This window comes from Stenotrophomonas sp. EMP41, assembly GCF_047495535.1.
Lineage (GTDB): Bacteria > Pseudomonadota > Gammaproteobacteria > Xanthomonadales > Xanthomonadaceae > Stenotrophomonas > Stenotrophomonas sepilia.
The window spans coordinates 2,771,130-2,885,728 of record NZ_CP179923.1 but is presented as its reverse complement, the minus strand read 5'-3'; the positions used below and the strand labels follow the sequence as shown (position 1 = coordinate 2,885,728).

Annotated in this window: 93 protein-coding genes, 1 pseudogene and 2 riboswitches (2 of these 96 cut by a window edge); of the genes and pseudogenes, 50 read left to right on the top strand and 44 right to left on the bottom strand. The window is 67.1% G+C overall.

Annotated features, from left to right (window positions below; genetic code table 11):
• On the top strand, window positions 1-482 hold the 3' portion of the coding sequence (locus ACMGRF_RS13270; RefSeq protein WP_111096398.1) for an SDR family NAD(P)-dependent oxidoreductase. 277 nt of this gene lie to the left of the window's left edge; the window shows 482 of its 759 coding nt (coding positions 278-759); its start codon lies beyond the left edge, outside the window; its stop codon occupies window positions 480-482.
• Window positions 483-575: 93 nt separating this feature from the next.
• Here the strand turns inward: ACMGRF_RS13270 and ACMGRF_RS13265 are convergent, their stop codons facing one another.
• On the bottom strand, window positions 576-1,976 hold the full coding sequence (locus ACMGRF_RS13265) for a serine hydrolase domain-containing protein (protein ID WP_180881112.1): 1,401 nt from the start codon (window positions 1,974-1,976) through the stop codon (window positions 576-578).
• 285 nt (window positions 1,977-2,261) lie between these two features.
• Between ACMGRF_RS13265 and ACMGRF_RS13260 the strand changes: the two genes are divergently transcribed.
• Window positions 2,262-3,590, top strand: coding sequence for an NTP/NDP exchange transporter (locus ACMGRF_RS13260; protein WP_049415602.1), 1,329 nt, complete (start codon window positions 2,262-2,264; stop codon window positions 3,588-3,590).
• 42 nt (window positions 3,591-3,632) lie between these two features.
• Window positions 3,633-3,983, top strand: coding sequence for a DUF1304 domain-containing protein (locus ACMGRF_RS13255; RefSeq protein WP_049415604.1), 351 nt, complete (start codon window positions 3,633-3,635; stop codon window positions 3,981-3,983).
• A 502-nt stretch (window positions 3,984-4,485) separates the two neighbouring features.
• Here ACMGRF_RS13255 and ACMGRF_RS13250 read toward each other — a convergent pair.
• From ACMGRF_RS13250 to ACMGRF_RS13240, 3 genes are all read right to left on the bottom strand, one after another.
• Window positions 4,486-4,953, bottom strand: coding sequence for a hotdog fold domain-containing protein (locus ACMGRF_RS13250; protein ID WP_099487918.1), 468 nt, complete (start codon window positions 4,951-4,953; stop codon window positions 4,486-4,488).
• A 76-nt stretch (window positions 4,954-5,029) separates the two neighbouring features.
• Window positions 5,030-7,507: an acyl-CoA dehydrogenase gene (locus tag ACMGRF_RS13245; RefSeq protein WP_049412218.1), complete on the bottom strand. Its 2,478-nt coding sequence runs from the start codon at window positions 7,505-7,507 to the stop codon at window positions 5,030-5,032.
• Window positions 7,504-8,421: an alpha/beta fold hydrolase gene (locus ACMGRF_RS13240; RefSeq protein WP_049412221.1), complete on the bottom strand. Its 918-nt coding sequence runs from the start codon at window positions 8,419-8,421 to the stop codon at window positions 7,504-7,506. Before ACMGRF_RS13240 ends, ACMGRF_RS13245 begins: the two co-directional genes overlap by 4 nt.
• 153 nt (window positions 8,422-8,574) lie before the next feature.
• Between ACMGRF_RS13240 and ACMGRF_RS13235 the strand changes: the two genes are divergently transcribed.
• Window positions 8,575-9,177, top strand: a complete 603-nt coding sequence (locus ACMGRF_RS13235; RefSeq protein WP_005418411.1) for a TetR/AcrR family transcriptional regulator — start codon at window positions 8,575-8,577, stop codon at window positions 9,175-9,177.
• Between the two features lie 141 nt (window positions 9,178-9,318).
• On the opposite strand, the gene ACMGRF_RS13230 is transcribed toward ACMGRF_RS13235, so the two are convergent.
• The 3 genes from ACMGRF_RS13230 to ACMGRF_RS13220 form a co-directional block, all read right to left on the bottom strand.
• Window positions 9,319-12,201 (bottom strand): TonB-dependent receptor domain-containing protein, encoded by a 2,883-nt coding sequence (locus tag ACMGRF_RS13230; protein WP_049412226.1) that lies wholly within the window; start codon window positions 12,199-12,201, stop codon window positions 9,319-9,321.
• A 374-nt stretch (window positions 12,202-12,575) separates the two neighbouring features.
• Complete coding sequence (locus ACMGRF_RS13225; RefSeq protein WP_014648071.1) at window positions 12,576-13,424, bottom strand: hypothetical protein; 849 nt, start codon at window positions 13,422-13,424, stop codon at window positions 12,576-12,578.
• 116 nt (window positions 13,425-13,540) lie between these two features.
• Entirely contained in the window at window positions 13,541-14,434 is an 894-nt protein-coding gene (locus ACMGRF_RS13220) for an Hsp33 family molecular chaperone HslO (RefSeq protein ID WP_049412229.1), read from the bottom strand.
• 77 nt (window positions 14,435-14,511) lie between these two features.
• Here ACMGRF_RS13220 and mtgA point away from each other — a divergent pair, with 77 nt between their 5' ends.
• The 3 genes from mtgA to ACMGRF_RS13205 all read left to right on the top strand — a co-directional run bounded on the left by mtgA (window position 14,512) and on the right by ACMGRF_RS13205 (window position 16,733).
• Window positions 14,512-15,261, top strand: a complete 750-nt coding sequence (mtgA, locus tag ACMGRF_RS13215) for a monofunctional biosynthetic peptidoglycan transglycosylase (RefSeq protein ID WP_005418407.1) — start codon at window positions 14,512-14,514, stop codon at window positions 15,259-15,261.
• A 61-nt stretch (window positions 15,262-15,322) separates the two neighbouring features.
• Window positions 15,323-16,342, top strand: coding sequence for a glycosyltransferase family 2 protein (locus ACMGRF_RS13210; protein ID WP_049412233.1), 1,020 nt, complete (start codon window positions 15,323-15,325; stop codon window positions 16,340-16,342).
• Window positions 16,302-16,733: a CBS domain-containing protein gene (locus ACMGRF_RS13205; protein ID WP_049439011.1), complete on the top strand. Its 432-nt coding sequence runs from the start codon at window positions 16,302-16,304 to the stop codon at window positions 16,731-16,733. Before ACMGRF_RS13210 ends, ACMGRF_RS13205 begins: the two co-directional genes overlap by 41 nt.
• Window positions 16,734-16,997: 264 nt before the next feature.
• On the opposite strand, the gene ACMGRF_RS13200 is transcribed toward ACMGRF_RS13205, so the two are convergent.
• The 4 genes from ACMGRF_RS13200 to ACMGRF_RS13185 form a co-directional block, all read right to left on the bottom strand.
• A complete protein-coding gene (locus tag ACMGRF_RS13200) occupies window positions 16,998-18,971 on the bottom strand; it encodes an AsmA family protein (RefSeq protein ID WP_414485270.1) in 1,974 nt (657 codons plus the stop codon).
• A gap of 83 nt (window positions 18,972-19,054) precedes the next feature.
• On the bottom strand, window positions 19,055-19,693 hold the full coding sequence (gene trhA / locus ACMGRF_RS13195; RefSeq protein ID WP_049439695.1) for a PAQR family membrane homeostasis protein TrhA: 639 nt from the start codon (window positions 19,691-19,693) through the stop codon (window positions 19,055-19,057).
• A 159-nt stretch (window positions 19,694-19,852) separates the two neighbouring features.
• Window positions 19,853-21,457, bottom strand: a complete 1,605-nt coding sequence (locus ACMGRF_RS13190) for a peptide chain release factor 3 (protein ID WP_049415910.1) — start codon at window positions 21,455-21,457, stop codon at window positions 19,853-19,855.
• Window positions 21,458-21,523: 66 nt separating this feature from the next.
• Window positions 21,524-22,408, bottom strand: a complete 885-nt coding sequence (locus ACMGRF_RS13185; protein ID WP_111190651.1) for a M23 family metallopeptidase — start codon at window positions 22,406-22,408, stop codon at window positions 21,524-21,526.
• A 147-nt stretch (window positions 22,409-22,555) separates the two neighbouring features.
• A riboswitch (SAM riboswitch) is annotated at window positions 22,556-22,674 on the top strand.
• Between the two features lie 76 nt (window positions 22,675-22,750).
• Between ACMGRF_RS13185 and metX the strand changes: the two genes are divergently transcribed.
• From metX to ACMGRF_RS13170, 3 genes are read left to right on the top strand one after another with little or no spacing between them, the layout of a single operon-like run.
• Window positions 22,751-23,782 (top strand): homoserine O-succinyltransferase MetX, encoded by a 1,032-nt coding sequence (gene metX, locus ACMGRF_RS13180; RefSeq protein WP_049415906.1) that lies wholly within the window; start codon window positions 22,751-22,753, stop codon window positions 23,780-23,782.
• Window positions 23,779-25,014 carry an O-succinylhomoserine (thiol)-lyase gene (locus ACMGRF_RS13175; protein WP_414485269.1) on the top strand — a complete coding sequence of 412 codons (1,236 nt, stop codon included), beginning with the start codon at window positions 23,779-23,781 and terminating at the stop codon, window positions 25,012-25,014. The genes metX and ACMGRF_RS13175 overlap by 4 nt, the downstream gene beginning before the upstream one ends.
• Window positions 25,011-26,078, top strand: a complete 1,068-nt coding sequence (locus ACMGRF_RS13170; protein WP_049415900.1) for a homoserine dehydrogenase — start codon at window positions 25,011-25,013, stop codon at window positions 26,076-26,078. The genes ACMGRF_RS13175 and ACMGRF_RS13170 overlap by 4 nt, the downstream gene beginning before the upstream one ends.
• Window positions 26,079-26,185: 107 nt before the next feature.
• Here ACMGRF_RS13170 and ACMGRF_RS13165 read toward each other — a convergent pair whose 3' ends face one another.
• Complete coding sequence (locus ACMGRF_RS13165; RefSeq protein ID WP_414485268.1) at window positions 26,186-27,181, bottom strand: alpha/beta fold hydrolase; 996 nt, start codon at window positions 27,179-27,181, stop codon at window positions 26,186-26,188.
• Window positions 27,182-27,308: 127 nt separating this feature from the next.
• A complete protein-coding gene (locus tag ACMGRF_RS13160; RefSeq protein WP_049415888.1) occupies window positions 27,309-28,691 on the bottom strand; it encodes an L-serine ammonia-lyase in 1,383 nt (460 codons plus the stop codon).
• 100 nt (window positions 28,692-28,791) lie between these two features.
• On the opposite strand from ACMGRF_RS13160, the gene ACMGRF_RS13155 reads away from it, so the two are divergent.
• Window positions 28,792-29,022: a glutaredoxin family protein gene (locus ACMGRF_RS13155; protein WP_100478603.1), complete on the top strand. Its 231-nt coding sequence runs from the start codon at window positions 28,792-28,794 to the stop codon at window positions 29,020-29,022.
• A 71-nt stretch (window positions 29,023-29,093) separates the two neighbouring features.
• Here ACMGRF_RS13155 and ACMGRF_RS13150 read toward each other — a convergent pair whose 3' ends face one another.
• From ACMGRF_RS13150 to ACMGRF_RS13140, 3 genes are read right to left on the bottom strand one after another with little or no spacing between them, the layout of a single operon-like run.
• Window positions 29,094-29,666, bottom strand: coding sequence for a YceI family protein (locus tag ACMGRF_RS13150; protein WP_100478602.1), 573 nt, complete (start codon window positions 29,664-29,666; stop codon window positions 29,094-29,096).
• A 3-nt stretch (window positions 29,667-29,669) separates the two neighbouring features.
• Window positions 29,670-30,242, bottom strand: coding sequence for a cytochrome b (locus ACMGRF_RS13145; RefSeq protein WP_005410672.1), 573 nt, complete (start codon window positions 30,240-30,242; stop codon window positions 29,670-29,672).
• A 10-nt stretch (window positions 30,243-30,252) separates the two neighbouring features.
• The gene (locus tag ACMGRF_RS13140; RefSeq protein WP_164283590.1) at window positions 30,253-30,885 is read right to left on the bottom strand and encodes a YceI family protein; all 633 of its coding nucleotides are present in this window, start codon (window positions 30,883-30,885) and stop codon (window positions 30,253-30,255) included.
• Between the two features lie 164 nt (window positions 30,886-31,049).
• Here ACMGRF_RS13140 and ACMGRF_RS13135 point away from each other — a divergent pair, with 164 nt between their 5' ends.
• Window positions 31,050-34,592: an ATP-binding protein gene (locus ACMGRF_RS13135; RefSeq protein WP_414485267.1), complete on the top strand. Its 3,543-nt coding sequence runs from the start codon at window positions 31,050-31,052 to the stop codon at window positions 34,590-34,592.
• Window positions 34,593-34,688: 96 nt separating this feature from the next.
• Window positions 34,689-38,216 (top strand): ATP-binding protein, encoded by a 3,528-nt coding sequence (locus ACMGRF_RS13130; RefSeq protein WP_414485266.1) that lies wholly within the window; start codon window positions 34,689-34,691, stop codon window positions 38,214-38,216.
• Window positions 38,217-38,732: 516 nt separating this feature from the next.
• On the opposite strand, the gene mdtD is transcribed toward ACMGRF_RS13130, so the two are convergent.
• From mdtD to ACMGRF_RS13105, 5 genes are all read right to left on the bottom strand, one after another.
• On the bottom strand, window positions 38,733-40,142 hold the full coding sequence (mdtD, locus tag ACMGRF_RS13125) for a multidrug transporter subunit MdtD (protein ID WP_005418383.1): 1,410 nt from the start codon (window positions 40,140-40,142) through the stop codon (window positions 38,733-38,735).
• 92 nt (window positions 40,143-40,234) lie between these two features.
• Complete coding sequence (gene hemE, locus ACMGRF_RS13120; protein ID WP_049440605.1) at window positions 40,235-41,317, bottom strand: uroporphyrinogen decarboxylase; 1,083 nt, start codon at window positions 41,315-41,317, stop codon at window positions 40,235-40,237.
• Window positions 41,318-41,342: 25 nt separating this feature from the next.
• On the bottom strand, window positions 41,343-41,582 hold the full coding sequence (locus tag ACMGRF_RS13115) for a WGR domain-containing protein (RefSeq protein WP_049413420.1): 240 nt from the start codon (window positions 41,580-41,582) through the stop codon (window positions 41,343-41,345).
• Window positions 41,583-41,684: 102 nt separating this feature from the next.
• A complete protein-coding gene (gene aroB, locus ACMGRF_RS13110; RefSeq protein ID WP_049413422.1) occupies window positions 41,685-42,797 on the bottom strand; it encodes a 3-dehydroquinate synthase in 1,113 nt (370 codons plus the stop codon).
• On the bottom strand, window positions 42,794-43,336 hold the full coding sequence (locus ACMGRF_RS13105) for a shikimate kinase (protein WP_049413424.1): 543 nt from the start codon (window positions 43,334-43,336) through the stop codon (window positions 42,794-42,796). The genes aroB and ACMGRF_RS13105 overlap by 4 nt, the downstream gene beginning before the upstream one ends.
• Window positions 43,337-43,434: 98 nt before the next feature.
• Between ACMGRF_RS13105 and ACMGRF_RS13100 the strand changes: the two genes are divergently transcribed.
• Entirely contained in the window at window positions 43,435-43,638 is a 204-nt protein-coding gene (locus ACMGRF_RS13100) for a dodecin family protein (protein ID WP_005410663.1), read from the top strand.
• Between the two features lie 6 nt (window positions 43,639-43,644).
• Here the strand turns inward: ACMGRF_RS13100 and ACMGRF_RS13095 are convergent, their stop codons facing one another.
• The gene (locus tag ACMGRF_RS13095) at window positions 43,645-44,472 is read right to left on the bottom strand and encodes a kinase (protein WP_180880585.1); all 828 of its coding nucleotides are present in this window, start codon (window positions 44,470-44,472) and stop codon (window positions 43,645-43,647) included.
• A gap of 40 nt (window positions 44,473-44,512) precedes the next feature.
• On the opposite strand from ACMGRF_RS13095, the gene pdxH reads away from it, so the two are divergent.
• From pdxH to ACMGRF_RS13070, 5 genes are all read left to right on the top strand, one after another.
• Window positions 44,513-45,112, top strand: a complete 600-nt coding sequence (pdxH, locus tag ACMGRF_RS13090) for a pyridoxamine 5'-phosphate oxidase (protein ID WP_049413428.1) — start codon at window positions 44,513-44,515, stop codon at window positions 45,110-45,112.
• Window positions 45,109-45,570 carry an aminoglycoside N-acetyltransferase AAC(6')-Iz gene (aac(6')-Iz, locus tag ACMGRF_RS13085; protein WP_414485265.1) on the top strand — a complete coding sequence of 154 codons (462 nt, stop codon included), beginning with the start codon at window positions 45,109-45,111 and terminating at the stop codon, window positions 45,568-45,570. Before pdxH ends, aac(6')-Iz begins: the two co-directional genes overlap by 4 nt.
• Entirely contained in the window at window positions 45,567-45,926 is a 360-nt protein-coding gene (locus tag ACMGRF_RS13080; protein ID WP_049440617.1) for a hypothetical protein, read from the top strand. Before aac(6')-Iz ends, ACMGRF_RS13080 begins: the two co-directional genes overlap by 4 nt.
• 158 nt (window positions 45,927-46,084) lie before the next feature.
• On the top strand, window positions 46,085-46,546 hold the full coding sequence (locus ACMGRF_RS13075; RefSeq protein WP_134709670.1) for a DoxX family protein: 462 nt from the start codon (window positions 46,085-46,087) through the stop codon (window positions 46,544-46,546).
• A gap of 32 nt (window positions 46,547-46,578) precedes the next feature.
• Complete coding sequence (locus tag ACMGRF_RS13070; protein WP_414485264.1) at window positions 46,579-47,016, top strand: SMI1/KNR4 family protein; 438 nt, start codon at window positions 46,579-46,581, stop codon at window positions 47,014-47,016.
• Between the two features lie 26 nt (window positions 47,017-47,042).
• Here ACMGRF_RS13070 and prpR read toward each other — a convergent pair whose 3' ends face one another.
• Window positions 47,043-48,626 (bottom strand): propionate catabolism operon regulatory protein PrpR, encoded by a 1,584-nt coding sequence (prpR, locus tag ACMGRF_RS13065; RefSeq protein ID WP_262256577.1) that lies wholly within the window; start codon window positions 48,624-48,626, stop codon window positions 47,043-47,045.
• A 154-nt stretch (window positions 48,627-48,780) separates the two neighbouring features.
• Between prpR and prpB the strand changes: the two genes are divergently transcribed.
• From prpB to pbpC, 7 genes are all read left to right on the top strand, one after another.
• The gene (gene prpB, locus ACMGRF_RS13060) at window positions 48,781-49,674 is read left to right on the top strand and encodes a methylisocitrate lyase (RefSeq protein ID WP_099494743.1); all 894 of its coding nucleotides are present in this window, start codon (window positions 48,781-48,783) and stop codon (window positions 49,672-49,674) included.
• A 35-nt stretch (window positions 49,675-49,709) separates the two neighbouring features.
• Window positions 49,710-50,867 (top strand): 2-methylcitrate synthase, encoded by a 1,158-nt coding sequence (gene prpC / locus ACMGRF_RS13055; RefSeq protein WP_049413436.1) that lies wholly within the window; start codon window positions 49,710-49,712, stop codon window positions 50,865-50,867.
• Window positions 50,868-50,964: 97 nt separating this feature from the next.
• Window positions 50,965-53,583 carry a Fe/S-dependent 2-methylisocitrate dehydratase AcnD gene (gene acnD, locus ACMGRF_RS13050; protein WP_414485263.1) on the top strand — a complete coding sequence of 873 codons (2,619 nt, stop codon included), beginning with the start codon at window positions 50,965-50,967 and terminating at the stop codon, window positions 53,581-53,583.
• A 51-nt stretch (window positions 53,584-53,634) separates the two neighbouring features.
• On the top strand, window positions 53,635-54,813 hold the full coding sequence (gene prpF, locus ACMGRF_RS13045; protein WP_312549979.1) for a 2-methylaconitate cis-trans isomerase PrpF: 1,179 nt from the start codon (window positions 53,635-53,637) through the stop codon (window positions 54,811-54,813).
• A 102-nt stretch (window positions 54,814-54,915) separates the two neighbouring features.
• Window positions 54,916-56,376 (top strand): bifunctional 2-methylcitrate dehydratase/aconitate hydratase, encoded by a 1,461-nt coding sequence (locus ACMGRF_RS13040; RefSeq protein ID WP_180880577.1) that lies wholly within the window; start codon window positions 54,916-54,918, stop codon window positions 56,374-56,376.
• Window positions 56,377-56,537: 161 nt separating this feature from the next.
• Entirely contained in the window at window positions 56,538-61,445 is a 4,908-nt protein-coding gene (locus ACMGRF_RS13035; protein ID WP_180880569.1) for an alpha-2-macroglobulin family protein, read from the top strand.
• Window positions 61,446-61,494: 49 nt separating this feature from the next.
• Window positions 61,495-63,876 carry a penicillin-binding protein 1C gene (pbpC, locus tag ACMGRF_RS13030; RefSeq protein ID WP_414485262.1) on the top strand — a complete coding sequence of 794 codons (2,382 nt, stop codon included), beginning with the start codon at window positions 61,495-61,497 and terminating at the stop codon, window positions 63,874-63,876.
• A gap of 120 nt (window positions 63,877-63,996) precedes the next feature.
• On the opposite strand, the gene ACMGRF_RS13025 is transcribed toward pbpC, so the two are convergent.
• Window positions 63,997-64,572 carry a ferritin-like domain-containing protein gene (locus ACMGRF_RS13025; protein WP_099494750.1) on the bottom strand — a complete coding sequence of 192 codons (576 nt, stop codon included), beginning with the start codon at window positions 64,570-64,572 and terminating at the stop codon, window positions 63,997-63,999.
• A gap of 29 nt (window positions 64,573-64,601) precedes the next feature.
• Complete coding sequence (locus ACMGRF_RS13020) at window positions 64,602-65,084, bottom strand: peroxiredoxin (protein ID WP_049413449.1); 483 nt, start codon at window positions 65,082-65,084, stop codon at window positions 64,602-64,604.
• Between the two features lie 262 nt (window positions 65,085-65,346).
• Here ACMGRF_RS13020 and ACMGRF_RS13015 point away from each other — a divergent pair, with 262 nt between their 5' ends.
• A complete protein-coding gene (locus ACMGRF_RS13015; protein ID WP_005418339.1) occupies window positions 65,347-66,234 on the top strand; it encodes a DnaJ C-terminal domain-containing protein in 888 nt (295 codons plus the stop codon).
• A gap of 80 nt (window positions 66,235-66,314) precedes the next feature.
• Here the strand turns inward: ACMGRF_RS13015 and pilH are convergent, their stop codons facing one another.
• Together pilH and ACMGRF_RS13005 are read right to left on the bottom strand one after the other, a co-directional pair.
• Window positions 66,315-66,686: a twitching motility response regulator PilH gene (pilH, locus tag ACMGRF_RS13010; RefSeq protein ID WP_005410644.1), complete on the bottom strand. Its 372-nt coding sequence runs from the start codon at window positions 66,684-66,686 to the stop codon at window positions 66,315-66,317.
• 88 nt (window positions 66,687-66,774) lie between these two features.
• Window positions 66,775-67,770 carry a YhdH/YhfP family quinone oxidoreductase gene (locus ACMGRF_RS13005; RefSeq protein ID WP_099487531.1) on the bottom strand — a complete coding sequence of 332 codons (996 nt, stop codon included), beginning with the start codon at window positions 67,768-67,770 and terminating at the stop codon, window positions 66,775-66,777.
• Between the two features lie 153 nt (window positions 67,771-67,923).
• Between ACMGRF_RS13005 and hflK the strand changes: the two genes are divergently transcribed.
• From hflK to ACMGRF_RS12980, 5 genes are all read left to right on the top strand, one after another.
• Complete coding sequence (gene hflK / locus ACMGRF_RS13000) at window positions 67,924-69,057, top strand: FtsH protease activity modulator HflK (protein WP_049413452.1); 1,134 nt, start codon at window positions 67,924-67,926, stop codon at window positions 69,055-69,057.
• Complete coding sequence (hflC, locus tag ACMGRF_RS12995; protein ID WP_180880561.1) at window positions 69,054-69,917, top strand: protease modulator HflC; 864 nt, start codon at window positions 69,054-69,056, stop codon at window positions 69,915-69,917. The genes hflK and hflC overlap by 4 nt, the downstream gene beginning before the upstream one ends.
• 67 nt (window positions 69,918-69,984) lie before the next feature.
• On the top strand, window positions 69,985-70,170 hold the full coding sequence (locus ACMGRF_RS12990) for a DUF2065 domain-containing protein (RefSeq protein ID WP_049435338.1): 186 nt from the start codon (window positions 69,985-69,987) through the stop codon (window positions 70,168-70,170).
• A 321-nt stretch (window positions 70,171-70,491) separates the two neighbouring features.
• Complete coding sequence (locus ACMGRF_RS12985) at window positions 70,492-71,784, top strand: adenylosuccinate synthase (RefSeq protein WP_014648029.1); 1,293 nt, start codon at window positions 70,492-70,494, stop codon at window positions 71,782-71,784.
• 117 nt (window positions 71,785-71,901) lie between these two features.
• Entirely contained in the window at window positions 71,902-72,309 is a 408-nt protein-coding gene (locus tag ACMGRF_RS12980; protein WP_180880560.1) for a hypothetical protein, read from the top strand.
• Here ACMGRF_RS12980 and ACMGRF_RS12975 read toward each other — a convergent pair.
• Both ACMGRF_RS12975 and ACMGRF_RS12970 read right to left on the bottom strand, forming a co-directional pair.
• Complete coding sequence (locus tag ACMGRF_RS12975; protein WP_134709677.1) at window positions 72,239-72,919, bottom strand: M23 family metallopeptidase; 681 nt, start codon at window positions 72,917-72,919, stop codon at window positions 72,239-72,241. The genes ACMGRF_RS12980 and ACMGRF_RS12975 overlap by 71 nt on opposite strands.
• Window positions 72,920-72,923: 4 nt before the next feature.
• Window positions 72,924-73,886, bottom strand: a complete 963-nt coding sequence (locus ACMGRF_RS12970; protein WP_180880559.1) for a L,D-transpeptidase family protein — start codon at window positions 73,884-73,886, stop codon at window positions 72,924-72,926.
• A 232-nt stretch (window positions 73,887-74,118) separates the two neighbouring features.
• Here ACMGRF_RS12970 and ACMGRF_RS12965 point away from each other — a divergent pair, with 232 nt between their 5' ends.
• Window positions 74,119-76,245 carry a methyl-accepting chemotaxis protein gene (locus ACMGRF_RS12965; RefSeq protein WP_414485261.1) on the top strand — a complete coding sequence of 709 codons (2,127 nt, stop codon included), beginning with the start codon at window positions 74,119-74,121 and terminating at the stop codon, window positions 76,243-76,245.
• A gap of 88 nt (window positions 76,246-76,333) precedes the next feature.
• Here ACMGRF_RS12965 and ACMGRF_RS12960 read toward each other — a convergent pair whose 3' ends face one another.
• Together ACMGRF_RS12960 and ACMGRF_RS12955 are read right to left on the bottom strand one after the other, a co-directional pair.
• The gene (locus tag ACMGRF_RS12960; RefSeq protein WP_414485260.1) at window positions 76,334-76,630 is read right to left on the bottom strand and encodes a hypothetical protein; all 297 of its coding nucleotides are present in this window, start codon (window positions 76,628-76,630) and stop codon (window positions 76,334-76,336) included.
• A gap of 8 nt (window positions 76,631-76,638) precedes the next feature.
• Window positions 76,639-77,178: a hypothetical protein gene (locus ACMGRF_RS12955; protein WP_111191816.1), complete on the bottom strand. Its 540-nt coding sequence runs from the start codon at window positions 77,176-77,178 to the stop codon at window positions 76,639-76,641.
• 140 nt (window positions 77,179-77,318) lie between these two features.
• Here ACMGRF_RS12955 and ACMGRF_RS12950 point away from each other — a divergent pair, with 140 nt between their 5' ends.
• Window positions 77,319-78,059 (top strand): alpha/beta fold hydrolase, encoded by a 741-nt coding sequence (locus tag ACMGRF_RS12950; protein ID WP_111191815.1) that lies wholly within the window; start codon window positions 77,319-77,321, stop codon window positions 78,057-78,059.
• Between the two features lie 8 nt (window positions 78,060-78,067).
• Here ACMGRF_RS12950 and ACMGRF_RS12945 read toward each other — a convergent pair whose 3' ends face one another.
• Together ACMGRF_RS12945 and ACMGRF_RS12940 are read right to left on the bottom strand one after the other, a co-directional pair.
• Window positions 78,068-78,556 (bottom strand): hypothetical protein, encoded by a 489-nt coding sequence (locus ACMGRF_RS12945; protein WP_111097317.1) that lies wholly within the window; start codon window positions 78,554-78,556, stop codon window positions 78,068-78,070.
• 22 nt (window positions 78,557-78,578) lie between these two features.
• A pseudogene (locus ACMGRF_RS12940) lies at window positions 78,579-80,612 on the bottom strand (catalase); the annotation flags it as partial.
• Between the two features lie 158 nt (window positions 80,613-80,770).
• On the opposite strand from ACMGRF_RS12940, the gene ACMGRF_RS12935 reads away from it, so the two are divergent.
• The 3 genes from ACMGRF_RS12935 to ACMGRF_RS12925 all read left to right on the top strand — a co-directional run bounded on the left by ACMGRF_RS12935 (window position 80,771) and on the right by ACMGRF_RS12925 (window position 83,540).
• Window positions 80,771-81,493 carry an AraC family transcriptional regulator gene (locus ACMGRF_RS12935; RefSeq protein ID WP_049411796.1) on the top strand — a complete coding sequence of 241 codons (723 nt, stop codon included), beginning with the start codon at window positions 80,771-80,773 and terminating at the stop codon, window positions 81,491-81,493.
• 82 nt (window positions 81,494-81,575) lie between these two features.
• Window positions 81,576-82,943 carry an amino acid permease gene (locus ACMGRF_RS12930; RefSeq protein ID WP_049441357.1) on the top strand — a complete coding sequence of 456 codons (1,368 nt, stop codon included), beginning with the start codon at window positions 81,576-81,578 and terminating at the stop codon, window positions 82,941-82,943.
• A 186-nt stretch (window positions 82,944-83,129) separates the two neighbouring features.
• Window positions 83,130-83,540 (top strand): VOC family protein, encoded by a 411-nt coding sequence (locus ACMGRF_RS12925; RefSeq protein WP_005418291.1) that lies wholly within the window; start codon window positions 83,130-83,132, stop codon window positions 83,538-83,540.
• Window positions 83,541-83,632: 92 nt separating this feature from the next.
• Here the strand turns inward: ACMGRF_RS12925 and gcvP are convergent, their stop codons facing one another.
• Complete coding sequence (gcvP, locus tag ACMGRF_RS12920; RefSeq protein ID WP_049411804.1) at window positions 83,633-86,500, bottom strand: aminomethyl-transferring glycine dehydrogenase; 2,868 nt, start codon at window positions 86,498-86,500, stop codon at window positions 83,633-83,635.
• A gap of 62 nt (window positions 86,501-86,562) precedes the next feature.
• Window positions 86,563-86,666, bottom strand: a riboswitch (glycine riboswitch).
• A 299-nt stretch (window positions 86,667-86,965) separates the two neighbouring features.
• Here gcvP and ACMGRF_RS12915 point away from each other — a divergent pair.
• From ACMGRF_RS12915 to ACMGRF_RS12905, 3 genes are all read left to right on the top strand, one after another.
• Window positions 86,966-88,192: a multidrug effflux MFS transporter gene (locus tag ACMGRF_RS12915; RefSeq protein WP_049411817.1), complete on the top strand. Its 1,227-nt coding sequence runs from the start codon at window positions 86,966-86,968 to the stop codon at window positions 88,190-88,192.
• A gap of 143 nt (window positions 88,193-88,335) precedes the next feature.
• The gene (locus ACMGRF_RS12910) at window positions 88,336-89,232 is read left to right on the top strand and encodes a siderophore-interacting protein (RefSeq protein ID WP_414485921.1); all 897 of its coding nucleotides are present in this window, start codon (window positions 88,336-88,338) and stop codon (window positions 89,230-89,232) included.
• A gap of 68 nt (window positions 89,233-89,300) precedes the next feature.
• Entirely contained in the window at window positions 89,301-89,693 is a 393-nt protein-coding gene (locus ACMGRF_RS12905; RefSeq protein ID WP_049411811.1) for a hypothetical protein, read from the top strand.
• A gap of 814 nt (window positions 89,694-90,507) precedes the next feature.
• On the opposite strand, the gene ACMGRF_RS12900 is transcribed toward ACMGRF_RS12905, so the two are convergent.
• From ACMGRF_RS12900 to ACMGRF_RS12885, 4 genes are all read right to left on the bottom strand, one after another.
• Window positions 90,508-92,472 (bottom strand): M2 family metallopeptidase, encoded by a 1,965-nt coding sequence (locus ACMGRF_RS12900; protein WP_414485259.1) that lies wholly within the window; start codon window positions 92,470-92,472, stop codon window positions 90,508-90,510.
• A 597-nt stretch (window positions 92,473-93,069) separates the two neighbouring features.
• Entirely contained in the window at window positions 93,070-94,719 is a 1,650-nt protein-coding gene (locus ACMGRF_RS12895) for a phosphoethanolamine transferase (protein WP_099487545.1), read from the bottom strand.
• On the bottom strand, window positions 94,716-95,483 hold the full coding sequence (locus tag ACMGRF_RS12890) for a phosphatase PAP2 family protein (RefSeq protein ID WP_049414679.1): 768 nt from the start codon (window positions 95,481-95,483) through the stop codon (window positions 94,716-94,718). Before ACMGRF_RS12890 ends, ACMGRF_RS12895 begins: the two co-directional genes overlap by 4 nt.
• A gap of 113 nt (window positions 95,484-95,596) precedes the next feature.
• On the bottom strand, window positions 95,597-97,300 hold the full coding sequence (locus ACMGRF_RS12885; RefSeq protein ID WP_049414680.1) for an ArnT family glycosyltransferase: 1,704 nt from the start codon (window positions 97,298-97,300) through the stop codon (window positions 95,597-95,599).
• A gap of 130 nt (window positions 97,301-97,430) precedes the next feature.
• Here ACMGRF_RS12885 and ACMGRF_RS12880 point away from each other — a divergent pair, with 130 nt between their 5' ends.
• The 3 genes from ACMGRF_RS12880 (at window position 97,431) to ACMGRF_RS12870 (ending at window position 100,794) form a co-directional block, all read left to right on the top strand.
• Window positions 97,431-98,144 carry a response regulator transcription factor gene (locus ACMGRF_RS12880; RefSeq protein WP_049414681.1) on the top strand — a complete coding sequence of 238 codons (714 nt, stop codon included), beginning with the start codon at window positions 97,431-97,433 and terminating at the stop codon, window positions 98,142-98,144.
• Window positions 98,131-99,423: a sensor histidine kinase gene (locus tag ACMGRF_RS12875; RefSeq protein ID WP_049414682.1), complete on the top strand. Its 1,293-nt coding sequence runs from the start codon at window positions 98,131-98,133 to the stop codon at window positions 99,421-99,423. Before ACMGRF_RS12880 ends, ACMGRF_RS12875 begins: the two co-directional genes overlap by 14 nt.
• A 120-nt stretch (window positions 99,424-99,543) precedes the next feature.
• Window positions 99,544-100,794, top strand: coding sequence for a DUF819 domain-containing protein (locus ACMGRF_RS12870; RefSeq protein ID WP_049414684.1), 1,251 nt, complete (start codon window positions 99,544-99,546; stop codon window positions 100,792-100,794).
• 188 nt (window positions 100,795-100,982) lie between these two features.
• Here ACMGRF_RS12870 and ACMGRF_RS12865 read toward each other — a convergent pair whose 3' ends face one another.
• Together ACMGRF_RS12865 and ACMGRF_RS12860 are read right to left on the bottom strand one after the other, a co-directional pair.
• On the bottom strand, window positions 100,983-101,207 hold the full coding sequence (locus ACMGRF_RS12865; protein WP_005410613.1) for a YbdD/YjiX family protein: 225 nt from the start codon (window positions 101,205-101,207) through the stop codon (window positions 100,983-100,985).
• Window positions 101,207-103,288, bottom strand: coding sequence for a carbon starvation CstA family protein (locus ACMGRF_RS12860; RefSeq protein ID WP_049414685.1), 2,082 nt, complete (start codon window positions 103,286-103,288; stop codon window positions 101,207-101,209). The genes ACMGRF_RS12865 and ACMGRF_RS12860 overlap by 1 nt, the downstream gene beginning before the upstream one ends.
• 215 nt (window positions 103,289-103,503) lie before the next feature.
• Here ACMGRF_RS12860 and ACMGRF_RS12855 point away from each other — a divergent pair, with 215 nt between their 5' ends.
• Entirely contained in the window at window positions 103,504-104,355 is an 852-nt protein-coding gene (locus tag ACMGRF_RS12855; RefSeq protein WP_049414686.1) for a pirin family protein, read from the top strand.
• A 128-nt stretch (window positions 104,356-104,483) separates the two neighbouring features.
• Here ACMGRF_RS12855 and ACMGRF_RS12850 read toward each other — a convergent pair whose 3' ends face one another.
• From ACMGRF_RS12850 to ACMGRF_RS12840, 3 genes are all read right to left on the bottom strand, one after another.
• Window positions 104,484-104,942 carry a hypothetical protein gene (locus tag ACMGRF_RS12850; protein ID WP_049414687.1) on the bottom strand — a complete coding sequence of 153 codons (459 nt, stop codon included), beginning with the start codon at window positions 104,940-104,942 and terminating at the stop codon, window positions 104,484-104,486.
• A 196-nt stretch (window positions 104,943-105,138) separates the two neighbouring features.
• Window positions 105,139-105,858, bottom strand: coding sequence for an aquaporin Z (gene aqpZ / locus ACMGRF_RS12845; RefSeq protein ID WP_049414689.1), 720 nt, complete (start codon window positions 105,856-105,858; stop codon window positions 105,139-105,141).
• 121 nt (window positions 105,859-105,979) lie between these two features.
• Window positions 105,980-106,843 carry a pirin family protein gene (locus ACMGRF_RS12840; protein WP_005418267.1) on the bottom strand — a complete coding sequence of 288 codons (864 nt, stop codon included), beginning with the start codon at window positions 106,841-106,843 and terminating at the stop codon, window positions 105,980-105,982.
• A 539-nt stretch (window positions 106,844-107,382) separates the two neighbouring features.
• Here ACMGRF_RS12840 and ACMGRF_RS12835 point away from each other — a divergent pair.
• Window positions 107,383-107,676: a transposase gene (locus ACMGRF_RS12835; RefSeq protein WP_006388655.1), complete on the top strand. Its 294-nt coding sequence runs from the start codon at window positions 107,383-107,385 to the stop codon at window positions 107,674-107,676.
• Window positions 107,673-108,533, top strand: coding sequence for an IS3 family transposase (locus tag ACMGRF_RS12830; protein WP_099485319.1), 861 nt, complete (start codon window positions 107,673-107,675; stop codon window positions 108,531-108,533). The genes ACMGRF_RS12835 and ACMGRF_RS12830 overlap by 4 nt, the downstream gene beginning before the upstream one ends.
• A 212-nt stretch (window positions 108,534-108,745) precedes the next feature.
• On the opposite strand, the gene ACMGRF_RS12825 is transcribed toward ACMGRF_RS12830, so the two are convergent.
• Complete coding sequence (locus ACMGRF_RS12825; protein ID WP_414485258.1) at window positions 108,746-110,809, bottom strand: 3-hydroxyacyl-CoA dehydrogenase NAD-binding domain-containing protein; 2,064 nt, start codon at window positions 110,807-110,809, stop codon at window positions 108,746-108,748.
• Window positions 110,810-111,044: 235 nt separating this feature from the next.
• On the opposite strand from ACMGRF_RS12825, the gene rpoE reads away from it, so the two are divergent.
• The 4 genes from rpoE to lepA all read left to right on the top strand — a co-directional run.
• Window positions 111,045-111,665, top strand: coding sequence for an RNA polymerase sigma factor RpoE (gene rpoE, locus ACMGRF_RS12820; RefSeq protein ID WP_049416254.1), 621 nt, complete (start codon window positions 111,045-111,047; stop codon window positions 111,663-111,665).
• A complete protein-coding gene (locus ACMGRF_RS12815) occupies window positions 111,662-112,543 on the top strand; it encodes a sigma-E factor negative regulatory protein (protein WP_414485257.1) in 882 nt (293 codons plus the stop codon). The genes rpoE and ACMGRF_RS12815 overlap by 4 nt, the downstream gene beginning before the upstream one ends.
• Before the next feature lie 74 nt (window positions 112,544-112,617).
• Window positions 112,618-114,150 carry a DegQ family serine endoprotease gene (locus ACMGRF_RS12810; RefSeq protein WP_099487554.1) on the top strand — a complete coding sequence of 511 codons (1,533 nt, stop codon included), beginning with the start codon at window positions 112,618-112,620 and terminating at the stop codon, window positions 114,148-114,150.
• A gap of 182 nt (window positions 114,151-114,332) precedes the next feature.
• Window positions 114,333-114,599, top strand: partial view of a translation elongation factor 4 gene (gene lepA, locus ACMGRF_RS12805; RefSeq protein ID WP_049416245.1) — the beginning only. Its footprint extends 1,527 nt past the window's final position; only the first 267 of its 1,794 coding nucleotides appear in the window; its start codon is at window positions 114,333-114,335; its stop codon lies beyond the right edge, outside the window.

Below are 114,599 nucleotides of genomic sequence, written 5' to 3'. Positions count from 1 at the left end.
CCGGGGGCTCCCGGCCGACCAGCGTCGACGCCGATGATGATGTCTGGGAGGAAGCGATCGCCCTGAACTTTTCCGCCGCGCGGCGGATGACCCAGGCGCTGTTGCCTGGCATGCAGGCGCAGGCATGGGGGCGGGTGATCAATTTCAGCGGCTCGATGGAACCGCGTGCGGTGAACGCGGCCACTGCGGCGAAGGCGGCGCTGCATCTGTGGAGCAAGGGGCTGTCGTCGGAGGTGGCCGGGCAGGGCATTACGGTGAATGCGATTGCACCGGGGCGCATCAACAGCGCGCAGATCCTGGAACGCCTGCATCCCACCGAGGAAAGCCGGCGTGCGTTCATCGCCAGCAACATCCCGATCGGACGCTTCGGTGAACCCGAGGAAGTGGCGCCACTGGTGGCGTTCCTGTCCTCGCCGCTGGCCGGCTACATCACAGGCGCGGTGATTCCGGTGGATGGCGGCATGCACTACTTCGCGCACTAGCGCCGCGGAACTGCTCTTTGCATCTGTAGAGTCGAGCCAACAAAAAGGGCGACCCGCAGGCCGACCTTCGCACACACGATCGAGCCCGCCTGATCAGCGCGGCGACGCCACCGCACGATTGGCCGAGGCGCCCTTGCCCTTGCGCTTGTCCTGCTGCGCCGGGCTGGCCCCCTCGGCCATCAGGTTGTCGCTGCCGAAGTCGGTGTCCACGTCCAGCCAGCGCTGCGCCGGCAGGCCGAGCGCGGAGTCGAGCACGGTCGGCAGCAGGCCGCTGGGCAGGCTGCTTTCGCCATTCCACATGATGGCGATGCCCAGATCGCGTTCCGGCACCAGCGCGACCAGGCCGCGATAGCCCTGCACGGCACCGGCATGGAACACCACGTCGTGGCCGGCGTAGTCGAAGGTGCGCCAGCCCAGGGCGTAGCCGGCCGAGTGCAGGCGCTCGCGGCGCCAGCCCGAACGCATCTCGCCGGGGGTGCTGATCAGGCTCGAATGCAGGGTGGCCAGCAGCGGTGCCGGCAGCACGTCAGGGCGGTGCCCGGTGTGGGCGAGCAGCCACTGGGCCATGTCGCTGGCGCTGGCATTGACGCCGGCCGCCGGGGCGACGCGGTAATAGGTGGGCTTGGGCGTCAGCGAGACCCAGCCGTTGCGGCTGCGCACGTGCGGACGCGCCCAGCGCGAGCTGGCCTGGATGCCGGCCAGGCCGAGGCTGGCATCATTCATGCCCAGCGGCTTGAAGATGCGGCGCTCGACCGACTGCTCGTAGAAGCTGCCGGAGGCCGCGTAGACGACATCGCCGATCAGGCTGAAGGCCACGTTCTGGTAGGCATAGCAGTCGCCCGGCAGGCACTTCAGGCTGGTGTTGGCCAGTTTCTGGGTCAGCGCGTAGTACTCGGCGTTGCCCTCGATGTCGCGGTCGTAGGCGTTGTACGGCAGGCCGACGCGATGGCTGAGCACGTCGGCCACGGTCAGGCGATCAGTGGCTTCCGGCGAATTGAGGCGGAAGCCCGGCACGTAGTCGGTGACCTTGCTGTCCCAGCGCAGCGTGCCGTCGTTGACCAGCAGGCCGGCCATGGTGCCGGCGAAGGCCTTGGACAGCGAGGCCAGGCGGAACACGGTGTGCGCATCGACCGGCAGCGGATTGTTGACGTCGGTGACGCCATAGCCGCGCGCGCTGAGGATACGGCCGCCCTGCACGATCGCCACGGCCATGCCCGGCACGCGTTCGCCATAGGTGAGCTGCTGCGCCATCGATTCGATGTTGGCGACGTTGAAGCCAGCCGCCGGCGCCTGGACGTGAGGCACCAGACCGGTGCGGTAGGCCGCAGGCTGGGTGTGGGCGACGGTGGGACCCGCAGCGGATTCGATGTTGGTCGGCATCGGCGGCAATGCCGGCGGTGTCTGCGCGGTGGTGGACAAGGCAACGGGCATCAGCATGCCCAGCAAACCGGTGGCCGCCGAACGGATCGGGCGACGCAGGCTGTTCTTTTTCATCGGTTGGACCCGTGCGCGACTGCTGATGGCGATTCTAGCGCCGCTTTTCCCTTGTGCACAAACAAAGCGAAGATGAATGCGCATCTCGTTGAAAAATTTGAAGTTTGGGGCGCTGGAGGCATGTATCGGAACGTGTCATCCGGGGCCGATCAGCGGAGCTGATCCGCCCGCGGGAAGGCGCGTCGCGCTGGCGATGTTGCGGTGCATTGGCTAACGTACGCGTTTCATCGCCCCGGAGCCTGCCATGCCGCTGTCCAACCGCCGTCTTCAGGCGAGGGACACCGCGTGAGTGCGGTAAGGAAGAAGGGGCCGCTGCAGGGCCTGACGTCGGCACTGCGCGAGTCGCCAGCGCTGTGGTGGTCGTTCCTGTACTTCTTCTGCCTGCTCAGCGGCTACTACGTGCTGCGCCCGGTGCGTGAGGCCATGGCCGCCTCGGCAGACCTGGAAACGGTGTTCCCACCCGTGCTGATCGCCTGGTTCGCCAGCCACGGCATCGCGTTGAAGGACTTCGTGCTGCAGTTCCTGTTCTCCTGCGTGTTCGTGATCATGCTGGTGCTGCAGCCGGTGTACGGCTGGCTGGTCAGCCGCTTCCCGCGACGGGTGTTCCTGCCGGCGGTGTATGGGTTCTTCATCGTGACCCTGCTTGGCTTTTACATGATGTTCGACAGCGGCGTGCCTGGCCGCGGCATGGCCTTCTTCTTCTGGATCACCGTTTTCAACCTGTTCGCGGTGGCGGTGTTCTGGAGCTTCATGGCCGATGTGTTCTCCAATGTGCAGGCCCGGGCCTTCTATGGATACCTTGGCGCGGCGGGCACCGTCGGTGCCTTCCTTGGTCCGATCATCACCAGTGCGCTGGTGCAGCGCGTGGGCATCGCCAACCTGATGCTGGTGTCGGCCGGTTTCCTGGCGATCTGCTTGTTCTGCATCTGGCGCTTGCGGCACTGGGCGGTGCTCCGCGAGCAGGAGCAGCAGTTGGTATCGGGCGAAAAGCCGATGGGCGGTCGTGTGCTGGATGGCCTGAAACTGATCGTGCGCGAGCCGCTGCTGCGCTGGCTGGCGATCATGGTGGTGTTCGGCGTGGGCGTGGGGACGCTGCTCTACAACCAGCAGGCTGCGATCGTGCGTGCGGCGTTCACCGACCCCGCAGCCAGCACCGCGTTCTTCTCGCGCATCGACCTGGCAGTGAATGCGCTGGCGCTGTTGATGCAGCTGGGCCTGACCCGCTGGCTGCTTTCGCGCCACGGCATCGCGCCGGCGCTGCTGATTCCCGGTTTCGCGATCCTGATCGGCTTCTCGGTGCTGGCGGCCTCGCCGATGCCCTTGCTGGTGGCGATGGTGCAGGTGATGACCCGCGCCAGCGAATTCGCACTGGCCAAGCCGGCGCGCGAGACCATCTACACGCGCGTGGACCGGCAGTGGCGCTACAAGGCCGGCGCAGCGATCGACACCGTGGTCTACCGCGGTGCGGACCTGAGCTTTGCCTGGGTGCACAAGGGCCTGTCATTGTTCGGCTCGCACGTGGTGTTCATCGGCGGCATGCTGGTGGCCGCGTGCATGACCGCAGCCGCGTTCGGTGTACTGCGCGAAGAAAAGAAACTACCGCGCGACCGCTGATTTCCCGGGGCCCGACCCCCATCCCTGTCCAAGGAACTGCCCATGTACTGGATCGCGCTCATCCTGACGTTGCTCGTCGCCCTGCTGCACGTCTATTTCCTGGTGTTGGAGATGTTCCTGTGGACCCGCCCGCTGGGCCTGAAGACCTTCCGCAACACGCCGGAGAAGGCGGAGACCACGCGCGTGCTGGCGGCCAACCAGGGCTTGTACAACGGCTTCCTGGCAGCAGGCATCGTGGTGGGGCTGGTGATCGGGCAGCCGGTGCTGGTGACGTTCTCGCTGGCCTGCGTGGTGGTGGCGGGGTGCTATGGGGCGTACAGCGTGAGCCGCCGCATCTTCATGATCCAGGCGGTGCCGGCGATCTTGGCGTTGGTGTTTCGCGCGCTGGTGTAGTTTCCAGCCAACGGCGCAGCCCCTCGTGGGTTGGCCGTTTAGAGCAGGTCATGTGTTGGGTGGGGCGGGTGGGCCGTACAGGGGACGCTGCAAGTACGTCCCTGTAAGCTCGATGGCGCCATCCATGGCGCCAACGCCCCTGCACGGCCCACCCGCCCCACCCCTGACAGGTTCCGTGTGCGGCCAGCCCACGGAGAAGAAAAAGAAGATCAAGGGCAACAGCGGGTTGCTGCGCTCGTGGGTTCTGCGCGCATGAAAACAGCGGCCATCGGGCCGCTTTTGCTTCTGCTTCTGCTCTTCTTTTTATCTTGCGTGGGTGGACGCCGCAGAGATCCGTCCGAGGCCGGAGGGGGGGGGGCGGGCGGGGTATCCGTGCCATGGATGGCGCGGCTAAGGCTACACGGACGTACTTGCGGCGTCCCCGCCTGGCCCCACCCCTCCGGCCCAACCGATAAACCGCATCCCGCGTCCACCCACGAGGGGCTGCGCCGTTCGCGGGAACTTACTTCGCCGGCGACAACCACATGTCGATCACCGCGCTGAACACCTCCGTGCCCGCACGGTCGCGCACGCTCACCGTCACCGGCAGCGCATAGCCCTCGGCCGCGACGACAATCGGCTGTGCCGGCAACGCCACCGCCTGCAGCGTGCCGCGTGCCTTGGCCAGGTACTGCACCTGCATCCCCTTCGGGATCCAGCGCATGCCCTTCGGCAGCGATGCATCGACCATCAACCCGGCGGTCAGTTCGGCCAGGTTGCACATCGCGATCGCGTGCACCGTGCCGATGTGGTTGCGTACTCTGCGGCGGTCGGCCAGCGTGCCTTCGCAGCGGCCGTGTTCCAGGCGGGTGATGCGTGGCGCAACGCTGGCGAAGTAGGGGGCCTTGAAGCACACCGCGCGCGAGAACAGCCAGGTGCCGGCGGGCCAGCGCTGCAGGCGTTGGTAAAGCGAGAGCAGGGGCGTGGACATGAGGGGTATTCCGGTCGGCGGATAAAGCGACGGCGGGCCGAGGCCCGCCGTCGAAGGCAACGCGTGTCGCGGGCGATCAGGCCGCCTGCGAATGCGGATCCTTGTGCTGGCGGTCGTAGTAGCTGGCCGCGCGCAGTTCGTGGGTGTCGAAGTCGTCCACGGTGATCGTGTCCAGTGTCAGCGTACGCAGCTCTTCCAGCAGGCTGCGCTCGTCCTGGGTGATCACGCCCTCGGCCACGGCCTCGTCCAGCTGGCTCTTGAAGTCCAGCGCTTCGATGCCCTTGCTCTTCAGCGCCTTCAGGAACTTGCGCTCCACCGGCTCGGCCATGATCGCCTTGCTCAGGTAGCTGTTGATGCGGCCGCCCGGGTTGTTCTCGCACGGGGTCAGGAACACGCCACTGGCCAGGCGGTCGCGGGCCTCGTTCGGCGCCATCAGCAGGGCGGCGACGCGGCGGCTCAGGCGATCACCCGGAGCCTCGGCACGACGGCCCAGCGGGAAGATCAGCGCCCACATCAGCCAGCCGATCGGACGGATCGGGAAGTTGCGCAGCGCGGCCGACAGCGACTCTTCGATCTTGTGCACGCTGTCATGGAAGGCCCAGGCCAGCAGCGGCTGGTCGGCCTGCGGTGCACCTTCGTCGTGGTAGCGCTTGAGCATGGCGCTGGTCATGTAGACATGGCTCAGCACGTCGCCCAGGCGGCCGGACAGCGATTCCTTGAACTTCAGCTTGCCGCCCAGGGTCATCATCGAGATGTCGGCCATCAGCGCCAGGTTGGCCGAGTAACGGTCCAGCTTGCGGAAGTAGCGGCGGGTGTAGGCGTCGCCCGGGGCGGCGCCGAAGCGCGCGCCGGTCAGGCCGAACCAGAACGAACGCACGGCATTGGAGATGCCGAAGCGGATGTGGCCGAACAGGCTGCGGTCGAACTCCTGCAGGCCGGCACGGGTATCCGGATCCTGCGCGGCCTTCATTTCCTTCAGCACCCACGGGTGGCAGAGGATCGCACCCTGGCCGAAGATCAGCAGGCTGCGGGTCATGATGTTGGCGCCTTCCACGGTGATCGCGATCGGCGCGGCCTGCCAGCTGCGGCCGGCGAAGTTGCGCGGCCCCAGGATGATGCCCTTGCCGCCGATCACGTCCATCATGTCCGAGATCACTTCGCGGCTCATGGTGGTGCAGTGGTACTTGGCGATCGCCGACGGCACCGACGGCACGTCACCACGATCGACCGCCGCGGCGGTAGCCTGCGACAGCGCGCTGATCTTGTAGGCCTTGCCGCCGATGCGGGCCAGCGCTTCTTCCACGCCCTCGAAGCGGCCGACCGACAGGCCGAACTGCTTGCGGATGCGCGCATAGGCGCCGGTGACGGCGGCACCGGCCTTGGCACCGCCGCTGGCGGTGGACGGCAGGGTGATCGAGCGGCCCACGGCCAGGCACTCGTTGAGCATGTTCCAGCCCTTGCCGGCCATGGCTGCGCCACCGATCAGCTGGGTCAGCGGAATGAACACGTCCTTGCCGCGGATCGGACCGTTCTGGAACGTCGAGTTCAGCGGGAAGTGGCGACGGCCGATTTCGACGCCGGCGGTATCACGCGGCAGCAGGCCCAGGGTGATGCCGATGTCGCGGGTATCGCCGATCAGGCCATCCGGGTCGTACATGCGGAAGGCCAGGCCGATCAGCGAAGCGACCGGAGCCAGGGTGATGTAGCGCTTGTCGAAGGTCAGCTTGACGCCGAGCACCTGCTCACCGTTCCACTCGCCCCTGCAGACGATGCCGTAGTCCGGAATCGAGGTGGCGTCGGAGCCGGCGAACGGACCGGTCAGGCCGAAGCAGGGCACTTCGCGGCCGTCGGCCAGGCGCGGCAGGTACTGGTCCTTCTGTTCCTGGGTGCCGTAGTGCACCAGCAGCTCACCCGGGCCCAGCGAGTTGGGCACGCCGACGGTGGAGCTGACCACCGAAGACACCGACGCCAGCTTCTGGATCACCTTGTGGTGGGCCAGCGCGGAGAAGCCCAGGCCGCCATATTCCTTCGGGATGATCATGCCGAAGAACTTGTTCTTCTTGATGAAGGCCCACAGCTCCGGCGGCAGGTCGGCGTGGACGTGGGTGATTTCCCAGTCGTTGACCATCGTGCACAGCTCTTCCACCGGGCCATCGAGGAAGGCCTGTTCTTCAGCGGTCAGCTGCGGCTTGGGATAGTTGAGCAGGATGTTCCAGTCCGGATCACCGGTGAACAGCTCGCCCTCGAAACCGACCGAGCCGGTTTCCAGCGCGATGCGCTCGGTCTGCGACAGCGGCGGCAGCACCTTGCGGAACACCTTCATCATCGGGCCGGTGAGCAGCGGCTTGCGGATGAACGGCAGCAGCAGCGGCACGGCGATGACGGCCAATACGGCGGCCGCGACGATCGTGGCGGTCTGGTTGATGTAGGGAATGAACCAGCAGGCGGCCAGCAGGGCCACGCTGATCAGCGTCCAGGTAACCAGCCGCATGCGGTGGTAGGCGACGAAGGCGCCTGCCAGCAGCAGGGCGAGGAAGGGAAGAACGATGCTCATGAGCGTGCTCCGGTGACGTGCTCGTTTGTGGCGGACGAAGCCGCAGCGTCCGCTGCAGGCAACACGTCCAGATAGTCCAACACAGTAGCGGTAAAGGCGTCGTTGTCATCGCCGGCGACCATGTGGGTCGCTTGCGGCAGCTGTACATGGCGCGCATGCGGCGCCAGCGCCAGGAATTCGGCCACGGTCTGCGGCGTGACCAGGTCGCTGCGGCCGCCGCTGACCAGCAGCAGCGGGCACTTCACCTGGCGAGCGGCTTCGGCCAGTGCGTCCTGGTGCTGCTCGCTGTCGCGGGCCAGCTCGGCCACCAGGCGTGGGTCCCAATGCCAGCGCCAGCGCCCGTGGCCGTCCTCGCGAAGCAGCGCACGCAGCGACTGCTCGGATTTGCGCGGACGGTGCGGCATGTACGCCGAGATCACGTCGGCGGCTTGGGGCAGCGAGGCGAAGCCGTCGGGATGGGCGGTCATGAAGGCGAGGATGCGCTCGACACCGGCGGTATCCCAGCGCGGGGTGATGTCGACCAGTACCATCGCCGAAAACAGGCCCGGCCAGCGCGACTCGGCCAGCAGGCCGAACAGGCCACCCATCGAAGCGGCAACCAGTACCGGCGGGCGCGGCTGTTCGCCGGCCAGCACGATCAGGTCGTCGGCGAACTGTTCGCCGTGATAGGGCAGGTCGGCGCCATTCCAGTCCGAATCGCCATGGCCGCGGGCGTCGTAGGCCAGCGTCTGCAGGCCGGCCGCGTTCAGTGCGCGGGCAGTGGCATTCCAGGCGTGGCGGGTCTGGCCGAAGCCATGGGCAAACAGGACCCGGCCGCGCCGGCCATGGTCGCTGACGGTCGCCGCCAGGCGGGCGCCATGGGCGGCGTCCAGGCGCAGGTCATGGAACGCAGCGGGAGTTGGGGACATAACCATACTTGCTAGTATGGAGGGCTTCGAGGGGAAGTCAATACTGCACGGTATGGTGCGTTGCAGAATGCGTGTGGAGGGACCCTTCCGAGGGGCCTGCGACGGTTTCGACCGCAACCGCGTACTGCAACGAACCCCGGCGTATGGTTAAATCAGTCCATGAATCAACCTGACGCTTCCGCCGGCGAACCGCGCGCCGGCCGCAACAGCCGCCTGAGTGCCGAAGACTGGGCCCAGGCGGCCCTCGATCTGATTGCTGAACAAGGTGTCGGCGCTGTCGCGGTAGAGCCGCTGGCACGGCGGCTCGGCGTTACCAAGGGCAGTTTCTACTGGCATTTCCCTTCGCGCGATGCATTGCTGCAGGCGGCGCTGGAACGCTGGGAACTGTTCGAACAGGAACAGGTGTTCGGCAGCCTGGAAGACGTACCGGATCCGCGCGTGCGCCTGCGCCAGCTGTTCCAGATGGTGGCGCATGAAGTGCAGCCGCACATCATCTACAGCGAGCTGCTGAAGGCACTGGATCATCCGATGGTGCGGCCGGTGATCGACCGGGTCTCGCAGCGTCGCCTCGACTACCTGGTCGCCTCGTTCCGCCAGGCCGGCCTCAGCTCGACCGACGCGCGTCATCGCGCACGCCTTGCGTACGCCGCTTATGTCGGCTTCCTGCAGTTGTCGCTGCAGCTGCAGCAGCCCAAGCAGGCGCGCGAGGATTTCGAAGCGTACGTCGAGCATCTGATCGAGACGCTGATTCCGAACGGATGAGCGCCCGGAAATGATCTCGAAGGAAGGCCGCAGCGATGCTGCGGCCTTTTTTGTTGTGCGCTGGCCAGCGCCCTTCCATGGCGCACAAAGAACAACGGCCCCTTTTGGGGCCGTTGCTGCATCCGCTGATCAGGTTCCCGATCAGAACTTCTGCTTGTACTGCATGTAGATCAGGCGACCGATGTCGTAGCCGCCGTAGTAGGAGTACTGCGAGTTCGGCGCCGAGTACATCTGCGGGCCGTAGTGGTCGAACACATTGCGTGCACCGACCGCGATGGTCGCATTCCACGGCGCGTTCCAGGAGAACTGGACGTCGTGGAAGGTGGTGGCGCCGCGCTTGTTCTGCGCCTGGTTGCGAGCCGGATCCGGCGAGCCGTAGTCAGGCAGCGAGCACTCGGTGGCGTAGTAGCAACGCTCCTTCACGCTGGAGAAGTAGCGGGTGCCCCAGGTGATGCCGAAGTCGCCGAATTCCCAGCCAACGGTCAGGTTCGAACGCAGGCGGAAGTTGCTGCCGAAGCCATTGTAGATCTGCACCGGGGAGTCATCATTGGCCGTCTTCAGAACGTTCTTGGTGACGTAGGTGTTCTGCAGGTTGAAGTTGAAGCTGCCCCAGGTGTCGGTCGCATAGCGGTAGCTTGCATCGAAGTCGAAGCCTTCGGTTTCGATGAAGCCGGCATTGCGGCTGCCGTAGGTCAGGTTGTTGACGTAGCCGAGCGTGGCGTCACGGGTGAAGGTGCTGCAGCGCTCAGCAATGCCCAGAACGTAGCAGTCGTTCAGCTGATCCGTCGGGGTATCGGAAACGATCGTGTTCTCGATCTTGATGTTGAACCAGTCCAGGCTCAGGTTCAGGCCCGGGGCGAAGGTCGGGCTCCAGACCAGGCCAACGGTCTTGGACTTGGACGTTTCCGGAGTCAGGTTCGGATTGGAGCCGGAGGTGAACGGCACCGGGCTCTGCTCATCCGGGCCTTCCGCCGGGACGTAACCCTGCTTCAGCTGGCGGAAGTTCGGGGCCAGGGCACCCAGGGCGGCAGCGCATCGCTGGGCCGTGGCGGCGTCGGTTGCGGCCAGACCGAACGAGGTATCGCACGGATCGGTGAAGTACTCGAAGGACTGCGAGCTGCCGCCGTACAGGTCGGCGATGGTCGGCGCGCGGAAGCCCTCGGAGTAGGTCGCACGAACCAGCAGCTGATCGATCGGGCGCCACTTCAGGCCGAACTTGCTGTTGGTCGTGTTGCCGAAGGTGCTGAAGTCGGAGAAGCGGGTGGCTGCGCTCAGGCTCAGTTCCTTGGCACCGGGCAGGTCGGCCAGGATCGGTACGTTCAGCTCCAGGTACACTTCATTGACGTCGTACTTGCCGCCGGTCGGGCCAGCCGCCAGGTCGGTGGAGTAACCCGACTGCGACAGCGCGTCCGGATTGAAGTTGCCCTTCTCCTCGCGGTACTCGTAACCCAATGCGAAGCCCAGGTCGCCTGCCGGCAGGGTCAGGATGCTGCCCGCAATGTTGGCGTAGTAGGACGTCATCGTGGTTTCGCCGACGTTGTGCGTCGTCGGGAACAGGAACTGCTGCAGGTCCGGATTGCCGGTCAAGCCGCCATCACCGGTGCGGCCGAACGGAATGGCCGGGTTCCACGGGATGCAGCCGCCGGCGCCGGGGCCGTAGGCTGGGTTGGTGCCCGCAGCCAGGCCCGCTGCGGTTCCGCACTCCACGCGGCCGGTTGCCGGGTTGTAGAACGAGGCCCCGGTGGCGGCGTTGGCAGCCAGGACGTTGTAGTTGCCGGTCTGGCTCTGGTTGTTTTCGGAGTTCTGGTAGAGGTAGCCGGCTTCCCAGTCGAAGTACTTGTCATTGAACTGGAACGAGCCCTGCAGCGCGCCGCTGAAGCGGAACGTCGTCAGCTTGTTGTTGGAAACGCGCGGCACTTCCCAGCCACGGCGGACATACGCCATATCCTGGCCGAACGGGTTGTAGTAGCTGTCGGCCGACCAGATGGAACCGAGGTTGGCGTAGGCTTCGGACTGCAGCGGGTAACCGGCCACCTGCGCTTCCGATTCGCGGCGGGTGTACAGCAGGTCACCGCTGAAACGGACATTGTCGGTAAGGTCGTACTGCAGGTTGGCGAATACGCTGCGACGCTTTGTCGGGGTCAGCAGCTGCATCTGCTGGTTGGAGTTGCTTACGTCACCGGTGATCGGGGTCAGGTCGGTTTCGTGGAAGTCCGCCGCGTTGTAAGGATTGCCGCCGCGGTTGAGGGTGAGCGACGGTGCGTCCGGATCGGTCGGGTCGAACACCGAGCCCCACTGGCTGACCGAGGTCCAGCCGGCGGTCGGATGGCGATTGGTGCGCGACGATTCGGAGAACCAGCGGTCCTTTGCCCACACCGCCTTTTCGTTGGAGTACTCGGCACCGATGGTGATCGAGCCGCGATCGCCGGTGAAGCCGGCAACGAAATCGGCGCTCTGCTTCTGGCCGTCGCCTTCACTGTACTGCCCGGTGTAGGCGTTGACTTCCAGGCCTTCGAAGTTCTTGCGGGTGATGATGTTGATCACGCCGGCCATGGCATCGGAACCGTACACCGAGGAAGCACCGTCCTTCAGCACGTCGATGCGCTCGACGATGGCCGACGGGATCTGCGACACGTCCTGATAGCCGCTGACGCTGGCGCCGAGGCGCTTGCCGTCGACCAGGATCAGGGTGCGCTGTGCACCCAGGTTGCGCAGGTCGATGTAGTAGCCGCCGACCATTTCACCGGAGGACAGCGGTTCGGAACGGCTGATGGCCGGGCTGCCGGCGGCAGAAATGTTCTGCAGCACGTCAGCAACCGTCTTGAAGCCGCTCTTTTCGATGGTGGCGCGGCTCAGGCTCAACACCGGCTGTGCCGTCTCGGTATCGACCTGGCGGATGCGCGAACCGGTGACCTCGATACGGTCGAGGTTGGTGGCTTCCTGGGCGTGGGCCGTCGCGGTGGTGGCACCGGCGACAAGCGCGATCACAACTGCGTCACGCAGCTGGCTGGACTTGAGTTTCATTGGCTCTCTCTCTCTCCAAGAAATCTTGGCTGGGGTTAGTGCCCGGCGGGGGAGCGAAAAAGCGCTCCCAAATCGCGAGGCTGACCCGATAGTAACGGGCGTTCGCCAAGAATTAAAGCTGTGTTAATGAAGTCTGTGATTTTGGTAAAAAAGCGCTTTTTCCAGTCCAATCAACGGGTTGCTGGTAGGGCTATGCTGGCCTGCCTCGTTTGTTAACGCAGAATGATGAAAAAAGTTTCGACCCATATGTATCCCAATATGTCGATGCGCTCTGCGATCGATAACGATCATGCGAGTGCGAGGCAGGCACGCACATGCAAAAAAGGCGCCTTTCGGCGCCTTCGGAAATAGCGTTGCTGAACCTGATAGGGGGATCAAAGATCCTGTTCGTAACGCACGTACGGCACGGTGCCGTCGTCGTTGCTTTCGTTGCGCGGGGAGAATGGATTCTTGCCGCGGCTGATCACGTTCTCGGCGCCGACGGTCAGCTGGCCGGACCACGGGGTGCGCCAGGTCAGGCCGATGCCCAGGCCTTCCCACTTGCCGGGCTTGCCCGGCACGTCGACCACGCGGCCGATGATGCTGCCGGTGAAGTTGCCGTAACCGGCACCGATGCTCAGGCTCTTGCTGTCCCAGCGATCGACGATGGCCGGCGAAGCGTCGGCCAGCGGTACCAGGCGTGCCTTGGCGTAGGTGCCGGCAATGGAGACGAAGCCTTCGCGACCGATGTTCTTCTGCGCGAACACAGTCAGATCGTTCTGCTCGGCGCGCAGCGAGGGCGTCTTGTTCGGTCCCGACAACCAGGCGGGCAGGGTTTCACGGCCGGTGCCGGCGGTGATGCCCAGGCGGCTGTTGCCCCGGTTCAACGCGGCGGTACCACTGAAACGACGGCTGTTCAGATCATCCTCGTCGCCCAGGCTGGCCAGCATGCAATGGCTGGCCAGGCCACTGATGCTGGTACCGCTGCTGCTGTTGCAGAGCAGGCCCAGCGAATCGCCGGAGGACAGGCCAAAGGCCGCGTCCAGCGAATTGCGGCCGAAATGCCAGCGGGCGCCGGCTGCCTGTTCGCCGGTCGGCTCCAGGTACAGCAGCGCCTCGACCTTGCCGCTGCCCTTGTTCCATACCGGCAGCACGGTGCGGGTGTCCTTGCTCTGCGCATGCACGCCCGTGATCGCGCCAAGGGCGATCAGCAGGGCCAGCGGTAGACGCAGGAAGGTACGCATCGGACCAGTTCAGACAGGGACGGACAACGGAAGTTCCCGCGGGGACGGGAACTCGATCCTAGGGTGTTTATGAATTCTTAACAAGCCTTGATCCTCCCCAGGTACAAGACTGCCGTTTACTGAAGTCGTTCAGGCGCCGCTACAGCCCCCTGGGCGCCGTGGAACAGTATGCCGAACTCCGTCAATGGAAAGTGATACTCACGCCCGCAGAATTCGCAACGCACCTCGACGGCGCCGGTGGCCTCGGCGGCCGCGCGGGCTTCGTCCTCGCCCAATGACTGCAGCATGCCGGCCACCCGCTCGCGCGAGCAGGAGCAGGCGAAGGACAGCGGCTTGTCGCCCAGCAGTTCCGGCCGCTCCTCGTGGAACAGGCGGTGCAGCAGCTGCTCGGCCGGGGTCGCCAGCAGTTCGGCCTTGCCCAGGGTTTCGAACAGGGCGCTGGCGCGGGCCCAGCCATCCTCGTCGCCTTCGTCGCCCGGCAGCTTCTGCAGCAGCAGGCCGGCGGCACCGTTGCGGTCGGCCGCCAGCAGCAGGCGGGTCGGCAGCTGCTCCGACTGGCGGAAATAGTCCTCGAAGGCCTCGTCCAGTTCCGGCGCAGTCAGTGCGACCAGGCTCTGGTAGCGCTGCGGCTCGCGCGGGTCCAGGCCGGGGTTCTCGATGGTGATGGCGAGGATTGCGTCATCACCGAGGCGGGACAGGTCACGCGGTGCGTCGCCACCCTCGCTGAGCTGGGCGATACCGCGCAGGGTGCCGGCGGCGGTGCATTCGGCGAACAGGGTGCGCAGCGCGGTGCTGCTGCGCAGCTGCACCGACAGGCGCCCGTCGATCTTGGTGTGGCCGGTGAACAGCGCCGAGGCGACGCAGGCCTCGCCAAGCAGTTCGGCAGCGGCGTCCGGGTAGGCGGCATGGGACAGGATTTCCTGCCAGGTGGCCTGCAGGTGCACGTGCACGCCACGCACGCCGGCGTCGGGGAGCAGGAAACGGATCAGGGAATCGGGGTTGGCGGTCATCGGCTCACATCGCGCGTAAACGGGGGCGGTTGCCGGATAATGCGCCGACAACCAGACAGAAGAAGGATGCACCAGTAATGGGGGCAGCGGGAGAGCAGCACAAGGTAGAGGCGGTGGTAGCCGCGCCGCGCCGGCGACGCTGGCGCTGGAAGCGGCTGCTGTGGCTGCCGGTGCTGCTGGCCGCCTTCAGCTGTCTGCAGGTGCTGGTGCTGCGGTTCATCGACCCGCCGGTGTCCATGGTGATGCTGTGGCGCTATGGCGAGGCGCTGGGCGAGGCCGACTGGTCCTATCGGCTGCATTACCAGTGGCGCGACCTCGACCAGATGGCGCCGAGCCTGCCGATCTCGCTGGTGGCGGCCGAGGACCAGCGCTTCCCCGACCACAACGGCTTCGACCTGCAGGCCATCGAAAAGGCGCGCGACCACAACGCCAGGGGCGGGCGCCTGCGCGGCGCCAGCACGATCAGCCAGCAGGTGGCCAAGAACCTGTTCCTGTGGCAGGGCCGAAGCTGGATCCGCAAGGGCCTGGAAGTCTGGTACACGGTGCTGATCGAGGCGCTGTGGCCAAAGGAGCGGATCCTGGAGATGTACGCCAACATTGCCGAATTCGGTGATGGTGTGTATGGCGCGCAAGCGGCAGCGCAGAAATTCTGGGGCAAGGATGCTGCCCGGCTGAGCCCGGCCGAGAGCGCGCGCCTGGCCGCGGTGTTGCCGGCACCGCGTCGCTACAATGCGGCAAAGCCTGGGCCGTATGTGCAGCGGCGGGCCGCGTGGATCCAACGCCAGGCGCGCCAGCTGGGTGGTGCGTCCTATCTGTCGGAGGACTGAGCCTGGCCCTGCAATTGGCAGGCGACGGGCCGGGCGCGTGCCGGCAACGTACAATCCGGCCATGACCCGCGAACGGCTTACCTTCGTCATCGCCGCCTACAACGAGGCCCTGGCACTGCCGCTGCTGCATCCACGGCTGTGCGCGGTGCTCGACGGCATGCCCGACATCGACGGTCACATCCTCTACGTGGACGACGGCAGCCATGACCGCACCTGGGAAGTGATCGCCGGGCTGGCCCAGGCCGATGCACGCGTATCGGCGCTGAAGCTGTCGCGCAACTTCGGCAAGGAAGCCGCGCTGACCGCCGGCCTGGATCTGGTGCACGAGGGTGCGGCGATGATCCTCGATGCCGACGGCCAGGACCCGCCGGAGCTGGTGCCGCAGTTCGTCGCGCGCTGGCGCGAAGGGCATGACAACGTCTACGGCACGCGCATGGCCCGCGATGGCGAGGCCTGGATCAAGCGCGCCACGGCAGCGATGTTCTATCGGGTGATGGGCCGCCTGTCGCGGACACCGATTCCGGCCGATACCGGGGACTTCCGCCTGCTGTCACCGCGCGCGCTGAACGCCCTGCGCGGGATGCGCGAGCGCCACCGCTTCATGAAGGGACTTTTCAGCTGGGTGGGATTCAAGCGGATCGCCGTGCCCTACCACCGCCACGCGCGTGTGGCCGGCACCAGCAAGTTCAGCCTGTGGCGGCTGTGGAATTTCGCCCTCGAAGGCATCACCGGGTTCTCGACCGTGCCGTTGCGGGCGGCGACCTACCTCGGGCTGGCAACCGCGGCCGTCGCTTTCGTGTTCGGCCTGTGGGTGATCGTGAAGGCGGCCTTGTATGGCGACCGGGTGGCGGGCTGGCCGACGATGATGGCGGTGATCCTGTTCCTGGGTGGCGTGCAGCTGATCGCGCTTGGCCTGATCGGCGAGTACCTGGGGCGGCTGTACGAGGAATCCAAGCAGCGGCCGTTGTACCTGGTTGACGCCTGGCTAGCATCGTCCGTGGCAGACTCGGTCCCGCAACCCACCCTGGGAGGGCAGGCAGATGACCACGGTACGGCAACTGTTGGACGGCAAGTCTCCTGAAGTACATGCGGTCGCGCCGGATGCGGCGGTGATCGATGCGATCCGGTTGATGGCGGAAAAGGGCATCGGTGCGGTGCTGGTGATGGACGGCCCGCGGCTGGTGGGAATCCTGTCCGAGCGTGATTACGCGCGCAAGATCGTGTTGCGTGATCGCTCTTCGCGTGATACGGCGGTGGCAGAGATCATGACGTCGCAGGTGGTGACGGTGTCGCCGGGTGAGCAGGTGGAGCATTGCCTGCAGTTGGTGACCGATTACCGCATCCGCCACCTGCCGGTCGTGGAGGGCGCGCAGGTGCTGGGGGTGATCTCCATCGGCGACCTGGTGAAGGCGGTGATCGATGCGCAGCGGCGGGAGCTGGACCAGCTGCAGCAGTACATCGTTGCCGGGTGAGGGTGTCGCTGGCGGGCCTGCGGCCCGCCGGCCCGCTTTTCGAAGCCAGAGCCACAGCCAAAGCCACAGCAGCGCCTTCCTGATATGTTGGGAGGCGGAGGGTGCGGCTGGGCAGGACACGCCGTAAACCCATCCATGGGGGCTCGATGGCGCCATGGATGGCGCCATCGAGCCTACAGGGACGTACTTGCGGCGTGTCCTGCCTGCGTCACCCGTCCCCCTCAGGCCGCGATCAATGCAGGCGCCGCGAACAACGCTGTAACCCTACTTCGCATACTGCCCACCGCAGTCGGTATCCTTGCCCGGCCCCAGTTCGATGGTTGCCAGCAACGCCGCTGGCGGGGCAATGCTGCCCAGCGCCAGGGCCACCGCACCGCGGATGCCCAGCGCCTTGAAGTCCGGGCGGAACGACGGGTCCTTGAACGTGCCGGCAATGTGCAGCGGCGAGCGCAGTACCAGGATGCTCCTGTCCTTCGGGCGCGGCTTCAACAGCAGGTCCAAGGTTTCGTCGCGCAGGCTGACGGTGCCTTCGCCGATGAGGATCGTGTCGGTGGTGTCCACCGCCAGCGCCTGGCTGGTCATCAGGCCGTCGCGCACACCGAAGTCGGCGAAGGCGCAGCGCAGGGGAATCTGCTTGTCGCCGGTCACCAGGAATTTCAGCGATTCGGTGATGTCCAGGCCGGCCAGCTCCATCACCAGGTTGCCGACATGGCCACGGCCCATCGCCAGGCCGACCTTGCCGCTGCTGCTGCCGAGCATCGCGGCGATCGAATTGCCGCGGCCATTCAGGTCCACCTCACCGCCGATGCCGCCCTTGGCCTGTTCGGCCAGCTTGGCATCGGGGAACAGCTGGCCCAGCTGAACGCCGCGTACGCTTGCCTTCAGCGCGGTGTTGATCTGCGGCTGGCGTGCGTCCATGCGGATGGTGCTGCGGATATCGCCGCCGGCGACGCCGAAGTTCAGCGGGGCCAGCCGCAGCACCCCGTCATCCAGCAGCAGATGGGCGTCCATGTCGTCCAATGGCAATGACGGTGCGTTGATGCGGTGGGCCTTCCAGCGCACATCGGCATCCATCGCACGCAGCTTGCCGAGGTTGTAGGGCGTGTCCGGAAGCACGCGCGCGCGCGCGGCCACCCGTGCGGCCTCGGCCTTCTGCTCCGCATTGGCGGTTTCGCCGCCGCCGGTCTTCGGCGGCGCGCCGACGAAGCCGGCCAGGTCATCGAAGTCCAGGCGCTTGGATTCCAGCGTCGCGGTCAGCCGCGGACGGTCGCGGCCCACCTCGAACTGAAGACTGCCACCGAGGTCGCTGTCGCCCACCTTGCCGGTGAAGCCGTCGTAACGCCAGACGTCGTGGTCGCGCTTCAGGCGTCCGTTCAGCGCGTAGGGTGGGGACGGCGGAATGGCGATGCCGAGCAATGGGTAGAGATCGGCCAGGTCCTGGCCACTGAGCGCGAACTGCAGGTCGAACACGCGCAGCTGGAACGGATTGGTCAGCGTGCCGCTGGCCACCGCGTGGGTGGCGCCGGCGCGGCCGTCGAGGTGGATGCGGAACGGGTGGTCGCTGTTGGTCAGTTCCAGCGGTGATTCGGTTCCGCCCTGCAGGGTGAACGGGTTGCCCTGCCAGTGGCCCTTGCCCTGCACCAGCAGCGGCGGCGAGGCATCGGCCTGCTTCGGCTGGCCGCTGCGCACGCCCACGCGGATGTCGGTACGGCCCGGCGCGTCAAGGAACTGCAGTCGGCCGTCGTCGATGCGCAGGCGCTTGAGCTGCGGGCTGGTGCCGCCGGCGCTGTCACCGAGGAAGTCCCAGTTGCCCGGTTCGCCCTTGCGTGGGGCGGTTTCCAGCAGCACGTCCGGCCGGGTCAGGCGCACTTCCGGCAGCTGCACGCTGCCGCGCAGCAGGGGCCACACGCGCACGTCGATCTCGACGCGGTCGGCCGTGGCCATGTTCGGCTGCTTCGCCCAACCGGCATTGGCGAAGGTGATCGCATCGGCGCGGATCGTGCTGGTGCGGCCGAGGTCGACATCCAGGTTCCCGATGTGCAGTACACGGCCGGTACGCGCCTGCACCGCGCGCTCGACCGGCCCCTTGAACCAGTTCCAGTCCCACAACGCGATCAGTACCAGGACCGCCGCCAGCAGGAAAATCAGGATCGTGAGCCAGCGCCGGCCTCGTGGGCCGGGGCGGCGGACGCGCCAGCGGGTCGTGCGCTTTGCGGCAGGGGAGGTGGCAGCATTCACGCTGCCATGGTTGCCCCGTCTTCGTGGACAGGGCGCGAAGCGTCCATGTGCATGGCGTGCACGCGCCGCCCGCGAGCGGCCGTTTACAGTACCTGCATGGTGACCGCGACGAAGTGGCAGACGCTGCCGCCGATCACGAACAGGTGCCAGATGGCATGCGAGTACGGGATCGATTCACGGTGGTAGAAGTAGGTCCCCAGCGTGTATGACAGGCCGCCGGCGAACAGCCAGGCGAGGGTGCCGCCATCGATCGAGGCCCACATCGGCTTGATCGCCACGACCACCAGCCAGCCCATGGCGATGTAGATCACCGTCGAGAGCACCTTGAAGCGGCCGGTGTAGAACAGCTTGAACACCACACCGCCCAGCGCGAGCGCCCAGATCGCGCTGAACAGGCCCCAGCCCCACGGGCCGCGCAGGCCGATCAGGGTGAACGGGGTATAGGTGCCCGCGATCAGTACATAGATCGCGCAGTGGTCGAACACCTTCAACCGGCCCTTGGCGACCGGATGCTGGATGGCGTGGTACAGGGTGGAAGCGGTGTACAGCAGCAACAGCGCGATGCCGAATACGATCGCGCTTGCCAGCTGCCAGCCGTCGCCGTAGATCGCAGCCAGGGTGATCAACACCGCGCTGGCGGCCAGGGCGAATACCGCGCCCAGGCCATGGGTCAGGGCGCTGGCGATTTCTTCACGGATCGAAGCAATGGACGTCGTGGACATGGCGTAGGCATTGTTCGCGGGGAGGGGGACCCGCACCCACCTATCATCGCCGCGATGGGCGATGCGTGCACGCCCGTCACCGTATGGTGCGTGAATCCCTGCGTTGCGACGGCGGGGTCAGAGCCCTTTCCTTGCGGAAAGGGATCCGACCCCGTGGCATCAGCCTGCCGAAACGGTGTGCGCCGCTTCGCGTGTGGCGGAGAAACGCACATCCGGCGAGCGTTCCTGGGCCAGCTGCAGGTTGACCCGGGTCGGAGCGAGGTAGACCAGGTGACCGGCCGCATCCAGGGCCAGGTTCAAGGCGTTCTTCTCGCGGAATTCTTCCAGCTTCTTCTCGTTGCTGCAGTGGACCCAACGCGCGGTGGTCACGCTGACCGGCTCGAAGGTGGCTTCCACGCCGTACTCGTCCTTCAGGCGATAGGCCGCCACGTCGAACTGCAGCACGCCGACCGCACCCAGGATCAGGTCGTTGCTGGTCAGCGGGCGGAAGAACTGGGTCGCGCCTTCCTCGGACAGCTGGGCCAGGCCCTTCTGCAGCTGCTTGAGCTTGAGCGGATCACGCAGGCGTGCGCGGCGGAACAGTTCCGGGGCGAAGTTGGGAATGCCGGTGAAGGTCACCGCTTCGCCTTCGGTGAAGGTATCGCCGATGGAGATGGTGCCGTGGTTGTGGATGCCGATCACATCGCCGGGCCACGCTTCGGCCGCGATCTCGCGGTCGCTGGCCATGAAGGTCAGCGCGTTGGCCAGCTTCATTTCCTTGCCGGTGCGCACGTGGAAGGTCTTCATGCCGGCGCTGAAACGGCCCGAACAGACCCGCATGAATGCCACGCGGTCACGGTGCTGCGGGTCCATGTTGGCCTGGATCTTGAACACGAAGCCGGTCAGCTTGTTCTCTTCCGGTGCGATTTCGCGGCCGGTAGTGGTTCGCGCCTGCGGCGACGGCGCATGCTCGACGAAGAAGTCCAGCAGCGGCTGCACGCCGAAGTTGTTCACGCCCGAGCCGAAGAACACCGGAGTCTGCTTGCCGGCGCGGTAAGCGTCCAGATCGAACGGATGGCTGGCGCCCTGCACCAGTTCCAGTTCGTCGCGCAGGTCGGCCAGCATCTGCGCACCGATCTTCTCGGCCAGGCCGGGCGCATCGATGGACGGGAAGATGGTCGAGTCCTGGCGGGTGAAGTTGCGACCCGGTTCGTACAGGTGCACTTCGCCGGTCAGCAGGTGGACCACGCCCTTCAGGCGCTGGCCCATGCCGATCGGCCAGGTCACCGGCGCGCACTGGATGCCGAGCACGGTCTCCACTTCATCCAGCAGCTCGATCGGGTCCTTGCCCTCGCGGTCGAGCTTGTTGATGAAGGTCATGATCGGGGTGTCGCGCAGGCGGCACACCTCCATCAGCTTGATGGTGCGCTCTTCCACGCCCTTGGCCACGTCGATCACCATCAGCGCCGAGTCCACTGCGGTCAGCACGCGGTAGGTGTCCTCGCCGAAGTCGGCGTGGCCAGGGGTGTCGAGCAGGTTGACGATCTTGCCTTCGTACGGGAACTGCATCACCGAGGAGGTGACGGAGATGCCGCGCTCCTTTTCCAGCGCCATCCAGTCGGAGGTGGCGTGGCGGGCGGCCTTGCGGCCCTTGACCGAACCGGCCATCTGGATCGCGCCTCCGAACAGCAGCAGCTTTTCGGTCAGCGTGGTCTTGCCGGCGTCAGGGTGGGAGATGATGGCGAAGGTGCGGCGACGCGACGCTTCGTTGGCGACTTCGGACATGGCAGTGGCGCCCGCCCGGGGCGCTTTTCAAAGAGATAAGCGCCCGATTATACCGGCCGGGGCCGGTCAGCGCCCGATACCGCCGTCGGCCTCGCCGTGGCGGGCGAACTGCAGCTGGCCCTGCCCGGCGAAGATGCGCACCGGCACCGAGCGCAGGCCCATGCCGCGGTTGACCTGCACCACGAAGTGCAGGTGCGGCGCAGTGCTGTAGCCGCTGTTGCCGGACAGGCCGATCGGTTGCCCGGCTCCCACCGCCTGGCCGCGGCGCACGCGCATGCCGCCGGCCTGGAGGTGGCCGTACAGGGCCATGCTGCCGTCGCTGTGCAGCACGCGGATGAAATTGGCACGGGCACCATCGCGCTCGCGGTCCTGGCCGTTGCCACGGAAGCCATCCTGGATCTGCATCACCGTGCCCTCGCGCGCGGCCAGCACCAGGGTGCCCTCCGGCAGTGCGAAGTCGACCGCGTCGCGGTTCTCCTCGTCGTCATGGCTGAATCGCCCCTGCGGCGCCTGGTCCACACGCAGGCGGGCCGCATCGAACGGCAGGCGATAGGCGACATCTTCGGCCTGCGCGGCCGGGTTGCCCGGCACCGACTGCAGTCGCAGATCCAGCATGCGGCCATCGATCGGGGCGGGCAGGTGGCCGACCACCAGGCTGCTGTCGCCCTGGATCAGCGACTCGACCGGGAGGCCTTCGACCGGGTGTCCGGGGGCGGCGCGCAGCTGGATCTGCAGCGGCCCTGCCAGCCCGTTGTCGATCCGCGCCTGCCATTGCGTACCGACCGGCTGCAGGCGCAACTGGGCCATGGGGGCGGCGCTCTCGGCACTGCCTGCGCGCGTGGCACGGGCGGAAGGGGGAGCCAGTCCCCAGCCCTGGCGCCAGTCGCTGGCGTGTGCGATCGCGCTCGCCAGCAGAGGCAGCAGCAGGCAGGACAGGGGCAGGCGCGGCATCGGCGTTTCCAGCGAGAGGACCGCCGGGACTGTACCCGATCCTGAACGGGGCGACCGGGACGGCCCTCGCAGAGTGATCCTGAAAATATCTATCGCTTTATCCGCATGAAGGGATTGACAGTGCCGGAAAGGGCTGGCATCGTGGCTCCACCATCGAGACCGGCAGAGGGACAGGCCCTTTGAAGCCGGGGCAGCCCGCAGGCGCGCAAGCGTCTGCGTAGGTGCCAAATCCTGCGGGGACCGTGGCGTCCACCGAAAGATGGTTCGAACCATGCACCCCACGTGCATCTCGAACGCGGGCCCGCGAAGGCTCGATGGCCGATTCCCCAACCGGATCCCGCCATGAGCTTCGCTGCCAGTACCGCCATTCGCCCCGAACCCTTTGTCCCCGTCAGCGTGCCGGTCGCAGACCGCGTGCACGCCGAGCGCGGTGAGTTCGCCGCGGTGCTGTCGATGCGTCATGCAGGCCCCAGCCCGGTGCGCCTGCGCTATGAGTGGGTCGGCCCGGCCAACGCGCCGGTGGTGGTGCTGGCCGGTGGCATTTCCGCGCATCGCCACGTGGCGTCCAACGCACAGTTCAGCGAGAAGGGCTGGGCCGAAGCGCTTGTGGGTAGCGGCCGCGCGCTGGATCCGCAGCAACTGCGCGTGCTGGCCTTCGACTTCATCGGTGCCGACGGTGCGCTGGATGTGCCGATCGATACCGCCGACCAGGCCGATGCGCTGGCGCTGCTGCTGGACCATCTCGGCATCCGCACGCTGAAGGCCTTCGTCGGCTATTCGTATGGCGCGCTGGTCGGCCAGCAGTTCGCGATCCGCCACCGCGCCCGCGTGCGCCAGCTGGTGCTGGCCAGCGGCGCGCACCGCCCGCATCCCTATGCCGCCGCGTGGCGCGCGCTGCAGCGCCGCGCCGTCGCCCTCGGCCAGCTGCAGTGCGGCGAAGACCACGGCCTGGCCCTGGCGCGGCAGTTCGCCATGCTCAGCTACCGCACCCCGGAAGAATTCGGCGAGCGCTTCGACGCTGCCCCGGAGGTCATCAATGGCCGCGTGCGCGTGGCCGCCGAAGACTACCTCGACGCCGCCGGCGCACAGTACGTCGCGCGCACGCCGGTGACCGCCTACCTGCGGCTGTCCGAATCGATCGACCTGCACCGTGTCGACCCCGCCGCGATCCTGCCGCCGACCGTGGTGGTGGCCGTGGAGGGCGACCGCCTGGTGCCGCTGGCCGACCTGGTCGGCCTGGTCGAAGGGCTGGGCCCGCGCGGCAGCCTGCGCGTGCTGCGTTCGCCCTATGGCCACGACGCATTCCTCAAAGAAACCGATCGCATCGACGCGATCCTCGCCACCGCCTTCCGCACTTCTGGAGAGTCCGCATGAGCCTGCACGCCAACGAGCCGTCCTGTAGTCGCACCACTGCCGCCGTCCGTGCCGGCATCGATCGGGACACCGCGCATGGCGCGGTCACGCCGCCGATCGTGCTGTCGTCGAACTTCAGCTTCGAAGGCTTCGGCAACAAGCGCCAGTACGACTACACGCGCAGTGGCAACCCGACCCGCGACCTGCTGGGTGAGGCGCTGGCCGAACTGGAAGGCGGCGTCGGTGGTGTAGTCACCGCCACCGGCATGGGCGCGATCAACCTGGTGCTGAACGCACTGCTGCAGCCGGGCGATACCCTGGTGGTGCCGCACGATGCGTACGGCGGCAGCTGGCGCCTGTTCAATGCGCTGGCCAGGAAGGGCCACTTTGAACTGGTCACCGCCGACCTGACCGATCCGCGTGCACTGGCGCAGGCGTTGGCCACCCAGCCGAAGCTGGTGCTGGTGGAAACGCCGTCCAACCCGCTGCTGCGCATCACCGACCTGCGCTTCGTCATCGATGCCGCGCACAAGGCCGGTGCCCTCGTGGTGGTCGACAACACGTTCCTGTCGCCGGCGCTGCAGCAGCCGCTGTCGTTCGGTGCGGACCTGGTGCTGCATTCCACCACGAAGTACATCAACGGCCACAGCGATGTGGTGGGTGGGGCGGTGGTCGCGCGCGATCCGGCGCTGCACGAGCAGCTGGTGTGGTGGGGCAACGCGCTGGGCCTGACCGGTTCCCCGTTCGATGCCTTCCTGACCCTGCGCGGCCTGCGCACGCTGGATGCGCGCCTGCGCGTGCACCAGGAAAATACCGCCTCGATCGTCGCCCTGCTGGATCAGCATCCGGCGGTCGGCGCGGTGTACTACCCGGGCCTGGCCGAACATCCCGGCCATGCCATCGCCGCACGCCAGCAGAACGGCTTCGGTGCGATGCTGTCGTTCGAGCTTGCGCACTGCGCTGGTGAAGATCCGCACGCGGCAGTGCGCGCATTCGTGGATGGCCTGCGCTGCTTCACCCTGGCCGAATCGCTGGGCGGCGTCGAAAGCCTGATCGCGCATCCGGCGACCATGACCCATGCGGCGATGACCGCCGAAGCGCGTGCAGCCGCCGGCATCAGCGAAGGGCTGCTGCGCCTGTCGGTCGGCATCGAGGCCGAGCGCGACCTGCTGGCCGATCTCGGCGCCGCGCTGCAGCGCGCCGAAGCGGTGATCGATGCGGCCGCCCGCCGCAAACAGGTGGTGGATGCATGAGCGCACTCGCTGCTGAAATTCCGGCGCTGGGCGCGGGACGCCTGGCGCTGCTCGGTACCGGCACGGTCGGCTCGGCCTTCGTGCAGCGCTACCAGACGCTGCAGGCTCGTGGGCTGGAACTGCCGAGCGTGCAATGGCTGGCCAACTCGCGCACTGCGCTGGAGATCGATCGTGACCTGGCGTTGCCGCTGGAACTGGCGCGACGTGCGCCACGCGATGGCCAGAGTTCGCCGGCGTGGGCCAGCACCGAAGGGCTGGAGCGTGGCGATGTGGTGGTCGATGCCACCGCCAGCGAAGACGTGGCCGCACGTCACGTGCAGTGGCTGGCGCGCGGCGTGCATGTGGTGACCGCCAACAAGCTGGGCCGTGGTGCGCAGCTGGCACGCGCGCAGGCGATTGCGGAGAGCTGTGCCGACAGTGGTGCGCGCTATGGCGACAGCGCAACCGTCGGCGCCGGGCTGCCGCTGCTGAGCAGCCTGCGCGCACTGGTGGCCGGTGGTGATCACATCCATGCCATCGAGGGCGTGCTGTCCGGTTCGCTGGCGTGGCTGTTCCATCGCTATGACGGCAAGTCGCCGTTCTCGGCGGCGGTGCGCGAGGCGCTGGCGGCCGGCTACACCGAGCCGGATCCGCGGCTTGACCTGTCCGGCGAGGACGTGCGCCGCAAGCTGCTGATCCTGGCCCGCAGCAGCGGGCTGGCGCTGGATGCTTCGCAGGTGCAGGTGGATTCACTGGTACCTGACACGCTGGCCGCGTTGCCGCTGGAGGGCGCAGTGGCTGCGCTGGAGCAGCTGGATGCGCCGCTGCAGGCGCGTTGGCAGCAGGCACGCGAAAACGGCCGCGTGTTGCGTTTCGTTGGCCGTGTTGACGGTGACGGTGCGCAGGTGGGCCTGCGCGAGCTTCCGGCCGACCATCCCTTGGCGCAGGGCGCGGGCACCGACAACCGCGTCGCCATCCACAGTGATCGCTACCGTCGCCAGCCGCTGTTGATCCAGGGCCCGGGTGCGGGCGCGGAAGTCACCGCCGCCGCGTTGCTGGATGACGTGCTGCGGATCGTCGGCTGATCGCACTGCTTCTGTAGAGCCGAGCCCATGCTCGGCTGCTGCTGGCAAAATCCCCTCCTGCTGGATAAGCCGAGCATGGGCTCGGCTCTACAGGGGAGGGCTGCCGTTCAATGCGCCTTCAATGCCTTCAGCAACGCGGCGTTGAACTGCTTCGGGTCCTGCACCTGCGGCGAATGGCCCAGTTCGGCGAACTCGACCAGCGTCGCGCTGGGAATCGCTGCGGCCGCCGCCTTGCCGAGCACTGGATAGTTGCCCAGCGTCGCCTTCACCGCAGGCGGCGCCAGGTCCCGGCCGATCGCGGTGCGGTCCTTCTGGCCGATGAACAGCGTGGTCGGCACCTGCAGGTTCTTCAGTTCGTAGACCACCGGCTGGTTGAACACCATGTCCGAGGCCAGCGCCTGGCTCCATGCAACGGCCTGCTTGCCGGGCCCTTCGTACATGCCTGACTGCATCCGCGCCCAGGGTTCGTAGGCCGGCTTCCATTTGCCGTCGTAGTACACATCCAGCTGGTAGCGGCGGATGCTGTCGTAGCTGATGTTCATTTCACCGGCATACCACGCGTCGACGCTGCGCCAGGGGACGCCCAGCGCCTTCCAGTCTTCCAGACCGATCGGGTTGACCAGCGACAGGCTGCGCAGGTCCTGCGGGTACATCAGCGCGTAGCGCACTGCCAGCATGCCACCCATCGAATGACCGACCAGGTGCACCGGCACGTCGCCCAGTTGCAGCTGCTGCAGCAGGGCATGGGTGTTGGCTGCCAGCTGTGCGATCGTGTACTGGTAGCGCTCGGGCTTGCTGGATTTGCAGAAGCCGACCTGGTCCGGAGCGATCACCCGATAGCCGGCGGCAACCAGCGGCTTGATCGATTCCTTCCAGGTGGCCGCGCAGAAATTCTTGCCGTGCAGCAGCACCACCACGCCGATGGGGGCCTTCTTCGGCGCGATGTCCAGGTAGGCCATCTCCAGCGGCTGCCGCTGCGATTCCAGCGCGAAGGTCTTCACCGGATAGCCGTAGTCGAAACCTTCCAGCCGCGGCCCGTAGGTGGGGGCGGCCAGCGCGGTCAGCGGAAGGCAGGCAAGCAGGGCGGCAGCGATCACGCGCATGGGGCAATCCGGGGTGGGGGAGCCCCGAGCCTAACCGGAACGCGGTGATGGTGTCGTCCGATGTAGAGCCGGGGCCACGCCCGGCTGCTCCTGCCCCATCAGCCGGGCAGGTGCCCGGCTCTAGATCTCAGCACTCGATGACGTTCACCGCCAGGCCACCGCGGCTGGTTTCCTTGTACTTGTCCTGCATGTCGCGGCCGGTATCGCGCATGGTCTTGATCACCTTGTCCAGCGATACCTTGTGCTTGCCGTCGCCACGCATCGCCATGCGCGAGGCATTGATCGCCTTCACCGCGCCCATCGCGTTGCGTTCGATGCAGGGGATCTGCACCAGCCCACCGATCGGGTCGCAGGTCAGGCCCAGGTTGTGTTCCATGCCGATTTCCGCAGCATTCTCGATCTGGCTGGGGTTGCCACCCAGTGCCGCGACCAGGCCACCGGCCGCCATCGAGCAGGCCACGCCAACCTCGCCCTGGCAGCCCACTTCGGCGCCGGAAATCGAGGCGTTTTCCTTGTAGAGGATGCCGATCGCCGCCGAGGTCAGAAGGAAGTCGAACACGCGCTGTTCGTTCGCGCCCGGGCAGAAGCGATCGAAGTAGTGCAGCACCGCCGGCAGCACACCGGCCGCACCGTTGGTCGGCGCGGTCACCACGCGACCACCGGCCGCGTTTTCTTCGTTCACTGCCAGTGCGTACAGATTGACCCAGTCCAGCGTGGTCAGCGGGTCGCGCATCGCCGCTTCCGGCTTCGACGACAGCTCGCGGTACAACGCCGGCGCACGACGGCCCACCTTCAGGCCGCCCGGCAGCACGCCTTCCTCGCGGATGCCGCGCGCCACGCACGACTGCATCGCACTCCAGATCTCGCGCAGCTGCGCGCGGATCTCGTCTTCGCTGCGCCAGCACTTCTCGTTCTCGAACATCAGCTGGGCAATGCTCAGGCCGCTGCGCGCGGTCTGCGCCAGCAGCTCATCGCCGCTCTTGAACGGGTAGGGCAGCGGGGTCTCGTCGGGCACGATGCGATCATCGGCCGCGTCGTCCTGGTTGACCACGAAGCCGCCGCCGACCGAGTAGTAGTCGCGGGTGGCGATCACTTCGTCGTCGGCGTTGTAGGCAGTGAAGCGCATGCCGTTGGTGTGGTAAGGCAGCTTCTGGCGCTTGTTCATGCCAAGGTCGCGCTTCTCGTCGAAGGCGATCTCGTGCTGGCCCATCAGCTGGATGCGCTTGCTGCTGCGGATGCGCTCCAGCGTGGCCGGAATGATGTCCGGGTCGATCAGGTTCGGCCGCTGGCCTTCCAGGCCCAGCAGGATCGCCTTGTCGGTGCCGTGCCCGCGGCCGGTCAGTGCCAGCGAGCCATAGACATCGGCGCGGATGCGCGCGACCTCGTGCAGGCGGCCCGGGTCGAGCAGCCAGCGATGGATGAATCGCTCGGCGGCCTTCATCGGCCCGACGGTGTGCGAGGAACTCGGGCCAATGCCGATCTTGAAAACGTCGAACGTGCTGACAGCCATGGTTGCCGTACTGCGGGTACCGGAAGAGATCGCTATTCTAGCGGTTCACGCCGCACTTCCATGGCTGCGGCGCAGCATTTCCGCCACGGGAGCCCGGCCGGTGTTGACCCTTATCCAACGTGACGATTGCCACCTGTGCGACATGGCCCTGGCCGAGCTGGCCAAGGCACGGGCGCCGGAGTTCGAATCGGTGTTCCTGGATGACCAGCCGGCGCTGGAAGCGCGCTACGGCACGCGGGTGCCGGTGCTGCGTGACGAGCGCGGCGAGCGCGAGCTGGACTGGCCGTTCGACGCGGCCACGGTGCAGGCGTGGTTGGCCGTCGATCGGTAGTGCCGGCCGCTGGCCGGCACCCCCTCTGTTCCCGGTGATGCCGGCCAGCGGCCGGCACTACCAGATGCGGTTCATTTCGCGTCGAACTTCACGATCGTGCTGATTGCGGTTTCGTCCGGGATGGTCTTGGTGTCGGCCCAGTCACCGCCGCCGACGCCGAAGTCCAGTCGCTTGACCGTGGCCTTGCCGGTCAGTACCGGCTGGGTGCCCGGCTTCCAGGTGAAGGTCAGCGTGACCGGCTTGCTGATGCCGCGCAGTTCCAGCGTGCCATCGGCGGCGAACTGGTCGTTGCCCACCGCACGGAAGCCCTTGGCGGTGTAACGCGCGGTGGCGAACTTGCCGACATTGAAGAAGTCGGCACCCTGCAGGGTCGAATCGCGGTCGCTGTTGCCGCTCTTGGCAGCGGCCAGCGGGATCACCACATCCAGCGAGCCGGCGGCCGGGTTGGCCGGGTCGAAGCTGAGCTTGGTGGCGAAGCCCGGGAAGCTGCCGGTGAACACTTCACCGTCGTACTTGGTGGCGAACACCAGGATCGAGCCGGCACCCGGGGCCTGTGCATAGTCCGCGGCGAGTGCCGGGGCGGTGGCCAGCATGCCGGCCAGGGCGGCGGCCACGGCGGCCGGAGTGGTCAGTTTCAGGTTCATCGGTCAGTCCTTCTGAGGGGAGGCAAGCCAGCCGCGCGGCAACATGCGGGACAGCGTTGCATCGCGCTGGAACAGGTGGTGGTAGAAGGCAGCGCCGGCATGGGCCAGCACCACCGCGATCAACAGCCAGAAGCCGTATTCGTGGATGGCATGCGATACCGCGACAACCTGCGGGTCGGGGCCGCTCAGCTTGGGCACGTCGACCAGGCCGAACCAGCGGAACGGGCGCAGGCCGCTGGCCGAGTCGTACAGCCAGCCCGACAGCGGGATGGCGAACATCAGCACGTACAGCAGCACGTGGGTGGCGCTGGCGATGCGCTCCTGCCAGCTGGGCACGCCCGGCACCGGCTTCGGTGCACCGGCGTACAGGCGCCAGCCCAGGCGGAACAGCACCAGCGCCAGCACGGTGATGCCGATCGACTTGTGCGCGGTGTAGACCCAGAAGTACTTCGGGGTCTTGGGCAGTTCACCCATGGTCAGGCCGACCACGCCCAGGGCGAGGATCAGCAGTGCGATCAACCAATGCAGGATCTGGCTGACACTCCCCCAGGCGGCGGGGGTGTTCTTGGCGGTCATGAGGGGTCCTCTAGGGGGCCGTCTTGGGGTCGGAGTGCGGAACGGGAGCGGGAGTTCCCGGGGCGTCGCTGCGGTCGAGGGTGGCTTCAGCCTCGATCCTCAGCTGTACTGCATCACCGATGACGCCCGGCCAGGCGGTGATGCCGAACGCGCGCCGGCTCAGCGTGGTGCTGGCGGAAAAACCGGCGGTGCGTCGGAACGGGGGAAGCGGGTAGCGCTTGATGGCGTTGAGGGTGACATCCAGCGTGATTTCCTGGCTGACCCCGCGCAGGGTCAGCGTGCCGGTCACGTGCGCGCGCCTGGCATCGATCGGCTCGACCTTGGTGGAGACGAATCGCGCGGTCGGGAAACGCTCGCCGTCGAGCAGGCTGCGGGCCAACGTGGCCTGGTTCCACTTGGCATCACCAAGGTCCAGTCGCGACACCGGAATATCCACTTCCACGGTGGCGTCGCGCCAGTTGTCGGGATCGAACCGCACGCGCCCCTCGCTGCCCGATACCGTGCCCATGGCCTGCGAGTAGCCTGCGTGGTCGATCGAGAACAGCACCCGCGTGTGCACCGGATCGAGGCGATAGGCGTCAGCGGCCGCCCAGGCGGGGGCGGTGGCGAGCAGCATCGGCAACAGGGCCAGGCAGGGACGCATCGATGGCGGGCTCCGGAAGGGGACGCTGCGATCATACGCACAGCCCCCTGCCAACGTTGCGTGCATGGGTGCAACAGTTCGTGGTGGTGCCGCCGCTGGAAACAGGCTGTTGCAGCCATGAACCCGGCCCTGTGTGACAATCGGCGCAGGACAGGGGGTTCAGGATGACGAGCGGCTGGCGCCTGTGGTGCCGTGGCATCGCAGGTATGGGACTGCTGCTGATGGCGATGGCCACGGCGGCTGCGACCCTGGACATGGCAGAAACACCACGCCTGCGCCGCTTCGGTGCCGCCGAAGGCTTGCCGTCTCGCATGGTGGTGGCGCTGGCCGAGGATCGCCAGGGCCACGTGTGGGCTGCCACCGATGGTGGACTCGCCCGCTATGACGGCAACAGCCTGCGGGTCTGGGAGCACGACCCGGAACAGCCGGGCTCGTTGCCTGGCAACGAGATCGAGACCCTGCTGATCGACCCGCTGGACCGGGTCTGGGTGGGTATCAACGGCAAGGGCGTGGCACGCCTGGATGCCGACCGCGAGCGCTTCCAGACCTTCGATACGGTCAATTCCACCTGCCAGGGGCAGTTCTGGGCACTGGCCTATGTGGACGACGCCTTGTGGATCGGGACCAACAACCATGGCGTCTGCCGTTTCGGCGAAGACGGCAGCGTGCGCCTCTACACCCATGATCCCGCGCACCCGGGTGGCCTGCCCAGCAACAGCATCTTCACCAGCCTGGTCGACGCGCGGGGCCGCCTGTGGGTCGGCACCGAAGCCGGTGTGGCGCGTTGGAACGGCAGCGGCTTCGAGCCGGTGGCCGCGCGGGAACTGGGTAGGCTGAGCGTGCTCCGCTTGAGCCGTGATGCAGACGGTTCGATCTGGGTAGGCAGCCAGAACGATGGCCTCTATCGCATCGATGGGCAGGACCGGGTCAGTCGCCCGCGATGGGCCGACAGTGCCCAGCTGCGGTCGGCCCTGGTCCTGGCCGATCGCCAGGGGGGCTACTGGGCGGGTACCTCCGATGGCCTGTTGCGAGGGGATGCGGCGGCGTTGCGCCGGCTGGAAGGGGACCGCGGCAGCGGCTTCCTGACCGCGCACAGCGGTGTGCTTGACCTGCTGCAGGACCACGAGGGCGGACTGTGGGTGGCGTTGCTGACCCAGGGCCTGGCCTATCTGCCACCAGACTGGCGGCGCTTCTCGATCTGGAACCAGCTCGACGGCAAGCCGCTGGACAGCCAGTACCTGTTGAGCGCGGCCAGCGACGGGAAGAACTACTACGTCGGCTCGGCGCGAGGGGTGTACCAGCTCGATGCGCAGGGCACCCTGCGTCTGCTGGCCAGCGACCGGCAGCTCGGCAACGGCGTGGTGTGGTCAGTGCTGCCGCGCCTGGATGGTCGCCTGTGGCTGGGACGCGGCGGCCGCATCACCGTCTACGATCCGGCCACCGGCGCATCGCGCGATCTGCGGATCGATGGCAGTGCCGACCTGCGCCAGCGCATCGACCTGATGCGGCAGGCCCCTGATGGCACGGTGTGGGTGTCGGTGATGGGCCTGGACCTGCAGCAGCGCGATGCAGAGGGCCGGCTGCTGCACAGCCATCCGCTTGAACATTTCCGCGGGACGGCCGATGCGCCGATCGAGCAGATCCGCTTCGACGCCCACGGCCGGCCCTGGGTGATGGGCGACATGGGCATCTGGCGTGAGCAGGCCGGACGCTTCGAGGCAGTGCCCGGTGTTTCGCGCGGTCCGATCTACGATCTGGTATGGATCGATCCGCAGCAGTTGTGGCTGGCGCGCCAAGGCGCCTTCGAGCGCTACCAGTGGGATGGCATGAGCCTGCGCCTGATCCAGCGCATCGACGGCAGTGCGGGCGTGCCGCCGGTGACCATGGGGGGGCTGGCGCTGGCCGACAATGGCCAGCTGTGGGCCACGACGCCGCGCGGCCTGCTGCGGTGGGACCCGAAGACGCGGCGCCTGCAACAGTTCAATGAACGCGATGGGCTGTCCGATGCCGAGTTCACCGGTCGGCCACCTGCGGTCAATGCCGATGGCCGCGTGTTGGCGGTTACCCAGACCGGCCTGGTCGCCTTTGATGTGAATGCCGACGACACGGTGCTGCCGCCTTCATCGCTGGTGATCGCCGAAGTACGGGTGCGCCGCGACGACGCACGCGGCTGGCAACCGCTGCCGCTCACCGGCACCCTGCTGCTGGGACCGGACGACCGCGATCTGCAGATCGATGCGCGGCTGCTGTCCTATGCCAGCCCGCAGGGCAACCGGTACCGTTTCCGCGTGCAGGGTTACGACCAGGACTGGGTGGAGCAGGGGGGCGATGGCCAGCGCACCCTGTCGCGGCTGCCGACCGGCCGCTATGTCATCGAGGTGCAGGCCGCGACCGCCCGGGGCGCGTGGACACCTTCGCAGCAGTTGCAGGTGAAGGTGCTGCCGCCGTGGTGGCGCAGCGGCATGGCGATATTCGGCTACATCCTGCTGGGGTCGTTGCTGCTGGTGGTTCTGGTCTGGTCGATCCGCGCGCGGCTGCGCCGCCGCCAGCAATGGCAGCTGACGGTGCACAAGCAGCAGCTGGCCGAGCAGGCCTCGCAGGCCAAGAGCCGTTTCCTGGCCACGCTGGGCCACGAAGTCCGCACGCCGATGACCGGCGTGCTGGGCATGAGCGAACTGCTGCTGGCGACCCCGCTGGATCCGGTGCAGCGCGGCTACGCCGGGTCCATCCAGCAGGCCGGCAGGCATCTGCTGCGGCTGGTCAACGATGCCCTGGACCTGGCCCGGATCGAAGCCGGGCGGCTGGAGCTGGACCTGCGCCCGTTCGATCTGGGGGACCTGCTGGACCAGGTGCAGGGCCTGATGCAGCCGATGGCGCAGCAACGCCAGCTGGTGTTCCAGCGCGGCGATGACCCGCCCGGGCCGATCAGTGTCAGTGGCGACGAGATGCGTGTGCGCCAGATCCTGCTGAACCTGCTCGGCAACGCGATCAAATTCACCGAGCGCGGCCACGTCGGCCTGGCCGTACGCCTGGAAGAAAAGGGCGGCCTGTGCTTCGAAGTCCATGACAGCGGCCCGGGCATCAACGCCGAGCAGCAGCAGCGCCTGTTCCATCGTTTCGAACAGGCCGACGGCCCGCGTACCGCGTCGCGCTACGGCGGCAGTGGGCTGGGGCTGGCGATCTGCCAGGAACTGGCGGTGGCGATGGGGGGGCGCATCGAAGTGGACAGCCAGCCTGGCAAGGGCGCGCGGTTCCGCGTGCGCCTGCCCCTGCCCTGGACGCGCCAGGCCGCCAACAGTGCGGGCGACGTGGCGGCCCTGCCGGAACTGCCGCCGCTGCGCATCCTGCTGGTCGAGGACGATGCCACGGTGGCCGAGGTCATCGCCGGCCTGCTGCGCGTGCGCGGGCATGAGGTGGTCCACGTGCTGCATGGCCTGGGCGCGCTGTCGGAGATCGCCACCGATGGTTTCGACGTCGGCCTGCTCGATCTCGATCTGCCCGCGCTGGACGGTACGGCCATCGCCCGCCAGCTGCGTACCATGGGCTATGAACTGCCGCTGGTGGCGGTGACCGCGCGTTCCGATGCCTATGCCGAAACCCAGGTGCTGGCCGCGGGCTTCGATGGCTTCCTGCGCAAGCCGGTGACCGGCGACCTGCTGGTGACGGCCATCGTCCAGGCGCGCGCGAAACGACAGGCGACTGCGTGACGACGCCGACGCCGGGCGTGAACGGCGCGACTTTCGGTTTACCATGCCGACGCCCGCAGCGCGGGAATCATCAGGACCAGCGTGAGGAGGCAATCGGTGGTGTATCTGCGGGCGGCGATGCTGCTGCTGGTCCTCCTGTGCTGCGCGTTGCCCGCTGCGGCACAGCCGGTGCCTCCGAGCCCGCGGCAGGTGACGGTGTTCGATGGCCTGCCGTCCAATACCGTCAATCGCATGGCCGAGGACCGTTACGGCTACCTGTGGATCGCCACCAACGATGGCCTGGCCCGCTATGACGGCCGCACCTACCGCGTGTGGCGTTCCGAGGATGGACTGCGTGACAACCGCATCTGGACGGTGCTGGTCGATGCCCGCAACCAGTTGTGGATAGGCACCGAGAACGCGGGCCTGGTGCGCATGTCGGCCGACCGCCGCCAGCTGCACTTCTACGACCGCAGCAGCCAGCCGTTGATGGGCACCAACACGGTCTGGAGCCTGGCCAGTACGCCTGATGGCTCGATCTGGTTCGGTACCCACGAAGGCGGCCTGTACCGCCTGGACAGCCAGGATCGCCTGCAGCGCTTCCTGCCCGAGCCGAACAATCCGCGCAGCCTGCCTTCGTCGTCGGTGCCCTACCTGGCCACGCTGGCCGATGGCAGCCTGTGGATCGGCACCAAGCATGGCGTGGCGCGCTGGACCGGGACCGACTTCGAGCGTGTCGGCACGGACATCATCCCCAGCCTGCTGATCAACGGGCTGACCGCCGAACCGGATGGCAGCCTATGGATCAGCACGATGGCCGGCGCCACCGTGCGCCGCCCGGATGGCCGCTTCGAAGCCCCCCCGTGGAAGCTGCCGCCGGGCGAGCAGGTGCTGGGCATGATGCTGCGCGACGAGCAGGGCGGGCACTGGCTGGATACGCGCACCGGGCTGGGGCGTGCGGTCGATGGCCAGTACCAGACCGTGCCGCTGTACAGCGCGATCGCGCGCGGTCCGGTACGGCCGAACTGGACCGGGGCCTACGAGGACCGCGAAGGTGGCATCTGGTTGGCCAGCACCAATGCCGGGCTGTGGCACCTGCTGCCACGCTGGTGGCAGTTCTCGGTGCTGTCGCGCCTGGAGGACGACCCCAGCTCGCTGCGCAATGCGCTCGTGCTGGGTACTAGCCCCTCCAGCAACGGCGGCGTCTGGACGGTGGGCAGCCATGGCGCGCTGGACCGCTTCGACCCGAAGACCGGCAGGATCGAGCAGCATCGCACCTGGGTCAATGGCATGCACTGGTTGACCTCGGTGCGTGAGGACCGGCGCGGCCAGGTCTGGATTGGATCGACCGATGCGCTGGTGCGCTACGACCCGCAACGGCGCGAACTGCGTCGTTGGGGCCGTGACGCCGGTGCAGATGCGGCGATGGAAGGAGTCGTCGAAGCGATGATGACCTGCGACGGCGACAGCCTCTGGTTGATGCTGCCCGCAGGCCTGCAGCAGCGCGACCTCGACGGCCACGTTCGGCGCCAGCTGGACAATGGCCAGCGCGGCCTGCAGCAGGGCCAGCTCAACCTCGATGTGGAATGCGGTCCGCAGGACCACATCTGGCTGGCCAGCAGCCGTGGCCTGCTGCAGTGGCTGCCGGAAAGCGAGCGCTTCCAGCCGGTGCCGGGTGCGCCGGCAACGGCGATCCATGCGTTGCATGTGGGCCGTGACGGCCAGGTCTGGTTGTCCGAGGATGGTCGCCTGTCCCGTTACCGCTGGAGCCAGGGGCGGCTGGAACGGCAGGCGGTGGTCGGTGCCGAACAGGGCTATCCGGCGATCTCCGCCTCCGGCCTGGTGGTGGATGCGCAGGGCGTGGCCTGGGCGACCAGCGCACGCGGCCTGGTACGCGTCAGTGCCGATGGGCAGAGCGTGCGCCTGTACGGCGTGCACGACGGCCTGCCAAGCCAGGAATTCCGCGAGCACACCTTGATCGCAGCGGCCGATGGCCACCTGGTGGCCGGAACGGCAGCGGGCGCGGTGGTGTTCGACCCGGAGCAGGTACGGCCTTCGGTCCGTCGCGCCCCGCTGGTGATCGAGCGGGTGGAAGTGCGCCGCAACGAGCAGGTGCTGGACATGACCCACGATGCGCCGTTGCAGATCGCCGATGGCGACCGCGACCTGCGCATCGTCGCGCGATTGCTGTCCTTCGCCGACTCCGCGTCCAATACGTACCGCTACCGCCTGGCCGGCTACGACCCCGATTGGGTCGAAGTCGGCCCGGCCGGCGAGCGCCTGTTCTCGCGCCTGGCGCCGGGCAGCTACCGGCTGGAAGTACAGGCCCGGTCGGCCGACCATGTGTGGTCGCGGGTGCAGAGCCTGGAATTCCGCGTGCAGCCGCCGTGGTGGCGCAGCCTGTCCGGCCTGCTGGTGCTGGCGTCGGTCGGGTTGCTGCTGACCAGCTGGTTTGCCTGGTTGTACCGACGCCGCCTGCAGCGGCGCCACGCCTACCAGCTGGCGCTGCACAAGCAGGAACTGGCCGAGCAGGCGTCGGCGGCCAAGACCCGCTTCCTGGCCAACCTTGGCCATGAGATCCGCACGCCGATGACCGGCGTGCTGGGCATGAGCGAGCTGCTGCTGGCCTCGCCACTGGACCCGCAGCAGCGTGGCTACACGCAGTCGATCCGGCATGCTGGCGAGCACCTGCTGCACCTGGTCAACGATGCGCTGGACCTGGCGCGGATCGAGTCGGGGCGCCTGGAACTGCAGTCGCAGTCGTTTGCGTTGATTGGCCTGTTGCAGGATCTGGCGGCGCTGATGGGCCCGCTGGCTGCACAGAAGGGCCTGCGCTTCGTCCTCGACAACCAGCTGCCGCCGGGCCTGCAGGCGACCGGTGATGCCATGCGCGTGCGGCAGATCCTGCTCAACCTGCTGTCGAACGCAGTGAAATTCACCAGCCGCGGCACTATCACCCTGCACGCACGTTGCGATGGCGAGCTGCGTGCGCTGCACTTCGAGGTGCGCGATACCGGCCCGGGCATCAGCCAGGAACAACAGCAGCGCCTGTTCCGTCGCTTCGAGCAGGCCGATGGTGCACGTACCGCGGCGCAGTACGGTGGCAGTGGCCTCGGTCTGGCGATCTGCCGCGAGCTGGCGCATGCGATGCAGGGGCGGATCCAGGTGGAGAGCCAGCTGGGCCGGGGCACCTGTTTCGGCGTGACCTTGCCATTGCCGCTGGTGGTGAACAGCGATGCCGAGGCGTCGGCCGAGGGGCATCGCGACGAAACGGCGAACATGCCGCCGCTGCGGGTGCTGCTGGTCGAGGACGATGCCACCGTGGCCGACGTGGTGCGTGGCCTGTTGAGCGCACGCGGCCACGAGGTGGTGCATGCCGGCCATGCGCTGGCGGCGCTGCGCGAGATCAGTGCCGGCGATTTCGACGTCGGCCTGCTGGATCTGGACCTGCCGGGCCTGAGCGGTTTCGAACTGGCCCAGCACCTGCGTAACCAGGGCTACATGCTGCCGTTGCTGGCGGTGACCGCACGCACCGATCCGGACCTGCAGCAGCAGGTGGAAGCAGCCGGCATTGGCGGCTTCCTGCGCAAGCCAGTAACCGGTGAGCTGCTGGTGGAGGCGATCGCCAGGGCGATGGGCAGGTAGGGTTTATTGCAGGGCTTGCAGCCCTGCACCTGCAGAATCAACGTCAACGTCAAAAGCCTGCATTCCTTGGGATGGCGGGGTGGATCCGGTTGCGGGAGACGCCGTAAACCCATCCATGGGGGCTTGGCCGCGGCATCCATGCCGCGGACACTCCCGCAACCGGACCCACCCCGCCTTCGATAGTTTTCCGCGATCTGTCGGAACGACGCTCGGAGTCAGATCCGTTTTCCGAAGGAAAACGGATCTGACCCCAGATGTATTTCGATATCTGACAGATGTGTCGACCAAGGTCGACACCCACCAACAGCAGCGACCATCTGTCAGAGGTGGGGGGTGTCGCAGTGCGGGGTGTCAGCCGCATGGATGCGGCTGCCAAGCCTACAGGGACGTACTTGCGGCGTCCCCGCACTGCGACACCGCCCCGCCAACCCACGGAATGCCGCTTTGGCTGTTGCTGTTGCCGGCCAGCGGCCGGCACTACCGCGGGTGCAGGGCCGCAGGCCCTGCCGGACCCGCTTACTCCGCGACGTGCTCGACCTGCCGCGGTTCGGGCTTGGTGTCAGGCAGCTGCCAGAAGATCATCGTTGAGGTCAGGGTGATCGCGCCCACGCACAGGAATGTGGCATGCAGCGCGGCGGTCGCGCTGTTGCTGTCCAGGTGATTGCCGAATGCGGCCAGCAGGCTGCCGGCCGCCGCGGCGCCGAAACCGGCGGCCAGCATCATCACCATCGACAGCAGGCTGTTGCCGGAACTGGCGAATTCGCGATCAAGGTCGCGCAACGTCACGGTGTTCATCACGGTGAACTGCAATGAATTGACCGCGCCGAAGAACGCAAGCTGCACCAGGCGCCAGGCCAGGTGCTGGCCAGGTGTCATCAGGATGAAGCTGGCCATTGCCAGCCCCACCAGCACGGTGTTGGTCATCAGCACGCGGCGATAGCCGTACCGTTCGACCAGCTTCACTGCCAGTTTCTTTGAGACCATGCCGGCGGCCGCCACCGGTACCATCATCAGGCCGGCGTTCATCGGGCCCAGACCGAGGCCGACCTGCAGCAGCAGCGGGATCAGCATCGGCATGGCGCTGCTGCCGATGCGCGAGAACAGGTTGCCGAGGATTCCGATGCGGTAGCTGGGTACGCGGAACAGGGCCAGCGAGAACAAGGGCGCGGTGGAATTGGCGGCATGCAGCCAGTAGCCCACCAGCGCAGCCAGGCCCGCGACCGTCATCAACATCACCAGCGCGTGCGGGGTGCCGAGTCCGGAGATGCCGTCCAATGCCAGCGACAGCACCACCATCGCAAAGGCCAGCATGATGTAGCCGCGCAGGTCGAAACGGGTGCGATGGCTGGCGTAGTGGTCGGGCATGATCTTCATCGCGGCGATGAAACCGATCACGCCGATCGGCAGGTTGATCAGGAACACCCAGTGCCATGAGGCGATCTCGACCAGCCAGCCGCCCAGCGTCGGCCCGATCAGCGGGCCGACCAGCGCGGGGATGGCGATGAAGCTCATCGCACGCAGGAAATCCTCGCGCGGCACCGAGCGCATCACCGCCAGCCGACCGACCGGCAGCAGCATCGCACCGCCGATGCCCTGCAGCACGCGCGCGCCGACCAGCTGGTGCAGGTGCTGGGCCAACGCGCAGGCCAGCGAGCCGAGGGTGAACAGGATGATCGCCACCAGGAAGGTGCGCCGGGTGCCATAGCGGTCGGCGATCCAGCCCGAGGCGGGAATGAAGGTGGCGACCGCCAGCGCATAGCTGAACACCACCGACTGCATCTGCAGCGGGCTCTCGCCCAGGCTGGCCGCCATCGCCGGCAACGCCGTGTTGACGATGGTCGAGTCCAGCATCTGCATGAAGATCGCCAGGGACACCAGCCATAGCAGGGGGCGCTGGCGGTTGTAGGTCGATGGCGATGTGGACATGGGGTGTGGCCGGTGCAGCGTGGGGGCCGCCATGATCGCGCACTGCGGGTCACGGCGCGATCAACATCGCGCCGTGATGGCATACGGAATGCTCAGCGTTGGCTGTGCGCGTGCACCGCGTCGACCAGGACCTGCACGTGCGCCGGGTCCATGTCCGGCGACATGCCGTGGCCGAGATTGAACACATGGCCTTCGCGCGAGCCGCCGTTGCCGGCGGCATAGGTGTCGAGCACGCGCGCTGCCGCCGTGGCGATCGCATCCGGCGAGGCGTACAGCGTGGTCGGGTCGAGGTTGCCCTGCAGGGCGACGCGACCACCGGTGCGGCGCATTGCCTCGTCCAGGTCCAGCGTCCAGTCCAGGCCAAGTGCATCGGCGCCGGTCTGCGACAGTGCTTCCAGGTGCAGGCCGGTGCCCTTGCCGAACAGGATCAGCGGCGTGCGCTCGCTGCCTTCGCCGCGATCCAGGCCCTGTGCAATCCGCTGCAGGTAACGCAGCGAGAACTCGCGGTACATCGCCGGGGACAGCACGCCCCCCCAGGTGTCGAACACCTGCAGCGCCTGCGCACCGGCCGCGCGTTGCGCACCGAGGTAGGCGATCACCGCGTCGGTGGTGACTTCCAGCAGGCGGTGCAGCGCCTGCGGATGGTTCAGCGCCATCGCCTTGATGCGTGCGAAATCCTTGCTGCCGCCGCCTTCCACCATGTAGCAGGCCAGCGTCCAGGGGCTGCCGGAGAAGCCGATCAGCGGCACCTGGCCGTCCAGCTCGCGGCGGATCAGGCGTACCGCATCCATCACGTAGCCCAGGTCCTGCTCCATGTCCGGCACCGCCAGCTTGGCGATGGCCGCTTCATCACGCACCGGATGGCGGAACTTCGGGCCTTCGCCTTCGACGAAGTACAGCTCGAGGCCCATCGCATCGGGAATGGTGAGGATGTCCGAGAACAGGATGGCTGCGTCCAGCGGGAACCGGCGCAGCGGCTGCAGGGTGACTTCGCAGGCGATCTCCGGGGTCTTGGCCATGGCCAGGAAGCTGCCGGCCTTGGCCCGGGTCGCGCGGTATTCCGGCAGATAGCGGCCGGCCTGGCGCATCAGCCAGACGGGGGTGCAGTCCACCGGTTCGCGGCGCAGGGCGCGCAGCAGGCGATCGTTGCGGAGAGGGCTGGTCACGATGGGCATTCCTTGGACGGGAGGAGCAGCGGCGTCAGTCGCCGTGCGAAAGGATCTGGAAGCCGCGATGCAGTTCGGCATCGCGGGCCTTCTCAAAGGCGTGGCGGGCGTCGTCGGCCTGCAGGAACAGCTCGCGCCGCAGCTGCGAGCGGCCACCGACGCGACCGCTCTCGCGCAGCAGCTCCCAGCCGCCGAACAGGTCCGGCAGCAGGCTCAGGCGCAGGAAGCGCGGTGCCTGTGCACCGGCGTCGGGATGTTGCAGGTAGACGTGCATGGCGCCGATTGTAGCGGGGCAGGGGTGACCCCTGCCGCAACGTGGTAGTGCCGGCTGCTGGCCGGCTTCCCCGTTGCTGACGTTGCCGGCCAGCGGCCGGCACTACCGGACCGCCAGCACCTTCAGTACCGCCGCCTCATCGACGTCCGGCACCACTTCGGCACGGCCCATCCCGCGCCACAACACCAGGCGCAGGCGGCCGGCCACGTTCTTCTTGTCCAGGCGCATGCGGCCGAGCAGGGCCTGCGGGTCGAGGCCGGCCGGGATTGCCACCGGCAGGCCGAGGCGTTCCAGCAGCGCCTGCAGGCGTGCGCGGTCGGCATCGTCGGCCAGGCCCAGGTCGGTGGACAGCTTTGCCGCCAGCACCATGCCCACCGCCACCGCCTCGCCATGGTTCAGCGCATCGCGGCCCGGAGCCGAGTAGCCCTGTTCGGTCTCGATGGCATGGCCGAAGGTATGCCCGAGGTTGAGCAGGGCACGTTCGCCCTTCTCGAACGGATCGCGCTCGACGATGGCGGCCTTGTGCCGGCAGCTGCGCGCGATGGCTTCGGCCAGCGCGGCATCCTCGCCGGCCAGCAGCGCATCGGCATGCTGCTGCAGCCATTCGAAGAACACCGCATCGCCCAGCGCGCCGTACTTCACCACTTCGGCCAGGCCCGCGCGCAGTTCGCGCGGCGGCAGGGTGGCCAGCACGCGGGTATCAGCGATCACCGCACGCGGTGGATGGAACGCGCCGACCAGGTTCTTGCCGGCAGGGATGTCGACCGCGGTCTTGCCGCCCACCGACGAATCGACCATCGCCAACAGGGTGGTCGGCAGCTGCACGCAGTCCACGCCGCGCATCCAGCAGGCGGCGGCAAAACCGGCAAGGTCACCGACCACGCCGCCGCCGAGGGCGAACACACAGGCGTCGCGGGTGGCGCCGAGCGCGGCCAGTGCTTCGATCGCGCGGCCGAATTCGGCCAGCGTCTTGGAGGCTTCGCCCGCGGCCAGCACGTGCTCGCCGATGATCAGGTCAGGGCGAGCGGCGAGCAGCGTCTGCTTGACCGACGCCAGATAGCGCGGAGCCACTTCGCTATCGCTGAGCAGCAGCACATGGCGGCCGCGCACGTGTGAAACCAGTGCAGCGCCATCGGCCAGGGCACCGGCGCCGATGGTGATGGAGTAGGGGCGATCGCCGCCAACGGCGACCTGCAGCAGGGCGGGGGAAGTCATGCGGTCATGTCCTGGCGCTGCCATTGCGTGGCCAGCCTGACTACCAGTTGGGCAGTCGCGTCGGCAGCGGTATACGGGTCGGTATCGAGGGTGAGGTCGGCCAGTTCGCGGTACAGCGGGTCGCGCTGTGCGGCCAGATCCTGCAGCACCTGCTCGCGGTCCGGGCGCTGCAGCAGCGGCCTGCCCTTGTCGCGGGCCAGGCGTTCCAGCTGCGCGGCCACGCTGACCCGCAGGTAGACCACGAAGCCGCGCCGGGCAATCAGTGCACGGTTGCCGGGGTCCAGCACCGCGCCGCCGCCGGTGGAGACCAGCTGGCCGCGGCCTTCCAGCACGCGGGCCAGGGCCTCGCGTTCATGGTTGCGGAAACCGGCTTCGCCAGCGTGCTCGAAGATGGTCGGGATGCTGGCACCGGCGGCATCGACGATGGCCTGGTCGACATCGACGAAGTCCAGCGTGAAGCGCTCGGCCAGGCGGCGGCCGATGCAGGTTTTGCCGGCGCCCATCGGGCCGATCAGGATCAGGTTCGGAGCAGGATTCATGCCCTCTGATGCTAACACCTCCGTGCCCTGGCCTTTACGTTCTTCACGTCAGGGTAGGCGTTCCAGCGGGGTCTCCCGCGCCAGCCGGAGTACAGGCCATGACGGTCGCCAAGGTCATCGAAATCACCGCCTCCTCGCCGAAAAGCGTGGAGGACGCCGTGCGCAGCGGGCTGAAGAAGGTCTCCGAGACGGTCAAGGGCATCCAGGGCGCCTGGGTGAACGAGACCAAGGTGGTCACCAACGGCAGCGGCGAGATCACCGAATGGCGGGTCAACCTGCGGGTGACCTTCCTGGTGGAATAGCCGCGCTCAGCGCACGGCCTGCACCTGCCGCTGGCCGTCCAGGACCACGACGTGGTCGGCGAGCGTGGGAAGCGTGCGCAGTGCCTGCCGGCTGACCCGCTCGTAGTACTGCACGAAACGCTCCAGCTGCGGCCGGCTCATGCCGTGCCGGCCCGGCTGCGCGGCCTGCAGGTTCTGCTCCTGCTGCCAGCGCCAGCGCGGTACCACCGCGAAATCCGGCGGTTGCAGGAACCACAGGCGGTCGCAGCGCTGCCACAACGCCGGGTAGTCACGGGCCAGCGCCTGGTTGCACCAGCGCCGCCAGCGGCCATCGGCGTCGGCCTCGCGTTCCAGTGCGTTCAACGGGCTGTCCAGCGCAGCGTCATCCTGCGCGGGCGTGCCCAGGAACCAGCCTTCGAACACCAGCAGGTCCAGCGGTTGTTGCAGACGCGGCCATTGCGCTTCGGGCAGGCGCTCGTCGGCCAGCTTGTCGAAACGCGGCATTGCGAAGGGCTGGCGTGCGGCCACGGCGTTCAATACCGCATGGGCCAGCGGCAGGTCATGGGTGCCGGGTGGGCCGCGGGTGATCAGCAGTGGGTGCACCTGGCGGGCCAGCCGTTGGCGCTGTGCGCGGGTCAGGTAGACGTCGTCGATCGACAGCGTGGCTGCGTTCAGGCCGCGTGCCTGGGCGCGGGCCACGACCTGCGCGGCCAGCGTCGATTTGCCGCTCCCCTGCAGGCCGCTGATCGCCAATACTGGAACCGCTGCGCCACTGCCCAGTGCATCGTCCAGCACCTGTTCGGCCAATGTTTCGGGGAATCCTTTCACCTGGGGCATATACGCAGCAGCGGCCATGCAGCCACAATAGCCCAATCCGTGTGAGAAGAACGCAATCATGAGCGACCTGTACGCCGAAGCCCTGTCCACGTTTACCGGCCTGTTCGAAGAAGCCAAACAGAGCCGCGAGGTCGAGCCGAACGCGATGACCGTGGCCACTGCCGATACGCACGGCCGTCCCTCGGCACGTACCGTGCTGCTGAAGGCGTTCGACGAGCGTGGTTTCGTGTTCTACACCCACCTGGACAGCCATAAGGGCCGGGAGCTGCAGGCCAATCCGCAGGCCGCGCTGTTGTTCCTGTGGCGCAGCCTGCGCGAGGCCGGTATCCAGGTGCGCATCGAGGGTCGCGTCGAGCAGGTCGCCGATGCCGAAGCCGATGCCTATTTCGCCAGCCGCCCGCGCATGAGCCAGATCGGCGCGTGGGCCTCGCAGCAGTCGAAGACGCTGGCCACGCGCGAGGAATTCGATGCGCGCGTGGCCGAGGTCGAAGCCCGCTTCGAGGGCAAGGACGTGCCGCGCCCGGACGGCTGGAGCGGCCTGCGCGTGGTGCCCGACCGCATCGAGTTCTGGTACGGCGCGCAGTTCCGCCTGCACGAGCGCTGGTGCTATGAAGCCGGTGCTGAAGGGCGCTGGAGCAAGCGCCTGCTGTATCCGTGATCGACAGCGCGCCCACGATCCGCCAGGCCACGCCGGCCGATGCGGCCGCGTGGGCGCAGTTGCGTCTCGGCCTGTGGCCTGATGCCGATGATCCGCTGGAGGAACTGACGCAGTCGCTGGCAGATGCCGAAGGTGCTGTGTTCTTGGCCTGTGCGGCGGATGGCGAGGCGGTTGGTTTCGCTGAAGTGCGCCTGCGCCATGACTACGTGAACGGCACCGAGTCTTCGCCGGTGGGGTTCCTGGAGGGCTGGTACGTGCAGCCGCAGTGGCAAGGCCGCGGCGTCGGCCGCGCCCTGCTGGCGGCGGTGCAGGCGTGGACGCGCGATGCGGGCTGCCGCGAACTGGCTTCGGACAGTCGCGTGGAAGACGTGCAGGCTCACGCCGCGCATCGGGCCTGCGGCTTCGAAGAGACCGAACGGGTGGTCTATTTCCGCTTGCCACTGGAGCCATCGGCGTGAATCGCGTGGCGCTGTATCGCGTGGTGGTGTTCGTGCCGTCGGCAGCACTGGGCGCGGTGAAGCAGGGCATCCTGGCGGTGGACGCGCTGGCGGCCGGCGACTACGAGCACGGGATGTGGTGGTCGGCGCCGGGGTTCGAACAGTTCCGCCCGCGCGTGGGTGCGTCGCCCGTACAGGGTGAGGCGGGGCGCACCGAAGTGGTCGACAGCGTACGCCTGGAATTCTGCCTGCCGCGCGATCCGCAGCGGCTGCAGCGCATCTTCGAACAGGGCATCGCGCCGCATCACCCGTGGCAGGTGCCGGTGGTGCAGGTGGAGGAAATTGAGCTTCTGCTGGCCGACGCACGGCGGTTGTAGAGCCGTGCCATGCTCGGCTGCTGCCCCGACGCATGAGGCAGTCGAGCAGGGCTCGACTCTACAAGAGCAGGCTGTCGCAAATGGACCGGCTTGCTTCATCTGCGGGCAGGCAACCAACCGGCACACTCCGACGGATGATCTCGACTTCCGGAGTTGCCATGCCTTCCTGGCGATGCCTGTTCGCCGTACCTCCCCCGCGTCGCGGCGTGGAAGCGCTCCTGCTGTTGCTCGCCCGCATCGTGGCCGGGGTGATGTTCTGCGTCTCCGGTTGGAACAAGGTGTTCACTGACGCCGGGCGCGAGCGCATGGTGCATACGCTGGTCGATGCGGGTATCCCGTTCCCGGTATTCAGTGCGCCGGTGCTCGGTGCGATTGAATGGATCGCCGGCGGCCTGCTTGTGCTGGGGCTGGTGAGCCGCCCTTCGGCCCTGCTGCTGGCGGCGATCTGCGCAGTGGCGGCGCTGACCGATGGTATCGCGCGCATTCCTGCGGGACTGAGCGTGCCGGATTGGCTGAGCTGGTTCTTCTACCTGAGCGAAGTGCCGCTGGGCGTACTGCTGCTATGGATTGCCGCAGTGGGGAGTGGACGGTTCGCGATCGAAGCGCGCTGCGCGCGTTGAACATTGAGTGATGCGGAGGCAGTTGAATGCGGATGAATGATCTGATCCAGCGCGTGGTTCGCGCGTACCCGGATCGTCGGAATCCTGATTGCGCTTCGGCGGCCGACGTCATGCGTCGCTTGGGCGTTGCTCCTCACTGCGATATGTGGATTTTTTACATGGCGGTCAATGGCGCGCTGCCTGCTGTGAGCGGTAGGCTTGAATTGTTGCGTATCGTTGGTCCTGGAATTCCGAAGATTCCAGACCAGGCTGAGTACGTTTGGGATCGTTACGAGCTCCCAGCGGATTTTCTTCCGTTGTCATCTGACGAAGGTGAGGGGATGTATTTATACGATGTGCGAAAGGAAGTTGTGCATGACTATTGCCTGGCTCGGCATGATCAGTTTCTTTCAGGTAAAACTCCTGCCCGTTGGAAGAATTTCGTAGATTTCATTGTTTGGTACATCAACGATGATGATCGGGCGGCTTAGATGAAGCAGTCGAGCAAGCTCGACTTCTACAACCCTTCTGCGCGCAGCCAGCGCCACAGCGTGGTGCGGGATACCCCCAACGCCTGTGCCATGCCCTCACGGTCATTGCGGTGTTCCTGCAACAGCGTTTCCAACTGCGCACGCGGCGGCCGCTTGCCGTTGCTTTCCACCGTCAGTGCAGGGGCACCTTCATTCACCAGCTCGGGTGCCAGTTGCAGCAGTCGCGCGGCATCAATCAGCCCTTCACCGGGCTGCCAGTGGATGCGCAGGCGATCGACCAGATTGCGCAGCTCGCGCACGTTTCCCGGCCACTCGGCCGCGCACAGTAGCGCCAGCGCCGCCTCATCCAGTGGCGCGTCGATGCCGCGCAGCTGGCGGAAGAAGTGCTGTGCCAGCAGCGGGATGTCACTGCGCCGCGCACGCAGCGGGGGCAGGGCGATGCGTAGTGCGGCCAGCCGGTAATACAGGTCGCGACGGAAGCTGCCGGTCGCCGCGCGCTGCTCCAGCGACTGCAGGGTGGCGGCCACCACGCGCAGGTCGACTGCGGTCGGTTCAGTAGCGCCGACACGCAGCACCTCGCGTTCTTCCAGCACGCGCAGCAGGCGGGTCTGCAACGGCAGCGGCAGTTCGCCGATCTCATCCAGGAACAACGTACCGCCATCGGCGGCCTCGACCAGGCCGACGCGACCACCGCGCCGTGCACCCGTGAAGGCGCCGTCGCTGTAGCCGAACAGTTCCGCTTCCAGCAGTGATTCGCTGATGGCGCCGCAGTTCAGTGCCACGAAGCGGCCACGACGGCCACTGGCGGCGTGCAGTTGGCGCGCTACCAGTTCCTTGCCGGTGCCGGTTTCGCCGGTGACCAGCACGGTGCTGTCGTGCGGTGCGTAGAGCGCGATCTGTGCGCGCACCTGCGCCATCGCGTCGCTGTCGCCGAGCAGTTCGTGCGTATCGGCACGCGCTGCAGGGCGCCGGCGCGGGGTGGATCGGTTGCCACTGGAGCGGGCCAGGGTCTGGGTCAGTTCGAGGGCGTGTTCGAACGCCTGCCGTACCGAATCGGCGGAGTACAGCAGCACGCCGGGCAGGCCGGCTTGTTCGGCGTGGTCGATGGCCATACCGGTGCCGACGATCACCTCGATGCCATTGGCGCGCAGGTCAGCAATGCAGTCGCGCGCGTCCTCGCGGGTGACGAAGCGGCGATGCTCGATATCCAGGCCGAAACTCTGCTGGAAGTTGCTGAACACGGGTACGTCGCTGGCGTGGGTGACCAGGCCGATGCGGCTGGCGATGCGGCGGGCACGGGCCAGCGCTTCCATCAGGTCGAAGCCGTTGGCCTGGATCGGCACCAGTGGCAACTCCAGCCGGCCGCGCAGCCAGGCCGCATTGGAGCCGCCGGCGATCACTACGTCGCAGTGCTCGCGGCGCAGACGCTGGCCGATCACGTCCACCGCTTCCTCGAAGCCGAGGTTGATCTGCTCGATGCGCGCGCGGCGGTCGAACTCGGGAATGACGTCGCCGAGCAGGCCGGTCAGGCGCGAGACGCTGACGGTCCAGATCACCGGGCGGCCGGGGTCGGCATCGGCGTGGCGCAGCGGGGAGCGGGGCAGGTACATGGGGGCAGCGATTGGTAGAAGTGTTTCATGATACATCTGTTTCAATGTTTCATATGTTTCACTGTTGCGGGGTGGTCATGCCTGTGAAATCAACGGCTTGCAGCTTGGCATGGGGCTTGCGCCCTCTGTCCCGTACTTCAACCTGGATCGCCGCATGACCGCTTCCGCCCCTTTCTCCGCCGGTGCCCGCTTCCGTGAGGCGCTGGCTGCCGAATCGCCGCTGCAGGTGATCGGCGCCATCAACGCCAACCACGCCCTGCTGGCCAAGCGCGCCGGCTTCCGCGCCATCTATCTGTCCGGCGGTGGTGTTGCCGCAGGCTCGCTGGGCCTGCCGGACCTGGGCATCAACACCCTGGAAGACGTGCTGGTGGACGTGCGCCGCATCACCGATGTCTGCGACCTGCCGTTGATGGTGGACATCGATACCGGCTTCGGCCCGAGCGCGTTCAACATCGCGCGCACCGTGAAGTCGCTGATCAAGGCCGGCGCGGCTGCCTGCCACATCGAAGACCAGGTTGGCGCCAAGCGCTGCGGTCACCGCCCGGGCAAGGAGATCGTCTCGCAGGGTGAAATGGTCGACCGCGTGAAGGCTGCCGCCGATGCCAAGACCGACCCGGACTTCTTCCTGATCGCGCGTACCGACGCCATCCAGGTGGACGGCGTGGACAAGGCCATCGAGCGTGCCATCGCCTGTGTCGAGGCCGGTGCCGACGGCATCTTCGCCGAGGCGGCCTACGACCTGGACACCTACCGTCGCTTCGTCGACGCGGTGAAGGTGCCGGTGCTGGCCAACATCACCGAATTCGGCGCCACCCCGCTGTTCAGTAGCGATGAACTGGCCTCGGCCGGCGTTGCCATCCAGCTGTTCCCGCTGTCGGCGTTCCGCGCGGCCAACAAGGCGGCCGAGAACGTCTACCAGGCGGTGCGCCGCGATGGCCACCAGCGCAACGTGGTGGAGACCATGCAGACCCGCGAAGAGCTGTACGACCGCATCGGCTACCACGCCTTCGAGCAGCAGCTCGATGCGCTGTTCGCCGCCAAGAAATAAGCAGTACCCTGCACCATCAAGTTTCGGAGGGAAACATGAACGATACGACCGCAACCCCGACCTTCAAGCCGAAGAAGTCCGTCGCCCTGTCCGGCACCGCGGCCGGCAACACCGCGCTGTGCAGCGTGGGCCGCAGCGGCAACGACCTGCACTACCGCGGGTACGACATCCTGGACCTGGCCAACACCAGCGAGTTCGAGGAAATCGCCTACCTGCTGGTGCACGGCAAGCTGCCGACCCGCGCCGAGCTGGTTTCGTACAAGGCCAAGCTGAAGTCGCTGCGTGGCATCCCCGCCGCGGTGAAGGCCGCGCTGGAAGAGCTGCCGCCGTCGGCGCATCCGATGGACGTGATGCGCACCGGCGTGTCCGTGCTCGGCTGCGTGGCGCCGGAGAAGGATGACCACAACCATCCAGGCGCGCGCGACATTGCCGACAAGCTGATGGCCTGCCTCGGTTCGATGCTGCTGTACTGGTACCACTGGAGCCACAACGGCCGCGCCATCGACGTGGAAACCGATGACGACTCGATCGGTGGCCACTTCCTGCACCTGCTGCACGGCGAGAAGCCGCAGGAGTCGTGGGTGAAGGCGATGCACACCTCGCTGATCCTGTACGCGGAGCACGAGTTCAACGCCTCGACCTTCACCTGCCGCGTCATCGCCGGCACCGGCAGCGACATGTACAGCGCGATCTGCGGTGGCATCGGCGCGCTGCGCGGTCCCAAGCATGGCGGCGCCAACGAAGTGGCGTTCGAAGTGCAGAAGCGCTACGACAACCCGGATGAAGCCGAGGAAGACATCAAGGCCCGCGTCGAGCGCAAGGAAGTGGTGATCGGCTTCGGCCACCCGGTCTATACCGTCTCCGATCCGCGCAACAAGGTGATCAAGGACGTGGCCCGGGAGCTGTCCGAAGAGCAGTCGAGCATGAAGATGTACGACATCGCCGAGCGCCTGGAATCGGTGATGTGGGACATCAAGAAGATGTTCCCGAACCTGGACTGGTTCAGCGCCGTCAGCTACCACATGATGGGCGTGCCGACCGCGATGTTCACTCCGCTGTTCGTAATCGCCCGCACCGCCGGCTGGAGCGCGCACATCATCGAGCAGCGCATCGACGGCAAGATCATCCGCCCGAGCGCCAATTACATCGGTCCGGAAGACCGCGACTTCGTCGCCATCGACAAGCGCGTCTGATCCACCTGCTGTACTCATCCGGCCGGCCGCGTGCCGGCCGGATGCTTTCGCCGCCGCACCGCCGGCACCCGGCCCGCCCCAAGCATTCCGCCAGCCCATGAATACCGATTACCGCAAGAACCTCCCCGGCAGCGCGCTGGACTATTTCGACGCGCGCGCCGCCGTCGATGCGATCCAGCCCGGCGCCTATGCCACTCTGCCGTACACCTCGCGCGTGCTGGCCGAGAACCTGGTGCGCCGCTGCGATCCGGCCACGCTCGGCGACTCGCTGAAGCAGCTGATAGAGCGCCGCCGCGACCTCGATTTCCCATGGTTCCCCGCGCGCGTGGTCTGCCACGACATCCTCGGCCAGACCGCACTGGTTGACCTGGCCGGCCTGCGCGATGCGATTGCCGACAAGGGCGGTGACCCGGCCAAGGTCAATCCGGTGGTGCCGGTGCAGCTGATCGTCGACCACTCGCTGGCGGTGGAGTGCGGTGGTTTCGACCCGCAGGCGTTCGAGAAGAACCGTGCGATCGAGGATCGCCGCAACGAAGACCGTTTCCACTTCATCGACTGGACCAAGCAGGCGTTCCAGAACGTGGACGTGATTCCGCCGGGCAACGGCATCATGCACCAGATCAACCTGGAGAAGATGTCGCCGGTGGTCTACGTGCAGGACGGGGTGGCGTTCCCCGACACCTGCGTGGGCACCGACAGCCACACCCCGCACGTGGATGCGCTGGGCGTGATCGCGATCGGTGTGGGCGGCCTGGAAGCCGAGAACGTGATGCTCGGTCGTGCCTCGTGGATGCGGCTGCCGGACATCATCGGCGTCGAGCTGACCGGCAGGCCGCAGCCGGGCATCACCGCCACCGACGTGGTGCTGGCGCTGACCGAATTCCTGCGCAAGGAGCGCGTGGTCGGTGCGTACCTTGAGTTCTTCGGCGAGGGGGCTGCGGCACTGACCATCGGTGACCGCGCCACCATTTCCAACATGTGCCCCGAATACGGCGCGACCGCCGCGATGTTCTACATCGACGGGCAGACCATCGATTACCTGCGCCTGACCGGACGCGAGGAATCGCAGGTGGCACTGGTGGAAAACTATGCGCGCACCACCGGCCTGTGGGCCGACGACCTGGCCACCGCACAGTACGAGCGCGTGCTGCGCTTCGACCTGTCCAGCGTGGTGCGCAACATGGCCGGTCCATCCAACCCGCACAAGCGCGTGGCCACCGCCGAGCTGGCCGAGCGCGGCATCGCCGACGAGGCCAAGCTGGCAGCGGGCAAGGCCGAGCAGGCGCAGGGGCTGATGCCGGATGGCGCGGTGATCATCGCCGCCATCACCAGCTGCACCAACACCTCCAACCCGCGCAACGTGATCGCTGCCGCACTGCTGGCGCGCAAGGCCAATGAACGTGGCCTGCTGCGCAAGCCGTGGGTGAAGTCCTCGCTGGCGCCGGGCTCGAAGGCGGTGCAGCTGTACCTGGAAGAAGCCGGCCTGCTGCCGGACCTGGAAAAGCTGGGCTTCGGCATCGTCGCCTTCGCCTGCACCACCTGCAACGGCATGAGCGGCGCGCTCGATCCGGCCATCCAGCAGGAGATCATCGATCGCGACCTGTACGCCACGGCCGTGCTGTCGGGCAACCGCAACTTCGATGGCCGCATCCACCCGTATGCGAAGCAGGCTTTCCTGGCGTCGCCGCCGCTGGTGATCGCCTATGCCATCGCCGGCACCGTCCGCTTCGATATCGAGAAGGACGTGCTGGGCGTGGACGCCGACGGCAACGAAGTGCGCCTGAAGGACATCTGGCCCAGCGATGCCGAGATCGACGCCGTGGTCAAGGCCTCGGTGAAGCCGGAGCAGTTCCGCCGCGTCTACAACCCGATGTTCAACGTGCGCGTGGAGCATGGCGCGGCGGTCAGCCCGCTGTACGACTGGCGCCCGCAGAGCACCTACATCCGTCGTCCGCCGTACTGGGAGGGCGCACTGGCCGGCGAGCGCACGCTGTCGGGCATGCGCGCGCTGGCGGTGCTGCCGGACAACATCACCACCGACCACCTGTCGCCGTCCAACGCGATCCTGGCCTCCAGTGCCGCCGGTGAGTACCTGGCGAAGATGGGCCTGCCGGAAGAGGACTTCAATTCCTACGCCACCCACCGCGGTGACCACCTGACCGCGCAGCGCGCCACCTTCGCCAACCCGAAGCTGTTCAACGAAATGGTGCGCAACGACGATGGCAGCGTGAAGCAGGGTTCGCTGGCGCGCGTGGAGCCGGAAGGCAAGGTGATGCGCATGTGGGAAGCGATCGAGACCTACATGGAGCGCAAGCAGCCGCTGATCATCATTGCCGGTGCCGACTACGGCCAGGGCAGCTCGCGTGACTGGGCCGCCAAGGGCGTGCGCCTGGCCGGTGTGGAAGCGATCGTGGCCGAAGGCTTCGAACGCATCCACCGCACCAACCTGATCGGCATGGGCGTGCTGCCGCTGGAGTTCAAGCCGGGCACCACCCGCCTGACCCTGGGCATCGATGGCACCGAGACCTTCGACGTGGTGGGCGAGCGCACCCCGCGCGCCGACCTGACCCTGGTCATCCACCGCCGCGACGGCCAGGACCTGGTCGTGCCGGTCACCTGCCGCCTGGACAGCGACGAGGAAGTGGCGATCTACGAAGCCGGTGGCGTGCTGCAGCGCTTCGCCCAGGACTTCCTGGAAGGCGCCAAGGTGGCGTAAGGCAACCGACGGCCCGGTAACGGGCCGTCTTTCTTTGCAAGGAACACATCCATGACCTTCCTCCCGCAACTCCGTATTCCCGCCACCTACATGCGCGGTGGCACCAGCAAGGGCGTGTTCTTCCGCCTGCAGGACCTGCCAGAAGCCGCGCGGGTGCAGGGCGCCGCACGCGATGCGCTGCTGATGCGCGTGATCGGCTCGCCCGATCCGTATGGCAAGCAGACTGACGGCATGGGCGGCGCCACCTCCAGCACCAGCAAGTGCGTGATCATCTCCACCGCCTCGGTGCCGGATCACGATGTGGACTACCTGTACGGCCAGGTCTCGATCGACACCGCCTTCGTCGACTGGAGCGGCAACTGCGGCAATCTCAGCACCGCGGTGGGTCCGTTCGCGATCGCCAATGGGCTGATCGATCCGGCCCGCGTACCGCGCGATGGCCTGTGCACCGTGCGCATCTGGCAGGCCAACATCGGCAAGACCATCATCGCCCACGTGCCGATGCGCGATGGCGAAGTGCAGGAGACCGGTGATTTCGAGCTGGATGGCGTGACCTTCCCGGCGGCCGAGATCCAGCTGGAGTTCATCGATCCGTCCGATGACGGCGATGCGGGCGCGATGTTCCCGACCGGCAACCTGGTCGATACCCTGGACGTGCCGGGCGTTGGCAGTTTCGAGGTGACCATGATCACCGCCGGCATTCCGACCATCTTCCTCAATGCGGCCGACCTGGGCTACACCGGCACCGAACTGCAGCCGGCGATCAACGAAGACAAGGCCGCGCTGCAGAAGTTCGAGACCATCCGCGCCTACGGCGCCTTGCGCATGGGTCTGATCAAGAACCTGGAAGATGCGGCCACCCGCCAGCACACGCCGAAGGTGGCCTTCGTGGCACCGGCGCAGGACTACGTGTCGTCCAGTGGCAAGGCCATTCCGGCGTCGGCGATCGACCTGCATGCGCGTGCGTTGTCGATGGGCAAGCTGCACCACGCGATGATGGGGACTGCCGCCGTGGCGATCGGCACCGCAGCAGCGATTCCGGGCACGCTGGTCAATCGCGCTGCTGGAGGCGGCGAACGCGAAGCGGTGACCTTCGGCCATCCCTCCGGCACCTTGCGCGTGGGTGCGCAGGCCGGTCTCGTTGACGGCCAGTGGACGGTGACCAAGGCCATCATGAGCCGCAGTGCCCGCGTGCTGATGGAAGGCAAGGTGCGGGTGCCGGCCGAGTAGTGCTCTGGTAGATGCCAACCTTGGTTGGCATGCAAGCGCCAACCAAGGTTGGCGGCTACCGGGACGCGCGACCTGACCTGCTTTCCGGCGAGGAGACCGATAATGTCCGACAGCCACACCCCATCCAACGAGCGTGCAGCGTGGGATGCGCTGCTGGTGGGCATCGTCGACTACGTGCGCGAGGCGCGCATCGACTCACCCCTGGCGTTCCAGACCGCACACCACTGCCTGCTCGACACGCTGGGCTGCGGCCTGGAAGCGCTGTCCTTCCCGGCCTGCAGCAAACTGCTTGGTCCACTGGTGCCGGGCATCAGCGTGGTCAACGGCGCGCGCGTTCCGGGTACGCACTACGTGCTGGACCCGGTGCAGGCCGCCTTCAACATCGGCGCGATGGTGCGCTGGCTGGATTTCAACGATACCTGGCTGGCGGCCGAATGGGGGCACCCTTCGGACAACCTGGGTGGCATCCTTGCCGTCTGCGATTGGTTGGGCCGCAACGCGCAGGCCCTGCGGCGCCCCCCGCCGACCGTGCGCGACGTGCTGCTGGCGATGATCAAGGCGCACGAGATTCAGGGCGTGCTGGCGCTGGAGAATTCCTTCAACCGGGTCGGGCTGGACCACGTGGTGCTGGTCAAAGTGGCCACCACCGCCGTGGTTGCGCAGCTGCTCGGCCTGGATCGCGAACGCATGCTCAATGCGTTGTCGCTGGCCTGGGTCGATGGCCAGGCCCTGCGCACCTACCGGCACGCACCCAACACCGGCTCGCGCAAGAGCTGGGCAGCCGGCGACGCGACCAGCCGTGGCGTGCGGCTGGCGCTGATAGCGGCCAGTGGCGAGATGGGCTACCCCAGCGTGCTCAGCGCGCCGACCTGGGGCTTTGAAGCGGTGTCGATGCATGGCAAGGCACTGACGCTGGGGCGACCGCTGGGCAGCTACGTGATGGAGAACGTGCTCTTCAAGATCAGCTACCCGGCCGAGTTCCATGGCCAGACCGCGGTGGAGGCGGCCATCACGCTGCACCAGCAGTTGCGTGCGACGGGGCGGCGGGTCGAGGACATCGCGCACATCGCGATCCGGACCCAGGAAGCCTGCATCCGCATCATCGACAAGCAGGGCCCGCTGCATAACCCGGCCGACCGCGACCACTGCGTGCAGTACATGGTCGCCATCGCGCTGCTGCACGGGCGGCTGGTGGCCGAGGATTACGAGGACGACGTTGCCACTGATCCGCGCATCGATGCCCTGCGCGCGAAGATGGCCTGTCATGAGGATCCGCAGCTCAGCGCCGACTACCTGGACCCGGACAAGCGCAGCATCGCCAACGGCCTGAGCGTGCGCTTCAGCGACGGCACTGAGCTGCCCGAGGTACTGGTGGAATACCCGCTGGGCCACGCGCGCCGACGCGAGGAGGGCATTCCGCTGCTGATGGACAAGTTCCGCCGGCACCTGGCCCACCGCTTCCCGACGGTCCAGCAACAGCGCATCCTGGCCGCATCGCTGGACCCGGTGGCGCTGGCGGCAATGCCGGTGCCCGACTACGTGGACCTGTACCTGCCGGGGTAGGGCGATCGGTAGTGCCGGCCGCTGGCCGGCAATTCCATCCAACCTGCCATGCCGGTTGCCGGCCAGCACCGGCACTACCCGCACCGGGGCGATTGCCGAATTCGCGCCAACGCCTTGACGCGGCCTGCCTATAATGGCCACCTCGATCAAGGAGTGACGACATGAGCGGTCCGGCACGGCGGAAGCGGTGGGGATGGGCGGCGGCGGTACTGGCAGGAGGCCTGTTGCTGGGCCTGGCCGGCTGCCGCAACGACAGCGGGCAGCTGCCCAAGGCCAGTGGCGAGGCGATCACCACCAAGGCCGAGCAGGTGAAGGAATTCACCCTGCTGCGCGCCTACCCGGACCAGAAGAATGACGGCCTGTCGCTGGCGCTGGAGTTCTCGCGCCCGCTGGTCGGCACCCAGGATTTCGACACGCTGGTGCGCTTCGAGGAGAAGGTCGGCACCGAGGACAGCAGCTGGACGCTGTCCGATGACGGCCTGACCCTGCGCTACCCGTTCGTCGAGGCCGGCAAGGAGTTCAGCCTGGTGGTCTCGCCGGACCTGCTGGCCGCCGATGGCAGCCGCCTGGGCAAGGAACTGAAGCAGAAGGTGTTCAGCGGCGAGCTGAAGCCGGTGGTTGGCTTCGCCTCGCAGGGCAGCGTGCTGCCTGCCAAGGACAGCCGTGGCCTGCCGGTGGTCTCGGTGAACGTGCCCGAAGTCGACGTCGAATTCCTGCGCGTGCGCGAGAAGGACCTGCCGACCTTCTTCAGCCAGTACCAGCGCGGCGGCCGCCGTGGCAGCTGGGAGCTGAGCAGCGACTACGAGCGCAGCCCGATCAACAAGCTGGCCGAGCCGGTGTACGTCAACCGTTTCATCCTGGGGGGCAAGCAGAACGAGCGGGTGCTGACCTACCTGCCGACCCAGGACATCAAGGAACTGCAGGAGCCGGGCCTGTACTTCGCCCTGCTCAAGCGCACCGGTGACTACGAAGGCGAGTTCGATACCGCGTTCTTCTCGGTCAGCGACATCGGCCTGCATACCCGCGCCTACAAGGACAAGCTGTTCGTCCATACCGCCGGCCTCAAGGATGGCGCGCCACTGAAGGGCATCGACCTGCGCGTGCTCGACGCCAAGGGTGAGGTGGTGCTGAAGGGCAGCACCGACGGCAACGGCAACGCGCTGCTGAACTACACCCTGGATGCCACCCACGTGCTGGTCGCCAGCAGTGGCAAGGACACCAGCTTCCTGCCGTTCAACCAGCCGGCGCTGGACCTGAGCGAGTTCGCTGTGGCCGGCCGCGACAACGCGTGGTTCGACGTCTACGCCTGGTCCGGGCGCGACCTGTACCGCCCGGGCGAGACCGTGCGCCTGTCCGCGCTGCTGCGCGACAACGACGGCAAGCCGGTCAAGGCACAACCGGTGTTCCTGCGCCTGAAGCAGCCCGACGGCAAGACCTTCCGCGAGACCCGCCTGCAGCCGGGCGACCAGGGCTACATCAATTTCGAGCAGGTGATCCCCGCCGAGGCGCCGACCGGCCGCTGGCAGGTCGAGTTCCGCACCGACCCGGCCAGCAAGGAAGCGATCCAGGGCATGACCCTGCGCATCGAGGAGTTCCTGCCCGAACGCATGAAGCTGGACCTGGACAGCGCGCAGAAGACGCTGAAGCCGGGTGAGGACCTGCGCCTGCAGGCCAATGGTGCCTACCTGTATGGCGCACCGGCCGATGGCAACCGCTTCACCGCACGCATGGCGGTTGCCGCCGAACAGAAGCCCGTGGACGGCCTGCCGGGCTATTTCTTCGGTGACCCGACCCTGCAGCTGCCGCGCGAGGCCAAGGACGTGATCGATACCACGCTGCCGGCCAATGGCCAGCTGCGTGAGGATGTGGCGCTGCCGGAAGAGGCGGCCAAGGCCAAGGCGCCGATCGCCGTGGTGCTGTCCGGCAGCCTGTATGAAACCGGTGGCCGCACGGTCACCCGCACCCTGAAGCGGGTGATGTGGCCGGCCAACGCGCTGGTCGGCGTGCGGCCGCTGTTCAACCCGGACGATGGTGCCGATGCCAACGGCAACGCACGCTTCGAGCTGATGCGCGTGGATGCCGCCGGTACGCCGCAGCCGGCCAAGGGCCTGAAGATCACCCTGGTGCGCGAGCTGCGCGACTACCACTGGACCTTCAACGACAACCGCTGGGATTACGATTTCACCCGCCGTTTCGAGAACAAGGAAACCCGCACCGTCGATGCCGGCAGCAGTGCGGTTGCCTTCGATTTCCCGGTGGAGTGGGGCGAGTACCGGGTGGACGTGTTCGATCCGTCCACCGGCCTGACCAGCCGCTACCCGTTCCGTGCCGGCTGGAGTTGGGGCGATGACAACCGTGGCCTGGATGCACGCCCGGACAAGGTCAAGCTGGGCCTGGACAAGACCGGCTACAAGGCCGGTGACACCCTGGAAGTGACGGTGACCCCGCCGCACGCCGGCAAGGGCATCCTGATGGTCGAGACCGACCGCATGCTGTACGTGCAGGACATCGACGCCAAGCCGGGTTCGACCTTCAAGATCCCGGTCACCGCCGACTGGGAACGCCACGATGTCTACATCACCGCGCTGGTGTTCCGCGGCGGCAGTGCGCCGAGCAAGATCACCCCGGCCCGTGCCGTGGGCGTGGTGCATGTGCCGATGGACCGCAAGGGCCGCACCGTGGCCGTCGGCCTGGTCGCGCCCAAGCAGATGCGGCCGGAACAGGACCTGCCGGTAACCGTCAGTGCGCCGCAGCTGGCCGGCAAGACCGCGCACGTCACCGTTTCGGCGGTGGACGTGGGCATCCTCAACATCACCCGTTTCCCGGTGCCCGACGCCGGTGCACACTTCTTCGCCCAGCGTCGCCTCGGTATCGATGCCTACGACATCTACAGCCGGGTGATCGAGAGCTTCGATGGCGGCAGCGGCAAGCTGAAGTTCGGCGGCGACATGGCGCTGCAGGCATTGCCGCAGGCCAAGCGCCCGACCGCGCGCGTGCAGACCGTGGACCTGTTCTCCGGCCCGGTGCAGCTGGATGCGAAGGGCAATGCCCGCATCCGCCTGAAAGTGCCGGACTTCAACGGCACCCTGCGCGTGTCGGCGCTGGTCTACAGCGATGACCAGTACGGCAAGCGCGACGTGGAAACCATCGTGCGCGCACCGATCCTGGCCGAAGCCAGCATGCCGCGCGTGCTGGCCCCGGGCGACCGCAGCACCGTGACCCTGGACGTGCAGAACTTCACCGGCAAGCCGGGCCAGTTCAACGTGAAGGTGGAAACCGAGGGCCCGTTGAACCTGGGCGAGGGCAGCCGCAGCGTGCAGTTGAATGCCGACGCCAAGACCACGCTGAGCTTCCCGTTGTCGGCACGCGAAGGCCACAGCGTGGCCAAGGTGAGGGTGCGGGTGGACGGCAACGGCTTCAAGGCCGATCGCCGCTACGACCTGCCGGTGCGTGCGGCGTGGCCGCAGGTGCTGCGTTCGCAGGTGCGTACGCTCGATCCACTGGCGGCGGTCAGCCTCGACAACAGCCTGACCGATGGCCTGATGGCCGAGTCGGTCAATGCCCGCCTGCTGGTCAGCCCGCTGCCGCCGATTCCGTTCGCCAGTGCACTGCAGGGCGCGCTGAACTATCCATATGGCTGTGCCGAGCAGACCACCAGCAAGGGTTACGCGGCGCTGATCCTGGACCAGGCGACGTCGTCGATGCTCGGTGCCGACGGCCTGGATGCCAAGACCCGTCGCGAGCGCATGGAAGGTGCGTTCGGTCGCCTGGCGTCGATGCAGGTGGCCAACGGCAACTTCTCGATGTGGGGTGACGACGGCTACGTGAACCCGTGGCTGACCCCGTACATCACCGAGTTCCTGCTCGACGCCAAGGATGCCGGTTTTGCGGTACCCGACAATGTGCTGCAGAAGGCGCTCAACCGGCTCAGCGAGGATCTGCTGTCCGGCGGCAACCAGTTCTACGGCCAGGACGACCGCGAGAAGCTGAAGTTCGCCAACCAGGCCTATTCGGGCTACGTGCTGGCCCGGGTCAACCGTGCACCGCTCGGTACCCTGCGCACGCTGTACGACAACGAGCGCAGCAAGGCGGTGGGCGGCCTGTCGCTGGTCCACCTGGGCGTGGCGCTGTCACTGCAGGGCGATGCCAAGCGTGGCCAGGCCGCGCTGGCGGCGGCCTTCGCCAAGTCCAGCAGCGAGCGCCCGTCGTACTTCGGCGACTACGGCAGCGCGATCCGCGATGACGCGCTGATGATCGCGCTGACCCACGAGAACAAGCTGGCCAAGCCGGCCTGGGACGCGCGCGCGGTCGACCTCGGTCGTGGCCTGGATGCACGCCGCAATGCCGGCTGGATGTGGCTGAGCACGCAGGAACAGGTGGCGATTGCCCGCCTCGGCAAGGCGCTCGCCGCTAACCAGAAGGCGCTGGTGGCCGGTGAACTGGTGATCGGTGGCAACACCGAAGCCATCGGCGAGCGCAAGCTGTTCGGACGCAACTTCAGCGCCAGTGAACTGGCCAGCGGCGTGCGCTTCACCCCGCAGGGCCAGCCGCCGATGTTCGCCAGCATCGACGTGGCCGGCATCCCGCGCAGTGCACCGGCGCCGGACAACAGCGTGCTGGGTATTGAACGGAGCTACTTCGGTACCGATGGCAAACCGTGGTCGCCGCGCCCGCTGAAGGAAGGCGAAGCACTGATCGTGCGCGTCACCGTCACCGCCGACACCACGATGCCCGATGCACTGCTGACCGACCTGCTGCCGGCGGGCCTGGAGATCGAGAACTTCAACCTGGGCGATGCCAAGCAGTGGGCCGACGTGGTGGTCGATGGCATCACCATCAGCGACCGGGGCGAGGCCGCCGATACCAAGCACGAGGAGTTCCGCGACGACCGCTACGTGGCCGCGCTGAAGCTCTCGCGTGGCAGCAAGGCCAACGTGTTCTACCTGGTGCGCGCGGTGACCCCGGGCACCTACTCGGTGCCGCCGCCGCTGGTGGAGGACATGTACCGGCCGCAGCTGCGCGGTGTCGGCCGCAGCAGCCCGACCACGATCACGGTGGTACAGCCGTGACCGCGCGGACGGGCCGCGACGGCGCGGCCCGTCCTGCTGGCAACCTGCGATGAAGAACACGATGACGACCCGGCTGGCGGCCCTGCGCCGCCGGTGGCGGCCGCTGTGGCCGTGGCTGCGCTGGGGCATGGCCGCTACGCTGGCGCTGCTGCTGGTGCTGGATCTCGCCTTCCCGCCGCCGCTGCCGAAGCAGCGTGATACCAGCACCCTGGTGGTGGCTGCCGACGGTACGCCGTTGCGTGCGTTCGCCGATGCCGAAGGCGTGTGGCGGTATCCGGCCTCGATCGACAGCGTCTCGCCGCTGTACCTGCAGGCGTTGCTGACCTATGAAGACCGCTGGTTCTGGCGCCACCCGGGCATCAACCCGCTGGCGATCCTGCGTGCCAGCGGCCAGCTGCTGCGCGGCGGCCGCATCGTGTCCGGTGGCTCGACCCTGACCATGCAGGTCGCGCGCATTCTCGATCCGCACTCACGCACCCCGTGGGGCAAGCTGAAACAGATGCTGCGTGCGGTGCAGCTTGAGGTGCACCTGAGCAAGCAGCAGATCCTGGCCCTGTACCTGGAGCGTGCACCCTACGGCGGCACCATCGAAGGCGTGGAAGCGGCCAGCTGGGCCTATCTGGGCAAGCCGGCGGCGCAGCTGTCGCATGCCGAGGCTGCGCTGCTGGCGGTGCTGCCACAGGCACCGAGCCGGCTGCGCCCGGACCGCCATCCGGAAGCTGCGCAGAAGGCGCGCGACAAGGTGCTGTCACGCATGGCCGAGCTGGGCGCGTGGACACCGGAGGAAGTGGAGGATGCGCGCATCGAGAACGTGGTGGCGCGCTCGCTGCGGCCGCCCCTGCATGCCGCGCTGCTGGCGCAGCGCCTGCACGCGGCGCATCCGGGCCAGGCACGCATCCAGAGCAGCATCGACATCGGCCTGCAGCGCACGCTGGAAGAGCGCGTGGCCAGCTATTTCTCGACGCTGCCCGAGCGTACCTCGGCGGCCCTGCTGGTGGTCGACAACCGGACCCTGCAGGCACGCGCCTATGTCGGCACATTGTCCTTCGGCGACCGCCAGCGGCTGGGTCACGTGGACATGGTGCAGGCCTGGCGTTCGCCAGGATCCACGCTCAAGCCGTTCCTGTATGCGATGGCGCTGGACGATGGCCTGATCCATTCGGAAAGCCTGCTGGTCGATGCACCGCAGAGTTTCGGCAGCTACCGCCCCGGCAACTTCGACATGGCCTTCAATGGGCCCATCGGTGCCTCCAGCGCATTGCGGCTGTCGCTCAACGTACCGTCGGTGGACCTGCTGCAGCGGGTCGGCGCCGCGCGCTTCGCTGCCCGGCTGTCGCACGCGGGCATCCAGCTGCGCTTCCCGCCGGGCAGTACGCCCAACCTGTCGCTGATCCTGGGCGGCACCGGCGCGCGCCTGGAAGACCTGGTCGGCGCCTTCGCCGCGCTCAACCGGAGCGGTATCGCCGGCCGCGTGCGTTACACCGACGACGAGCCCATGATCGAGCGGCGCCTGGCCTCGCCGGGCGCCAGCTGGATCGTGCGCGAGATGCTCGAATCAAACCCGCGACCGGGATACAGCGCCGGGACGTTCGATGTCGGTGGCCGCCCGCGCGTGGCGTGGAAGACCGGCACCAGTTACGGGTACCGCGATGCGTGGGCGATCGGCAGTACCCGCCACTACACGGTGGGCGTGTGGGTGGGCCGGCCGGACGGTACGCCGTTGCCGGGCCAGTACGGCGCGGTCACCGCGCTGCCGCTGATGTTCGAAGTGGTGGACAGCCTGCCGCGCCAGCGTGGTGATTCGGCGGCCGCGCCGATGCCGGCCAGTGTCAGCCAGGAAGACATCTGCTGGCCCACTGGCGAACGTGCCGAGGGGCTGCCGGCGGCACTGTGCCAGCGCAGGATGCCAGCCTACCTGCTCGATGGCGCAACACCGCCGACCTTCCCGGAGCGCGAGGCGCGGCGCTGGCAGCCGGGGCGTCAACGTTACCTGGCCGATGCCCGCAGCGGACTGCGCGTGTCTGCCGACTGCCGCCTGCCGCATGAGGAAGTCGCCCGCGAGATCGCGCGCTGGCCGGCGTTGCTGTCACCGTGGCTGCCCAAGGCCACGCGCGAGGCCTCGCAGTTGCCGGGGCTGTCGCCGGACTGCCGCGACGACGGGCGCGAGGCCAGCGTCGCGCTGCATGTGGATGGGCTCAATGACGGCGCCACGCTGGCGCGCGCGCCGAATTCGGAACACGGCGTGCGCCTGCAGCTGCGCGCGCTGGGCAGCGAGCAGGCGGTGGACTGGTTGCTGGACGGCCGCTGGATCGCGCAGACCCACGGCGCGCAGTTGATGCAGCGCGAGTTCGCCGATCCCGGGGCGCATACCCTGACCGCCTTGGCTGCGGACGGCGCGTGGACGCAGGTACGGTTCACTGTCCTCCGGTAGGTGCCGGGCCATGCGCGGCGGGATGACATCGCTCCGCTTTGGTGGGTGCCAACCTTGGTTGGCACAGGCAGGAAGGATTGCCCACCAAGGTGGGCATCTACCAGAGCATCCGCAGCGGAATCACTCCCCGATCCATCCATCCAGCAGATCGGCGAACTCGTCGGCGTGTTCTTCTTCCTGCGCCAGGATCTCTTCGAGGATGCGCTTGGTGGTGGTATCGCGGTCGCCGATGAAGTTGATCATCTCGCGGTAGCTGTCGATGGCGATGCGTTCGGCCACCAGGTTCTCGCGGACCATGTCGCGCAGATCGCTGCCTTCCTTGTATTCGGCATGCGAGCGCGCGGTCAGCGTATCCGGGTTGAAGTCGGGCTCGCCGCCGAGCTGCACGATGCGCTCGGCCAGCTTGCCGGCATGCGCCTGTTCCTGCTGTGCATGTTCAAGGAATTCGGCTTTCACCGCGTCGGCCAGCATGCCCTTGGCCATGAAGTAGTGCCGGTAGTAGCGCAGCACGCACACGTACTCGGTGGCCAGTGCGTCGTTGAGCAGCTTGATCACCACCTTGCGGTCGGCGCTGTAGCTGTCGGTGATCGCACCATCCTCGATGTTGCGCCGGGCGCGCTCGCGCAGGGCCGTGCGCTCGCTGATGCCGGGAATCTGCGCGGCGGGCTTGGGGGCATTGGCTGGCTTGCTGGACATGGCTGGCCGTTTCCTCTTGCGGTGGGAGATCAGGTGGGCAGGTGCTCCAGCACGTAGTCGGCCGAAGACACTTCGAATTGACCGGGCTGCTCAACCCAGGCGGCGCGGACCACGCCGTCGACCACGTACAGGGCGAAACGGCGCGAGCGGATGCCCATGCCCGAGGCACTGGCGTCGAGCTCCAGGCCGAGCGCGCGGGTCAGTTCGGCATTGCCGTCGGACAGCATCAGCAGGCCGTCGGGCACGTGCTGGTCGGCGGCCCAGGCCTTCATCACGAACGGGTCGTTGACGGCCATGCAGTAGACATCGATGCCGCGCTGGCGGAAGGCCTCGAATTTCTCGACGTAGCCGGGCAGGTGGCGCGCCGAGCACGTCGGCGTGAACGCGCCGGGCACGGCGAACAGCACCACCTTGCGCGCGTCGAACAGCGAATGCGTATCGAGCGTTTCAATGCCCTCGCGGATGCGCTTGAGGGTCACTTCCGGAATGCGGTCGCCGACATGGATGGTCATGGGGGAACTCCTTGCTGGGGCAGCGTAGTGGGCCGGATGGGACAGGGACGTCAAGACATTGGAAAACCGGCGTGCAGGCCCCATCTTCAGGCTTTGCGGAGCGCGCTTCCAGCCATAGCCTGGGGCAGGGCGATGGCAACCGCATTGCGCAGGATCAGTCGGCCTCACCGGGGCCGCACGAGGGGCGGCGTAGCATCGCCGGCGCGTAGAATGAACCCGGGGCGGCGCCACCGGCGCGGCCGAAGCAGATCGAGGTAGCTGGATGGAATTCAAGGATTACTACGCCACCCTGGGGGTGGAACCGAGCGCGGGCGAGGCGGAGATCAAGACCGCCTACCGCCGGCTGGCACGCAAGTACCACCCGGACGTCAGCAAGGAGGCCGGGGCGGAAGACAAGTTCAAGGCGGTCAACGAGGCCTACGAGGCGCTGCGCGACCCGGAAAAGCGCGCGGCCTACGACCAGCTGCGCGCGCAGGGCTATCGCCCGGGCGAGGAGTTCAACGTGCCGCCGAACTACGGCGGCGCCGGTGGTTTTAATTTCGAGGAAGTGTTCGGCGGTGGTGGCGCCAACGGCGGCTTCAGCGACTTCTTCGAAAGCCTGTTCGCGCGCCAGCGCGGCGGTGCCGGCCCTGGCCCGGGGTTCAGCAGCCAGGGCCATGCCCCCAACCGCGACACCCGCGCCAAGCTGTCGGTCCCGCTGGAAGCGGCCTACAGCGGCGACAGCCTGCGCATCACCGTCAACGGCAAGCAGCTGGACGTGCGCGTGCCCAAGGGCATCCGTCCGGGCCAGGTGATCCGCCTGGCGGGGCAGGGCAACCATGGCGGCAACCTGCTGCTGGAAGTGGAGTACGCCGCACACCCGCAGTTCGAGGTCGATGGCCGCAACATCCTCTACACCTTGCCGGTCACGCCGTGGCAGGCCGCGCTGGGTACCAGCATCAGCGTGCCGACCCTGGGCGGCGCGGTGGAACTGAAGATCCCGGCCGACTCCGATGCCGGGCGCAAGCTGCGCCTGCGCGGCCGTGGCCTGCCGGGCAATCCGGATGGCGACCAGATCGTCGAGATCGAGATCGTGGCCCCGGCCGCGACCGACGAGGCGCAGAAGAAGGCCTATCGGAACCTGGCCAAGGCGTTTGGCGAGACGATCTGAGCACGCCTTCCGGTAGTGCCGGCCGCTGGCCGGCAATCACACATCATTGCCGGCCAGCGGCCGGCACTACCGCGTGCGTCTCAGCCCTGTCCGGCGAACACCCGCTCCAGCACTTCGGACAGCTCGTCTTCCGAGAACGGCTTGGTGATGTAGGCCTTGGCGCCCTGGCGCATGCCCCACATGCGGTCGGTGTCCTGGTCCTTGGTGGTCACCAGGATCACTGGAATATGCCGGGTTGCCTCGTCGCGGGCGAGGGTGCGGGTGGCCTGGAAGCCGTTGAGATTGGGCATCACCACGTCCATCAGGACCAGGTCGGGCAGCTCGGCCTTGGCGGTTTCGACCCCGGCCGCGCCATCGGTGGCGGTCAGGATCTGGTGCCCGAGCTTCTCGACGATGCGCTGTATCCCCAACAGCTGCGACGGTGAGTCGTCGACGATCAGAATGCGTGCCATGTTGTTCCCCATGTAATGCCCGCAGTGTAGTGCGGGCTCATTACCGGCGGGAGGGGCGCATCTGCCGTCCGTCGCCTGCCTGCGACGTTCAGTCGATCCGCACCACGGTGCGACCCAGCGATCCGCCCTCCAGCATCCGCTCGAACACGGCCGGCAGGCCATCAAGGCCGACCTCGGCGGTACAGATGCGGTCCAGGTGCTGTGGTTTCCATTCGTTGCCCAGCCGCGCCCAGACTTCCTCGCGCAGCCTGCGTGGCGCATTGGCCGAGGACACGCCCAGCAGCGACACACCACGCAGGATGAACGGCATCACCGTCATGTCCAGCGTCGGGCTGGCCGCCAGGCCGGCACTGACCACGCTGCCGTAGGGCGCGGTCTGCGCCAGCAGGCTGGCGAGCATGGCGCCGCCGGCATTGTCCAGGCCCCCACCGAAACGCGCCGATTGCAGTGGGCCGGTGTCGGCCAGGGCCTCACGCGGCAGCACCTCGGTGGCGCCGATGGCGTGCAGGAAACCGGTCTGGTCGGGTTTGCCGCTGATCGCATGCACCGTATAGCCGGCGCGGCTGAAGATCGACAGTGCCAGCGCGCCGACGCCGCCACTGGCGCCGGTGACCGCCAGCGGTCCAAGCTCCGGGCTCTGCCGGTTGTCCTGCATGCGCAGCAGCGCCAGCGCCGCGGTGAATCCGGCGGTGCCCAGCACCATCGCCTCGCGTGGGCTCAGCCCGGCCGGCTGTGCAATCACCGCACGCGACTCCAGCCGCACATACTGGCTGTAGCCGCCGTCGCGGGTCTCGCTGAGGCCGCAGCCGGTGGCCAGCACCGCGTCGCCTTCACGCCATTCCGGATCGGTGCTGGCGACCACGGTGCCGGCCACATCGATGCCGCCGACCAGCGGGAAGCGGCGCAGGATCTTTCCCTTGCCGGTGCCGGCCAGGGCGTCCTTGTAGTTGACCGAGGACCAGTTGGCGCGGATCAGAACCTGGCCGGGGCTGAGGTCTTCGACCTTGAGCTGGGCCAGGCCGCTGCGGTAACCGGCGTCGTCGTTTTCGATGCGGAAGGCGGTGAACGGGGTGGTGGGGGCCATCGGCATTGCCTGACTTCGAGGAAAACGCCACCTTACCCCGTTGCCCCCCTTTCGATCCTGCCGATCCGCCCCATCTTGTATGATCGGTAATGGTTTCACGGCTGGCGCCGCGGGAAGGGCCCGCGCCGCAGCCCACATCTTGATGGAGCGTGCATGGCCTGGAATACACCCGGCGGCAACAAGGGCGGACAAGGCCCCGAGGACAATCGACGCGGGCCGTTCGGGTCGCGCGGCGGTGGCAATGGTGGTGGCTGGGGCGGATTGCCCGGGCCGCTGAAGGACCTGTTCGACGGCGGCATCGTGCGTTGGGTGGTGGCGGCCGTGGTGCTGCTGGTGCTGTTCTCCAGCTTCCAGCTGATCGGTGAACAGCAGCGTGGCGTGGTCCTGCGCTTCGGCCAGTTCTCGCGCATCCTGCAGCCCGGTCCGAACTTCAAGCTGCCGTGGCCGATTGAATCGGTCACCAAGGTCAACGCCACCGAGATCAAGACGTTCTCGATCCAGGTGCCGGTGCTGACCCGCGACGAGAACATCGTCAACGTCTCGCTGAACGTCCAGTACCGCATCGACGACCCGCAGCAGTACCTGTTCGGCACTGTCGATGCGGACCAGGTGCTGGAGCAGTCGGCGCAGAGCGCGGTGCGCGAGGAAGTCGGCCGTGCCGACCTCAACGCTGTACTGAACAATCGTGGCCCGCTGGCCGTGGCTGCCGAGGAGCGCCTGCAGGCGCTGCTGAAGGCGTTCAAGACCGGCCTGACCGTGACCGGCCTGACCCTGCAGGACGCCCGTCCGCCGGAAGAAGTGAAGCCGGCCTTCGACGAGGTCAACGGTGCCCAGCAGGTCAAGGAGCGCCTGATCAACGAAGCCCAGGCGTACGCTGCCAAGGTCGTGCCGGAAGCCCGAGGCCAGGCCTCGCGCGCCCGTACCACCGCCGAAGGCTACAAGCAGGCCGCGGTGTCCAAGGCCGAGGGTGACGCGCAGCGCTTCAGCCTGTTGCAGGCCCAGTACAAGGACGCCCCGGAAGTGACCCGCAAGCGCCTGTGGCTGGAAACCGTGCAGCAGGTGCTGAGCGAGAACCGCAAGGTGATCGGCGGCGATGGCCGCCAGCTGATCTACGTGCCGATGACCGGCGATACCCGTCCCACCACCTCGGCCCCGGCCGCAGTGGCGAACCCGGACGTGGTGATGCCATCGCTGCCGGGTGCAGCGGTGGAAGCTTCCCGTGATCCGGGCCGGCCGGTGGGCCGCCCGACCGGGCGACCGAGCGGCCGTGAGGAGGGCAGCCGATGAAGAGTCCTATCTGGATCGCCGTGATCGTGGCGGTGGTGCTGGGCCTGCTCGGCTCGGTGTACGTGGTCCGTGAGGACCAGACCGCCATGGTGCTGAATCTGGGCAAGGTGGTGCGTTCGGACATCAAGCCGGGCCTGCACTTCAAGGTGCCGGTGGTGGAAACGGTGAAGGTCTTCGACCGCCGCTTCCAGGTGCTCGACACCGCGCCTGCGCGCTACTTCACCGCCGAGCAGAAGGACGTCAGCGTCGACTTCTTCGCCATCGGCTACATCTCCAACGTAGGTGACTACTTCCGTGCCACCGGCGGCGACCCGCGTGTGGCCAACGCCCGCCTGGCGCCGATCATCACCGACTCGCTGCGCAACCAGATCAACTCGCGCACCCTGCAGCAGCTGGTGTCCGGCGACCGCAGCGAGCTGATCGCCGAGCAGCTGAAGGGGATCAACGAGGCGGTGGCCGGCCTCGGCATGCAGATGATCGACCTGCGCATCAAGCAGGTGGACCTGCCGACCGACAGCCAGGTGATCAACGATGTGTACGAGCGCATGCGCGCCCAGCGCAAGCAGGAAGCGGCCAAGCTGCGTGCAGAGGGCGAGGAGCAGTCGCTGACCATCCGTGCCCAGGCCGACCGCGACAGCACCGTGCTGATCGCCGAGGCCGAGCGTGATGCACAGCGCCTGCGCGGTGAAGGCGATGCCGAGGCGGCCCGCATCTACGGCAAGGCCGGCTCGGCTGATCCGTCGTTCTACGCCTTCTACCGCAGCCTGGAGGCCTACCGTGGCTCCATTACCGACGGCAATGGCGTGATCGTGCTCGACAAGAACGACCCGTTCCTGCAGTACCTGAAGAACGACCGCTGAGGTCGCAGGGCACTACCCCACGGGGCCCGGCCAGACGCCGGGCCCCGTGCTTTTTCCGGAGTCCCCCATGAAAGATCTGTTCGCCGCCGTCTGCCTGGTTGCGGTGCTGGAAGGCCTGTTCCTGTTCGTGGCGCCGTTCGCCTGGAAGCGCATGGCCGAGCGCCTGCTGGACCTGCCCAGCCCGGTCCTGCGCAGCTTCGGCGGGCTGGTGCTGCTGGCCGGCCTGAGCCTGCTGTGGTGGGCCCGCCACTAGCAGGGTAGTGCCGGCCGCTGGCCGGCATCCTGGGATTGCCGGCCAGCGGCCGGCACTACCGGGCGGGGCCTGACCGGCCGGCACGACCGGGCGGGGCGGCTGACCGGCCGGTGAAGCCGCCGGTCGAAAAGGTGGCACCGGACCCCGGAAACCCGGATAATGCACAAAAGCCGGACGGGCCTCCCCGTTCGGCTTTTTCCGTGTCTGGGCCTTCCATCGCCGGCCGCTCCCCGTTTGGAGCCGCCCTCCAGGTGCTGGCCAGCCCCGCCACGGTTTACCCGTCCGCGGCCCCGATGGCCGCAACAAATCGAGGAGCCCGTCATGGGTCAGTCTGTCGTAGTGTTGGGTGCCCAGTGGGGCGATGAAGGCAAGGGCAAGATCGTCGATCTGCTCACTGAGGAAATCGGCGCTGTCGTGCGCTTCCAGGGCGGCCACAACGCCGGCCACACCCTGGTCATCAACGGCAAGAAGACCGTCCTGCACCTGATCCCGTCGGGCATCCTGCGTGACGACGCGCTGTGCCTGATCGGCAACGGCGTGGTGATCTCGCCGGCCGCGCTGCAGAAGGAAATCGCCGAGCTGGAAGCCTCCGGCGTGGAAGTGCGTTCGCGCCTGAAGATCTCCCCGGCCGCGCCGCTGATCATGCCGTACCACATCGCCCTGGACCAGGCGCGCGAGCGCGCTGCCGGTGGCAAGGCGATCGGCACCACCGGTCGTGGCATCGGCCCGGCGTACGAAGACAAGGTGGCGCGTCGCGGCATCCGCATCGCCGACCTGCATTACCCGAAACAGCTGGAAGAACTGCTGCGCACCGCGCTGGATTACCACAACTTCGTACTGACCAAGTATCTGAACACCGATGCGGTCGACTTCCAGAAGACCTTCGACGAAGCGCTGGCGTTCGGCGAATACGTCCAGCCGATGAAGTCCGACGTGGCCGGCATCCTGCACGACCTGCGCAAGCAGGGTAAGCGCGTGCTGTTTGAAGGCGCGCAGGGTGCGCTGCTGGACATCGACCACGGCACCTATCCGTACGTCACCAGCTCCAACACCACCGTCGGTGGTGCGCTGGCCGGTTCCGGCGTCGGCGCCGATTCGATCGACTACGTGCTGGGCATCGCCAAGGCCTACGCCACCCGCGTCGGCGGCGGCCCGTTCCCGACCGAACTGGACGACGAAGTCGGCCAGGGCATCCGTGACCGCGGCGCCGAGTACGGTGCGTCGACCGGCCGTCCGCGTCGTTGCGGCTGGATGGACATCGTCGCGCTGAAGCGCGCCGTGGCCATCAACGGCATCAGCGGCCTGTGCATCACCAAGCTGGACGTGCTCGATGGCATGGAAAAGCTGAAGGTCTGCATCGCCTACGAATACAACGGCAAGCGCACCGAGTATGCGCCGCTGGATGCGCAGGGCTGGGAAGAGTGCACCCCGGTATACCTGGAGTTCCCGGGCTGGAGCGAGAACACCCACGGCATCACCCAGTGGGACGACCTGCCGCCGGCCGCACGCGCCTACCTGCGTTCGCTGGAAGAGCTGGCCGGCTGCCCGATCAGCATCGTCTCCACCGGCCCGGACCGCGACCACACCATGGTGCTGCAGGATCCGTTTGCCTGAGGTAGCGCCGGGCGCTGCCCGGCGTAGGTGACAGGAAGGGCCCCGCGAAAGCGGGGCTTTTTCGTTGCCGTGTGGGCAGGGCCAGCGGGGAAGCGACGCGATGACCAGGATGTCAGCGTGAAAGGCGAGACGGTAATGCGGGTCACCCTGTGTATGTCGTGGAGCCTGTGGTGCATCGCCTGCCTGGTACTTGTGCTGGCCCTGCCTCGCGGACGCAGAATGGCGTCCTGCTTCGGCTATGGCCGCAGCGACGCATTGCCACGCGGCCGCTCATGGTTGCGGGTAACCGTGCTGAAGGTGGACCCGGCGCTGGCGGAGCATCCGGCAGACATCGAGCTGCAGCCACCGCTGGATCTGCTGAAGCTGACCGACCTGGATTACCTCTGGCTGTGGCCGCCCTTCTGGAAGATGGCGGCCCTGTTCCTGCTGATTCCAGGGGCTGCGTTGGCTGTCATTACTTTGGCGTTGCGGCGCTGGCAGCGCCGGGCATCGGTGCCGCCGACTTCAGCAGCGGATAGGGATTGATCGACTGTCCCTTCCACCACTGCTTTTCCGGCCCCAGCACATGCACCTCGAAGTGCAGGTGTGGGGCCTCGGCGCTGGCATTGCCGGTGCTGCCGACGTAGCCGATCACATCCCCGCGCCTGATCACCTGCTTCTCGGCCAGGCCATCGGCGTAGCGTTGCAGGTGCGCGTAGTAGTAGCACCAGCGCCCGCTGGGCTCGAACTGGTAGATCGTCAGCCCGCCGCGCTCACTGTCGAACAGTTTCTCCACCGTGCCATCGGCCGCCGCCAGCACCGGCGTACCGGCATCGGCCATGATGTCGATGGCATCGTGTACGCGGCCCTCGCTGCGTGCATCGGTGAAGGTATCGCGCAGCTGCGAGGGCAGGATGCCCTGCACCGGCAGCAGTAACCCGGGCGGTGCATCCGGAGCCTGCGCGGCCGGCGGCGCGTTGGAAGCGGGTGGGGCTGTTGCGCCCGGCGCTACCGGTTCCGTCACCGGCGCGGCGGCCACCGTCGATGGCGCTTCCGGCAGCGAGGCGGCTACCGGCTCGCCTGCATCGCGGTGCAGCCACCAGCCGGCCCCCAGTCCCAGCAGAACACCCAGCACGATCAGCTGCGAAAGACGCATCGGCTCACTCCTGCATCACCACGGGCACCGACTCATCCACCGCATCAGCCACGCGCAGTGCATCCCAGTTGGTCATGCGTACGCAGCCATGTGACTCGGTCTTGCCGACATGCCCGGGCTCGGGCGTGCCATGCAGGCCGTAGTGTGGCTTGGACAGGTCGATCCAGACCCGGCCGACCGGATTGTTCGGGCCCGGCGGCAGCGTCGCCTTCTTTTCGCCCTTGCGCGCATCCCAGAACAGCTTGGGGTTGTAGTGGAACGACGGGTCGCGGTAAACGCCCAGGATCTTCCATTCGCCGATCGGCAGTGGATCATGCTGGCTGCCGGATGAGACAGGCACCTGCGCGGTCACCTTGCCCTGGGCATCCAGCAGTTGCAGGGTGGAATCGGATTTGTCGACGACCACCTTGGCTGCCTTCGGTAGCGCCGATGGTGCGATGTTGGGCACCTGGATGCGGTTGCCGGCCTTGCTCAGATCCACGCCCGGATTGAGCAGCTTCAACAGCTCAGGGGATGCGTGGAAGCGTTCGCCCAGCGACTCTTCGACGTTGTTGAAGCCCAGCGATTTCAGTTTGGCCTGTGCGGCGGGGCCCTTCGGCACCGCCTGGAACGGCCCGGCGACATCCTCGGCAGTCAGCGTGTAGCTGGCCAGCGGCGTGATCGTATCGGCCTGTAGAGCCTTCCAGGTGGCGTCGTCCAGCTCACCCGTTACGGTCAGCCCATGCGCGGCCTGGAAGCCCGCCACCGCGCGTCGCTGGTTGCTGCCCACTTCGCCATCGATCTGGCCAGGAGAGAAGTTCGCACGATCCAGCAGCACCTGGGCATGCAGGGCGGAGCGTGGTGCGGTGTCCGGGCCGGCCTTCTCGGCAATGGGGGCGGGCAGGTCGGGCGGCGGCACCTGCGCGAAGGCCGGCGATGCCAGCAGCGAGAGAGCGAGCAGGGCGGATCGGTACACGGGCAAGGGCATTGGGAACTCCAGCAGATAACGCCACTACCTTGCCTGCAGCCCGCGCCGAGCCGCCGTGAAAGCGATCTGACGCCGGCATGAGCAGTCAAGGCGTTGCGCCACCGTCCAGGCGCGGGTGCCGTCGGCCGGGGGCTCGCCAAGGTGAATGGTGCCCCACGGCATCGGCCGGTGGCGATCAAGATTGCCTGGCGTGCCGCCGATAAGGCCACATCCCCCCGTTTTGGATACCCCCATGAACTACTTGAGGAACGTCAGGGTTGCCTGGCGTCTTGGGCTGGGCTTTGGCCTGTTGCTGCTGCTGGTTGCCGCCGTGGTGGCCACCGGCGCCACCGCCAGTGTCGTGCAGAAGCGCGCGATGCAGCAGGTGGTCGACGTCAGCGTGGCCAAGGTGCGCCTGTTGTCGCAGATGCTCGACGCCAACAACCAGATGCTGGTGGTACGGCGCGAGATGCTGATCCGCCAGGGCGAAGACCGCGGCAGCGATGAGAAGCGCATTGCCGATCTGGTCAAGCGCTATGAGGCCAGCTGGACCGCCTACCAGGCACTGCCAGGCGATGCGGAGGGCAAGGCCATCGCGGAAACCATCGCGGCCAAGCGTGCCATCGCGCGCCCGCTCAACAAGCAGACCAGCGAGCTGATGGAGCAGGGCGATTATCCGGGTGCCGTGGCGCTGACCCTGGGCCCGGTGCAGGACGCGGCCAACGGCTGGAACAAGGCGCTGTCGGACGGCGTGGACTTCGAGGAGAAGGAAAGCCGTGAGGCTGCCGCCGAGGCCATCCGCCTGGGCGAGCGCAGCCTGCTGCAGCTGCTGGTGCTGGGCGGCGTTGCACTGCTGGTCGGCATCGGTGCCTCGGTGATGATCGGCCGCAGCCTGACCGGTCCGCTGGCGCGCGCGGTGAACCTGGCCGAGCGCCTGTCCAAGGGACAGCTGGACCAGGAGTTCCGCCTCGGTGGCCGCGACGAGCTGACCCAGCTGGGTGAGGCGATGGCCAGTGTCCGCCAGAGTGTGCAGGCGGCGATCGGCGCGCAGCTGCAGATGGCCGAGCAGCACGAGGCCGGTGCGATCCGCTATCGCATGGACGCCAGCGCGTTCCCCGGTGATTTCGGTCGCATGGTGCAGGCCACCAACAGCCTGGTCGAATCGCACGTGCAGGTGGAACTGCTGATGGCCGAGGTGATGCAGCGCTACGCCATGGGTGACCTCAGCCGCGACCTGCCGGACTACCCGGGCGAGAAGGGCACGCTGACCCGCACCCTGGCGGCGGTGAAGCAGAGCCTGATGGCAATCAACGCGCAGATCGATGAACTGGCCCGCGCCGCACGCGCCGGCGATTTCAGCAAGCGTGGCGATGCCGCTGCGTTCCAGTACCAGTTCAAGACGATGGTCGAGCACCTCAACGGCATGATGGCCAGTTCGCAGGCCAGCATCGCCGATGTTTCCGACGTGCTGCGCGCGATCTCGCATGGCGACCTGACCGCACGCATGGATGGCGAGTACGAAGGCGTGTTTGCGCGCATGCGCGACGACGCCAACACCACCACCGCGCAGCTGACCGGCATTGTCCGCGGCATCCAGGTGGCTGCCGACAGCATCAACAACGCGGCCCAGGAACTGGCCGCCGGCAACAATGACCTGTCGCGCCGCACCGAGCAGCAGGCCGCGAATCTGGAAGAAGCGGCCGCGTCGATGGAGGAGCTGACCTCCACCGTACGCCAGAACGCCGAACTGGCGCGTCAGGCTGACAGCGAAGCGCATGCCGCCGGTGCCGCCGTACGCGAGACCGAGCAGGCGATGGCGCAGATGGCCTCGGTGATGGGCGAGATCGATCAGTCCTCGGCACGCATCTCGGAAATCTCCACGGTGATCGACGGCATCGCGTTCCAGACCAACATCCTGGCGCTGAATGCTGCAGTGGAAGCCGCGCGTGCAGGCGAACAGGGTCGTGGCTTCGCCGTGGTCGCCAGCGAAGTGCGCACGCTCGCGCAGCGTGCCGGTGTCGCCGCCAAGGAGATCAAGGAACTGATCGAAGACGCTGCTGCCAAGGTGAAGAGTGGCCTGGCGGTGACTGTTGAATCCGAAGCCGCGATCGCACGCGTGGCCCAGGCGAGTTCGCGTACCACCCAGCTGATGAGCGACATCGCAGCGGCCAGCAAGGAGCAGGCCGCCGGCATCGAGCAGGTCAACCAGGTGGTGGTGCAGATGGACCAGGTGACCCAGCAGAACGCCGCGCTTGTGGAAGAAGCCACTGCGGCGAGCCGCGCGCTGGAGGAGCAGGCGCATGCGCTGACCACGTCGGTGGCGGTGTTCCACCTGGAGCAGGGGTCGCGCATGCCGGTCATGCCGGCGCGGGCGGCGTAAGCGACCTGTAACTGGATGCTGGATGGCGCCCTGCCTGCGATGTCCCGCATGCAGGGCGTCGATGCACCCACCGGATCGATGCCGCGGGCTAGCGCCTTTGCGCGGATCGTTCGATCAGCCAGCCGGCTGCGTACAGCAACAGCAGTGTTGGCGGAACCAGCACTGCATATGCGGTCGACCAGGGTTTGCCATGCAGCAGGCCGCCTGCGCCGATGGCATCGAGTGCGGCAGACTGCAGGGTGATGGGGAGCGCCATCAGGATATAGGTGCCCTTCGGGTCCGCTTCCGACTGCGCGCCGTGAACCAGCCATGCAGTCAACAGCAGGTAGACCACGCAAAGCGCAAGACCGGTCCAGCTCAGGAGTCGCCGCATCTTCATCCGCATGCCCCGGTTCAACGGACGTCGAAGCGGGCCTGCAGCGGCAGGCTCACCTTCCGCAGCAGATCCCGGACCACCACCTGCGCAGTCCACGTGCCTTTCGGATCACCGGCCTCGGCGACGAACTTCAGGTGCACGTTGGTCATGTACAGCAGGTTTGGCGGGCCGGTCAGGGCGGCGGTGAAACAGGGAACATCGCGTTCGTCGATACTGGCACTGCCGTCCGGGCGCAGCATGCGCAGGTCGCAGTGCACCTTGGGTACGCGGTTCTCGTCCAGTTGCGGGTTGGAGAGGAATGTCAGCAGGAACAACTCACCGCCCGGGTGGACTTCGTTGACCTCGTTGAAGCCGGGAGTGGTCTCCGGCGGGGTCACCCACTTGGCCCGCCAGTCGGCATCGGAAGTGACCAGCAGCGATGCCGCGAAGCCGTCGCTGGATTTCATGGCATCGGTCTCCGCCAACGCCTTGCCATCCCCGTTTGTCCAACCATCGCTGGCGGAGCTGTCCAGTGGCAGCATCAGGGCCATCATGACCAGCGCGCAGGTCCATCGCATCAACGGCTCTCCCGGGTAGCCGCGTCCCGCGGCAGAGCGGGTAGTATTGCCCAACCTTGGCCGGCAAAGCAGCAGGACAGCCGGAGCAGAGGTTCCGTTGCCTGCCGATGTGGGTGATGCTTGCCAGCAAAGGAGGTGGCATGGGAATCGGGAGCGAGGAAACGCCGATCTGTTTCCCTGCGTCGGCCGCGCCGCAGCACGTGCTGATGCTGCCCGGTCTGGATGGCTCCGGCAGGCTGTCGCCCCCGTTCCTGTCGGCACTCCAGGCCCACGGTCTGACGACGCAGGCGATGACGCTGCCCGCGCAGGGACCACAGGATCACGCCATGCTTGCCCAACAGCTGTGGCCGCAGCTGCCCAGCCGTCCCTTCATCCTGCTCGCCGAGTCTTTCTCGGGCCCGTTGGCTGTTGAACTGGCCACGCGCCAACCCACCGGGCTGCGCGGACTGGTGCTTGCCGCGACCTTTGCGCGTCGGCCGGTGCCACTGCCTGCAGCCAGCGCAGCCCTGCTGTCGCCGGCATGGCCGCTGCCTCCCGTGGCATTGCTGGCGCGCCTGTTGCTGGGGCGGTGGCGCACCCGCGGGCACACGTCGATGCTGCGCGATGCGTTGGCCCGGGCTCCGACGAGCACGTTGCGGCAACGCGCCGCAGCGACCCTGCGGGTCGACGTGCGTGCATTGCTGCCGGCAATCCAGGTGCCAACGCTGTGCCTGCACGCGTGCCACGACCGCCTGCTGTGGCCGCCCAGCGTGGCCGAACTGCAGGCCCTGTTGCCCGAGGCCCGCCATGTGTCGTTGGAAGGGCCCCATCTGCTGCTGCAGGCCCGTGCTGACGCAGCCGCAGCCGAAGTTGCCGCATGGATGAGGACGCTCCCCTCCTGACCGACGCTTCAGCCGCGCGCACGCGTACGCGCAGCTTTCTTCGCCGCCGCCTTGCGCACGGTCTTCTTCGCGGCCCGCGTTCTGGCCGCCTTCTTTGCGGCGGCGCTCCGCGAGGCGGCCGTACCCGCCTTCTTGGCCGCAGCCTTCTTCGCCGTCTTCTTTGTGGCGTTCTTTGTCGCGGTCTTGCGAGCCGGTGCCTTCTTCGCCACCGCCTTCTTCGCAGGTGCCTTCTTCGCCGCCGTCGTCTTGGTTGCGGCCTTCTTTGTGGCCGACTTCCTGGCAGGCGCCTTCCTGGCAGCCTTCTTGCTGGTCGCCTTCTTCGCGCCCTTGCGGGCACTGCCGGCGCGCTTGCCGCCGCCGTCCTGCTTGTTCACGGTGGCCCAGGCAATGCGCTCGGCGGTGCCTTCACTCGCGCCGCGATCACGTTCGCTTTCCTCGATGTGCTCGGCCTGGCGCTTCTGCTTTTCGGTATATGCGGATTTGTCACCACGGGGCATGACGATTCTCCTGTCGTTGTGTTCAGGCCAGCAGGCGCAGCTTGGGCTCACGCGCCCACTGGCGGGTGGCGGCCGCCGCCAGGAATGCCTTGGCGTCTTCTGCTTCGACGATGCCGGGGTCGTTGCCGACCCGCGCCGCCTTCAGCAGCGCCTGGCCGCCCGCGTCGCTGGCAATGGCCTTCAGGTGTGCCCACGCCTGGCTGACGAACTCAAGGGCGGCGCTCTCTTTCGACAACGCCTTTGATGCCTCTACGCTCAGCACCACGGCCACCGCATCGAACACGGCCGATGGCGTGCCGGCCAGTTGCCCATCGGCGGCCTGTACGCTGCCGTCACTGAGCGTGGCGCCTCCCACTTTTGGTGCGACCAGCTTCACGTCTGCACCTGCCTTCCGGGCGGCCTTGCTCAGGTTGGCAATCACGCGCGCGTCGGAGCCTTCGTCGAACAGGATGCCGATGCAGCGACCCTGCAGGGTGGGCTTGTTGCGCCCGATCACGCGCACCTCGGGAGCGGCAGGCATGTCCCGCACCGGCGTGGCGGTCGGCGCGGGGTCGGGCAGTGCCGGCAGCGCGAGCCCATCGGCTACGCGCTGCGCCAGTGACTCGTCGATATTGCGCAGGTGGCTGACCGTGCGCACCCGCACCTTCAGCGTTTCCACCTTGGACAACTCGAAGACCAGCGCCGATGCCAGGTGCGCCTGCTCCGGCTTTTCCAGGCTGCGGAAGAACATGCGCGCCTGGCTGTAGTGATCGGCGAAGCTCTCGGCGCGGGTGCGGCCCTTGCGGCCATCGTCCGCGCTGGCGTGGCTGCGGAAACCCGCAGGCGTCTCGCGCGGGGAGTCCTCCTGCAGCGAGCTGGGATCATAGGCGACGCGACCCTTGGGCACCTGCATCTGCATGTGGCCGTCGCGGTGGTGATTGGCGAACGAGCACTTCGGCGCATTCACCGGGATCTGGTGGAAGTTCGGGCCGCCAAGCCGCAGCAGCTGGGTGTCCAGATAGGAGAACAGGCGGCCCTGCAGCAGCGGATCGTTGCTGAAGTCGATGCCCGGCGGCACGTTGGCCGGGCAGAACGCCACCTGCTCGGTCTCGGCGAAGAAGTTGTCGGGCCAGCGGTCCAGTACCATGCGCCCGATCACCTGCAGCGGTACCAGCGATTCAGGGATGATCTTGGTCGGATCCAGATGATCGAACGGAAATGCGTCCGCTTCTTCTTCGGTGAACAGCTGCACCGCCAGCTCCCATTCGGGAAAGTCGCCGCGCTGGATGGCCTCGAACAGGTCGCGGCGATGGAAGTCATTGTCAGCCGATTGCAGTTTCAACGCTTCGTCCCAGACCGTTGACTGGATGCCCAGCTTCGGTCGCCAGTGGAATTTGACGAAGGTCGACTCGCCCGCCTCGTTCAGCAGGCGGAAGCTGTGCACACCGAAGCCTTCGATCATCCGCAGCGACCGCGGGATGGCGCGGTCGCTCATCGCCCACATGATCATGTGCATCGACTCGGGCATCAGCGAAATGAAGTCCCAGAAGGTGTCATGGGCCGAAGCGGCCTGCGGGAAGGCGCGGTCCGGCTCCATCTTCACTGCGTGCACCAGGTCCGGGAACTTCATCGCGTCCTGGATGAAGAACACCGGGATGTTGTTGCCGACCAGATCCCAGTTGCCCTCCTTGGTATAGAACTTGACCGCAAAGCCGCGCACGTCGCGTGGGGTATCCACCGAGCCTGCGCCACCGGCCACGGTCGAGAAGCGGGTGAACACGGGCGTCTTCACGCCTACCTCGGTCAGGATGCGCGCCCGGGTATGGGCGGCCAGAGACCGGGTCAACTCGAAGTAGCCATGTGCCGCGCTGCCACGTGCGTGCACGATGCGCTCGGGAATGCGTTCGTGATCGAAGTGGGTGATCTTCTCGCGGAGGATGAAGTCTTCCAGCAGCGTGGGTCCTCGAGGTCCCTGCCGCAGGGAGTTCTGGTTGTCTGCCACCGGGATGCCCTGATCGGTGGTCATCGCCGGGTGGCTGCCGCCGGCGCGCTGGTGCAGTTCATCGCCATTGCCGCGGTGGTGGTTTTCGGTTGCGCGCTTGCCGGTCGGCTTGCTGGCGGCCATGGGGGGCTCCGGATCATCAAGGGAACCACGACACTGGAACCGAACCCGTTAAACCCAGGTCCGGCAAAGGTGAACGCACGGGCAAAAGCAGGCTCGGGTATGCTTGCCCCATGCGAGTCGAGCCCGCCGACATCGAAGCCCTGTTCGACGCCATCCCGGACGTGCTGTTCTTCATCAAGGACCGCCAGGGGCGGTACACCCACGTCAACCAGACCATGCTGCGACGGCTGGGCCTGCGCGCGCGCAAGGACGTGATCGGGCGCACGGCGGCCGAGATCTACCCGACCGGCCTCAGCGCGGACTATGTCGACCAGGACGCCCGCGTGCTGTCCGGCGAGGTGATCGAGAACCTGATGGAGCTGCACCTGTTCGCCAACCGCGAACCGGGCTGGTGCCTGACCTGCAAGCGCCCGCTGCTGGTCGATGGCGCCATCGAGGGCCTGATCGGCATTTCCCGCGACCTGGGCCAGAAGGACAGCCTGGGCGCCCAGTACGAGCAGCTGCGGCTGGCCCTGGCCCACCTCAACGCGCACTACGCCGAGAACGTGCGCATGCAGACCCTGCTGGACATCACCGGCTTTTCGCTGTCCAAGCTGGAGCGCAGTTTCCGCAAGGTGTTCCAGATGACCCCGCAGCAGGTGCTGACCCGGCTGCGGATCCAGATGGCCATGCACCTGTTGCATGGCGACGACAGCATTGCCTGCATCGGCCAGGCCTGCGGTTTCAGCGACCAGAGTGCCTTCACCCGCAAGTTCAAGGCTGAAACCGGTTTCTCGCCGCGCGCCTACCGTGCCCGCATTGGTGGCAGTGTCGGCGAGCCGGCGCTGGCCTGAGCCGCCTGCTGCGCTGTGCCTATCCCCGCGGGCATGGGACAGGGTAAGGTGTCGCCCCTGTAGCCCGCCGCCAGCCCCGCCGATGCCCAATTCGATTCCGACCGCTTCGCCGTCCCGCCTCGGACATTCGCTCAAGCCCCGCCAGCTGATCATGATGGGCCTGGGCAGTGCCATCGGCGCCGGCCTGTTCCTCGGTTCGGGCGTGGGCGTGCAGGCGGCCGGCCCGGCGGTTCTGGTCTCGTATCTGGTCGCTGGCGCGCTGGTGATCATCGTGATGAACGCACTGGGCGAGATGGCGGCGGCCAAACCGACCAGCGGCGCGTTCTCGGTGTACGCCGCCGATGCCATGGGCGCCACCGCTGGCGCCACGGTCGGCTGGTTGTGGTGGGTGCAGCTGGTGATCGTGATCGCCGCCGAAGCGGTGGGTGCGGCCGGGCTGCTGGCGACGGTCTGGCCGGCGGTGCCGGTGCCGATGGCTGCATTGGCCTTCATGCTGTTCTTCACTGCGATCAACCTGCTCGGGGTGAAGAACTTCGGCGAGTTCGAATTCTGGTTCGCCATCCTGAAAGTGGCGGCGATCCTGGCCTTCATTGCCATCGGCGTGGCACTGTTGATGGGATGGCTGCCGCAGGTGACCTCACCTGGCCTGAGCAACTTCACCGGACACGGTGGTTTCGCACCGAAGGGCCTGGCCGGGATCGGTGCGGCGCTGCTGGTTGTCGTTTTTGCCTTCGGTGGCACCGAAATCGTTGCCGTTGCGGCGGCCGAAACCGAAGATCCCGAACGCAGCATCGCCCGTGCCATCCGTACCGTGGCCTGGCGCATCCTGGTGTTCTACATCGGCTCGCTGAGCGTGATCATCGCCGTGGTGCCGTGGACCAGCGAAGCACTGAAGTCGCCGTTCGCCGCCGTGCTGGACATCGCGCGCATTCCGGGCGCCGGCACCGCCATCACCCTGATCGCGGTGATCGCGCTGCTGTCGGCGCTCAATGCCAACCTCTACGGCGCCTCGCGCATGATGTACTCGCTGGCGCAGCGCCGCGAAGCACCGGCCGTGCTGGGCTGGACCGATCCACGGCAGGTGCCGGTCATCGCCGTGCTGGCCAGCGTGCTGTTCGGCTTTGCGGCCACGGTGATGGAACTGCTGTTCCCGGACCAGGTGCTGCCGGTGCTGCTGAACATCGTCGGTTCCACCTGCCTGCTGGTGTGGACGCTGTCGCTGGTGTCGCAGCTGGTGCTGCGCCGCCGCGCCGATCGCCTGGGTACCCGGCTGCCGTTCCGCATGGCCGGTTTCCCGTGGCTGACCTGCTGCGCACTGGCGATCCTCGCGTTGATCTTCGGCCTGCTGCTGAGTGAATCGCATACCCGCCTGCAGTTCCTGTCGATGGTGGCGCTGACCGCCACGATCGCCGCCGGCAGCGCCATCGCCCGGCGCATGCGCGAGGCCTGATTGCTGTTGTAGAGCCGACCCCACGGTCGGCTGTGGTCGCCGAATGTTCTGTAGAGCCGACCCGACGGTCGGCTGCTGTTCGCGTGGCCGCCAGCCGAGCGCGGGCTCGGCTCTACAGCAGGCATACATCCGCCGTGCCATCCTGATCGTGTGGGCCGCCAGCGGCCCGTCGACCAGGAGTACCGCATGCTGCGCAGCCGTCCCTTCCTGATGTTCACCGGCCAGGCCGAGGCCGCGCTGGCCCTGTACGCCGAAGCCTTCGCCGATTTCCGCCTGCTGGCCCTGCAACGCCACCCCGAGGGGGCCGGCGCCGGCGTGCCCGGCCAGGTCCGCCAGGCGATCTTCCTGCTCGGTGGCACCCACTACCTGTGCTTCGACAGCCTGGATGTGCACGACTTCACCTTCAGCCCGTCGATCTCGCTGTTCGTCGAGTGTTCCGGTGCCGAGCAGTTCGAGCGTGCGGCACGCGTGCTGGGCGAGGGGGGCCATTGGTTGATGCCGGTGGGCGACTACGACTTCAGCAACCGCTATGGCTGGGTGCAGGACCGCTTCGGGGTGTCGTGGCAGCTGAGCCTGGGGCAGATGCCGGACCCATGATCGGATTGTCGTGGGTGTGGACCCTGGTCCACGCGCCCTTGAAAAAACGGCCCGCTTGCGCGGGCCGTTCTCACTTTCGATGGATCGAAGGCTTACGCCTCGACTTCATCATCCTTGTAGGCATCGACCGGGATGCAGGCGCACATCACGTTCTTGTCGCCGTACACGTTGTCCACGCGCGCCACCGGCGGCCAGTACTTGCTCTGCTTCAGGCTGGCCAGCGGGAAGGCGGCCAGTTCACGCGGGTAGGCGTGGGTCCACTCGCTGGCGGTCACCGCGGTGGCGGTGTGCGGCGCGTTCTTCAGCGGGTTGTCCTCGCGGTCCAGGCGGCCGTCTTCGATCGCGCTGATTTCCTCGCGGATCTGGATCATCGCGTTGATGAAGCGGTCCAGCTCGTGCAGCGACTCGCTCTCGGTCGGCTCGACCATCAGCGTGCCGGCCACCGGGAAGCTCAGGGTCGGGGCGTGGAAGCCGAAGTCGATCAGGCGCTTGGCGACGTCCTCGGCGCCGATGCCGCTGGTCTTCTCCAGCGGGCGCACGTCGAGGATGCACTCGTGCGCCACCAGGCCGTTGCGGCCGGTGTACAGGGTCTTGAAGTGCGGGGCCAGGCGCTTGGCGATGTAGTTGGCGTTGAGCTGCGCGACCTGGGTGGCCTTGCGCAGGCCTTCGCGGCCCATCATCGCGATGTACATCCAGCTGATCGGCAGGATCGAGGCGCTGCCGAAGCTGGCCGCGCTGACCATGCCGACCGGGCCGTTGTCACCCAGCTTGCCCGGCAGGAACGGGGCCAGGTGCTCCTTGACCGCGCACGGGCCGACGCCCGGGCCGCCACCGCCGTGCGGGATGCAGAAGGTCTTGTGCAGGTTCAGGTGCGATACGTCCGAACCCCACTTGCCCGGCTTGGCCACGCCGACCAGCGCGTTCATGTTGGCGCCGTCGGTGTACACCTGGCCGCCGTGCTTGTGGATGATCTCGCAGATCTCGACCACCTCTTCCTCGAACACGCCGTGCGTGGACGGGTAGGTCATCATGATCGCGGCCAGGCGGTCGCTGTACTTCTCGGCGTTGAGGCGGATGTCCTCGACGTCGACGTTGCCGTTGGCATCGGTCTTGGTCACCACGACCTTCATGCCGCACATCTGCGCCGAGGCCGGGTTGGTGCCGTGCGCCGAATCCGGGATCAGGCAGATGTCGCGATGGCCCTCGCCGCGCGAGCGGTGGTAGGCACGGATCGCCAGCAGGCCGGCGTACTCGCCCTGCGCGCCGGAGTTCGGCTGCAGGCTGACCGCGTCGTAGCCGGTGCATTCGACCAGCATCGCTTCCAGCGTGTCGATCAGTTCCTTGTAGCCCAGCGCCTGGTCGGCCGGCACCAGCGGGTGGATCTGCGAGAACTCCGGCCAGGTCACCGGGATCATCTCGGCGGTGGCGTTGAGCTTCATGGTGCACGAGCCCAGCGGGATCATCGTGCGGTCCATCGCCAGATCCTTGTCGGCCAGCGAACGCAGGTAGCGCAGCAGTTCGTGCTCGCTGTGGTGGGTGTTGAACACCGGATGGGTCAGGAACGCGGACTGGCGCAGCAGGCCGGCCGGCAGTGCGTCGGCGGTGCTGGCATCCAGTGCGTCGACGTCGGCCTGCGCGCCGAACACGGCGGCCAGTGCGACCACGTCGGCGCGGGTGGCGGTCTCGTCCAGGCTGATGCCGACCGAGTCGCTGTCGATCGCGCGCAGGTTGTAACCGGCGGCGCGTGCCTTGGCGTGGATCTCATCGGCATGCACGCCGGTGATGTGCAGGGTGTCGAAGAAGTCGCCACCGACCTGCACGCCGGCGTTGCGCAGTGCCGCAGCCAGGATCGAGGCCAGACGGTGAGTGCGCCGGGCGATGCGGGTCAGGCCTTCCGGACCGTGGTAGACCGCATACATCGAGGCCATCACCGCCAGCAGCACCTGTGCGGTACAGATGTTCGAAGTCGCCTTCTCGCGGCGGATGTGCTGCTCTCGGGTCTGCAGGGTCAGGCGATAGGCCGGGTTGCCCTGGGCATCGATGGAGACACCGATCAGGCGGCCCGGCATCGAGCGCTTGTAGGCGTCACGGCAGGCCATGAACGCGGCGTGCGGGCCACCGAAACCGAACGGCACGCCGAAACGCTGGCTGTTGCCGACCACGATGTCCGCGCCCCATTCGCCCGGGGCGGCCAGCAGGGTCAGTGCCAGCAGGTCGGTGGCCACGGCCACCAGGCCGCCGCGCGCGTGCACGGCATCAACCAGCGCCTTGTAGTCGCCGACCTGGCCGAAGGTGTCCGGGTACTGCAGCAGCAGGCCGAAGGCTTCCGCTTCCAGTGCTTCGGCCGGGGTGCCGACGCGCAGCACGATGCCCATCGGTTCTGCGCGCGTGCGCAGCAGTTCCAGGGTCTGCGGGTGCACGGCGTCATGCACGAAGAAGGTGTCCGACTTCGACTTGGCCGAACGCTTGGCCAGCGTCATCGCTTCGGCGGCGGCAGTGGCTTCGTCCAGCAGCGAGGCGTTGGCGATTTCCATGCCGGTGAGGTCGGCGCACAGGGTCTGGAAGTTGATCAGCGCTTCCATGCGGCCCTGCGAGATCTCGGCCTGGTACGGGGTGTAGGCGGTGTACCAGGCCGGGTTTTCCAGGATGTTGCGCAGGATCACGTTCGGGGTATGGGTACCGTAGTAGCCCTGGCCGATGAAGCTGCGCAGCACGGTGTTCTTGTCGGCGATCGCGCGGATCTTCGCCAGTGCCTGCACTTCGGTCATCGACTCCGGCAGCGCCAGCGGTGCCGGCGACTTGATCTTGGCCGGCACGATGGCATCGGTCATCGCATCCAGCGACGCGTGGCCGACGACGTCGAGCATCTGCGCGATCTCGGCATCGTTGGGGCCGATGTGGCGCTCGACGAACGCATTGTGGTGCTCGAGCTCACGCAGGGAAGGGGTGTTCTGGGACATGGCGAAGGATCCGTCAGGAAAGGGCACACGCACGGGCACAAGCCGCCGGTCGGCGGTCTGCGGGGCGCCCCTCTGTCCTTTTGCCTGAGAGTTTGGAAGCGCGGAAAAACCGCGGCTTCGTGCCCCTTCGGCGCCGGATCGAACCGGTCTCTCCAGAGTTCTGTTACGGGTGGTATCGGGCCTGAGCGATTACGGGCGTTGCGCCTTCGGCAGCGGTGTTCCGCTTCTCCCACCGTGTTGCCCGCCGATTATAGCCCGTTGCGGGCCCGCCGGCCGCCCCCGGCGCCGGCCGCCGCGCCTGAATGGCCGATGGCCCGGCCATGCGTTTTGTGCACCGCTGCATGGCATCGGGCGCAATCCCCACCTATGATGGCCGGATACCCGAATTCATCTGGCGCCCTCCCTGCAGACGGGGACCGGCGCCCGCCGTGCGTGCGACGCATGGCCCTGCCGGACGCCTTTCCCATGACCGCCGCTGTTGCTCCCTCCACCCGCCGCATGGCCCTGCTGCTTGCCGGCCTGGCCATGTTCGGCCCGTTCTCGATCGACACCATCTTCCCGGCCTTCCCGCAGCTGGCCCGGCGCCTGGCGGTGGACGAGGTGGCGGTGCAGCAGACCATCAGCGTCTACCTGCTGTTCTACGGCCTGATGAGCCTGGCGCACGGTCCGCTGTCCGACGCCTGGGGCCGCAAGCGGGTGATCCTCGGTGGCCTGGTGGTGTTCGTCGGCGCCTCGGTGGGCTGCGCACTGTCCACCGACCTGACCACGCTGCTGGCGTTCCGTGCGCTGCAGGGCCTGTCGGCGGGTGTCGGCATGATCGTCGGCCGCGCGGTGATCCGCGACCTGTACCACGGCCATGACGCGCAGCGGCTGATGAGCCAGGTGTCGATGCTGTTCGGCATCGCCCCGGCCATCGCGCCGATCATCGGTGGCTGGATCCTGCTCAGTGGCGCGGGGTGGCCGCTGATCTTCTGGTTCCTGGTGGTGTTCGCGCTGGTCCTGCTGGCGGCCACTGCACGCTACCTGCCCGAGACCCATCCGGTTGAAGCGCGCGTGCCGTTGTCGCCGCGCGTGCTGATGCGCGATTACGTGCGCATCGGCTTCAACCCGCGCTTCCTGCGCCTGGCGCTGGCCGGCAGCATCGGCTTTGGTGGAATCTTCCTGTACATCTCCTCGGCGCCGGTGTTCGTGATGCAGCACCTGCACCTGGGCGAGGGCGGCTTTGCGTGGCTGTTCATCCCCACCATCGGCGGCATGACCACCGGCTCGTTCCTGTCCGGGCGCATGGCCGGGCACACCACGCCCACCCGCCAGGTCTCCATTGGTTTCGGCCTGTGCGCGCTGTCGGTGCTGCTGAACGTCGGCTACGTGGTGCTGTCGCCACAGTTCGTGCTGCCATGGGCGGTACTGCCGATCTTCCTGGGTGGCATGGGCATGGCACTGATCTTCCCGATCCTGGCGCTGGCGGTGCTGGACATGTACCCGCATCAGCGCGGCCTGGCCTCGTCGCTGCAGGCCTTCGTGCAGCTGATGATCAGCACCGTGGTGGCCGGCGTGGTGTCGCCGCTGCTGAGCGGCAGCCCGCTACACCTGGCGCTGGGCCAGGCCGCGTTCTTCGGCGCAGGCTTCGTGTTCTGGTACTGGGAACACCAGCGCGAGCGTGCGGCGCAGGCAGCCTGCACGGGTCACTGAGCAGCGCGCAGGGGTAGGGCGGGCCGCGATGCCCGCAATGCTTGCGACGGGGAACAACCGGACTAGGCTGGGCACTCCAGCCAGCCGGTGCGTGGATGCACGACAGCCAGCCGATCCGATGTCGTTGCATGAGGTTTCCCCCAATGGCTGCGCAGCAGACCTACCGCCTGTTCGAGGTGGCGCTGAAGGAGCGCCGCGTTCTTTCCCCCTCTCTTGACCGCATGGTGTTCACCGGTGCCGACGTGGCGCGGATGAAGACCGAGGGCCCGGACCAGCGCATCAAGGTGTTCTTCCCCTTGCCTGGCCAGGACCTGCCGCGGGTGCCCTGCGGCGAGGACTGGTATCCGCTCTACCGGGCGCTGCCGGACGATCAGCGCCCGCCGATGCGCACCTACACCATCCGCCAGCTGCGTGCAGAGCTGGGCGAGGTCGATGTTGATTTCGTGCTGCATGGCGAGACCGGGCCGGCCTCGCGCTGGGCCATCCATGCACGCCCCGGCGACCGCGTGGTGTTGCTGGCTCCCGATGCCGACTGCGCCGACAGCAGCGAAGGTTGGGAATGGAGGCCGCCGGCCGGCGTCGGCCAGGTGCTGCTGGTGGCCGATGAAACCGCGCTACCGGCGGTGGCTGGCATTCTTGAGGAACTGGCGGCCATGGTGGATCCGCCGCGTACGCTGGCCCTGCTGGAAGTGGCGCAGGCCGGCGACGCGGTGCCGCTGAAGGCACCGGCTACCGCCGAGCTGGTCTGGCTGCCGCGCGGGCGCGCGGCGTACGGGGCGCCTCTGTTGCAGGCGGTGCAGGCGCGGCTGGCAGCCGCCTCGGGCGTGGCTGCCGGCGATGCGCCGGAGGAGATCGACGTCGATACGCAGATCCTCTGGGAACGGGCCGATGCCAGCGTGGCCGGGCCGCTGTATGCCTGGGTGGCAGGCGAGGCGGGGGCGGTGATGGCGATCCGTCGCCATCTGGTCCGCGACTGCGGGCTGGACCGCCGCGCGATCACCTTCATGGGCTACTGGCGGCACGGCAAAGTGCTGGATTGAGCGGGTGTGAAGCGGCGTGGCGGGTGGGGTGCGCTATCCTTGCGCCCCCCTCGCAGCGGTATTGCACCATGTCCACCAGCTCCAAGACCCGCCGCGACCAGCGCCGTCGCCAGGAAAAGCAGGCCGCCAACAAGGCCGCTGCCCAGGCCTCGCCGGTGGAGCCGCATGCCGAACTGCGCGACGCGCAGCGCACCCTGCTGGCCGGTGTCGTGCGCCGCGACGGCGAATGGGTGCTGGGCATGGACGGCCGTATCGCCGGCCACAGTGACTCCGCCGCACAGGTACTGGCGCTGATCATGCAGGCCGGTGAACTGCACGAGCGCAACGGTACGCCGGTGCGCCTGATGTACTCCGATGCGCTGCGCGACGCCGCGCGCGCCGAAGCGAAAGAGAAGGGCCAGACCTTCGAGGAATTCAAGGCGGAACTGGCCGCGGCGATGGCGGCGAAAAAGGACAGCTGACAGGCATTCCGGTAGAGCCGGCCGTTGGCCGGCTGCGCGCTGGGTCTTCATCGCGTGGTTGCCGGCCAGCGGCCGGCACTACCAGGAAGGGGCGGATCCTTGCGGACCCGCCCCTTTTTTCATTTCGCCGCCGGGGCGGCGTTGGCCTGCCAGCCACACATCTGGCCTTTGCTTGATTGCTGTTCCGGTAGAGCCGGCCGCTGGCCGGCTGCCTGCGGGGTCTTCATCGCGTAGTTGCCGGCCAGCGGCCGGCACTACCAGGAAGGGGCGGATCCTTGCGGACCCGCCCCTTTTTTCATTTCGCCGCCGGGGCGGCGTTGGCCTGCCAGCCACACATCTGGCCTTTGCTTGATTGCTGTTCCGGTAGAGCCGGCCGCTGGCCGGCTGCCTGCGGGGTCTTCATCGCGTATTGCCGGCCAGCGGCCGGCACTACCAGGAAGGGGCGGATCCTTGCGGACCCGCCCCTTTTTTATTTCGCCGCCGGGGCGGCGTTGGCCTGCCAGCCACACATCTGGCCTGATTGCTGTTCCGGTAGAGCCGGCCGCTGGCCGGCTGCCTGCGGGGTCTTCATCGCGTAGTTGCCGGCCAGCGGCCGGCACTACCAGGAAGGGGCGGATCCTTGCGGACCCGCCCCTTTTTTATTTCGCCGCCGGGGCGGCGTTGGCCTGCCAGCCACACATCTGGCCTTTGCTTGATTGCTGTTCCGGTAGAGCCGGCCGCTGGCCGGCTGCCTGCGGGGTCTTCATCGCGTAGTTGCCGGCCAGCGGCCGGCACTACCAGGAAGGGGCGGATCCTTGCGGACCCGCCCCTTTTTTCATTTCGCTGCCGGGGCGGCGTTGGCCTGCCAGCCACACATCTGGCCTTCGTTCTGCTGCTTCAGCCACTCGTTGACCGGAGTGAAGTACTCGATCATCGGGCCGGCATCGAGCTTGTCGGTGCCGGTCAGCTCCTTCAGCGTGGCCTGCCACGGCTGGCTGGCACCCTTGCTCAGCATCGCCCAGTACTTCTGGCCGGCTTCCTTGTTGCCGTAGAAGGTGCACTCATGCAGCGGGCCCTTGTAGCCGGCCGCATCGCACAGGCCCTTGTAGAACTGGAACTGCAGGATGCGCGCCAGGAAGTAGCGGGTGTACGGGGTGTTGCCCGGCACGTGGTACTTCGCGCCCGGATCGAAGAACTCTTCGCCACGGGTGCTGGCCGGAGCCACGCCCTGGTACTTGGCCTTCAGGTCCCACCACGCCTTGTTGTAGTTGTCGGCGGTGATCGAACCGTCGAACACGCCCCAGCGCCAGCGGTCGATCATCAGACCGAACGGCAGGAACGACACGCCCGACAGCGCCATGCGCATCTGGTTGTTGATGACCGCTTCGCGGCTTTCGGTCGGTGCATCGACCAGGCCGATCGAACTGAGGTACTTGGGCGTCATCGCCAGCACGATGGTGTCGCCGATCGCTTCATGGAAGCCATCGTTGGCACCGCCCTGGAACAGCGGCGGCAGCGGGTTGTAGGCCAGGTCGTAATAGATGTGGCCCAGCTCGTGGTAGATGGTGGTGAAGTTCTCTTCGTTCGGCTTGATGCACATCTTGGTGCGCACATCGCCTTCCATGTTCATGTCCCAGGCGCTGGCGTGGCAGACCACATCGCGGTCGTCGGGCTTGATGAACTGGGTGCGTTCCCAGTAAGACTGCGGCAGCGACGGCATGCCCAGCGACACATAGAAGTCCTGCGCGCGTTCGGTCATCTGCTTGGCGGTACGCAGTTCGGCCTCGCGCTGCGCCTTGTACTGGGCCGCCACGTTGGCGTCCTTGCCGGCCTTGGCCAGCGCCGCGCTCAGGTTGGTCTGGTACTGTTTTTCCAGCGCAGCGGTGATGTCCAGGCTGCCGGCACCCGGGTACGGTTCCAGCTGATCCCACAGGTTCGACCAGTCCTGCTGCCACATGTTGCCCAGCAGGTGCGCGGCGATCAGGCCGTTGCCCACTTCGGCCTTGTCCTTGCCGTAGGTCTTGTCCAGCTTGCCGCGTGCGTAGCAGTGCAGCTGCTCGTACATCGGCTTGACCTGTTCCCAGAGGCGGTCGGTCTCCGGGCCGATCTGTTCGGGCGGCATGTCATAACCGCTGCGCCACATCTGGCCGGCATCGGTGAAGCCCATGCCCTTGGCACCTTCGTTCACCAGGCCGACGAACTTCTGGTAGTCGCCGCGCATGCTCTTGGTGGTGCTGTGCCAGCCCTGCCAGGCGTCGAGCTGCTTGTCGTAGTCACGGCTGCGCGCCAGCACCTGCTCCAGCTCACCCAGCTGGCTGCAGGAGTTCGGATCGTTGGCGTCGGTGCAGTACTTGCCGGCACCGTAGCTGCCTTCCATGCGGGTGGCGATCTGGGTCAGCTCGGCCAGCTTGGCCGGGTCGCGCGGTGCAGGCATCGACGACATCAGCTTCAGCAGGTGGATCGCGCGCTTGCTGTCCTCGCTCATCGGCTTGCCGTCGAACTTGGCGGCCTGTTCGATCCAGCTGTTGAGCTGGGTCAGCGAACGCTCGTTGGCCTTGGCCGCGATGCGTTCCGAATCACCGTTGATGTAGGTGGAGGACAGCCACTGCGCCGAGGTCATCTCCGGGTAGGCGGCCTTGAATTCGGCATTGATGCGGGCCACGAACTGGTCGGCGGTTTCACCGGCCGGAGCGCTGCTGCTGGCGGTATCGGTGCCTGGGGCAGCTTCCTTCTTGCAGGCGGCCAGGGCCAGCGTGGCGGCGGCGATTGCCGAGGCCAGCAGGAGATGACGGTGTTTCACGGGCGGTCCTTGGGTGGTGAACGACGGCCGAAGGCTAGTGGGCAGTCGCCGCCACCGCAAGTGGCGGAAGTCGGCCGGGCGGCGCCCGGCACCCGCAGAGGCCTTCAAGCAAGGGCAAAGGCAGAAGCAACAGCAACAGCGGACTATCCGTGGTTTGGCGGGGCGGTGTCGGAGTGCGGGGACGCCGCAAGTACGTCCGTGTAGGCTTGGCAGCCGCATCCATGCGGCTGACACCCCGCCGCCCGACACCGCCCCGCCTCTGACAGATTCCGTGTGCTGTCGGTAGGTGTCGACGTTGGTCGACACATCTGTCAGATATCGACAATCAAAATGGGGTCAGATCCGTTTTCCTCCGGAAAACGGATCTGACCCCAAGATCGTTCCAACAGATCGCGGAAAACTGTCGAAGGCGGGGTGGGTCCGGTTGCGGGGGCGTGAGCCGCATGGATGCGGCGACCGAGCTTACATGGACGTACTTGCAGCGTCCCCCGCAACCGGATCCACCCCGCCACCCCTCAGGAAACCCGCTTCTGCTGTTGCTTCGGCCGTTGCCGTTGCCCCTGCAGGTGCAGGGCTGCAAGCCCTGCCGAACAACCCTCAACTCTCGCAGTTGGCGAACACGTCGCGATCGCGCTCGTACAGCGAGGTCCTCACCTGCATCAGGCCCAGCACCGACGGGAACAGGTTGTCGTGGTCGGTATACGCCGCTGAACGCTTGCGCACGCACTGCAGGTCCAGCCCACGGCTGCCGGCAAAGCCGGGCGAGAACCACATCGTCATCGGCACCCGGGTCTGCTCGGCCGGTGCGATCGCATACGGCACGCCATGCAGGAACAGGCCCTTCTCGCCCAGCGATTCACCATGGTCGGACAGGTAGATCATCGCCGTGTCGTAGTCCTGCATGCCCTGCAGCGTGCCGATGGTCTTGGTCAGGAAGTGATCGGTGTACAGCACGGCGTTGTCGTAACTATTGGTGATCTCTTCGCGCGAGCAGCGGCCGATGTCACGGGTGTCGCAGGTCGGGGTGAAGCGGCGGAACGCGGGCGGATAGCGCTCGAAATAGGCCGGGCCGTGGTTGCCCAGCTGGTGCAGCACCACCACCCGGTCGCCGGGCCTGGCCCGCACCTGGGTGGCCAGGTCCTGCAGCAGGATCTCGTCCATGCAGCGGCCATCGGCGCACAGGCCCGGTGTAGTGGCGTCGGACAATGACTGGAAGTCCAGGCCCTCGCACACGCCCTTGCAGCCGGACTGGTTGTCACGCCACAACGGCGCGATGCCGGCGCGGTTCAATACGTGCAGCAGCGACTGGTGGGCGCGGATTCTCTTCTCGTCGTAGTCGTGGCGGCCCCATGGCGAGAACAGGCACGGCAGCGAAACCTCGGTGCTGGTGCCGCACGAATGCATGTCCGGGAAATTGATCACGCTGGCCTGCGCCAGTTCCGGGGTGGTGTTGCGGCCACCGTTGAGGCCCCAGTTCTGCGCACGCACGGTCTCGCCCATGACGATCACCAGCAGGCGCGGCTTGCTGGCCGGCGCTCGCGGAGTGGCCTTGGCGTCGGTGCCGATCGGCAGCTTCGGTGCGCGCTGCACCGGGTTGTCGCCACGCAGCGCACGCGGCATGCCCAGCAGCACGTTGGCCGGGGTGGCGAGGTAACGCACCTCGCGCTGGTTGCGCATCAGTGCTGAAACATCCTGGAACGAGATCAACGCGCCGCCGACGGCGGTCACTGCCGCCACCGCCAGGAAGCCCAGCCGCCACAGCAGGCTGCGGCCCCAGCTGCGGCGACGCAGCTGCACGCGCCACAACACCGCCATCGGCAACACGGCCAGCAACAGTACCGGCCACAGCAGCGACACGGTCATCAGCTCGCGGCTTTCCTTGGGGTCCGTCGCCAGCACGTTGCGCAGCATGTCCGCATCCAGGTAGATGTGGTAGCGGCTCATGTAGTGCGCGGCGAATGCGGTCACCAGCAGCAACAGGCTGATCACCACCTTGGCGTTCCAGCGCCAGACCAGGATGCCCAGCAGCACGCCGTGAGCACCCAGCAGCAACAGCAGCAGCGAAAGCGCGTAGCGCAGGCTGCCCGGATGGCTGGCCATCGCGCTGTGCCAGAACAGGCCATTGCCGGCTACCGCGAAGAACAGGCTGGTCAGTGCGATCAGCGCTTCGGTGGACAGCTGCGGCCGCCAGTTGCGGAGACCTGCGAGAGCGGGGAGGCGGGCGGTGCGATGGACCGATGCGCTCATGCGTTTGCCTCTTGGCGGTTGGCATGGTTCAGTTGACGGTGTGTCAGGACGCGCTTGACGATCAGATAGAGGCCGAGCGAAAGCAGCCAGCAGATCAATGCAGTGGCGACGTCATGCGAAAGGAAATGCGCACCGCGCAGCTGCTGGCTGATGCCGAACACCAAACCGGCGCCGAGGCCGATCCACAACCCGGCCCAGCGCCACGACGGGCGCCATAGCAGGGCGAAATAGTAAAGGCACAGCCAGGCGTAGCCGGCACTGGCGTGCCCGGCCGGGAAGCAGGCCTGCGCGGCCATGCCAGCGGGGCGTGCGGTGAAAAGCCCGATAAATGGCTGGTGGCCGCCGTAGCGCAGCAAGTCCCAGGGGCATTCCATCGGCACCAGTGACTTCAGCAGGGAGATCACGCCGGTGCCCAGCGCCAGGGCAATTACGACATAAAGCAGCGCCCACCGCAGGGTGTGATCGCGTCCTTTACGCCAGTGGTGGAAGCACAGCAGGATCGCGACCAAGGCCGCTGACGTGCTCAGCCATTTGCCGGCCTTGTGCACCACCGTGCGGGTGATCCAGGCGTCCTGTAGCACCCAGCGGCTGCCCTCAAGGCGGAACAGGTGATCGGCCACCCACTGGTCGCCGCCGAACCCCATCAGCAACGTAAACAGAGGCAGACCGATTGCGACAGGCAGCCAAAAGTGAGTTACGGCGAATCTTGACGCCAGTGGCGATGTCGCAAGCGGCGCGATCGAATCAAGGGGACGAACGGGCATGCTGAGGGAAGGCGGGTTCGGGAATCCGCAGTCATGCTCGTCACCTGCATGTCGGAGAAGGGTCGGACGCTCGTTCGCGCCGGGTTAATGATTTCCCCGGCACGAGTCAACGTTCAGTCTTCTTCGGCGGTCGAGCCGGCCCGTTCGGCGTGGCATTGCGGGTCCCAGGCCGTACCGGGAAGCAGTTGCCAACGATTCCTGTTGGCAACACCGATATCGATCACCTTGGCCGGATCCACGCAGGGACTCATCGCCTCGTCCAGCACCAGCAGCCAGCGCTTGTCCGGCGCCTCGCCCACCCATGGGCCGGCGTCGTGCCACTGCTCGGCCCAGGGGCGCTTGAAGCCGAACTCGCGTACCGGGCGGTCAGCCTGCAGCAGGTTCTGCTCGCGCCAGGCGACCAGCGCCAGTTCGGCGTCCGGACCGATCCGCGCGCCGACGCGGCGCATCAGCGCCGATGCCGATGCGTAGGGATCCAGTGCCGGGATCAGCACCAGGCCGTAGAGCATCCACAGCATGCCGTGCGTCAACAGCACCAGTGTCGTGGCGCGGCGCACCCGCAACCAGACGACCAACGTGGCCAGCGCGATGGCGAAGGTCAGCAGGCCATCACCCAGCACCGGCAGCAGCGTATCGGGCATGGCCCGGCGTTCCAGTTGCGCCAAGGCCCACGGGTGCTCGGTCAGCAGCATCACGCCGAGCACGCCGGTGGCCAGCATCAGCACCACGCTGTAGCCGAACAGATAGCGGCGCACGCACAGCCGGCGCAGCAGGCCCGGCAACAACGGCGCAACCGCCAGTGCCATCGCAGGCAGCATCGGCAGCACATAGACCTCGCGCTTGCCCGGGCTGGCACTGAAGAACACCAGCACCAGCAGCGCCCAGCCCAGCAGCAGCCACTGCCGGCGGTCGCCCCGGCGGATGCGGCGCCACCAAGGCTTGAACAGCAGCGGCAGCAGCAGGCTGCCCGGCAGCCACAGGGTCAGGATCACCTGCAGGTAGTACCAGGCCGGTTGGCGATGGTGCCAGGCGTTGGCATAGCGGGTACCGGTCTGCTTGAACAACAGTTCATGCGCGTAGGCCTGCAGTTCGGCGCTGGGCGTGTGCAGCAGGGCCCAGCCCAGCGGGGCAAGCCACACCGACACGCCCAGCAGGAAGGCCGGGATCAGCCACAGCAGTGTTGCCGGGTGGGGGCCGTCCACGCTGCGCCCGCGGCGACGCTGGTACAGCCACCAGCCGAACCACGGCAGGACCATCAGCAGCGGTAGGAAACCCACGCCTTTGGTCACCGTGCCGAGGCCAGCGGCGAAACCCGCCAGCCACAAGGCAGCCAGGTTGCGGCGTTCGCACAGGTGGCGCATCAAGCCCCACAAGGCCACCGTGGTCATGCCGACCAGCACCATGTCGATCTGCGCGCGCTTGGCCATCAGGCCAAACTGAAGGGTGCAGAACAGCGCCGCCAGGGCGTACAGGGAATGCCGCGGTGACCACAGTCGGCGTGCCAGATCCGACACCAACCACAGGCTGAGCAGGGCGCCCAGCAGCGACGGCAGCAGGAACGACCACTGCCAGCTGCCGACGATCTCATAGGCCGCCGCCTGCAGCCACATGAAGACCGGCGGCTTCTCCGCATACAGCTCCACGCCCCGGTGCGGCAGCAGCCATTGCCCACTCTCGACCATGGTGCGGGCCGCCAGCACGAAGCGCGGCTCGTCCGGTGGCTGCGGCTGCCGAAGGCCGATCCCCGCTGCCAGCGCAGCAACGATCAACAGCCACAACAGGGGCAGGCGCCAACGGCGGGGCAGGGCTACGGGCACGGCAGGCTCCGGGAGCAAAACGGCCATTCTGAGGTGGCGGGGGTTGGAAAAGCGTCAGAGGAGGCCGCGACGACCGCATTCCGACATGGGCAGCGCTACCATGGTACGAACTTCCGTGGATGTTTCGTGCATGCGTCTGTTGGTGATCGAGGACAACCGCCAGCTGGTGGCCAACCTGTTCGACTACTTCGAGTCGCGCGGGCACGTGCTCGACGTGGCGCCGGACGGCATCACCGGCCTGCACCTGGCCGGCAGCCATCCCTACGACGCGGTGATCCTGGACTGGATGTTGCCGCGCATGGAGGGGCCGGAGGTGCTGCGTCGCCTGCGCGCCGAGCACGCTTCGGAAGTGCCGGTGATCATGCTGACCGCGCGCGACGAACTGCCGGACAAGATCACCGGATTCCGCGCGGGTGCCGACGATTACCTGACCAAGCCGTTCGCCCTGCCCGAGCTGGAAGTTCGGCTGGAGGCGCTGCTGCTGCGTGCGCAGGGCCGGAACCCGCGCAAGCGCCTGCAGGTGGGCGACCTGGTGCTGGACCTGGCGACCCTCGAAGCCCAGCGGGGTGGCCAGGTGCTCCACCTCTACCCGGCCTGCCGCAAGCTGCTGGAGGTGCTGATGCGCGCCAGCCCCGGTGCGGTCACCCGCCAACAGCTGGAGTTCGCCCTGTGGGGCGACGAGCCACCGGATGGTGACCTGCTGCGCTCGCATGTCTACGAGCTGCGCCGCAGCGTCGACGGTCCGTTTGCCGACAAGCTGATCCACACCCTGCCGCGGGTTGGTTACCGCCTTGCGGTGACCGCGGCCGCCGATGCAGGCAAGGATGATGATGAAGGCGCGTAGGCCGGGCCCGCTGTACCGGCGCGTGGTGTGGTGGTTGCTGGGCTACCTGGCCCTGCTGTCGATCGCCGTGTTCAGCGTCGGCAACTACGTGCACGAACACGCCGAACATGCCGCCTGGCGCGCGCTGCTCAACTCCGAACTGGACAGCATCGTCGAGCACGTCGAGCATGAACCGCACTATCGCTGGCAGGATTCGGACACGCTCAGCCTGTACCGCTTCGATGCAGTCAACCTGCCTGACAGCCTGCGTACGCTGCATCCCGGCCTTCACGACGGAGTGATGATCAAAGGCCGGGAGACGGCGGTGATGGTGCGCGAGACCCGGTCCATGGGGCGTGTCGCGCTGGCGCTGGACATTTCCGACTTCCATGACCTGGAGCAGTTCGCCACGCGCTGGGTGATGCTGGCCGGGGTGATCATGATCTTCGTCACCGTGCTGATGGCGTCCTTCGGTATGGAGCGCATGGTGCGCCCGTTGAGCCTGCTGGCCCAGCACATCGGCGCATTGCGGCCGGGCGTTCAGGGCCAGCGCATCGAGGTCGACCCGCGCGGCAGTTCCGAGCTGCACACCATCGCCGATGCGCTGAACGACTACCTGGACCGCAACGAGCAGTTCGTCGAGCGTGAGCGGGTCTTCATCAGTACCGCCAGCCACGAACTGCGCACGCCGATCGCAGTGATGACCGGTGCAGCCGAGCTGGCGCTGGAGCAACCGGGCCTGCCCGAACGTGCCCGCCAGCAGATGCAGCGGGTCCTGCGCACGGCACAGAGCGTGGAGCAGCTGATCGAGCTGCTGCTGGTGCTGGCGCGTGATCCTGCGCGCCTGGCCGCGCGTGCCGAGCGCATCGCGCTGGACCAGCTGCTGCCGGAGATCGTCGACGACCATCGACACCTGCTCGGCGACAAGGACCTGAGCATCGGTATCCAGGCCGCGCCGGTGGATATCGTCGCGCCGCTGGCGGTGGTGCAGGCGGCGATCGGCAACCTGCTGCGCAATGCCATCGAAAACAGCGGCCGCGGCCATATCGAGCTGCAGCTGAGTCCGTCGGCGGTACTGACCCTGCAGGACCCCGGGCACGGGATGAGCCCGGAGGAGATCGCGGCGATCCACGCGCGCATGGCCCGCGGCGAGCGTGCCGATCGTGGCAGTGGCAGTGGCATCGGCCTGGACCTGATCGCGCGGCTGTGCGAGCACCTGGGCTGGACGCTGCAGCTGCAGCCCTGCCAACCGCGCGGGACGCGTGTCACCCTGGACTTCGGCGCTTCGCGCCCCGCCTGATCGGATGGCCGACCTGCTCCGCGCTGCGGCATGACCCGGCGTGAAGACAATGTTAATCTCGACCCGCGCCGCTTTACGCGGCGCTTTTTTTTCCCGCTCCTTCGATCGACAGAGGATCCCATGCCGACCGAACCCGCTACTGCCCTGATCAGCAACGATATCGTTGGACTGGGCCTGATTGCCGCCACCCTGGCCCTGATCTTCTGGGCCGCCAGTGGTCCGACCCCGCTGTTGAAGAAGATCTTCGCCTGGGTGCCGGCACTGCTGCTGTGCTACTTCATCCCCGCCATCTACAACACCGCCGGTGTCATCGATGGCCACAACACCTCGCTGTACAACCCGGTCGCGCGTGACGTGCTGCTGCCGGCCGCGCTGGTACTGCTGACCCTGTCGATCGACCTCAAGGGCGTCATCAAGCTGGGGCCGAAGCTGTTGCTCGTGTTCTGTGCCGGTACCGCCGGCATCATGCTCGGCGCCATCGTCTCGTTCCAGCTGATGAAGCTGATCCATCCGGAAACGGTGGCCGGTGATACCTGGGCCGGCATGGCCGCGCTGGCCGGCAGCTGGATCGGTGGCGGCGCCAACATGGTCGCCATGCGCGAAGTGTTCGGCACCGACGCCACCACCTTCGGCCAGTTCGCCGTGGTCGACGTGGCCTGCGCCAGCCTGTGGATGGCGATCCTGCTGTTCCTGGCCAACCGCGCGCAGCAGATCGATACCCGCAACGGGGCCGACACCCGCGCCATCGACGAGATGAAGGCACGCATCAGCGCCTACGAGGCACAGAACGCGCGCATTCCCAGCATGACCGACCTGATGGTGATCGTCGGCGTGGCACTGGGTGGCGTCGGCCTGGCCCACGCCATCGCCGCACCGCTGTCGGGCTGGTTCAAGACCAACGTCAGCTGGGCCAGCCAGTTCAGCCTGGACAGCCAGTTCGTGTGGGTGATCCTGCTGTCCACGGCGATGGGCCTGGGCCTCAGCTTCACCCGTGCGCGCCGGCTGGAAGCCGCAGGCGCTTCGCGGTTGGGCACCGTGTTCCTGTACTTCCTGATCGCCTGCATCGGCATGCAGATGAACCTGTTGTCGCTGCTGGATCGGCCGTGGCTGTTCCTGCTCGGCGCGATCTGGATGGCCACGCACGTGCTGGTGCTGTGGGGGGTGGCCAAGCTGCTGCGCGCGCCGCTGTTCTTCTTCGCGATCGGTTCGCAGGGCAACATCGGCGCAGCCGCTTCGGCCCCCGTGGTGGCTGCGGCGTTCCATCCGACGCTGGCTCCGGTGGGCGTGCTGCTGGGCACGGTGGGCTATGCCACCGGCACCGGGCTGGCCTATGTCACTGGCCTGATCCTGAAGTGGATGGCCAACGGCTGAGTCCGGGCCATCCCGGCGTCAGGCTTCCGTAGATCCACACCACGTGTGGATGCATTTCAGAGAAGGGGTCAGATCCGTTTCCCGGAGGAAACGGATCTGACCCCGGACACCATTCGATCAGCGGCGGTCTTCATCCACGCATGGCGTGGATCTACCGAAGGCCGCTGCAGCGCTATCGAACCCGAGCATCAACAGCAGCGGCCACCGTTGCGTCCGCCGTAGCGCGCTTCCTGGCGCTCGCGGAAGAACGTCTTGTAGTCCATCGGCTCCTGGTCCGGATGCTTTTCCAGCATATGCCGGACGTAGTTGTCGTAATCAGGAATGCCACAGCACAGGCGTGCGGTCTGCACCAGGCGCCGCCAGATGCGGCGGTGCGCCTGGTACTGGCCGGCGGGAACCAGTTGCGTACTCATCACAGATCCACCATTTCATGCGGCTTCAGCGCCACGTAGGGGGTCTCGCGGTCGCTGCGCTGCGGATTGCGGCGTGCCGCGAGAATGGTCTTGATCGAATACACCAGCACTGCGCCCACGACCAGCAGGAACAGCGCGGTCAGGCCGGTGTTGACGTAGGCATTGACCACGATCTGCTTCATCTGCGCCACCGACTTGGCCGGTGCGGTGATCGTGTCGCTGGCGAGCGCGGCCTGGAACTTGTGTGCCTGTGCCAGGAAACCCTGCGCCGGGTTGCTGTCGAAGATCTTGATGAAGCCGGCATAGGTGGTGCAGATCAGCAGCCACACCGCCGGTACCGCAGTGACCCACGCATAGCGGTCGCGCTTCATCTTGAACAGCACTACCGTGCCCAGCATCAGCGCGATACCGGCCAGCATCTGGTTGGAGATGCCGAACAGCGGCCACAGGGTCTGGATGCCGCCGAACGGATCGACCACACCGGTGTAGAGCAGGTAGCCCCACAGCGCCACGCAGCCGGCGGTACCGATGATGTTGGCGGTCCACGACTCGGTCTTCTTCAGCGCCGGGACGAAGTTGCCCAGCAGGTCCTGCAGCATGAAGCGTCCGGCACGGGTTCCGGCGTCCACTGCGGTCAGGATGAACAATGCTTCGAACAGGATCGCGAAGTGGTACCAGAACGCCATCATCGCGTCGCTGCCACTGGGGATCGCTTCGTGCAGGATCTGCGCGATGCCGACCGCCAGGGTTGGCGCACCACCTGCACGATGCAGGATGGTCGGCTCGCCGATTGCCGCCGCGGTCGCGGTCAGCTGTTCGGGCGTGATGGTGAAGCCCCAGGTGTTGGTGATGTAGTGCGCCGCCGACGCAGCATCGGCGCCGATCACCGCCGCCGGGCTGTTCATCGCGAAGTAGATGCCCGGATCGATGATCGAGGCCGCGACCAGCGCCATCACCGCCACGAACGATTCCATCAGCATGCCGCCGTAGCCGATGTAGCGCATGTGCGCCTCATTGGCCAGCAGCTTCGGCGTGGTGCCGGAGGAAATCAGCGCATGGAAACCAGAGACCGCACCGCAGGCGATGGTGATGAACAGGAACGGGAACATGCCGCCCTTCCACACCGGGCCGTCGCCACTGGCGGCGAACTGGGTCAGCGCCGGCATCTTCAGTTCCGGCATCACGATCAGGATGCCGACGGCCAGCGCGATGATCGTGCCGATCTTGAGGAAGGTCGACAGGTAGTCGCGCGGGGCCAGCAACAGCCACACCGGCAGCACCGATGCGACGAAGCCGTAGCCGATCAGCATCCAGGTGATCTGGGTGCCGGTGAAAGTGAACGCCGGGCCCCACACCGGGTCGGCGGCGACCTTGCCGCCGTACCAGATCGCGGCCAGCAGCAGGATCAGGCCGACCACCGAGATCTCGCCGATCTTGCCGGGGCGGATATAGCGCATGTACACGCCCATCAGGATGGCGATAGGCATCGTCGCGATCACCGTGAACATGCCCCACGGGCTTTCGGCCAGCGCCTTGACCACCACCATCGCCAGCACCGCCAGGATGATGATCATGATCAGGAACGCACCGAACAACGCGATGGTGCCCGGTACCTGGCCCATCTCTTCTCTTACCAGGTCGCCCAGCGAACGGCCGTTGCGACGGCTGGACAGGAACAGCACCATGAAGTCCTGCACCGCACCGGCCAGCACTACGCCCACCACCAGCCACAGCAGCCCAGGCAGGTAGCCCATCTGCGCGGCCAGGACCGGGCCGACCAGCGGGCCGGCGCCGGCGATGGCGGCGAAGTGGTGGCCGAACAATACGTGCTTGTTGGTCGGCACGTAGTCCAGGCCATCGTTGTTGATCACCGCCGGCGTGGCCCGGGTCGGATCCAGCTGCATCACCTTGTTGGCGATGAACAGGCTGTAGAAGCGGTAGGCCACCAGGTACAGCGAAACCGCGGCGACGACGATCCACAGCGCATTGATGTGTTCGCCGCGGCGCAGGGCCACGGTGCCCAGACAGAAGGCGCCGAGCAGGGCGAGGGCCGCCCAGCCTATTTTGGAAAACCCTTTCATGAGGTGCTCTCTCCCGGAAAGACAGTCAAAGAGTCCCGCGTGCCCTCGACAGGGTCAATTGGCACAGGACGAATCGGCGGTAGTACTTTGGTCGTACGCTTGTTGTGCTGACGTGCAGCGAACATCAGGGATGGAACAATCGGTTGCGGCGCCGTCCATTGGCGTGTGGCCGTGCGGCGTCCATCTTCAGTGGCATCCATCCAACAGGAGTCGCCATGAGCTTTCCCGAACCGGTCCGCGTGCTGCGGACCATCCGCGGCATGCCCACCTCCGACGGTGCCGGCGTGCGCCTGACCCGCGTCATCGGTGGCCCGACGCTGCCCGACCTCGATCCGTTCCTGCTGCTCGATGAATTCGGCACCGACCGCGCCGAGGACTACATCGCCGGTTTCCCGGAGCATCCGCACCGCGGTTTCGAGACCGTCACCTACATGCTCGACGGACGCATGCGGCATCGCGACAACCATGGCAACGAAGGCCTGCTGACCCCGGGCAGCGTGCAGTGGATGACCGCTGGCCGCGGCCTGGTGCACTCGGAGATGCCCGAGCAGGAAAGCGGGCAGATGCGTGGCTTCCAGCTGTGGGTGAACCTGCCGGCGAAGGAGAAGATGACCGAGCCGAAGTACCAGGAGTTCGCGCCTGAGCGGATTCCCGTGGTGCACCCGGAAGCGGGCGTGGAGGTGAAGGTGATTGCCGGCAGCGTGGACGGTACCGATGGCCCGATCGTGCAACCGGCCACCGACCCGCTCTACCTCGACATCACGCTGGCGCCCGACCGTGCCTGGACCTATGCGCTGCCGGAAGGGCACAACGCCTTTGCGTACGTGTTCGAAGGTGGCGTGACCGTGGGTGAGCAGGACGCCGCGCGCGACGTCGCTCGCCAGGAACTGGCGGTGCTGGGCGGCGGCGAGCAGTTGCACGTCTCGGCCGGCAATGAAGGCGCGCGCCTGATCCTGGTGGCCGGCCGTCCGCTGCGCGAACCGGTGATGCGCCACGGGCCGTTCGTGATGAACACGCGACAGGAACTGATGCAGGCCTTCGTCGATTTCCAGGAAGGCAGGTTCTGACGTAATGCCGGCCGCTGGCCGGCAACTGCCTCGCGTAGAGGCGGATCGGGGTGCCGGCCAGCGGCCGGCACTACCGTCGGATCGGGTCGCGCTGCGGGGATGCTGCCAGGCAGTCATCCCCGTCATCCTCAGCGGCCGGCGGCCACGGCCGACGGGGTCAGGCTCATGCCCTGCGCCAGCTGTTGCAGTGACCCCAGCTCCTGAGCGCTGTCCGGATACAGCGAAATCTGCGCGTATCGCCCTTTGTCGAGCTTGACCACGCTGATGCGCCGTTCGGCATACCCCGGCGGTTGCTGGCCGCCCAGGTCGGGCTGGTACCAGTACAGCGATTCGCCGCCGAAGCTGCCTTTTTCCTGGCGCAGCGAGCGGTTCAGCGGAATGGACGGATCACGCGCGCTGAGCATCAGGCTCAGCACTTCGCGGCCATCAGGGGTGCTGGCGCGGCAGACCAGGAAATCGGCCTGCACCTGCTGCTGCCACTGCAGACCGCTGCTGGCCGGCAGCGAAGGACATTCGGACGGCGCCTGCGCGGCGGCCTGGGCCGCAGCGAAAAGCAGGCTCGACAACATGACAGGCACGAACTTCATGCATCCCCCAAGGTGATGAATTGGTTGGCTTCGCCAGCAGAGCCGGCGACCATGGCATCCCATCCCCGGACGCCACCCCGCCCGCATGTGCACGGACGGTCAACTCAACCTTAACGGAACGTGAGCAATCGCACAATTCGCGGTTGCAAGCGCAACCATTGCGGCCGAGGGTCGGCCGCAATGGTTGCTGCGGGGATCAGCGGTCGTTGCCGATCCACTTGTAGATCAGGCCGCCGATCGCGCCGCCCAGCAACGGGGCGACCCAGAACAGCCACAACTGGCTGACCGCACCGCTGCCGGCGAAAAAGGCCACGGCCGTGGAGCGGGCCGGGTTCACCGAGGTGTTGGTGACCGGGATGCTGATCAGGTGGATCAGGGTCAGCGACAGGCCGATCGCCAGCGGGGCGAACCCGGCCGGTGCCTTGCCGTGGGTGGAACCCATGATCACGATCAGGAACACCGCCGTCAGCACCACTTCGCACAGGAAGGCCGCCGCCACGCTGTAGCCGCCGGGCGACAGCGCGCCATAGCCATTGCTGGCGAACGCTCCGGCCTGGCTGCCATCGATGGCGAAGCCGCTGGCGCCGGAGGCGATCTGCAGCAGGATGAAGCCGGCCAGCAGGCCGCCCGCAACCTGGGCGATGATGTACGGCACCAGGTCCTTGGTCGGGAAGCGGCCGCCAGCCCACAGGCCGACGCTGACCGCCGGATTGAAGTGCGCACCGGAGATATGGCCGAACGCATAGGCGCCGGTGACCACGGTCAGGCCGAAGGCGAGCGCCACGCCGAGGAAGCCGATACCCAGCGGATTGCCGTCACCACCGAACTTGGCGGCCAGCACTGCACTGCCACAGCCCCCCAGAACCAGCCAGAACGTGCCGAGGAACTCGGCGCACAAGCGTTTACCCATGCTCATGTGTTGCACTCCTTTGACGGTCGAAAGTGTGATTTATGTCACATTTCAATGATCAGCGGGTGACTGTAGCGTCAACGCCGGGTGCAGGAATACACCCTCGGATGTGTGCAACACGCGATGCTCAGTACTGCGGCAGCGGGATGAACTCCTTGTCGTCGCCGGGGATGGTGCCGAAGCGGCCGGCCTCCCAATCGTGCTTGGCCTGCTCGATACGCTCCTTCGAGCTGGACACGAAGTTCCACCAGAGGTGGCGCGGGCCATCCAGCGGCTCGCCACCGAACAGCATCGCCTTCACCGGTGTCTTCGCGCGCAGGCGGCCGCGTGCGCCGGCTTCGGGGATGACCAGGTGCTGCGCGGGGATGTCCACGCCATCCAACTGCGCGTCGCCTTCAAGGATGTACAACGCGCGCTCGCGGTGGCCGTCGTCGATGTCGATTTCCGCGTCCGGGTCCAGATCGATCGCCACATTGAGCGTATCGGCGAACACTTTCACCGGCGATTCCTCGCCATAGGCGCGGCCAGCGATCACCCGCAGCCAGGCACCCTTGCGGCGCTGCTCGGGCAGGGTAGCAGCGGCATGGTGATAGAACGCCGGCTCGATTTCCTCGTGCGACTTCGGCAGCGCGACCCAGGTCTGCATGCCGTGGATCGGGTTGTCATGGTCGCGGTCCGATTGTGGCGTGCGTTCGGAATGGGCGATGCCGCGGCCGGCGGTCATCCAGTTGACGTCACCGGGGCGAATCACCTGATCGGAGCCCAGCGTGTCGCGGTGGCCGATGGCGCCCGACCACAGATAGGTGACCGTGGCCAGGCCGATATGCGGATGCGGGCGCACGTCAATGGCGGTACCGGGGTGCATCAGTGCCGGGCCCATCTGGTCGACGAACACGAATGAGCCGATGCTGCGGGCCTGCAGGGTGGGGACGGCGCGGCGGACTTCGAGGCCGCCGATGTCGTGCACGCGCGGGGCGATGATGGTGGTCATGCGGGCGTTCTCGCTGGCAGGGATCAGGCGGTCAGCATCGCATGCAGCTGTGACGGGGGCATTCCCCGTATGGGTAACAGGTTGTTCCAGCCAACGGCGCAGCCCCTCGTGGCTGTGGGGGTGGTCGCTGAAGGCGGAAGCAAGATCAAAAGCCGCGCTTGGCCGGGCGGGTGGGTTGCGCAGGACACGCCGTAAACCCGTCCATGGGGGCTCGATGGCGCCATCCATGGCGCCAACGGTCCTGCGCAACCCACCCGCCCGACCTCTGACAGTTTCCGTGTGCGTCCAGCCACGGAGAAGAAAAAAGAAAATCAAAATCAAACGCGGGTCGCTTCGCTCCTGGTGTCGACCAAGGTCGACACCCACCAGTTCGTAATGATCCGTGCCGAACAAGGTCGACACCTACAGCCATCGCAGTTCACCCACCGTCACCGGGAAACTGTCAGGGGTGGGGCGGTGTCGGGTTGCGGGGTGTCTGATCTGGCCCCCCGTCAGCGGACGCCAAGAAGCGATACTTTGATCGCACTTGGAGGCCCCTTATGTCCCGTATCACCCGTCGTAGCTACACCGATGAGTTCAAGCACCAAGCCGTGGAGCTGGCCGAGTCGCTCGGGCCGGCCGCAGCGGCCCGTCAGCTGGAGATGTCGGTCAAGACGCTGGCAAATTGGCTTGACGCGGTCCGTGCTGGCCGGTCGTTGACCTCTGAGGCTCGCAGGCCAGCCACCGACCTGGAAAGCGAGATCAGCCGCCTTCGGGCCGAGAACGCCAATCTGAAGATGGAGCGGGAAATCCTAAAAAAAGCGGCGGCGTTCTTTGCCAGAGAGTCCAAGTGAGGTACGCCTTCGTCGCCAGTCAAAGGACTCACTACCCGACCAGGTTGTTGTGTCGGGTTCTTGGGGTTTCTGTCTCTGGATTCCATGACTACCTGCGCCGGCAGTGTGCCCAAACGTGCGATGTCGATTCGGCCCTCCGTACCGAGCTTCGGGCCATTCATGTGACCAGCAAGCGCAGTTATGGGCGACGTCGGCTGGTCAGGGCTTTACGAGCCAGGAATCATCCAGTCGGCCACAAGCGCGTGGCACGGTTAATGGCCGAGGAGCGAATCCAGGGCAAGACCAAAGGCCGATTCCGACCCCAATCCTCTGGCGGCTCATCTCAGCTCGCTCCCAACCTGCTGGATCGGCAATTTGCCCCCGGAACCGGACCGACGGCGTGGGTCGGGGATATCACGTATGTCCCCACCCGCCAGGGATGGCTGCATCTGGCCGTGGTCATCAGCGTCCAGACCCGGCAGGTGCTGGGCTACAGCGTTTCCAAGCGTCTGACTGAAGAGCTGGTGGTGAAAGCATTTGCCAATGCTTGGGCTCTGCATCCACAACGACCCGGCCTGATCTTCCATTCAGATCGTGGTGGGCAGTACTGGGGAAACGAGTTTCGCCAGCTGCTGCAGTCCCATGGCGTGGTCCAAAGCATGAGCCGGCCTGGCAATTGCTGGGACAACGCAGTGGCCGAGAGCTTCTTTGCGACGTTCAAGACAGAAGAGGCTGCCGAGCCTTACGCCAGTAGGGAACAAGCCAGCCAGTCCATCGCTGCTTACATCCACGGCTTCTATAATCCAGCCCGGCTACACTCGGCGCTGGGCTACCACTCGCCTAACAACTATGCCCGGCAGCTCCGGGCTGCCGCCTGAAACGGCTTCATGGCGTCCGTTTTCAGGGGGCCAGATCAGTCCGCGGCATGGATGCCGCGGCCAAGCCCCCAAGGACGGGTTTACGGCGTCCCCGCAACCCGACACCGCCCCGCCCAACAAACAGAAAAGCCAGAGCCGCTTTGGCTCTGGCTTCTGCTGTGGAACTTGACGTTGCCTCTGCGGGTGCCGGGCCGCAGGCCCGGCCGATGAACTCAGACCACCGGTTCGCGCAGGACGGGGTTGTCCCAGCCCGGGCGCGGGGCGAAACGGTCGCCGTGGCGCTGCTGCAGCGCCTTCAGTCGCTCGACGATCGCATCGGCACCGACTGCACGGATGTGCTGGATCGGACCGCCGCGGAACGGGGCGAAACCGGTGCCGAAGATCACGCCGGCATCCAGCAGGTCCGCATCGGCCACCACGCCTTCGTGCAGGCACGCCACTGCCTCGTTCAACAGCGGCAGGATCAGGCGGTCTTCCAGGTCGGCAGGGGCCTGGTAGTCGCTGACCACGTCCGGCTTCTTCGGCTTGCCGTTTTCCCAGGTGTAGATGCCCTGGCCATCCTTCTTGCCACGCTTGTCCGGTTCCACCGTCTGCAGCGCGGCCGGAATCTGCAGGCCCAGGAACGGCGCCAGTTCGCGGCCGACACCGGCGGCCACGTCTAGGCCGACGGTATCGATCAGTTCGATCGGGCCCATCGGCATGCCGAACTTCACTGCGGCCTTGTCGATCACCGGGCCCGGGATGCCTTCGGCGTAGGCGGTGGCGGCTTCCAGCATGTACGGGAACAGCACGCGGTTGACCAGGAAACCCGGGCTGCCGGCCACCGGCACCGGGAACTTGCCCAGCGCCTTGCAGAACGCGGCCAGGCGGCGCTCGGTCTCCGGCGCCATGCCATCGTGGTGGATGATTTCCACCAGCGGCATCTGCGCTACCGGATTGAAGTAGTGCAGGCCGGCGAACTGCGCCGGGCGCTGGATGTGATCGCGCAGTTCCACCAGTGGGATCGACGAGGTATTGGTGGTCAGCAGAGCATCCTGCTTCATCTTCGGTTCCAGCGTCTGGTACAGCGCACGCTTGGCTTCCGGGTTCTCGATGATCGCCTCGATCACCAGATCCGCTTCGGCAACCCCATTGCCTTCCAGGTCGGCACGCAGGCGTGCGGCCACGGCGGGGCGCTTGCTCTCGTCGCGCACCTTCTTGACGAACAGCGCCTGCGCGCGTTCCATGGCCGGGTCGATGAAGCGCTGCTCGCGGTCCTGCAGGGTCACCTCGAAGCCCTTGTAAGCGGCCCACGCGGCGATGTCGCCGCCCATCACGCCGGCGCCGACCACGTGCACGTGACGGATGCCGGAATCACCACCGCCCAGGCCCTTCAGTCGCTCGGTGAGGAAGAAGATACGGATCAGGTTGCGCGCGGTCGGTGTACTGGCCAGCTTCACCACGGCGCGCCGCTCGGCGTCCAGACGCGCCTGGATCGGCTTGCCGCCACTGCGTTGCCAGGTGCTGATCAGCGCGTACGGTGCCGGGTACTGGTCCTTCTTCGCCTTGCGTGCGACCTGCTTGACCATCTGCGGCGCCAGCAGCCGGCGTGCCAGCCAGGTGTTGGTGGCCCATGCCGTCGCGCGCTGCTTGAACGGGCGGGTGGTGCCGGACAGGGCCAGCGCGACGGCGGTGTCGAGCACCACCGCCGGCGCCACCACCTTGTCGACCAGGCCGATGCCACGCGCGGCCGAGGCCGACAGGGTACGGCCGGTCAACATCATGTCCATCGCTGCGGGAGCGCCCACCAACTGCGGCAGGCGGGCGCTGCCGCCCCAGCCCGGGAAGATGCCCAGCTGGGTTTCCGGCAGGCCGATGCGGGTGCTGCTGTCGTTGGAGGCCACGCGGTAGCGGCAGGCCAGCGCCAGTTCGGTGCCGCCTCCCAGGCAGTGGCCGTGGATCGCCGCCACGGTGGGGCAGGGCAGCTCGGCCAGCTTCTGATAGGTGGCCTGGCCACGACGGATCGCGTCGTTGACGGTGCCGCGACGGTCGAATTCCTGGAACTCCTTCAGGTCGGCGCCGGCAATGAAGCCGGCCTTCTTCAGCGACTGGACCACCACGCCCCTGGGTGGGTCCAGCGCGATGCGCTCAAGCAGGTCGCCCAGCTCCAGCAGCACGTCCTGCGACATCGCGTTGACGCTGCTGTCCTGACGATCCAGGGAGAGAACCACCACGCCGTCGTCGCGGATCTCGGGGTGCCAGTGGCTGAAGCGGAGACCATCGAAGCCTGAAAGCATGGACGTTCCATCCGGTTGTGTATGGAGAAGCGGCTATGATCCAGAGGTTGTTTCCCTCGCGTCAAATCCCAATAGCAGGGGAGTGGCGCCCCCGGATCCATGGCCATGGACCGGGACGCTAACGGAACGGTGGTTAAAAGCTGGTGCGGCGCCAGGTGATCGGCGACTGAACTTTTCCCGGGATTGGCAGTCTCATTGCCCGACGTCGGTTGGGCTGACAGGAGTGCGGCCCCTCATGGCCGAGGTTGATACACCACAGGAGCTGGATCTGGAACTGGTCCGGCGCGTGCAGCACGGCGAGAGTGCCGCCTTCGATGTCCTGGTGCGCAAGTACCAGCATCGGGTGGTGGCCCTGGTCGGTCGCTACATCGCCGACTGGAGCGAATGTCAGGACGTCGCCCAGGACACTTTCATCCGTGCCTACCGCGCGATCGGGAGTTTCCGTGGCGATGCCCAGTTCTCAACCTGGTTGCATCGAATCGCCGTGAATACCGCCAAGAACTACCTGGCTTCACACAATCGACGGCCGCCGACCGATGACATCGACATCGGCGATGCCGAACAGTTCGACAGTGGTACGCGCCTGCGTGACACCGACACGCCCGAACGCGAGTTGATGCGCCAGGAGCTGGAACAGACGGTGATGAGGGCCGTCAACGCGCTGCCGGAAGAACTCCGGTCAGCGATCACCCTGCGCGAGGTGGAAGGCCTGAGCTACGAGGATATCGCGCAGAAGATGGGGTGCCCGATCGGCACGGTGCGTTCACGGATCTTCCGGGCGCGCGAGGCGATCGACACCGAACTCCGGCCGCTGCTGGACATCGGCAGCGCCACCCGTGAGAAGAGCCGCGTATGACCAGTAACCCGTTCAACGAATCGCAGAACCATCAATCGCCCGCCGGGCAGCGCCTGGACCAGCGCCATCGCGAGCAGCTGTCGGCCTTGGTCGATGGCGAGCTGGGCGCCGATGAAGCGCGTTTCCTGCTGCGCCGGATGGAGCACGACCCCGAGCTGGCCGGTTGCCAGGAGCGCTGGCAGCTGCTGGGCGACGTGATGCGCGGGCAGGCGTCGGCACTGGCTCCGGCCGGGTTCAGCGCCGCCGTGGCTGCCGCCATCGCGGCCGAGCCGACGCCGCAGGCCGAGCCGCGTCGCCAGGTGCGTCGCAGTGGCTGGCGGGCCTGGGGCGGCGGCGCGGCTCTGGCCGCATCGGTTGCTGCGGTCGCCCTGTTCATGGGGGGCGAGAAGCTGAAGGAGGCCACTCCCGGCGAGCCATTGGCCCCCCAGGTGATCGCCAGCCAGGCGGAACTGCCGCTGGCGCCGACCTCGCCGGCCCCGGTGACCGAAGCATCGGTGGATACCGCCGCGATGGCCGTGGCGGCGGCGCCGGCTGTGGCGATGGCCGCTTCCAGCCGTCGCCAGGACGCCCGCCGCGCCAGTGCAACCCGCAGCCAGCAGGCCGCGCGTGCCGCCCAGCGCGATGACGCTCCGCAGCGCGCCATCGCCGCCGTGCAGGCACCGTTGGCCCCGACCGTACCGGTCAACGCCAACCGCAACCTGCCATTCGGTGAGGTCAGCGGGCTGCAGGCCCGGCCGTGGCCGCGCTCCAGCCTGGCGCCGACCGCAGGCGGCGCGCTCAATGCCAGTTTCCCGGCCCGCGCCGGCGGTGCCGCGTTCTACCCGTTCGAGCCGCGCCTGCAGGACGACCTGCCGGTGCCGCCGCGCCCGCGCGACTGAGCCGGGCGCCTTCACGCCCCGCCGTCGGCGGGGCCCGTATTCCTCTTTCCATCCGACCCGGAGGTTGCCGTCCGATGACTCCCCGACTTCGCACGCAGGCCCTTGGCCTGCTGGCCCTGACCCTTCCCCTGGTGGCCTGCGCGCAGGCGCCTGCGCCTGCCGCCCCGGCCCAGCCTGCGCCGGCCGCGGCGCCGCGGGCGCCTGCACAACCGCTGGTCAGTGGCTTGCCCGACTTCACCAACCTGGTCGAACAGGTCGGCCCGGGCGTGGTCAACGTCGACACCACCATCGTCCGCAACAACCGCCAGGCCTCGCGCGGCCCGATGGGCGACGATGACATGCCGGAGTTCTTCCGCCGCTTCTTCGGCCCTGACTTCCCGATGCCAGGGCAGGGGCCGGGTGGGCAGGATGGCGGTCCCAGCATCAAGGGGCGTGGCATGGGATCGGGCTTCATCATCTCGCCCGATGGCTACGTACTGACCAACTACCACGTGGTGGCCGACGCCAGCGAGGTGAAGGTCAAGCTGGGCGACAGCCGCGAGTTCACCGCCAAGGTGGTGGGCAGCGACCAGCAGTACGACGTGGCCCTGCTCAAGATCGATGGCAAGAACCTGCCCACCGTGCGCGTGGGTGATTCCAACACCCTCAAGCCGGGCCAATGGGTTGTCGCGATCGGCTCGCCGTTCGGCCTCGACCATTCCGTCACCGCCGGCGTGGTCAGCGCCGTCGGTCGCAGCACGGGGGGGCCCGACCAGCGCTACGTGCCGTTCATCCAGACCGACGTGGCGATCAATCAGGGCAATTCCGGTGGTCCGCTGCTGAACACCCGCGGCGAAGTGGTCGGCATCAACTCGCAGATCTTCTCGGCCTCCGGCGGCTACATGGGCATCAGCTTCGCGATCCCGATCGACCTGGCGATGAGCGCGGTCGAGCAGATCAAGAAGAGCGGCAAGGTCACCCGCGGCCAGCTCGGCGCGGTGGTCGAACCGATCGATTCGCTGAAGGCGCAGGGACTGGGCCTGCCGGACAGCCGCGGCGCGCTGGTCAACCAGATCGTGGCCGGCAGTGCGGCCGCCAAGGCCGGCGTGCAGGTGGGCGACGTCATCCGCTCGGTCAACGGCAGCGCGGTCAACAGCTGGTCCGACCTGCCGCCGCTGATCGGTGCGATGGCGCCGGGCAGCAAGGTGAACCTGGTGGTTTACCGCGACGGCAAGCCGCATGAGCTCAGTGCCACGCTGACCGCACTGAGCGAAGACGGGCAGGCCAATGCCCGCGGGCCGTCGGCTGGCGGTGGCGAGGCGGCTCCGCAGACCGGTGCCAACGCCCTGCTGGGGCTGGACGTCAGCGACCTGAACGCGGCCCAGCGCAAGCAGTTGGGGCTCAACGGCAATGAAGGCGTGCGCATCACCGGGGTCAAGGGCCAGGCGGCACGCGATGCCGGCCTGTCGCCGGGCATGGTGATCCTGCAGGTCGGCCGCACTGCGGTCGGCAGCGTGGATGCCCTGAACCGGGCGTTGTCCAGCTTCAAGAAGGACGACGTGGTGATGCTGCTGGTCCGCACGGCCAACGGCAACAGCGCCTTCGTGGCGGTCAAGGCCGGCCAGTAAGGCCCTGCCGGGCCGCCTTCGGCGGTGCCTGCCCCGCCCCCCGAAGCCCCGCCCCGGCGGGGCTTCGTCCGTTCTGGACCCGGTCCGATGAGGCAGTTTTCGCGGCCGGGCGCCGGGCATGCGATAATCGACCGTTACCCTGACGACGCCGCGCGCCGCCGCCACCTATGTCTTCTGATTCGATGCGGAACATCCGCAACTTCTCCATCATCGCCCATGTCGACCACGGCAAGTCCACGCTGGCCGACCGCATCATCCAGCTCTGTGGTGGCCTGCAGGCCCGCGAGATGGAAGCGCAGGTGCTCGACTCCAATCCCATCGAGCGCGAGCGTGGCATCACGATCAAGGCGCAATCGGTGTCACTGCCGTACCTGGCCAAGGACGGGCAGACCTATCACCTGAACTTCATCGACACCCCCGGCCACGTCGACTTCTCCTATGAAGTCAGC

Coding starts and splice junctions, on each gene's coding strand:
- ACMGRF_RS13265 (WP_180881112.1), bottom strand. CDS start 1,976: ATGAAAAAGAACAGCCTGCGTCGCCCGATCCGTTCGGCGGCCACCGGT.
- ACMGRF_RS13255 (WP_049415604.1), top strand. CDS start 3,633: ATGTACTGGATCGCGCTCATCCTGACGTTGCTCGTCGCCCTGCTGCAC.
- ACMGRF_RS13250 (WP_099487918.1), bottom strand. CDS start 4,953: ATGTCCACGCCCCTGCTCTCGCTTTACCAACGCCTGCAGCGCTGGCCC.
- ACMGRF_RS13245 (WP_049412218.1), bottom strand. CDS start 7,507: ATGAGCATCGTTCTTCCCTTCCTCGCCCTGCTGCTGGCAGGCGCCTTC.
- ACMGRF_RS13240 (WP_049412221.1), bottom strand. CDS start 8,421: ATGGTTATGTCCCCAACTCCCGCTGCGTTCCATGACCTGCGCCTGGAC.
- ACMGRF_RS13235 (WP_005418411.1), top strand. CDS start 8,575: ATGAATCAACCTGACGCTTCCGCCGGCGAACCGCGCGCCGGCCGCAAC.
- ACMGRF_RS13230 (WP_049412226.1), bottom strand. CDS start 12,201: ATGAAACTCAAGTCCAGCCAGCTGCGTGACGCAGTTGTGATCGCGCTT.
- ACMGRF_RS13225 (WP_014648071.1), bottom strand. CDS start 13,424: ATGCGTACCTTCCTGCGTCTACCGCTGGCCCTGCTGATCGCCCTTGGC.
- ACMGRF_RS13220 (WP_049412229.1), bottom strand. CDS start 14,434: ATGACCGCCAACCCCGATTCCCTGATCCGTTTCCTGCTCCCCGACGCC.
- mtgA (WP_005418407.1), top strand. CDS start 14,512: ATGGGGGCAGCGGGAGAGCAGCACAAGGTAGAGGCGGTGGTAGCCGCG.
- ACMGRF_RS13210 (WP_049412233.1), top strand. CDS start 15,323: ATGACCCGCGAACGGCTTACCTTCGTCATCGCCGCCTACAACGAGGCC.
- ACMGRF_RS13205 (WP_049439011.1), top strand. CDS start 16,302: ATGACCACGGTACGGCAACTGTTGGACGGCAAGTCTCCTGAAGTACAT.
- trhA (WP_049439695.1), bottom strand. CDS start 19,693: ATGTCCACGACGTCCATTGCTTCGATCCGTGAAGAAATCGCCAGCGCC.
- ACMGRF_RS13190 (WP_049415910.1), bottom strand. CDS start 21,457: ATGTCCGAAGTCGCCAACGAAGCGTCGCGTCGCCGCACCTTCGCCATC.
- ACMGRF_RS13185 (WP_111190651.1), bottom strand. CDS start 22,408: ATGCCGCGCCTGCCCCTGTCCTGCCTGCTGCTGCCTCTGCTGGCGAGC.
- metX (WP_049415906.1), top strand. CDS start 22,751: ATGAGCTTCGCTGCCAGTACCGCCATTCGCCCCGAACCCTTTGTCCCC.
- ACMGRF_RS13175 (WP_414485269.1), top strand. CDS start 23,779: ATGAGCCTGCACGCCAACGAGCCGTCCTGTAGTCGCACCACTGCCGCC.
- ACMGRF_RS13170 (WP_049415900.1), top strand. CDS start 25,011: ATGAGCGCACTCGCTGCTGAAATTCCGGCGCTGGGCGCGGGACGCCTG.
- ACMGRF_RS13165 (WP_414485268.1), bottom strand. CDS start 27,181: ATGCGCGTGATCGCTGCCGCCCTGCTTGCCTGCCTTCCGCTGACCGCG.
- ACMGRF_RS13160 (WP_049415888.1), bottom strand. CDS start 28,691: ATGGCTGTCAGCACGTTCGACGTTTTCAAGATCGGCATTGGCCCGAGT.
- ACMGRF_RS13150 (WP_100478602.1), bottom strand. CDS start 29,666: ATGAACCTGAAACTGACCACTCCGGCCGCCGTGGCCGCCGCCCTGGCC.
- ACMGRF_RS13145 (WP_005410672.1), bottom strand. CDS start 30,242: ATGACCGCCAAGAACACCCCCGCCGCCTGGGGGAGTGTCAGCCAGATC.
- ACMGRF_RS13140 (WP_164283590.1), bottom strand. CDS start 30,885: ATGCGTCCCTGCCTGGCCCTGTTGCCGATGCTGCTCGCCACCGCCCCC.
- ACMGRF_RS13135 (WP_414485267.1), top strand. CDS start 31,050: ATGACGAGCGGCTGGCGCCTGTGGTGCCGTGGCATCGCAGGTATGGGA.
- mdtD (WP_005418383.1), bottom strand. CDS start 40,142: ATGTCCACATCGCCATCGACCTACAACCGCCAGCGCCCCCTGCTATGG.
- hemE (WP_049440605.1), bottom strand. CDS start 41,317: ATGCCCATCGTGACCAGCCCTCTCCGCAACGATCGCCTGCTGCGCGCC.
- ACMGRF_RS13115 (WP_049413420.1), bottom strand. CDS start 41,582: ATGCACGTCTACCTGCAACATCCCGACGCCGGTGCACAGGCACCGCGC.
- aroB (WP_049413422.1), bottom strand. CDS start 42,797: ATGACTTCCCCCGCCCTGCTGCAGGTCGCCGTTGGCGGCGATCGCCCC.
- ACMGRF_RS13105 (WP_049413424.1), bottom strand. CDS start 43,336: ATGAATCCTGCTCCGAACCTGATCCTGATCGGCCCGATGGGCGCCGGC.
- ACMGRF_RS13100 (WP_005410663.1), top strand. CDS start 43,435: ATGACGGTCGCCAAGGTCATCGAAATCACCGCCTCCTCGCCGAAAAGC.
- ACMGRF_RS13095 (WP_180880585.1), bottom strand. CDS start 44,472: ATGGCCGCTGCTGCGTATATGCCCCAGGTGAAAGGATTCCCCGAAACA.
- pdxH (WP_049413428.1), top strand. CDS start 44,513: ATGAGCGACCTGTACGCCGAAGCCCTGTCCACGTTTACCGGCCTGTTC.
- ACMGRF_RS13075 (WP_134709670.1), top strand. CDS start 46,085: ATGCCTTCCTGGCGATGCCTGTTCGCCGTACCTCCCCCGCGTCGCGGC.
- ACMGRF_RS13070 (WP_414485264.1), top strand. CDS start 46,579: ATGAATGATCTGATCCAGCGCGTGGTTCGCGCGTACCCGGATCGTCGG.
- prpR (WP_262256577.1), bottom strand. CDS start 48,626: ATGTACCTGCCCCGCTCCCCGCTGCGCCACGCCGATGCCGACCCCGGC.
- prpB (WP_099494743.1), top strand. CDS start 48,781: ATGACCGCTTCCGCCCCTTTCTCCGCCGGTGCCCGCTTCCGTGAGGCG.
- prpC (WP_049413436.1), top strand. CDS start 49,710: ATGAACGATACGACCGCAACCCCGACCTTCAAGCCGAAGAAGTCCGTC.
- acnD (WP_414485263.1), top strand. CDS start 50,965: ATGAATACCGATTACCGCAAGAACCTCCCCGGCAGCGCGCTGGACTAT.
- prpF (WP_312549979.1), top strand. CDS start 53,635: ATGACCTTCCTCCCGCAACTCCGTATTCCCGCCACCTACATGCGCGGT.
- ACMGRF_RS13040 (WP_180880577.1), top strand. CDS start 54,916: ATGTCCGACAGCCACACCCCATCCAACGAGCGTGCAGCGTGGGATGCG.
- ACMGRF_RS13035 (WP_180880569.1), top strand. CDS start 56,538: ATGAGCGGTCCGGCACGGCGGAAGCGGTGGGGATGGGCGGCGGCGGTA.
- pbpC (WP_414485262.1), top strand. CDS start 61,495: ATGAAGAACACGATGACGACCCGGCTGGCGGCCCTGCGCCGCCGGTGG.
- ACMGRF_RS13025 (WP_099494750.1), bottom strand. CDS start 64,572: ATGTCCAGCAAGCCAGCCAATGCCCCCAAGCCCGCCGCGCAGATTCCC.
- ACMGRF_RS13020 (WP_049413449.1), bottom strand. CDS start 65,084: ATGACCATCCATGTCGGCGACCGCATTCCGGAAGTGACCCTCAAGCGC.
- ACMGRF_RS13015 (WP_005418339.1), top strand. CDS start 65,347: ATGGAATTCAAGGATTACTACGCCACCCTGGGGGTGGAACCGAGCGCG.
- pilH (WP_005410644.1), bottom strand. CDS start 66,686: ATGGCACGCATTCTGATCGTCGACGACTCACCGTCGCAGCTGTTGGGG.
- ACMGRF_RS13005 (WP_099487531.1), bottom strand. CDS start 67,770: ATGGCCCCCACCACCCCGTTCACCGCCTTCCGCATCGAAAACGACGAC.
- hflK (WP_049413452.1), top strand. CDS start 67,924: ATGGCCTGGAATACACCCGGCGGCAACAAGGGCGGACAAGGCCCCGAG.
- hflC (WP_180880561.1), top strand. CDS start 69,054: ATGAAGAGTCCTATCTGGATCGCCGTGATCGTGGCGGTGGTGCTGGGC.
- ACMGRF_RS12990 (WP_049435338.1), top strand. CDS start 69,985: ATGAAAGATCTGTTCGCCGCCGTCTGCCTGGTTGCGGTGCTGGAAGGC.
- ACMGRF_RS12985 (WP_014648029.1), top strand. CDS start 70,492: ATGGGTCAGTCTGTCGTAGTGTTGGGTGCCCAGTGGGGCGATGAAGGC.
- ACMGRF_RS12975 (WP_134709677.1), bottom strand. CDS start 72,919: ATGCGTCTTTCGCAGCTGATCGTGCTGGGTGTTCTGCTGGGACTGGGG.
- ACMGRF_RS12970 (WP_180880559.1), bottom strand. CDS start 73,886: ATGCCCTTGCCCGTGTACCGATCCGCCCTGCTCGCTCTCTCGCTGCTG.
- ACMGRF_RS12965 (WP_414485261.1), top strand. CDS start 74,119: ATGAACTACTTGAGGAACGTCAGGGTTGCCTGGCGTCTTGGGCTGGGC.
- ACMGRF_RS12960 (WP_414485260.1), bottom strand. CDS start 76,630: ATGCGGATGAAGATGCGGCGACTCCTGAGCTGGACCGGTCTTGCGCTT.
- ACMGRF_RS12955 (WP_111191816.1), bottom strand. CDS start 77,178: ATGCGATGGACCTGCGCGCTGGTCATGATGGCCCTGATGCTGCCACTG.
- ACMGRF_RS12950 (WP_111191815.1), top strand. CDS start 77,319: ATGGGAATCGGGAGCGAGGAAACGCCGATCTGTTTCCCTGCGTCGGCC.
- ACMGRF_RS12945 (WP_111097317.1), bottom strand. CDS start 78,556: ATGCCCCGTGGTGACAAATCCGCATATACCGAAAAGCAGAAGCGCCAG.
- ACMGRF_RS12935 (WP_049411796.1), top strand. CDS start 80,771: ATGCGAGTCGAGCCCGCCGACATCGAAGCCCTGTTCGACGCCATCCCG.
- ACMGRF_RS12930 (WP_049441357.1), top strand. CDS start 81,576: ATGCCCAATTCGATTCCGACCGCTTCGCCGTCCCGCCTCGGACATTCG.
- ACMGRF_RS12925 (WP_005418291.1), top strand. CDS start 83,130: ATGCTGCGCAGCCGTCCCTTCCTGATGTTCACCGGCCAGGCCGAGGCC.
- gcvP (WP_049411804.1), bottom strand. CDS start 86,500: ATGTCCCAGAACACCCCTTCCCTGCGTGAGCTCGAGCACCACAATGCG.
- ACMGRF_RS12915 (WP_049411817.1), top strand. CDS start 86,966: ATGACCGCCGCTGTTGCTCCCTCCACCCGCCGCATGGCCCTGCTGCTT.
- ACMGRF_RS12910 (WP_414485921.1), top strand. CDS start 88,336: ATGGCTGCGCAGCAGACCTACCGCCTGTTCGAGGTGGCGCTGAAGGAG.
- ACMGRF_RS12905 (WP_049411811.1), top strand. CDS start 89,301: ATGTCCACCAGCTCCAAGACCCGCCGCGACCAGCGCCGTCGCCAGGAA.
- ACMGRF_RS12895 (WP_099487545.1), bottom strand. CDS start 94,719: ATGAGCGCATCGGTCCATCGCACCGCCCGCCTCCCCGCTCTCGCAGGT.
- ACMGRF_RS12890 (WP_049414679.1), bottom strand. CDS start 95,483: ATGCCCGTTCGTCCCCTTGATTCGATCGCGCCGCTTGCGACATCGCCA.
- ACMGRF_RS12880 (WP_049414681.1), top strand. CDS start 97,431: ATGCGTCTGTTGGTGATCGAGGACAACCGCCAGCTGGTGGCCAACCTG.
- ACMGRF_RS12875 (WP_049414682.1), top strand. CDS start 98,131: ATGAAGGCGCGTAGGCCGGGCCCGCTGTACCGGCGCGTGGTGTGGTGG.
- ACMGRF_RS12870 (WP_049414684.1), top strand. CDS start 99,544: ATGCCGACCGAACCCGCTACTGCCCTGATCAGCAACGATATCGTTGGA.
- ACMGRF_RS12865 (WP_005410613.1), bottom strand. CDS start 101,207: ATGAGTACGCAACTGGTTCCCGCCGGCCAGTACCAGGCGCACCGCCGC.
- ACMGRF_RS12860 (WP_049414685.1), bottom strand. CDS start 103,288: ATGAAAGGGTTTTCCAAAATAGGCTGGGCGGCCCTCGCCCTGCTCGGC.
- ACMGRF_RS12855 (WP_049414686.1), top strand. CDS start 103,504: ATGAGCTTTCCCGAACCGGTCCGCGTGCTGCGGACCATCCGCGGCATG.
- ACMGRF_RS12850 (WP_049414687.1), bottom strand. CDS start 104,942: ATGAAGTTCGTGCCTGTCATGTTGTCGAGCCTGCTTTTCGCTGCGGCC.
- aqpZ (WP_049414689.1), bottom strand. CDS start 105,858: ATGAGCATGGGTAAACGCTTGTGCGCCGAGTTCCTCGGCACGTTCTGG.
- ACMGRF_RS12840 (WP_005418267.1), bottom strand. CDS start 106,843: ATGACCACCATCATCGCCCCGCGCGTGCACGACATCGGCGGCCTCGAA.
- ACMGRF_RS12835 (WP_006388655.1), top strand. CDS start 107,383: ATGTCCCGTATCACCCGTCGTAGCTACACCGATGAGTTCAAGCACCAA.
- ACMGRF_RS12825 (WP_414485258.1), bottom strand. CDS start 110,809: ATGCTTTCAGGCTTCGATGGTCTCCGCTTCAGCCACTGGCACCCCGAG.
- rpoE (WP_049416254.1), top strand. CDS start 111,045: ATGGCCGAGGTTGATACACCACAGGAGCTGGATCTGGAACTGGTCCGG.
- ACMGRF_RS12815 (WP_414485257.1), top strand. CDS start 111,662: ATGACCAGTAACCCGTTCAACGAATCGCAGAACCATCAATCGCCCGCC.
- ACMGRF_RS12810 (WP_099487554.1), top strand. CDS start 112,618: ATGACTCCCCGACTTCGCACGCAGGCCCTTGGCCTGCTGGCCCTGACC.